This is a genomic window from Symplocastrum torsivum, assembly GCF_059505465.1.
Genome location: NZ_JCACKQ010000120.1, coordinates 1 through 115,343 on the forward strand (window position 1 = coordinate 1; position 115,343 = coordinate 115,343).

Here is a 115,343-nt window from a genome sequence, read left to right on the forward strand (position 1 = left end):
GCTTTTGTTCAGACCCCATAGTACCCCAGCGACGACTTTTGCAAGAGGTCTAATATCGCGATCGCGTTGTCTCTCGTGCTAGTGCGATCGCGCATATTGCCGTAGTTCAAAGGTAGGGTGAGGTTTTCACCTTAAAATGGTAGATAGTTTGAAGATAGGTTTTCCATGAGCATTAGTCTCACACCCGACCAAGAACGCTTTATTCAAACCAAGCTCCAAGCTGGGAAATACCGCTCTGCACAAGAAGTTCTGGAAATCGCCCTGCGGTTGCTTGATGAATACGATCGCGCAGAGGCTGAATGGGTGGAGGATGTGCGAGAAAAAATAGATGCAGCGATTTCAGCTTCAGACCACACACCACCTATTGATGGCGAGACATTCGTCAACCAAATTCTAGAGCGATTCGAGCAAGCGCAACAGACACAAGCATGAGTCGCTACGTCATCAACATTCTCGCGTCGCGAGATCTCACCGAAATTGCTGACTACTTTGCCGAAAATAGCCTTGAAGCAGGAGAGCGGTTTTTTCGTGAATTCAACCGCAAGTGCCAGCAACTCGTTGCCTTCCCAAACAGTGGCCAAAGCTATGCACAAATTCGTCCAGGCTTCCGAGGATTGTCCCTAGACGGCTATATTATTTTCTACAGGGTGTTGGATGATGGTGTTGAGATTTTGCGAGTTATTAGTGGTCGTCGTAATTTTCCGTCTCTTTTTGAGGAACCCAACTAAAACACTTGGAACTTGACAGTACTCTCACTAATCATGAGGCGATCGCAGAGTGAGAAAATTTAATGAGTGAAAGACGTAGGGAAGATTTCAGTAGCTGTCGGTAACTTTCTGAATATGCCTGCAAAACTCTCTGGGCCATACCAACCTTTTCTGCTTCGGATTCTGCATGGCTTTACTGGTCTTTTCGTCATTGCCGCGATTTTGACCGCATTCTGGACATACGATGTCTACGACGGACGATGGGGAAGAATTCCCTTGCCTGAGTTAAAGGAAATAGAAGGAATTCATGGCACGTTTGGGCTATATGCCTTACTTGTATTCCCTCTATTTGCTTTATACGCTTTCCATCGTGGACATAAAAGACTTATCCAGCAGGATTTTGTGGCAAAGCTTGGACAGTTGGGTAAACCCGTATGGTGGTACACGCTGCATCGAGTCATTAACACACTTGCTATCTTGGCACTGACTTTTGCCGTTTTCTCCGGCAAGATGATGGATGAAAATTGGTTACCTAGGGGAGAGCTTAATCATGGTTGGTATTATGCTCACCTCATTTCCTGGGTGGTGATGGTTGTCTGCATTGCCTTGCATCTGTTAATGAGTGCCAAGGTGGGAGGAGTTCCTCTTCTCTTGTCAATCTTAAGTTACCAGTTCCGCCCTAAAGATAGTCCCGCTTTGTGGCGCGAAAATATTGTTCACTGGTGGTATGGTTTGCGACCGACTTTGGCTAAAGAGTGGCGAAAACTGTCTTTTCCCATCAAAGTTTTAGAGATTATCGTGTTGATGAGCCTAACTGCTGCTTGGATTGTTCCACTCTTTAAGTAGTCTGGTTAGCCTACTGAATCCAGCCGTTGACAATAACTTGGTGGAGTGCCTGGTAACGAGTGCGCGCCTTAAGTTTAGAGAGGATGTTGTTGACGTGAAATTTGACCGTACTCTCGCTGATAATGAGATGGTTAGCAATATCGCGATCGCGTAATCCCTGTGCTAGTAGAGACATAATTTCCTGTTCTCGCTCTGAGAGAAGTGGCTGACTTTCCGTATCTGAATCAATACCCCAAGTTTTGTCACGTAAGACTGCCTCTACTGCCTCCCGTAGCTGCACTGCACTAATTGCCAGGTCAACTTTAGCGCTAACCCCTTTAGGCAAAGCCCAAACACCCTGTTTGAGCCACAAAACTCGTTTAGCCGTCTGAATCTGGGCAAGTTCGTCGGTAAGTAGTGGAATCTCCTGATCAGTGGTATCGCAAACTGTTAAGTCTGCCAAATAAGCCAGATGAGTGAATGCCATCTGCAACACGGGTAGACGGCAGTGAATTCGCAAACGCGCTCCTAGAGTAGAGCTAGGGTAGGGAAGTTTGAGTAAAAACTGAATGACTTTTTGATTAGCTCCTGTCTGGGTTTGAAGCACTCCGCCCAGGCAAGAAACTGTAAACAAGAAAGGTTCAAAGGCAGAGCGAACCCAGTCGCTTTGCTCCTGAAATCCCAGATCAGGAGCAGTAATAATCGCTTCCAGCCCAACGAATTGGGCACTGTAGATGAGCCGACAGTAGGTACACCCCATTGTGTGCAGCACTTCTGCCGCCTGTAGAAATAGATAATTTAGGGGTAGTGTGAGGGGCTGCTCTGTTCCAATTAACGTTAACCGAACAGAACTCAGAATACTCGCTAACTGATCGGACAGGGAAAGATTGCTCCAAGATAGCTTATGGATTGAAGGCTGCCAGGATTGCTTTTCCTGCTGATGTTGAACGGCATTTTCCAGGGCAACAGTTACAGTTGTACACAATATCTGTAAGAATTCCAGAAATTCCGGTGCCATCACCTGATGACTAAAGGTTGCAAGAACTCCGATAACTCTGTCTCCGACAGTGAGGGGATAGCCTGCGAAACCGCGAATCTTGTGGCTAAGTGCCCAGTCTCGGTCTTTCACCCAAGACTCATTTGCCAAATTATTGCTCAGAAACGAAACGCGGTTCTGAGCAATTTTACCGACCTTGAAGGCTCCCATTGGCACCCTAGCAAAAGCACCGTTTGTATGGGTGTACATTCCAGAGGAAGCTACTAATCGGAGGGCAGTTTTATCCGGTTCTACCAGCCAGATACGAGCAAAGGCACAGTCAAATTTTTCGACCAAACCATCAGTCACGCGACGAGCAATTTCCTCTGGATCGAGACAGCCAGAGAAGCTCTGAGCGATTTCATTACCTTGCTGTAAGTCGAACAGGAGTCGCGCTGCGTCTAGTAATCCAGGAATAGGTTCAGTCAATCTGCGTTCTTCCAGGGATATTACTTTTTATTAAGACGCACCTTTGGAGGCAAACTCTGTATTTTTGACTACAAAGAAAGGCAATCACTTACTGCTTCAGGGAAACGAAAGCCTGATTTGTGCGAACTTTCTTGATACAGGATACGTTTTAGTCGCTAACCTAAATCCTCTAGAGTAGCGACATTCTTACACAAAAGCGATCGCCCTTAGCCTTAGTCCTATTCAACTCTGGACTCATGACTAAGAGCGACCAATCTAAAAACTCGCTGTTATCTTTGGTACGACCTCTACGCTATAAAGCGCCACCAAGAGAAACGAACGGTAAAGCCGACGAGTACCACACCGAAGAAGCCCATAATGGCGTATCCCCAACGAGGATAACGGGAAAGCAACAATCCGAATGCTAACGATGCTGGCGCAATCCCGTAAACATAGCGGTTGACGGACATAATGGCTCCGGAGTTGATGATAATTGCTAGTGAACAAAAACCGTAGATGACAGCAACACGGCTAAGCTGACTGCGTAGGTGCCAAAACAGATATACGCCACCAAAGACCATGACCACTTTCGTCATTTCTTTGATTGCACCAAACCGCAACTGGAACATATTCAAGAAGGTATCTAACCAACCCTTCCAGTTGACACCAGAAGCCGTACCCCATGCCTTCTGTACATGAACAAATGCTAAGGGATCACCGACATGAATTGCACAATAAACCATGTAGGCAAGTAGTCCTAAACCGACTGCCAAACCAGCAACGTAGGCTGTAACAGGTCGGCGTTCTCTCCAAGCCACAAGAAAAAAAGTCGGTATAAGCGCCACACCTGTCACGCGAGTCGCCGTAGTCAATGCCCCCCAAAGTCCTGCCCTGACATATTGCTGCTTCTCGAAAGCCCGTAAAGCGGCTGTGCTGAGCAACAAAAACAGACCTTCAGTGTAGACGACTGTTCCAAATAAGGAAAAAGGACACCAAGCCATAACCGCCGTTGCCCACCTAGCCGCATTGACTCCATGACGCTCATCTGCCCAGCGATACAGAAGAATCATTGCCCCAAGCAGTGCCAAGTTATTTACCAAGAATCCAGCGATGACAAAGGGGATACCAAGAGCCATCACGCTACGAACGAGTATTGGAAAAAGAGGAAAAAATGCAATGTTATGCATTTCTCCATCATCGGCATAGTCATAGCCTTGAGTAACGATTTGCTCGTACCAAGCAGCATCCCAATGAGTGAAGAGATCCCAACTCGGTTTAGGTACAAAACCAGGAGTAAAACTCAGTGGCACTGGGAGAGGGTGTTCAGCAGGAATACCCGGATACAGGGGAGCAAGTACCTGCATTGCAATGATGATGACAATCCGGCTGATCAGCCACATTGCAATGACAAAAATTAATCCCTGAGCTGATTGAGATAAAGGCGTTGTTGAGGAACTGGGTGGTTTGATGCTTACTTTTAGGCTTGGAGACACAAGATCACTCCTCTTATCAACGTCATGACCGTAAACCTGATTGTTCTAAATAGCTCAGCCCCAAAAAACGTCAACTGCGATGTTGTTATGGGTAGGAACTGAGTGCAAGAAGGCTCTTATGCAGGAGGCTTTTATGAATATTGCTTGTAAGATAAGCTTTTTAACCTTTTTCAACTGGATAGTTACTTTTGCCACAGTACACTGAGTAGCTGGCGATGAGAAAACATGGTAATTGGTGAATTGGAAGGAGTAGGGAATGAAGTTTGCCAGCTCTGATCGTGTCTAGAGGAAATGAATAATAATTTAAAACCCTACTTAACTAGTTACTATTCCCAGATGTGAGCATTTATTATCAGTTTTTTCCAAAAATATCAGTATGAATAATGTGTTATTACAAAATATTTCAAAAACCATGTAGATCTGTATCTGCCAATAGGCGTGACCTGTTACCTATCTATGGATAGAAGCATCTTGGTAAAACTTTAAAGGCAAAAGGTTAGGACAGATTTAACAGCCGAAACAACCATGTACTAGTAATAAACATAAAAGCTTCTGCCTTCTGCCTTCTGCCTTTGGCTACAACTCATTGATGCGATCGCTCAGCACTCCCTAATCACAACGCACAAACCTGAGAAAAACCGTGATTAAAGTCAGCGATCGCTTAATCTTGCCCCAATCCTCAGTCTTGCTTTACTTCACAGCAACAACGGCACCTGCACTTTCATTCGCAAGATTATCCACGGCACACAGCGCATAGGTTCCCGGTTCTACGGCTATAGAAGTTGTCGTGCCTCCAAGAATTCGTACAAGCTTCCAGGTAGCACCATTTTGCTTATAAAGTGTCCAAGACCGAATCCCAGAAGTTGCGGCTTTCCAGCTAAGCTTGCCGTTTTTTTCCTCTACACCTGTTGGCAATGCTGGTTTTGCATCACCTAGCCATTGCATCGTAGGAGCTAGTGCTGGTTCGGCATAAACCGAGGCTTTCAATGTATCAACAACCCCCAAGCGATTTTCATTGAATACCTTCATGTTGTAGAAGATATTCCCTAAAGATTGTTTTGAGACAAGATTGCGGGTAATCTCAACTTGTTTTTCATACTCAGAAATCGACCAATCTTTGCCATCTAACGCACTCAGCCGATTGCCGGGATAGATGTGGCGGCGCTTGGGATTGTTGTCCGTCCACCATTGCAATAAAACGGGATAACTTTGAGCAGGTGGGTCAATGCGCCAGTAAAGTTGCGGTGCCATATAATCCACCCAACCCTCTTCCAGCCATTTTTTCGGGTCAGCATAAAGCGCCTCGTACTGATCTAAGCCTTTCGCCTGCGGTGGTTGTCCGGGACGATAAATGCCAAAGGGACTAATACCAAACTTGACGTGACGCTTTGTTGCCCGAATCCCTGAGGATAAGCGTTGCACCATTTGATTGACATTGTTCCGTCGCCAGTCAGCCAGAGCAAGTTTACCTCCTGTCGCTTGATAAGCACTGTAGGTTTTGTTGTCGGGAAATGTTTGACCTGAGACTGGATAGGGATAGAAATAATCATCCAGGTGAACGCCATCCACATCGTAACGACGCACCACATCAAGGATGACGTTGTAAGTCCAGTCTTGAATAACTTTGACTCCTGGGTCCATCCACAAATCATTACCGTAGGTGTAGACATAATCAGGATGAGTCAGGGTAATGTGAGGGGGTACTTTAGGAGAATTTTCTGAGGAGGTTCCCGCACGGTAAGGATTGAACCAGGCGTGAAGTTCGATGTTGCGCTGATGGCATTGGGCGATCGCAAACGCTAGTGGGTCATAAAATGGTTCAGGGGCATTGCCTTGCGTTCCCGTTAACCAGCCACTCCAAGGTTCTAATTCAGAGGCATATAAAGCATCTCCTGTCGGTCGTACCTGAAAAACCAAAGCATTCAGGTTTAGCCCTTGCATCCGGTCGAGAATTTGGATCAGTTCGCTTTGTTGTTGTTCGACAGACAATCCCCGTTTGGACGGCCAATCAATGTTCCAGCCCGTTGTCACCCAAACTCCGCGAAATTCTCGTTTATGGCTAACGGCTACGGTTTTTTGACCAGTAACAATGTATTCAGAAGAGACTGTCGGCACCCTGCCTAAATACACCAAAGCTTGGTAAACAAAAGCTGCCACATCCGCACGATTTGCGAATTCAAGCGGTTTGAGAAGTTTCACATTTGGGTAATTGACGACAATTCGGGCATCTGTCGCAGCAGCCAGCTTATCCATTGCATAGACAGGAATTTGAGCCGCATCTTGATAGAATTCTGGGAATGCCGCTTTTGTCTCAGAGGGTGTGTTGGACGTAATTTCTAAGCCAGTAGTTAAGGAAATTAGCACTTCGATTCGAGCAATGCTGGCATCGGGACGGAAGCGATTCCCCGGATAGCCGGATATAAATCCCGCTTCGTAAGCTTTTTGAATCGCGGCGGCTGCCCAATGTTTGGCAGGTACATCGACAAAAGGCACGTAGGAACGTTTTTTCGCTGTGGTAAAGGCTTTTTGTAGTAGGGCAGCAAACTCAGCCCGACTCATTGCTTGATTCGGTCGGAATGTCCCATCCGGAAATCCGCTAATGATGCCTCGACTTGCTAACCCTTCAATGAATAATCGTGCCCAGTGATTTTGAATATCAGAGAAGCGAGAAGGCGAAGCTACCATATTCAACCGAATTTAGATATCTATAGCTGGGTCGATCTTAGCATCGGCAACCGTGGCGATAGGAAATGCAAATCTCTTGTGTCGTTTATTCATGAACAGACTTTGTGCGGCAGAAGAGCTAACGCAGTAGATTGAAGGAAGCAGATCGGAGATTTCTCAGCGACGGGCACAGTATGGAAGACGGCGACAACACAGATTTTTCTTTAGAAGGCGACCAAGGTAACGTTCCTGAGTGGTCGAGTATTCCCCAATCCCCGGCAGGATTTAAATCCGGCTTTATTGGCATCATCGGACGCCCCAATGTTGGCAAATCGACTCTGATGAATGAGTTGGTGGGGCAAAAAATTGCGATCACGTCACCTGTCGCACAGACAACACGCAATCGCTTGCGGGGTATCCTGACAACGCCGGAGGCGCAGCTAATTTTTGTCGATACACCTGGGATTCATAAGCCGCATCACCAACTAGGTAAGGTGTTGGTACAAAATGCCCAGATTGCGATTGAATCGGTGGATGTGGTGTTATTTGTGGTAGATGGTTCCGTAGAGGCAGGAGGAGGCGATCGCTTTATTGTTGACATCCTTTCCCGTACTCAGACACCAATAATTCTAGGTATCAATAAAGTTGACGAGCAACCCCCCAATTACGAGGCAATTGATGCTAGTTACGCACAACTCGCTGCACCGAACAACTGGCAGATAGCAAAATTCTCTGCCCTCACAGGTGATGGACTAGAAGCACTGCAACAACTACTAATCAATCACCTAGAACCAGGGCCATACTACTATCCTCCTGATTTAGTCACTGACCAGCCCGAACGGTTCATCATGGGGGAATTAATTCGGGAGCAAATCTTGCTGCTAACTCGTGAGGAAGTCCCCCACTCAGTAGCGATTACGATTGATGTGGTTGAGGAGGAACCGACAATTACCCGGATTCTTGCCACGATTTACGTTGAGCGCGACTCCCAAAAAGGAATTGTAATTGGCAAAAAGGGCAGTATGCTCAAAAGCATTGGCAGTGCTGCCCGTGAACAAATGCAAAAACTGATTGCGGGTAAGGTTTACCTAGAACTGTATGTGAAAGTACAGCCCAAATGGCGGCAATCTCGCCTCCAGTTAGCAGAGTTGGGTTATCGAGTAGAGGATTGACATCTCAGATGGGTGGTGATGCGGTGGCTGTTGTTGCCGATGCAACCGTATTCGATCAGGTGAATGCCGTTGCCGTCAGAGCGATTCAAGTATTTGGACGGTTGGATACCTGGGTACATGCGGCGGCTGTTAACCTCTATGCCACCTTTGAGCAGATCGCACTAAATAAAAAAGTGAGGGCAAAAGTACTTCAGGTTTTTTTAAGTCGTGGATAAAGGGATTGATATCGCATCCAAGCCTCTTCTAGGGCTGAATCTACGGATTGGGGAGTTGCAGCAAGCGTTGGTGTGGCTGCCAGTTTGAGCGTGTCATTAGCATCTGCGTATACACCAATTCCGATACCCGCCACTAAAGCAGCACCCCGCGCGGAAGCAGCAGAAACGGTAGTTGCATAGAGGGGTATTCTCAATACATCAGTCAGTAATTGTTTCCAAGGCATTTCTGCCGTTCCACCGCCTGCTAAACGCAGTTCTGTCGCTTTAAAACCTGTTGCCTCAAGTGCCTCTAAACCTTGTCGCAAGGCAAAGGCAACTCCCTCTAAAGCCGCCCGCATCAGGTGCGCCTGTGTGTGATGAAGTCCAAGCCCCACCCATGCCCCGCGTACATAAGGGTCAAGGTGTGGAGTTCGCTCACCCGTGAGGTATGGCAAAAATGTCAACCCTTCACATCCTGGGGGAACAAAAAACGCTTGAGTATAGACTTGCTCCCAGCTCAAACCGAGGATACCTCGCACCCACTCAAGCGCTAACCCTGCATTTTGCATGGCTGCAAGGGTGTACCACTGGTTAGGTAAGGCGGTTCGATAGAGATGTGTACGACCCTGAGGATCGATAATGGGTTGGGAGCGAGGTGTAATGATTTGAGCGCCTGTGCCGATGGTTAGTTGAACTAAACCAGGTAGTAGTCCGTTACCAAGTGCCGCCGCTGCCGTATCCGCAGCACCAGCAATAACTCTTAAGCCAACTCTTAAGCCAAGATGCTCTGAAGCATCAGTTGTTAGGTAACCTGCGATCGCACTAGAGGAGATAATTTTTGGTAACCAATCACCACGTAGATTCAGCGCTGAGATTGCATCCCCAGCCCAGTTGTCCGCTACAACATCGTAAAGCAAAGTACCACTAGCATCAGATGGTTCGGTTGCAACTTCTCCAGTCAGCCGTAACCGCAGCCAATCTTTTGGCTGGAGTGCCCAACGCGCTTCGGTGTAGACAGTAGCCTCGTGTTCTCGTAACCACAACAAAGTTGGCCCCGCCATTCCAGCCGTAATCGGGTTGCCCAATCGCTCTAGAATAGCGGCATCGAGCGAATGATAAGCGCTAAGCGTTGCACTAGAGCGAGTATCTGCCCAAAGGATAGCAGGACGCAGGGGCTGACCGGACTCCGACGCTAGGACAACACCATGCATTTGTCCTGAAAGTGCGATCGCCTGTACCTGATCAGTGTGATTTCCCTCTGCCTTCCTAACAGCCTCGCCAACAGCTAACCACCAATCCCCTGGCTCAGACTCAGCCCATCCGGGGTGAGGTGCATGAACAGGATAGGAGCTTGATGCCTCACCTATTGCGGTTCCGTCTGTCGCTAGGAGCAATGCCTTAGCAGAGCCTGTTCCTAAATCTATGCCAAGCAGCATTAGCGTCGTCCTCAAATCATTCAGTATCTCAACAAACGGGCGATCGCTTTTACCAATTCATCAGGTTCGACAGGCTTTGAGATATGCATCCCAAATCCGGCAGCTAAGGCTTGCTGTTGGTTGATTTCTCCAGCATAGGCAGTAAGTGCGATCGCAGGAATCATACCTCCCTGTTCAGGTGACCACTTTCTAATTTGCCGAATCAGGGAATAGCCATCCATCTCTGGCATCCCAATGTCACATAACAGCAAATCGGGGACAGATTGATTCAGGAGAGTCAACGCCTGTGCAGCCGAAGCGGCTGTCGTAACTTGTGCGCCAGATTGCATCAGGGTGAATGCTGCCAACTCCCGCATATCGGCATCGTCGTCCACAACCAAGACATGAATACCTGCTAAGTCTGTCGCACTTTCTGTGTGCCTGTCATCAGAAGAGGGTTCCGACTCAACAATGTTTAACGGGAGTCGGATGGTAAATGTAGCCCCTAAGTTCTGTCCTAAGCTGTCTGCTTCAACGGTTCCTCCATGCAATTCGGTAAAATGCCGGACGATCGCCAGTCCCAATCCCAATCCGCCAAATTGTCGGGTTGTTGTGCCATCTTCTTGACGGAAGTAGTCAAACACATAGGGTAAGAAGTCTGGACTGATGCCTTTTCCCGTATCTTTGACTTGAATCTGAGCATACATACCAACCTGCTCTAGTTGCACCTCGACTCGTCCTCCGGTTGGGGTGAACTTCACAGCATTGGAGAGGAGGTTCCAGACTACTTGTTGGAGGCGATTGGTATCGCCTGAAACCGTTCCTGAAATAGGATTAAATGTGGTCTGGATTTGAATGTGTTTGGCTTCGGCTGCCAGTCGTACCGTTTCCAGGGCGGCTTCTATCATTACTGCTAGATTCACGGGAGCGACGTTTAACGTCATTTTTCCTTGCAGAATGCGCGAGACATCCAACAAGTCCTCAATTAATTGCGCTTGCAGCTTGGCGTTGCGTTCAATCGTTTCCAGGGCTTGCTGCGTTTTTGTGCCATCTAATCGCCCAGTTCGGAGCAATTTTGTCCAACCCAGAATCGGGTTGAGGGGCGATCGCAACTCGTGGGACAACACCGCCAAGAATTCGTCTTTAATTCGGTTAGCGGCTTCTGCTTTTGTGCGATCGCGTTGAGCCACCCGGTACAACTGAGCATTGTCGATCGCCAAGGATGCACGACGAGCCAATTCCTCTGCCAGTTGCAAATCTGCCAAGGTGTACTGTCGTTCAGATTCGGCTGAGACAAAGGAGATGACCCCTAGAATTCGTGCCTGAGTTCGTAGTGGCACCGTCATTACAGATCTAAATCCCACCTGCCGCAGAATCTCTAAATGTTCTGCGTCATGCGCTACCTGTACCAACAACTCATCGGGGATATCCGGCAGCAAGTCAGATTGCCCAGTTCGCAATGTAAATGCACTACCACGAGGGTCATCGGGGTTTAGTGGATACTTGTCTCTAATTTGATGTGCCCATTCCAGTTTCGCAGGGTCGATGTGAGCCACCGCGATCTGCTCGATCGCACCATCCTCTTCTATCATGTGAACCGTACACCAGTCCGCTAATTGGGGCACTGTAAGCTGCGCGACTCGCTCTAGAGTCGTTTGATAATACAGGGAGGATGCAAGGACGGCACTTGCCTCAGACAGAAAGCGTTGGGCAAGCTCTAACCTGACGCGCTCAGTCACATCGACTACATAGACTAGAACCCCTTCTACCTGACCATTTGAGTTAACAGTCGGAAGATAGTAAACGTTGTAGTAACCGGGACGGCGATCGCTACGTCCGGGAACATTCACCGCAAAGTTCGGTGAAATGAAAGGATTCCCTGTGGTGTAGATCTGATGAAAGACTTCAACTAATTGAGGATCGGACTGGCCGAAAAGTTCTGCAATGGATTGTCCTAAGTGTTGTTCGCGAGTTAATCCATTAATTTCTGCTAAGGCTTCGTTGATGGCAATAAATCGCTGCTGGGCATCTAACAGGGCAAGTCCAATCGGGGATGTATTAAAAATAGTTGCCAATTGGTGCTGTGCCGCTTCTGCCTCTGTACGGGCAATGCGTTCGCGCTCTAGTAGTTGTTCTCGTTCCTGTTCCGCTTGCTTGCGTTCTGTGATCTCAATGACGGCTCCGATCGAATGCTTGGGATTTCCCTGACTATCATAAGTAAGCTGACCTCTCGCTTCGACCCAGTGAATGGAGCCATCTGACCAACGCAGGCGATATTCATGGTGATACTCCTTCTTGTCAGCTATGGCTTGCTGAAGTTTTGCCTCAGCTTCTGCTAGGTCATCAGGATGAACCCGACTTGCCCAAACCTTATAGCCCGGTTCGCACTCATTCGGTTTTAGCCCTAGTATCGTGAAGTGACCTTCTGACCAAAGCAAGGCATCGGTCTGCATATCCCAGTCCCACGTTCCCATGCGTCCGACCTTCAGCGCGAGTTGCAGGTGAGCTTCACTTTCGCGCAATTCCTCTTCTGAGCGCGATCGCTCCACGGCTAGCCAGGTTTTTTGAGCAATTCGCTCCATCAGCACCACATCTTCCTCCGTCCAGTGGCGAACAGAGACATGGTGCAGCACAAACACGGCGACAAAACGTCCTGCTTTCACTAACGGGACACACAGAATAGATTTTGTCTGGATTGCATCAAAGCTCGCCGTTTCCACTCCGGTAGTTCGAGGATCGCGCTCGACATCATCAACGATTAAGGTTTTGCCCTGCCTGAGTTCAGCAATAATTTCGGGTCCATAGGAATCCATGTGGTGTTTACCCACCACGCTGATCGCACCATTGCAATAGTCGCGATCAATAATGACATATTCCTGCGTTGGGTCAATTTCACCGTAGCTACAGCGACTGACACCAAAGTGTTGCCCTGTGGCACAAACCACTTTCCACATAATTTCCTTGGGGTCTTGAATGGCACGAATCGCGTCATTCAATTCGATCAGGAATTGCTGCTGTCTCTCCTTGTGCTGAAGTTCTGCCAGTAATTCCTCAATCTGTTGCCTTGCCCGCACCTGGGCTGTCACTTCGATGTTATAAATCAAGACGCCCTGAATGGTTCCCTCAGCATCTTGCCAAGCCGGACAGATGCAGTTGAAAAATCCCTCTTCCAACACACCATCACCGTTCCGATCCCAGTAAGCAGGCGACTCATACCGAATAAATGTTTCTCCCGTTCGATAAACCTGTTCAAGCACGTCAAAGTAAATTTGCCCCTCTATCTCCGGGAAAACATCCCGAATTGATTTGCCGATCATGTCTGGAGTGCGTCCAGTCCCTTGCAGGTAGGTGGGATTGGCAAATTCATACACAAGATCGGCACCTTTAACAATGGCAATCATGGCAGGCAATTGCATCAGGATGTCATGCAACCGCTTGCGTTCGCTTTCTGCTTCGAGTCGGGCAGCTTGTTCTCGTTTTAAAAGGCGATCGCGCTCTGCTTCCATCTGTTTGCGTTCTGTAATATCAACCGAAACGCCAATCATGCGAACTCCCCGTCCGGTTTCATCCAGGTAAACTCGTCCCTGACTGTTGATCCAGCGCACAACGCCGTCTGGACTAATTACCCGATACTCCTGTGCGTAGGACTGTTCTCCAGACATTGCCCGTTGGGCCGCTTGCATCACCTGTTGTCGATCGTCTGGATGAATGAGCGCAAAAAAGTCCTCTCCCGTGCCTTCGTGAAAACCCCAAACGTCTAGAGCATTGGTAGAACACACAACCTGATAAGTCTGCAAATCCATATCCCAGACAACTGTCTGAGCTGCCCTCAGTGCCAATCGCAGGCGTTCTTCGCTCTCTCGTAATGCCTGTTCAACTTGTTTGTAATCGGTCACATCACGAGCAATACTCAGTACCGTTTCCACGGAGCCATCGCTGGCACATTCAGGTACGATACGCGACTGATACCATCGACTACCATAAGAAGTCGGAAATTTAAATTCAATCGTCTTTTCTTGTCCCGTTGCAAAGACTTGCCGTAAACTATCATGCCAAAAACGATAGAGGTCTTCTGGCATTCCTAGCTCAACATTGGTCTTGCCAACAAATTGCTCTGATGGAATACCTGTTGCCAGTTCTACAGAAGGGCTGACATAAAGGTGACGAAATTCTGAATCGATTCGGCTAATAATATCCGGGGCATTTTCAGCCACCATTTTGAACTGTTGCTCTCGCTGCCACAGTTTGCGTTCCAAGCGTTTGCGCTCTGTTAAGTCGATTAAGAAGCCTACACCTAAATTGTTGGGTTCTCCTAAATAGGCAGTCCCAATTAAAACGGGAACTCGGCTACCATCTTTACGAATGTATTCTTTCTCAAACGGCGCATGGCGACCAAGTTGTTTCATCTGTGCCATTGCTTGCTCGTCTAAATGTCGAAACTCCGGTGGAGTAATCTCCAGGAAGTTTACCTCTCCCGATAAAACTTCTTCTCGTGTGTACCCTAAAGTGGCAAGCCAAGCGTCGTTGACTTCCAGAATATTGCCTTGAAAATCGCCAACAATAATGCCAATGAGATTCGCCTCCAATAATCCTCGTAGCCGCGATTCGCTCTTGAGTAAGGCTTGCTCCATCCGTTTGCGTTCCCGTAGCGCAGCTTGCTGTTCGCTCACGTCTTGAAAGATAGCAACCGCTGCAACAATCTGCCCCTGATTATCTAAAATTGGTGCTGAGTTGACGTTAACGAAAATGCAGTTACCATCATCTCGATGAATTGCTATCTCTTCGTTGGTAACGACTTCACCTGTTTTTAGCGATCGCACCAATGGATATTCATGAGGCGAATAGAGTTGACCATCTAAGCGAAAGATTTCACATGGAATAATGGGTGCATAGTCCTCAAGCTCAAGCAACTGTTCGTAGCCATACCCAACAATTTGCTTGGTTTGTTCGTTAGCCAGAACTAATTTACCGGATGCCGCATCGGCAATCATGACTCCAGCAGGCATCTGTCGCAAAACGGCTTCAAATCGGGCGCGTTCAATTTCAAGCTCGTGCAACAACCTTTCTCGTTCTGCCTCTGCTTGCTTGCGATCACTCACATCCCGAAAATAAACGGCTACCCCTGCTGTAGAGGGATAAGCATTCACCTCTAACCAACACTCGACAGGTTCCCCTTCTTCCCAGGAAACAGGAACCTGTTGGGCTACTGCCCGATGGAGTTCCTGATAGGCAATTCCACCAACCAACTCAGGAAAAACCTCATGCCAAACGTGCTTCCCCAGTAACTCTTCTGGCGTTTTGTGCAGGATTTTAGCCGCCGCCCAATTCACGTAGGTGTAGTGCCAGTTGCGATCGAAGGCGACAAACGCATCCGTAATGCTTTCAAGAATCATTGCCACCTTGCGCTCCGTTTCTTGGGCAGCGATCGCATCTGGAGCATTCTCTAATAAGGCTTCTAACTCCTGTTTCTGACGCTGCAAGGTTGCGATCGCTTGCTGCTGTTCAAGAATCTGCTCCTGTAGCGAAATAATTTGAGTATCCGCCCCATTTTTCTCAGAATCAAGAAGCTGTTCGCCTTCAAGAGTGCGGGCAAAGCATTCAATGACTTCAGAGCGAGAATTTCCTCGCCTCTGAGCCTCTTTATCGAGCGATCGCCATGCTGTATTGGTCAGAGATACGCTAACTCGTTGTTTCGTCTCTGAGTGCCAATTGCTAACAAACTTGCCTGTGGCGTCGCGCTTCATGAAGAGCCATCCGTATGCATACACGGTCTTCTCCATTCAAGCTAAGTTACTCCCTGAGGAAAATCCGCCTTAAGATAGATGGTTTGGCTAGAGGGAAGACGGCTTAGGGGGACTTAGACATTTTCTAGCTAGAAGATATTAAGTAATGCCATTACTGTGCCTGCGACAATCGGACGAGCGTTCCTTTAGCACCAAACTCATGCAAACTGCTCAACTTGTCAGCAACAGTCTCGACGAAACGTGGCGACTGTACTAAATCTCCAAAAATCTGGAATCCTCCGAGAAACCCTGCCGTTCTAGCGCAGGGAGGGTGATTGTAGTATTTTGCAATTGATCAATGATGTTCACAGCAGGTAAGCTAATACTCAATTACAAGGGTTAATCACCATGACATTACTTGTAGTCGTTTTAGTTTCTGTTTACCTGCTGTTCGCTTGGTACTTTTTCAAGATCTGGCTAAGGTTTTTCGAGAGAGATACCGAGATGACGCTTGAGGAAAGGCGTTTGTCTTGGGTAGTTTTGTTTATAGGGACGCTTGCCTGGCCGCTTGTGGTTCCTATCTCTTATCTAACGCTTTTAGAAAAAAAACTAAAAAATCAGGAAGCGAGTTCGGGAAGTGACAAAGTAGTGGATATCAGTGATGATTCAGACATGAATGACTCCAAACACTGGACAGTCCATAGTTACAATTAGTGATTCAGAGCAGACAGTAACACTTGTGAAGGTCGCGTGCCTCCACAACTTACGGTCAACGTCACAATTTGAGTCTCTCAGGACTTACGCCAAATCCTCTATCAAACGCTATGTGGGGTAGGGTACGTTAAACAACGCACTCTGCTTTTGGAGTTGGATTGAAGTTGAAAGTGCACAGGGCAAAGGAACAAGCTTTATCATTAAGTTGCCTAAATTTCTCTATTAGTTAGCTGAGTTACTCGTAGGCTTATGTTTAGCAAGAGAACGGGAGATGGTCAAAAAGAAAAAGACTGAGAGAATCTGGATCTACAAACGCACACCTGATGGTTGGGAAGTCTGTCTTGACGGTAAAACTAAAGGCATCGTTGTCAAGGACGGTCCTGCCGAAACTCCTTGGAGATGGAAATCGCAAGGCAAGAGTGAAGGGCTTCACCATACCAGGAATGAGGCAGCAGCAGCACTTTTGCAAGCTTACAAAGAAAGGTAAAAACAAGCCCCTGGACAACGACACCAAGGGCTTTGTGTTTGGGTGGGGTGCAATCTCTAAGTAAACAAAAGTAATAGCTGATCAACAATTAAATAGCCTTAAGGGGGTGTCCAAAAATAACTCCACCATTTCGTGCCGGTAGGAAAGACTTGTGTCTGAGTTTCCAATGTCAGAAATTAAGGGAGCCAACACAGCCTCAATTATGAGAAATCCGAGTTCTGGATCTTTTTTTTCAGGCTAAGTCGCCCAGCTCCAGGCAAACATACCCGTCCCATTCACGCTTGAGGTGAAGGCAATCATCAGGGTGCATCTACCTCTGAACAACGTGCTTGAGTAATTAGGACTTGACAAGGCATTGGGCAAGTCAGAGTTACCTCACTCACATTATTTGGCTGAAATTTCACGTACTACTTTTAGCCGTCCCCGTTTCAAGGCATACAGCAACCTATCAATTGAGGCTCTCTCCTGTTCGGCGAGTTCTTCCTCTAACAAGGCTGCCATTAACCCATATTGGTCGGCTAGTGTGATTCGACCAGAGCTACTAACTTGAGCGAATAAATCAGACATCGCGCCAGGGATAAGGCGAATCTGAGATAGCGTCTTCCAGGAGGAGTTTGACACTTTTGTTTTATAAAGGTTTAGTAAAGTAGGTATTTATACCATAAAGCCTTTACAAAGATTTATGAGAGATATGTATAAAAACTTAATAATTGCTATGTTTACGGTAACAAGTCTTTAGCCAGGTAGTCGCGTTGTGATAGGACTTACGACAGCATTAGCACTTTAGATAGATGAGCGAAATAGCATCAGGCTCTAGTCACTCTGACCTCACAAGCTTCTGCTTCAAACTGGCTTCTCCTAAGTGTTGCCTTTGGGTGACACTCTTTTAAGTAATGTATAAAGCTGATGAGCTTTCACCTCTTACGGAATTACATTTGGTTGTATTAGATGATTCCAGGGTAAATGAACTATGACTTCCACAGATACCCAGATAAAGTTGTCATTGGTAGAGTTTTTAGAACTGCCAGAAACGGAACCTGCTAGTGAATATATCAATGGGAAAGTCTATCACAAGCCAATGCCGAAAGGAAGACACAGTACACTGCAAGTTCGGTTGAGTGCTTCGATTAACCAAGTTTATTTACCGCAGCAAATTGCTCATGCTTTTACTGAATTACGATGTACCTTTGGAGGACGTTCTATTGTTCCAGATATTTCCGTTTTTGAATGGTCGCGACTTCCTTTTAACGATGAGGGAGAGATAGAGGATAGCTTTGAAATCTCCCCTGACTGGGTTATTGAAATTCTCTCACCAGAACAACATGATGCTCGTGTAATAGAGAAAATTATTTTTTGTTTAAATCATGGCACAAAACTAGGTTGGCTAATCGACTCAAAAGCTCGATTAGTGATTATCTTTAAACCCCAGCAGCAACCAGAGGTGAAGCAAGACTCAGATAGTTTACCTATTTTAGATGTCTTAGCTGATTGGCAACTATCGGCGGCTGATTTGTTTGGATGGTTAAATGTTAAGAGACGTTAATGATTAGGGTGCTAAGAAGGACAAGCAGAAACCACAGGTAACAAAACCTGAGATGGTTGATCGCCTCCACAGCTTACGGTTAAAGTCACAATCTGAGCATCCATTAAGCGATCGCTTCCGAGTGGTGAACCTGTACCTGGATTCAAAGGATAGGCAGGAAAACAAGCTGCACTCAAACTAAGACGCAAGGAATTCCCCTTTGCAATGCAAGCACAAGTTGCTTGGAGTGATACTCGTAACGGTGTATTCTGACTCGACTCCACATGAAGATAACCCTGCGTCAGATTGTAAACATTGCCATTCGATCGAACTTCTGAGAGTATGGCGCATAGGTCATGGCTCGGTTGGTCGGCGCTACACCAAACTTCAACGGCAACCTCTCCGGCGAAATGCAAGTCTGCGGTTAAGGGTTCAGTAGTATAGGTCAAGACATCAGAACGACAATCTAAATGCGATCGCTCAAATGAACCAGAAGGTATCGAAGCATGACCCCCCAGTGCTGGAACAGGTCGCCAAGGGTCGTGAACCAAGACATCACTAGGGCAACTGTCTGGGTGAGTAGTTGTAAGGCTGCCTTCGTTCTCCCGGATACAGGCAAGCCCGGTAGTTGACAAAAAATAAGATTTCTGAGTTACATCAGGCCAGTTATCAAAGTTGCGCCAACGGTTACTGCCCATCTCAAAGAGGCGAACGGGTGGTTCCTCCAATAGTCCAGTATCTATACCTTTGAGAAAGTGATCGAACCACCGCACTTGCAACCAATCAACCGGATTAGTTGCCTCTAAACCAAAGTCAACTGCACCAACCTTGCGACACCAAGGCAGGTGTGTCCAAGGACCAATTAATAGTTGTTGGCGATAGGCACTACGGACGGTAATGTCTTTGTACAAATGGATATTGCCGCGCAGGAATGTATCGAACCATCCCCCAATGTGGAACATCGGCAAGTCAACGTCTTGCATGTAGCGCTTTGGAGAGATTCGCTCCCAGTATTCATCAGGTTTTGAATGCTCTATCCACTCGTGATAGAAAGCGTTTGGTGCGAACTTTTTCAAGCATTCTGTCAGGCTGGGAATCGGGTCGTACTGTGGAAAATTGTGGGAAGCTGCGTAGAGGGTGTAATGGGCAGCCGCATCTCCCTTGAGTCGTGCTGATTCTGCGGCAAGTTGAATTGCCCAACCTAGATTACTCTCTAAACAAAAGGCTCCCCCTTCATAAACCCAGTCCGTGTATAAGTCGTAGCCCATCATTGCAGGGCAGATGGTTTTGAGGGCACGAGGTTTAGTAATAGCGGCATAAAGCTGAGTCATTGCCTGGTAGGAAAAGCCATACATTCCCACCTGTCCCGTGCTACCTGGAAGCGCTGCTGCCCAGTTTACTGTGTCCTCACCATCTTCTGTCTCGTTGACAAAAAGCTGAAATTCTCCTTGGGAGGTACCACGTCCTCGCACATCTTGAATAACGACAATATAACCTTGGGCAGCGTACCAAGTCGGATGAGCATACACGACACTAGATGCGATCGCTCTTCCATACGGTTGCCGCATCAGCAGCACTGGGAACTCTCCCTCAACATCGGGACGGTATATATCTGCATCTAGCCGCACGCCATCACGGGTAAGCATTGAAGCAGTTTCTTTCGGTCGAACCTTGAGCATGATGGTGCCTAGATCAACAATGAGCAAGTAGCAGGATTTCAAACGCCTACATAAATCTCGATATTATGGCACTAAGCGGTTATGCAAGGGAGCGATTTAGCCATGTTTGCCCTCGTCTCACCCGAAAGAATCCAACTTCCACCAGGAGCGATTGTGCATTTGCCTGCAACGTGGCAAGATTACCAAGTGTTGTGTCAGCAACGGGGCGATGGCTCCATTCCCCGGATGAAGTATCGAGATGGAGAGGTTTTACTGATGTCTCCTTTGCCCAAACATGGACGAGATGCTAGTCTGATTGCTGACATTATCAAAGTTCTCCTAGATTACACCGGACGGGAATATGACTCTTTTACTCCCGTAACGATGGAACTGCCAGAGGAAAGTGGCATTGAGCCAGACTATTGTTTCTATATCGACAATTGGGAAGCGGTTTCAGGCAAAGAGCGAATTGATTGGAGCAGCGAACCCCCACCAGATTTGATTTTGGAAATCGATGTGACCAGTTATTCCAATATCAATGATTATTTACCTTATCGAGTTCCTGAAGTTTGGCTATTTCGCAAAAAGCAACTATTGATTTACCAGTTGCAAGGGACGGAATATAGTCTTCAGGAAAAAAGCCTCTATTTTCCTAAAATTGAGTTAAAAGAGGTGATTGCTCAATGTCTTCAGATTGCTTATGAACGTAACACTAGTGCTGCAATTCGTAACCTCAAGCAACGATACCATTGACCCTTCTCCCAGATGAGCCGCTTCGTATAGCATTTCCCAAATAAACGGCTCATCGTCCTTCATTAGTGAGAGAATCGAGTAGTCCATTTAGCAGGGAACAAGAGCATCTGAACGTCCTAGAACTCTCAAATCCTCTTCATCCAATTCAACGGGTATGCCACTATGAATCAGTTCAGCGAAATCTTCATTCGGCACCATAATGCATAAGGCATATAAGCGACCAGAACCTGTATTTTTGATTTCATGAATTCCTGTTGGCGGCACTAATAGACTGTCACCAGGACGGATGGATACAGATTTTCCGTCACAGGTAGCGAGTCCTTCTCCTTTGAGGACAAAAAACATTTCGATCGCAAATTGATGACGATTGGGTGGAGTTTTACCTCCCTCATCAAAAATCTCTACACAAAAGGTTAAAGAAGCATGGGCTGTTGCTGGCTCAAAAACAATAGCTAAGCGATTTGTATCATTAGGACTAATACGATACGCTTGATAGTCTCTCGGAGACTGAACGACAGGAATCATGCAATGAGTCATATTCATCTGGCGGTTACTCCTTTATGAATTTTGGATTTTTGCTGTTGAACTACAGAGGTTCTAAGGCTGAATAATCCCTGTTAATTCTCAACTTAGCCTTAAGCTCCTTGTGCCTATTGCTTTGTACTTATAGGATTCAACGGTTACCTTAATTAAGACACTATCTAAGGACGCATCATTAAGATTAACACTCTTATTTCCAGGCAGATTTTTACTCCAACTGTACTTTCCTAAGCTTTAATTCCTGCTAATACAGCTTGTGAATCTGTCACAAACCCAAAACATTGCTTGACGTTATAAAGGGTGGCTTGCCAGCAATAGTCTGGGGATGTTGTTGCGGTACAATCTTTGAGCAAAATGCAATCATAGCCTAAGAAATTTGCATCTTGTAAGGTAGCCATCACGCATTGATCGGCATTCACTCCACCAAAGAATAGGGTTGTTTTGCCTAAGTTTCGCAAAATACTATCTAGGGGAGTATCCCAGAACCCACTCATGCGGTACTTATCCACACAAATATCTTCTGGTGTTTGTTCGAGTTCATCCACTACTGCTGCTGCCCAACTTCCCACTGTGAGGACTGGCGCACCTCGACTGGGCAAAGGATCGCCTAAACCCACACCATCGCCCGTTGGGTTGTAAACGTGTAATGCGGCAGGGCTGATATTGAGTAAGTCGGGACGGTTGCCCCAATTCACCCAGATTACAGGAACACTTGCACGTCGTAGTTCTGGAAGTAACGCTTGCAACGGTTCAATTGGGGTTCTTGCAGGTGTGACATCAACGCCAATATGGGCAAGCCAACCTTCGGGGTGACAGAAGTCATTCTGCATATCAATGACTAGAATTGCGGCTTTTGCCAAATCTAGATGCAGCTTTTTCGTTTCGGTTGGCAGGGTGATGACGTGAGGGGTGATGGCAGGGCGAGTGAGATCAGCAATTTCTGCATCAACTGCCCAAGCATTCGGCGGGACACCTAAGGTACGAAGCGATCGCGTCATTGTTTTAGCAAAGAAATCTCTTCCAATTCCACACCAATTCTGGTGCCACAGCCATCTTATAGCCTAAATCTAAGTGTTATTTAAGTATTAGAAATTACTTAACTTATTTACCGCTCCAATGGATGAAGCGCTTCTCTATCAAAAGAAATAAAACATTCAGGACGTACCCGCTGTTCTACAATAGGAAGTTTAAAGTTTTGTTTTGTATAGTGAAATACAAAAAATATGCTTGATTAACAAGGAGGGGATAAAGTAATAAAATTTATTTAAATTAACAAAGAATTTAGCAAAACTTGATCACAACATTTCATTTAGTAAATGTTGAAGGGATATATTAATAACGGCATTAGGAAGAAGAAAGGGTTAGTCTGTGAGCTTTACAATTCAAAATGTATTGGTTGCGGTGGATCAGGGCTATGCCACTGTTGATGTGCAAATCGTAGACAATCACATCCAGGCTATTGCCCCAAATCTAGATGTTGTGGGAACAGTGATTGATGGACAAAACAAACTCCTCCTCCCTGGTTTCGTCAACGCCCACACGCACTCTTCAGAGATGTGGCAACGAGGTATCATTCCTCCGGTTCCTCTGGAATTGTGGATTGCTGAACTCTACGATTTTGCTCCCTTGGAACCTGATCAGGTTTATCTAAGTGCATTGGGAACAGCAGTAGAGACATTACTATCGGGTGGTACGAGTGTTGTTGATCACCTGGTTTTGATTCCAGGCAAGGAAATTGAAACGATCGCATCTGCTGTCCGTGCCTACCAAGAAATTGGCATCCGGGCGTTTATTGGTCCTTTGATTCAAGATGAATCCCTCACAGCAGGAATCCCTGATGGTGGTGCCCAACGGGAACATAAAACCTACGTTCGCTCAACCGAAGCCACTTTAGCGCTAATGCAAGAAGCGGTAGACAAGTTTCACAACCCTTCTGAAGGTGTGAATATCCTCGTTGCCCCAACTGGGATTCAGTTATGTTCTGATGCGTTGTTTGAAGGATGTCGGGAATTAAGCGATCGCTACAATCTCTGTCGCCATGCCCACTTATTGGAAACCAAGGCACAAGAAAAACTTGCTCAAGAAAAATACGGCTGTAGTGCAGTAGAACACCTAAAGCAGCTTGGTTATTTAAGCGATCGCACGTCTCTCGCGCATTGTGTTTGGTTGAGTGACAACGACATCGCCATCTTGGCAGAAACACGTTCAACCGTAGTCCACAACCCCCTCAGCAATCTGCGTTTGGGCAGTGGTATTGCCCCAATTTTGAAATATCGTCAAGCAGGTGTGAACGTTTCATTTGGTTGTGACGGTGCTGCCAGTAATGACTCCCAAGACTTACTCGAAGCGATCAAAATTGGTTCGATTCTGCACAACATTACCGATATGGACTATCACCACTGGATTACCCCACGCGAATCAGTGGAAATAGCTTCCTTGGGTGGTGCAAAGGGATTGAATGTTGCCGATGAACTCGGTTCGCTGACTGAGGGCAAAAAAGCGGATTTGGTACTGTATGACCTTACTAGTCTCTCACTCTTGCCCCGCACTGACCCGATTGGCTTATTAATTTTAGGACGTCCAACTCAAGCGGTTGATAGTGTTTGGGTGAATGGTAAGCGAGTGGTAGCGGATAGCAAGGTGACAACCATTGATGTCGATGCGTTAAGGAAAAACCTGTTTGAGCGTTCCGAGTGGAGTATCAATCGCCAGTCTGCTACTGTTAGTCAAATTGAAGCTCATTATCGTGGTGTGATGGGGTTGCCAGAGCAATTGAGTAAAAGTTACTCGTAACTGCACAGTTCCTGTGAAACGGGCTTTTCAACCCGTTTTGTAGTCTGGTGGCAGACAAGATGTTTGCCCTATAAGAGAGGGAGTTTGAGATGGAGATTAATATCCCCGAAGTGGTGGCTGAGGTGACAGTCGCCTTTGAACGTTACGAAAAAGCTTTGGTAAGTAATGATGTTGCGGTGCTGGACGAACTATTTTGGAACAGTCCGCACACGTTGCGCTATGGCGTGACAGAAAATCTGTATGGGTACGAGGCGATCGCCAATTTTCGCAAAAATCGCTCACCTGCAAATTTAGAGCGATCGCTAATGAATACAGTGATTACGACTTACGGACGAAAGTTCGCCACAGCCAATATAGAGTTTCAGCGTCAAAGCTCAAATCGTACAGGACGACAAAGCCAAACCTGGATGCGAACAGAGGAAGGGTGGCGCATCGTCAGCGCTCATGTTTCGTTGTTAGCGACACCGGATTGATGAGCAATCTTAGGACTTACGCACTTGAAGCTTGTTGGCGTTTCTCTTGAAGCAATAATCCAGAAGCTGTCGTTTTTGTCAAGCTATACGCGGAGAAATCTGTCGATATCCTACGCCCATTTTCTCTGCTATAAAATCCAAGCCTACCCAAATCCATTGGTAGGCTTGAGGCAACAACTCTTAATTTCGAGTTCTCTTGATGTGATCCATTATTTGCTGCTTTCTAGACTCTGAATTTGTAGAAGACAACTGCTGAGGGAGTTTTACCGTTCTGTTGACGTGATCGAGTATCTGTTTTTTGCGTTCTTCTGAATTAGCCATAGTTAGCAGTCCGAGAGTATAACATTATATTAACTTATATTAAATTGCTGTTACCAGGAAGATCATTCACTGGTCGCACGCCTGCTGTTACTTCATCAGGCTCATCACGACTTAGACTAACACCGAATACTCATCTAAGCCTCTAAGCCACTGTGAAAACGGATTCGATTTTTTATCGCTTATTTCAAGCCTTTCCAGGGACATTTTTTGAACTTATTAATCGTCAGGCTTCTGAAGCTAACGCTTATGAGTTCGCTTCAGTGGAGTTAAAACAAACAGCTTTTCGGATTGACGGCATCTTTCTCCCAGTACCGAATCTACGCGAACGTCCCATTTACTTTTTAGAAGTTCAATTTCAAAAAGACCCAGAATTTTACTCACGTTTCTTTTGCGAAATTTTTCTCTACCTACGCCTGTATGCACCAACCAAGGCTTGGCACGCCGTAGTTGTCTTTCCCCGACGCAGCTTGGAACCAATTGAAATAGAACCATATCGGGTTTTGCTGGAGAGTTCCCAGATTACTCGTTTATACCTGAACGAGTTAGGGAATACGGCTGAACAATCCTTAGGAGTCGGAATGATCAAGTTAGTGGTGGAGACGAAAAAGCGAACTCCTGAGCGAGTTAGACAGTTGGTTGACAAAGCACGTTCAGAACTAGCAGATGAAGCTGTACAGCGGCAGGTGCTAGATTTGATAGAGACGATTGTGTTGTATAAACTGCCCCTCATCAATCGTCAGGAGTTGGCAAGGATGTTTGGACTCAATGAGCTGAGAAAGACAAGGTACTATCAGGAAGTCCGAGAGGAAGTCCGAGAGGAACTTCAACAGGAAGTTCGCCAAGCTGTTCGCCAAGAACTTCAACAGGAAGTCCGGCAGGAAGAGGCTCTAGAGTTAATTAAGCGCTTGCTTCAACGCCGTCTCGGTGCAGTGAATCCTGAGTTGCAGGAGCAGGTTAATCTATTATCTGTTGCTCAATTAGAGAATTTGGCTGAGGCGCTGTTGGATTTCTCAAATGAAGCAGACTTAGTAACTTGGTTGAGCGAAAACTCAAACCAGTTGGATTAAGAATGTAAGTATTAGCGATCGCCAATTCTCTTGAAGTCTCTGATCGCTAGGTTACAATCAGACTTTGCACAGGTCAACCTCTCCTCTTTTGTTACCAACTTTCTCAGGCGAAGTATTAGTATTGTAGGATTTCAGCGCCTAGTTATTCGACGAATGACAAAGATGATGAGAATTCTAGTCGCTAGCCACTCCTATATTGTTGACCTCAACTGCGAGAAACTACGAGCATTGGCTCGATTGGAACCTGAAATAGAAGTAACTGTAGTCGTACCCCGCCGTTGGCGTCCCGGTGGTGTTCAGAACAAGATAATCGAAACCCAGCCGCGTCAGGAAGGCTCGTTTCGGGTAGTGCCAGTTTCCAACTTTAGTGAAAATAACCAAGGATTGCTAACCTTTGGGGCTGACATCATTTCCCTCTTGCGTCAGTTTCGACCACAGATTATTCAAGTGGAACAAGGTGCTAAGGCATTAGGCTACGCGCAGCTAATTACGCTGAACAAGCTGATGCGGCTGAAGGCAAAAAATCTGTTTTTTACCTGGTGGAACTTACCCTACGACTTGAAATTCCCGGTGTCTGTCCTTGAAGCTTATAACCTACGCAACACTGACGGGGTTATTGCTGGTAATCAGGATGGGGCAGAGGTGTTGCGGCAGCACGGCTACCGTGGACTTGTTAAAGTTATGCCTCAGTTGGGTGTGGATGAAAATCGGTTTTGCCCTCAACCACAGCCAGAACTGAAAAGCCAGTTAGGAATTCAACCTGATGACTTTGTTGTGGGATTTGTGGGACGGTTTGTTGAAGAAAAAGGGCTGTTAACTCTGGGATTAGCGCTTGCTGGATTAAGAGAGCGTCCCTGGAAGTGGCTACTACTGGGACGCGGACCCTTGCAGACAGTATTAATGGAAAAAGCCGTTGAGTGGGGTATCAAAGAGCGGCTGATTTGGGTTGAGAGTGTTGCCCATGATGAGGTACCCCGTTACATCAATTTAATGAGTACTTTAGTACTGCCTTCAGAAACAAATACTCAATTTAAAACCCTAACTGCTGCAGGCTGGAAGGAACAGTTCGGTCATGTGTTGATTGAAGCAATGGCATCTAAGGTACCAGTGATTGGTTCTGATTCTGGGGAAATTCCTTATGTGATTGCAGAGGCAGGATTAATATTTCCGGAGAGGGATGTAGCTGCTTTACAAAAGTGCATACTGTCCTTGATGGAGCAGCCTGAGTTAGCCCAAAAGTTGGTTCGGCTGGGTTATGAACGGGTGATGAGTCACTATACAAATCAGGCACTAGCAAGGCAAATATTGGGGTTTTATAAGCAATTGCTTGCTTGACATTCTTGCCATCAATAGTATTTAAATAATTCCTTGGAGAAAGCTTATTAAGCGTAGCGGAATCTTCAAGCTAAACTAGTGCTTGACTGAGTTATTTTAATCTGAAACTATGGAAACTCTTGCTTATTTACATCTTGCTTTAGCTGACGAAGCTCCACTAGGCACTAATGAACTAGCGATCGCAACACTCTGGAAATCCCCAAAACTATTGGCAAAGTTTATTGCCTTCACTGTTGTCCTGAGTGTTGTGGGGATGGCGAGTCAGGCTTCGGCAGCGCTGCGGCAAGGCAACTACAATCCGGAAGTTACGACTCTCCAAGAGCGTTTACAGAAGTTGGGCTATCTTAAAGCCAATGCTACTGGTTATTTTGGTTCACTCACCAAAAGGGCAGTGATAGAATTCCAGGAAGCAGAAGGACTGACAGCGGATGGCGTTGTTGGTGCAAACACTCAAGCGGCATTAGATGAGCAAGTGGTGAGTAATGCTTCTGATGGTCTATTGAGAGTTGGCGATCGCGGTGAAAAAGTCAGCGATATCCAAAGACGGCTGGAAGTCGCAGGATATCCTGTGGGTGACATCGGCACGTTTGATGAGGTAACTCTAGAGGCGGTTCAGAAATTCCAGCAAGAGAAAGGACTCAAGGTAGATGGAATTGTTGGACGACAAACTCTCGCTGCTTTGCCAGAAATCACGCCAAAACTCAAAGAAGAGAAAACGTCTGAACCAGAATCGTCTACCAGTTGGTACGAGAGCGAATCTGCGCCTTTAGACCCCTTTATTCAGACGCAACCTGATGAGGTAGGAGAGGCAACTCCGTCTCCTTAAGGACGTGAAGCGATCGCAAGATTCTCCTGGTGAAAACGAGATAAGTAGAACCGCAGATAAAAATAGATAAAGGGAGGTGGAGATATTAAGGTTTCCATAACAGTTTGCGGTAACTTTATCACGGTTTCCTGGAGAGATGAGGTACAGCGGGAGGTGTGTGAAAAAAGAGAGCAAGGAAAACAAAAAAGCTGATAGCTGATAGCTGACAGCTTTATCGCTGAATTGGCTATGAATTTGTGAGCGAACCTCTGAGAATCCTGCAAATTGTCCCTTCAATATCTCTGATTTATGGTGGCCCCAGCCAGATGGTGATGGGGCTATCCTCTGCGCTTGCTACTCAAGGCGTAGAGGTTACGGTGCTGACAACTGACTCGAATGGAGATGCAGGTCAGCCGCCACTGGATGTTCCTCTGGATAAACCAGTTGAGCAGGATGGTTATCAAGTGCGATACTTCCGTTGCTCTCCCTTCCGCCGCTACAAGTTCTCTCTCGACCTATTGCGCTGGTTATCGCAGCACGCTACGGAATTTGATCTTGCCCATATCCATGCGCTGTTTTCACCAGTGAGTACAGCGGCGGCAATGGTTGCCCGACGCAAGAAGCTGCCGTATATCCTACGCCCTTTGGGTACACTTGACCCGGCTGATTTACAAAAAAAGCGGCGTTTGAAGCAAGTTTATGCGTCCTTGCTAGAGCGACCTAATTTGGCGGGTGCTGCTGGCATTCACTTCACAAGCGCTCAAGAGGCAAAGATTTCAGAACGCTTTGGGACGCATACACCAGATTTGGTAATTCCGTTGGGTGTGAAGCCGTTAGTGGGGCAACCCAAAGGTCAAGCGCGGACTGAGTTAAATATTCCAGACGACCAGCCTTTGATGCTGTTTATGTCTCGCATCGAGCCAAAGAAGGGGTTGAATCTGCTTATCCCAGCGCTGGAAAGATTGTTAGCAGGGGCGCACGACTGTGTGCGCTCACCAAATTTCCACTTTGTTCTGGCAGGGACAAATCCTCAAGACCCAAATTATGAAAACCAGATTCGGGAACAGATAAAGGCTTCACCCCTCTCGTCATCCACTACAATTACAGGTTTTGTTACGGGTGAATTGAAGACGACTTTATTACAAGATGCTGATTTGTTTGTCCTGCCGTCTTACTACGAAAACTTCGGCATTGCAGTGGCGGAAGCAATGGTTGCCGGAACGCCTGTGGTGATTTCTGACCAAGTACATATTTGGCAGGAAGTCAAGGGTGCTGAAGCGGGGTGGGTTTGCCCTTGTGAGGTGGATGCTTTGACTGAGGTTTTACGAGAGGCGCTTCAGGATGTTGGTGAGCAGAAGCGGCGGGGGGAAAATGCTCAGGAGTATGCTTTGAAAAACTATAGTTGGGATGCGATCGCTCTGGCAATGATTCAGGCGTACCAAAGAATTGTCAGCCTTCAAAACTAGCGAATACAGGCTTTATGGTCAATTGGCTAAATAGACGCGAAAGTCAGCTTATCTGCTGGGTAATATAGCAGTCACCAGGGTGACTCTTGACACTCGCTCTCATACTGAAACCTTAACCATCAATCTTTTCCCTTCTGGCTTTTGCCCACTGCTCTCTGCCTTTTGCTATATCAACTGTCAACATAGATAGGTCTAAAGTAGTACCTCTTGTACCTGACAAACCTTAAGATATCCTTAAGCATTTGTACTCATCTATCTTCAGAAAGAGGTTGAAGTGCTTGATGCTCATGAATAGTTGTAAAACAACACTTTTTATTGCACTGTAAAAAGCTTTATTATGACAATCACCTTGATGCCCTATTCGTTAGGTTTACCTCTGCCGAGTAGCAGGGCTAAACCTGTTGTCATGGATATAGATGGTTTACTTAAGGATTTGAGTATACTCCTTGTAGAGGATGACCCAGATTCAGCAGAGTTATTTAATTTCATATTTGAAATAGCTGAAGCACAGGTGGTAAATGTGTCTTCAGCGGGTGAAGCTTTGGTAAGACTGGAAACCTATAAACCAGATATCCTAGTCAGCAACATTGCCTTACCAGATATAGATGGCTACTCGCTTTTGGAGTTCGTTTATGCTTACGAGACAGCACGGCGAAGGGAAATTATCGCTGTGGCTGTGACAGCGTCTGCTAGAGATGTCGATCGTGCTAGGGCAATGGCAGTAGGATTCCATGCACATATACCGAAGCCAATTGAGCCAGTAACGTTAGTTGTCGAGCTTGCCAAACTTAGCGGACGCCTTACTAACCCTGAGGCTTAACTCATCCCCCGTAAGTAAGGGTGTGGAATTTCGGGTTGTTTGTTGTTTGTTATTAGCGGTACTTAAACGAAGTCGAGGATTTACCCTAATCATTGATGATTCAGGACATAGGTAGCATCGGCTTAGCCTTCATCACAACCTCCTTTCAACACTTAGCATTCGCCGATAAGAAAGCCATCCCGCTGCTACCATCAAAACAGCAAACACACATAGAAACGAGAAATGTGTTGAAATTTCTGCCAAATCCTTACCTCCGCCCCAAACCCCTAGTAGTGCTTCATTCATGTGATAAATCGGATTAAATTTTGCAATTTTCAGCAACTTATCCGGAAACAAGGATGAGGGAAGAAAAGCTCCACCCAAAATCAAAAGCGGTACACCGAAAGCCGCGACTAAAGCATTGACATCCTCTGTGCGTCGCGCAAACTGTGTACCGAGAACAAATCCTACACCCACATAAGAAATAATGCTGAGTAGGATAATCACTACTCCCAGTGGCACAGAACCCTGAAACTTAGCTCCAAAAAAGGCTGAGATAGTGTAAACCAGAAGTGCTTGACCAATACCAATGCAGCTATGAGCAAAAAAGATACCAAGAAAATAGGAGGTTCCACTGAGAGGGGAGATAAATAAGCGCTTGAGAGTTTGCTGCTCTCGTTCTGCAACTACCGTTGCGACACTACCGCCTAAGCAACTAAAAAACAAGGCGGCACCTACTAAAGTTGAAGGAGCAGCACTTTCAAATGCAACTTCTGTTGAGAGCTTCGCCCGTTCTGCCAAAATAAATCCGTTGAGTAAGAGGACAGAAATCGGGAAAATACTCCAAAAAACCAGGCTGCGGCGTCGTCGCCACAATTCAATCAAAATTCGCTGTGCTACAGCCAAGGTTTCGCGCCAATATTTCATCGTGAGAGGTTGCTGACTAACCTATAAGGACTTACCCCTGTGTCTTGGTGACAGGTTTTAGGTTTTAGGTAGTAGGGTGAAAGGCGAGTCTTGGAGTTAGAATTTCCCAAAGTCCTAATATGACCAAGTTTTGAGCTAGATTTTCCCCTAAAACCTACCACCTACGCGCCTTAACCTTGATAGAGGTAAGTATAAGTACTCAAGAGTGGATAGTTTAAAAGTTTCTAAAGTCTCGCTAAACTGCTTGACAAAGTTAAGAAAATTTTCAAAACTACTGACTAGTAGGTAGTCTACCAATTAATTAGGTAAGCAGCCAATCTCCCAACTGACTTGAAGTGCTTGATCAAGTTCCATTAGATCCACGCGAACGTATCTTGGCTGCGGCTGAAACTCTTTTCCGTCAAGGGGGTTACAGCAACGTTACGATGCGAGATATCGCTGAGGAAGTGGGAATTCGTCAGGCATCGCTGTACTATCACTTTCCCAGTAAGGAGCAGTTGTTCATCACCGTGACCGAACAAGTTTTTGCACGGCACCGGAATGGTTTACAGCAGGCAATTCATGAGGCTGGGTCAGATCTAAGAGGACAGTTGCACGCGGTTTCCCGTTGGTTCATCTCGCAACCACCTCTCAATTTTCTGAGTTTAATGCATACTGATGTACCAACTTTGAGCGAGGAACACATTCAGCGATTGTCGTTAATTGCTCAAGAGTCTGTCTTTGATCCACTTAGGCTAGCCTTCATCGCCGCACAAGAACAAGGTCAGATTAGAGAGGTGAAGCCTACTATCCTCGCTGGTCTTTTTCTGTCGGCGATGGACGGGATGAACTTTGCTAGTACGTTACCGGGAACCTCACCGAAAGACGTTATTGCATCTGAAGTAATTTCAGTTCTGTTAGACGGATTGCAGCCCCAATAATTTTTTTCGCAATTTAACCTACCAATTAATAGGTAGCTCAAGCTCGTTGTCTGAGGATTTAGCTTTAGTTTCATGAAGAATCAATTCTCCAATTCTCCTGTAGTCCCAGCCTCCACCCCTATCCAAAAGAACGATGAAAGCGCACAGAACTTCCCTGGAATCTCTCGACGGACGGCGCTGAAGCTATTGGGTGTAGGTGCTGTTGGTGGGATGCTGGGGTACTCCCGCTTCTCAAAGCCTCAACCAACGATTTTTCAGCAAGATAGCTTGGATTTACCACGGTATCTGAATCAAGACAGAAGTGTTGTTGTGGTTGGGGCGGGACTTGCTGGATTAGCCTGTGCGTATGAACTCAGCCAACGTGGGTTTAAAGTAACACTTTTAGAGCGATCGCCTCAGCTAGGAGGGAAAGTTGCGAGTTGGCAGATCCAAGTGGGGAATGAAACCTTCATGATGGAACATGGCTTCCACGGCTTTTTTCCCCAGTATTACAACCTCAACAGCTTAGTTGAAGAACTAGAAATTAAAGACAATTTTCTCTCATTAGAGTCCTACTCCGTTGTTTTCCGAGACGGTAAGTATAACCCAGAAGTATTTCGACCCAACCACTCTGCATTTCCTTGGAATATTGTAGATTTGGCGATCGCTAGTCCCAATTGTCTCAACTGGGGGATAAATCTGATAAAACCGAAACACTGGCAAGTCTTCCAGGCAATTGGTGGATTCCAGATACCAAGAAGTTTCGATCGTCTCGATCATCTGTCAGTTGCCGAATGGGTAGAGCAAGATTTCCCCCAAGGGCTTTATGACTTGTATTTTTTACCCTTTGCCAAATCTAGTCTGAACGCGCCAGATGAGCTAAGTGTGGGAGAACTAATGCAGTTCTTCCATTTCTACTTTTTTGGTAACCCGGAGGGACTGGCGTTTAATGGTACACGTCAGGACATGGGGACAAGTTTAGTGCAGCCAATTGCCAGGGCGATTCAGCGCAATGGCGGCAAGATTGTGACAGAAGCAACAGTAAGCCGCTTTAACTGGCAGCAAGAACAGATTGATTCCCTCAGCTACCAGCAAGGAAGTATCCAGAGTAATGTTCCCTTTTGGGTGAAGCGCAACACGATTATGGGAACTAGAGAAGGGGGACAAGGGGGCAACTTTACGGAAATTTCTGAACAAACCGCTTCCTTATCTTCCCAATCCCCTACCGATGCACAATCACCAAGCCTGGAATATTACGGTGCTGGGGATGCGGTTTTTGCTGTTGCACCAGGAGACACGAAAGCTGTATCTCTTACTTGCACTCATCAGGGTTGTACGGTGCAGCACCAAGCTGATGGAAAGTTTCTCTGTCCTTGCCATGGCGCACTCTATGATGCTGAAGGGCGAGTCATTGCAGGGCCAGCTAAACGGGATTTACCCCACTTTGAAATTGCTCAACGTGCTGAAGACCAGATACAACTGGTAGGGGTGCAAAGTGTTACCCCTCTAGAGACGGCTGAAGCCACGATTAAGGCAGATTATTACGTCTTTGCAACAGATGTACCGGGAGTTCAACAGCTATTTAAGCTATGTGAGGGTGAGGTGAATACTCAGGTACACACTCAGGTGGAGAAATTGAGCATCGCTGACCCCTTTGCTGTTGCCCGATTCTGGTTTGACCGAGATTTTGATTGGGAACACAGCAACTTCTCCTCTTTGTCTGGTTATCAACTGACTGACAGCATCACCCTTTACCACCGAATTCAAGATCAATTCATTGATTGGAATCAAAAAACGGGTGGTAGTGTCGTGGAGTTACACGCTTACTGCTACAAAGAGAAAGAATTTCCCACTCAGCAAGCACTACTAACAACCTTTGAGCAGGAACTTTATGAGATTGTGCCATCTCTTGCACAGGCGAAGATGCTACATAGGGAACTGGTAAATCAGAAGAACTTTTCTGGTTATCCACCTGGTAGCTATGCTGAACGACCAGAAACTGACACAGGTGTCCCGAATCTTATATTTGCTGGGGATTGGGTGAAGATGCCCTTTCCTTGTGGTTTGATGGAACGGGCAATTAGTAGTGGGTTACTGGCAGCGAATGAGATTCTGCATCGGGAAGGGTTGCAAAGGCGATCGCTTTTTTCGGTGAATCCAGAAGGTATCTTGAAAATCTAGCTTCTACGAGAAAGCCTGAAATTCTAGGGATAAGGGTTTCCTTTTCTTTTTGAGGCTAGATTTTCTAAGTTTGAACGCAAGTGACTTGACCTATAAGCTGTTTGGTTTGATTGAAAAGATGAAAGATTTGATACATCATGAACACTTTTGAAAGCGACAATATAGACCTAACTTCGTCTGCAAGCTAACACGATGCAATCCTCCTCTCTCACCACCCAGCACCTTGATATCCGTCAGTTGGGAATCAACCCCAATCATTGGTATGTTGTTGCTCGCAGCACAGAGGTTCAAACCCAGCCTCTAGGAGTGACTCTTTGGAATCACCCGATTGTGCTTTATCGAGATGATGAGGGGGCAGTCCATGCCTTAGAAGATCGTTGCCCCCACCGACAAGTTAAACTCAGTCATGGTCGCGTCACTGGCGAACTACTGGAATGTGCCTATCATGGATGGCGATTTAAGTCCAGTGGTGAGTGTGCAGATGTCCCTTACCTGGCTGATAACCAGAAACTACCCAACTGCAAGATTCGTAAGTATCCGGTACAGGAACAGGATGGGTTTATTTGGCTATTTCCTGGAGATATCAACGCTATAGAAGGGAAGCATTGTGTACCCCTACAACCGATGGGTGTCCCAGAATGGGAACATCTCAACTACATCGCCACTGTCTCAGTCATTGAATGCAACGCCCACTATTCTTATTTGATAGAAAACCTGATGGATATGTACCACGGGCATTTACATCAGGACTGGCAAGCTTGGACGGATGCTGTCTTAGAGGATATTCAAGAAGAGACTAACCGTGTAGATGCCCACTATCAGGCACAAAGTTATTACAAAATTGATAAAATTTGGTCAATTTCTCAACTATTCTTCCCCGCCTTGCGACGACTGCATCCAGAACCGTTGGATGTCAGCTATGTTTACCCACACTGGGTTTCAACATTAGGGAAGGATTTCAAGATTTACTGTCTACTTTGTCCGGTAAGCGAAACGGCGACTCGTGCTTATCTAATTCATTTCACTTCGCTAAATGCATTTTGGCGCTTGCACAAATTACCCGTGTGGTTTCGTCGATTTGTAAAAGATAGTTTACTGGGTTCAGCACAAAAGTTACTGGATGGATTGGTTCGTCAGGATGTGCAGATGATTGAGGAAGAACAACAAGCGTATCTGACGCATCCAGAACGCCGAAGTTATGAGTTGAATCGAGCTTTGGTCAGTGTACAACGGTTAATTAAGAGTCAGTTACAGCAGAGAGATTGAGTGCGATCGCGCAAAGGACAATTACTACACAAGTGCAATACAATTAAGGGCGCACAGCCGTACGCCCCTACAAGCCATCTGTACTTCATTAGACCTCTTGCAAAAGTCAAATTGACCCCCCTCAATCCCCCCGATGCGGGGGGAAGAAATCTTGCTCCCTCTCAGTTTCGGGGAGGGCTGGGGAGGGGTTTTTCGTATTTATGCAAGAGGTCTATTGACTTGAAAACTGCTGTAAATTGAAATCTCTAAGCCGCTTGGCGAACTTGAGATTCTAGAATCGAGCCATACAGAGGACTACTGTGCATTAGTTCATCATGAGTACCTTGTGCGACTAGTTGCCCTTGATTCATGAGTAAGATGCGATCGGCATTGCGAACTGTACTGATACGCTGGGCAATGACGAAGGCGGTACAAGTATGTAAGCGCATCAACTCATCCAAAGCTTCCTGGATTTGAGCAGCAGTTTTGGCATCAACAGCAGAGGTGCTATCGTCCAGAATCAGGATGCGATAGTCGGTGAGTAAGGTTCGAGCGACCGCAATTCGTTGTTTCTGTCCACCCGACAAACCCACTCCTCGTTCACCGACAAGTGTCTCATAGCCATCTGGCAAGCTGGTAATAAAGTCGTGAATTTGAGCCGTCTTTGCGACTTCAATCACTCGTTCTAAAGGCGCATTGGGTGCTGCATAGGTGAGGTTATCGCGGATTGTGCCAGAGAAAAGCGTTGTTTCTTGGAAGACAATGCCAATATGCGATCGCAAACTTTCTAACGTCAAATCCCGGACATCCCTGCCATCAATCCGAACCGCTCCTTCTGTAACATCATAGAAGCGCGGAATCAGGTTCATAATCGTACTTTTACCAGAGCCAGTTGCCCCTAGAATCGCAATCAATTCTTTTGGTTTGGTTTCAAAAGAAATTCCTTTTAGCGCCTCTGTTGCCGCTCCTGGATAGCGGAAATGGACATTTTCAAAGGTGATTCTGCCACCACATTTCTCAAAGGGTATAGCATTAGGGCGATCGCGAATTTCAATTTCTGCATCTACAACTTCATACACTCGTTCTGCCGAAGCTGCCGCCTGTGCAATTACGGGTGCGGCAAAACCAATCAGCAAAATCGGCTGAAGGATAAACATCAGGTAGGAGTTAAACGCCACCAACTCACCAATCGAGAACCTCTCCCCTATTACCTCAGCCCCGCCATAACCTACCACCGCTAGCGTAATCAGGTTACTCAAGAGAAAAATGACTGGGAAGGTATTGGCAATAGCGCGAATCGTTCGCATATTCACCGCTATCAAGTCATCGTTCAGCTTCGAGTAGCGTCCCATCTCCACTGGCTCACGCACAAAAGCTTTCACCACCCGGATACCGAACAGGTTTTCTTGCAAAACTCCATTGAGATTACCTAATTGTTCTTGTACCCGCTCAAATAGCTTTTGATTTCGGGTGAGAAACTGTGCTAGTAAAAATCCTGCAATCGGTACCATTACCAAAGTAATCAGCGCCAATTGCCAGTCCATCAACAGCAAAATTATCGCAATGCTAACCAGCGTAACGACAGAACCAACAACCTGAATTAGCGTTGTACCAACAAATGTACGAATTTGCTCAATATCACTGGTGATGCGGGTTAATAGTTGTGAGGTTTGCGATTGATCGTGGTAGCTGAAACTAAGGTTTTGAATTTTAGTGAAAATTGTATTACGCAAGTCATAGGCAACACCCTGAGAGGCGGCTTCTGCCCAAAAGCTTTGCCCAAAGTTGAACAAGCCACGCCCAACAGCGACTAAAACCATTAAAGCCGCACTGTAGAGAACAATTTGTAGATTTTTTTGGGCAATACCCTGATCAATGGCCCAACGAAAGAGTTGCGGAGTCACGGCATTAGCTGCCGTCAGCAGCAACAAACTCACAACAGCCCCAATAGCGATGAAGCGGTAAGCATTCAGGCTCCCCAGAACGCGATTGAGAGATTGCATAGGCGAGTCCTGTTCTCTGTAATATTTTGAATTGGATTATTTATTATGTTATGTGCCACGCTCTGGGATTAGTACCCAAGCGCAATCTGGGTACTTAATTAACGTGTGAGTGGATTATGCTGAGAAAAGGCGATCGCAACTCCTACATTTCCAAGCAAGGTAAGGAATTGAGCGCCTAAAGATAATAGAGTGTGCTGCCTACTAAATTAAATTAAACTAGACCAGCTCGTAAAAACTCCTCTCCAGCTTCTCCTGCCATGCTTTTTCAAGCTATTTCTCCCTAAGGGAGGGGCAACTTCTACCATTAAAGACTTATGCTCTGCTTGAAGTCATGATTGTTTCAACCCCTTACTGAAAGAATTTACAAGAGAAATACATGAAAAAGCGACTGCAGAAGCTATCTCTTGTCAGTACTTGCTTAGCAATACTTACTATTACTGCTTGCAACTCCACACCTAAATCTAATACCGCACCTGAGGCTAGTACCAGTTCCCCACCAACAGTCAGTTCACAACCAACAGTCAGTTCCCCACCAACAGTCAGTCCCCCACCAACAGTTAGTTCACAACCAACAGTCAGTTCACAACCAACAGCTAGTTCCCAGAAGACGACTAACGTTTACCCAGAGGTGGCAGTCCAGCGTTTTACGGAAGCTTGTGCGAAAGATCGTGGTGCTAAGGTACAGGCACTTTGTACTTGCGCGATTAAGGAGATTCAGAACAGGTACACCTTTGACGAATTTAGGAAGATTGTCCAAGACGCGAAAACAAGCGGGCAGCCGCCAGGTGAGGTTCGAGAGATTCTTCAGTCATGCCGTAGCAACTCTTAGGTAGAACCCAAAGCCTTAGGGACAACACATAACACTTGGTAAAAGACAATATGCCAATTGAATTTCAATGGATTGCATTCAAATAACTGGAATTAATTGCTACGGCTACATCGGCTACCTCAAAGAGGAGCAAGTGCTGGGACAGTGGTTTGAGGTTGACCTGACGTTATGGATGGATTTAGCACCAGCAGGTCAGAGTGACAATATTACCGATACGCTTGACTACTGTCGTGCGATTGAAACAGTCAAGCAGTTGGTGAAAACCTCTAAAGTTGCGTTACTGGAAAAAGTGGCAAATGCGATCGCGGATGCCATGTTGAAATTCGAGCAGGTGCAGCAAGTGCAAGTTCGGTTTAGCAAACTCGCTGCCCCTATTCCCGACTTTAGCGGCAAAATTACGATTGACATTACGAGAACAAGAGAATAAAAGGAGAGGAACCATCACGCTTTCTTACATTCTGACAATAGGCAGTGTTTACAATTTTATTGTTGTCAGCCCACACAGATTTGGGGGGATAATATCTCCTCCGTTCAGTAAGGAAAAGAGCGATCGCTACTTGACTGCATTTTTGTATGTGTTCACAATGTAATTACGATGGCTTGTAGAGAAACTTAGTTATGGGCACCGCAATTAGAACTCGCATTGTCAAAATTGGCAACTCTCAGGGCATTCGCATTCCTAAACCTCTGTTGGAGGTGAGTGGTATTTGCACAGAAGTTGAAATCGAAGTACAGGATGATTATTTAATAGTCCGTGCAGCGCCAAAATCGCGTGTTGGCTGGGATGAAGCGTTTGCATCAATGGCAGAGCGACACGATGATATCCTGCTTGACGATGTAAACCCTACAGAGTGGGAACACTTTGAGTGGGAATGGTAATTAAGCGTTTTGATGTTTTTCTGGTTAACCTCAATCCGACTGTTGGCAGTGAGATTCAGAAGACAAGACCGTGTGTGGTGATCTCACCAGATGAGATGAACAGACACATTGCCACTGTCATCGTCGCTCCCATGACTACAAAAGGTCAACCCTATCCCACGCGAGTAGCTTGTCAGTTTCAGGGCAAAGATGGGCAGATTGTTCTCGATCAAATTCGGACTGTTGACAAAACTCGATTAGTCAGACGGCTTGGTCAGATTAATACTAGCGAACAAAAAGCCGTTTTAGATACCTTGACTGAACTATTTGCTGAGTAAGCTGCCTCACCTACTTGATCGTGGTTGTCTGCGATTTTAGCGTTATCAGCTTGCACTCTCCTCCCCTCTTGAGCAACGAAAAGAGCGATCGCAAGGGGAGCATGTCAAGGAAAGCAAGTGGAGGAACAGCCCGCACTGCGTACCGCTACGCTAACATCCCCCAATCCCTTCTCCCAATGGGAGAAGGGGAGTAAGATTTCATGCGTCCCTCTCCCCGTGGGAGAGGGATTTAGGGTGAGGGCTTCCCATCGGTGACATGCTCCCCATCGCAAGTTTCATATTGGTTCGGTTGCATTGTCTAACTCTTAATCAATAGAGAAGTTCTTGATAATATTCATCAACTTCATGAGGAAGATAATCTGTAGCCTTGAATGCTTTTTCTTTTAGCTTAAAAGCTTTGGTGATACCAATCCTACTCAAGAAATCCAGATCATGTGATATGACTAAAAGTGCTCCTTGATATAGGTTTAATGCCTCAACAATTTGATTAACTGTTTCTATATCAAGATTGTTTGTTGGTTCATCCAAAATCAGTAAGTCAATTTCAGAGATACTAACAATTGCTAAGGCAAGTCTAGCTAGCTCACCACCACTCAGCACTGATGCACTTTTATGAACCTCATCATTAAGGAAGAGAAAACTCCCCAACTGCTGCCTTAATAATTGATAATTAAGACTTGAATTAGCTTGTTGCATATTTCCCAGGACAGTCTTCTCTCTATTGATTAATTTATAATTTTGATCGAGAGAGACTATTTTTATGTCCTCTGAAACGAGAATTTTGCCAGCCTCAAATGAGGTTATGGAGTTGGCACCGCTAGTGGAACTTAAGATTCCTTGAATCAGGCTTGATTTTCCTGAACCATTAGAGCCGGAAATAGCTATTCTATCTCCATAGGCGATATGAAGATGAATATCATCAATTAAAAACTGGTTTCCTACTTTTAGAGTTGCCCCTTGAATATCAATTAAGTTTTTTCCTCGTTTACTACTTCCTTCGTCTAGATGAATTGCTGTAGCTTTATGTTTTCTTAGCTTTGAGTCTTCAACTTTTTGAACAGCGTTCTTCATAGCTGTATCGTGTTTTTTAGAGGAACTTCCTGCTGAAGCTGAGGCACGGTTAGCAAAAAAGTGTTGCGCGGCCTTCCCCATACTTCCATCAAAAGCTTGGATACGCCCTTCTCGTCTTGAACGCGCTGCCCGTTGTTGCTCTCTTAAGGCACTTTCTCTAGCACGTTTTAGTTCTTTTTTGGCAACCTCTTGGGTTCTGAGTGCAGCTTGTCGTTCTGTCTCTTTTTGGTCTTTATATAAAGAAAAGTTACCTCCATAAACCTTTACTCCCTCAGCCGTTAACTCCCAAGTCGTATTAGCAACTTGGTCGAGAAAGAAGGGTTTGTGAGAGACAATTACAAAAGCTCCAGAAAACTCGCTTAAAAAATGACTGAGATTTTCTAAAGCTAAAAAATCCATATGATTGGTTGGCTCATCTAAGAGTAAAACATTAGGTTCTCTACATAGACCAATAGCCAAAAATAGCTTGGTTATCTCTCCTCCGCTTAAACTACCGATTGGTATAGACAAATCGATCTTTGTATCTAGTCTGGTTTCCAAAACGCTAGTGATTTGCCACCATTCTTCTGACAAAGAGCCGATGAAATCTAGAACTGTTATATCTTTATTTTCTTGACCAATCGTACTGATTTGGGGCAAATAATAGATGCAGCTATTAGTAACCATCGAACCAGAACTCGGCTGGATTTGACCCGCCAGTATTTTTAATAAGGTTGATTTACCTATTCCGTTAGCACCAATCAGAGCAATTTTATCTCCCTGATTAATGCCAGCATTGATACCACTAAAGAGCGTCTTACCTACAGCAAATTCGTAGGTTACGTCATAGGCTGATAGTAATGATTGTCTTTCCATACGGTAAGCTTTGAGTAGTTAACTGGATAGGGGAGAATCCCTGTTCTGACGGAGAATCGATGAGTTTGATTGGTCAATGTAATTTTCATGTCTGGTAGTGGGCGATCGCCCATGACGACTTCTGACTCAATTGTACTACATTGGTGTTATTTAGTGCTACATAATTGAATCAGCGAGTGAGGTTAAATTTTATGATCGTGGGCAAAGGGCGAAGGCATTTCCTCTGCCTTCTGCCTCTTTTGGGGACGATACGAAGGGACAATAAGCTCTTACCACTGCCATACAATTGGCATTAGCTCTAACACTGTCTCGCTATCATGGGTTAGTGGCGGACGGAGGAAAAGGTTAGGGGCGATCGCATGAGTGTTGAACAAGCGAGTTGGCTGAGAGTAGTTTTACGGTGGCGAGGTTCAGTCGCCCCCAAAGTGCTTCCTGGTGTCCTCTTATGTGGAGGATTAGGAATTTTTGTCTCGCTACTCGATCATTTAGGATTTCCTGTTTCCTGGCAGGGATTCGATATTGTTGTTACTAACGTTTCCTACAATTTGGTCTTAGGTTTATTGTTGGTTTTTCGCACGAATACCGCCTACGAGCGCTTTTGGGAAGGACGCAAAGCCTGGGCAAGTTTAACAGCAAATATTCGTAGTTTAGGGTACTTGATTTTGGTATCAATTGTTGAAACTGAGCCGACAGATCGAGAGAATAAAGTATCAAATCTTCGCTTGCTCACTGCCTTTGCTGTTGCTACCAAACTGCAATTACGATATCAGCCAGTCAATAGTGAATTAGAAGCTTTAATGAACCCAGAGCAGTTTCAACTACTCAAAACGGTTAAATCTACATACCTACAATTAATAGTTTGGGTTGGACATTACATACAGCAGCAATACAAACGAAATTTAATCTCTGCTAATCAACAAGCAACAATGAATGCTTTAAGCAACAATTTATTGGAGGCTATTACTACCTGCGAACGTATTGCATCAACACCAATTCCCTTAGCTTACGCAATATATCTCAAACGCTTGTTGCTAATCTATTGCATCTCGTTACCCTTTCAAGTCGTTGATCACTTACATTGGTGGACTAGCCCCATTTCTGCTATCCTAAGTTTCGTCTTACTGGGAATTGAAGAAATTGGCACAGAAATTGAAAATCCTTTCGGAGAGGATGCCAATGACTTACCTCTAGAAGAGTTTTGCGGGACGATATCGAAGAATATTGAGGATTTAATCGCAGCCAACAGTCAAAAAAACCAGGAAATGAGAGAGCCAAATCTAGAATTAGATTCTCAGCTCTCATCACTCAGATAGAAAGCTAATAGGCAATCCTAAATGAGCTGTGAAATACCTCCCCCTTGTCTCCCTTGCCCTCTTGCACGAATCAAATAGGCTTGCTATATGTCCCCTCAACCGCGTAAACAATTTGCTCAACATTGGCTGCGTAGCGAAAAGGCACTGAATAAAATTGTTGCAGCGGCTCAGTTGCAAAAGAGCGATCGCATTCTCGAAATTGGCCCCGGTACAGGCATTCTCACCCGTCAGTTATTACCTCAAGTTCAGTCTGTTGTTGCCGTTGAGATTGACCGCGACTTGTGTGAACTCTTAGTAAAAAAGCTCGGTTCCATTGATAACTTCTTACTGTTACAAGGCGACTTCCTCTCCCTTGACTTAAATACTCAACTTGCCTCCTTCCCGGCATTCCAGAAACCGAATAAAGTTGTTGCCAATATCCCTTACAACATCACCGGCCCCATCCTAGAGAAGCTGCTAGGTACGATTGCTCAACCAGCTACTGAACCATTCGAGACAATCGTACTCCTTATGCAAAAAGAAGTCGCACAGCGTTTATATGCTAAACCGGGTTCTAGAATGTTTGGTGCTTTATCCGTCCGGGTACAGTATTTAGCAGAGTGTGAATTTATCTGTGACGTACCTGCTAAAGCCTTTGTCCCCCCGCCTAAAGTCGATTCAGCTGTCGTGAGGCTGCATCCGCGAGTGGTAGAACCACCTGTCAATGAACCCAAGCACCTGGAGATGTTAGTGAAACTCGGATTTTCCAGCAAGCGGAAAATGTTGAGAAATAATTTGCAATCAGTCGTGGAACGCGATCGCCTCAACCACTTGCTGGAACAATTAGAAGTGAACTCTCAAGTCCGCGCAGAAGACCTGAGCGTGCAACAATGGGTAACTTTGAGTAACACCCTAACTTCCAATCCCCAGTCCCCCATCCCCAATCCCTAGCAATGCGTTCCTACTCCCTAATTGCCCCAGCCAAAATCAATCTGTATCTGGAAATTTTAGGCGATCGCCCTGATGGATATCACGAGCTAGCGATGATTCTCCAAAGCATAGAACTCGCTGACCACATCAATCTGCGGTCAATTAGCACAGATACAATCCGCATTCAATGCGACCATCCCCAAGTTCCTAACGACGAAAGCAACCTTGCCTACAAAGCCGTAAAATTGATGGCCGAGGAATTCCCCAATGTTTTTGCGCGGTTTGGCGGTGTTGAAATCGCTATCAAAAAGCAGATTCCTGTCGCCGCAGGATTAGCTGGTGGATCAACGGATGCCGCTGCTGTTTTGATGGGAATGGATTTGATGTGGCAACTAGGGCTAACCCAGCCGGAACTACAAGAACTAGCCGCAAAACTTGGTTCAGACGTACCCTTCTGTCTAGCAGGTGGCACAGCATTGGCGACAGGTCGAGGGGAAGCACTATCTCCCTTACCGGATTTAGAAAATCTCTATGTGGTGTTAGCAAAACACCGCAATCTGATGGTTTCAACAGTTTGGGCTTATCAGACTTATCGTTCTGAGTTTGGTCATACCTATATTCGCGATCGCGTTAGCTTAGTAACTCCGGAGGAGCTAGGATTACCGACATTAGGAGCGTCTGCCGAAAGCTTGGAATCTCGTGCAGCAAGGGTGCATTCCGGCCCAATGGTCAACGCAATTTTCAACAAAAATGCCTCGCAGATTGGTCAACTCCTACACAATGATTTAGAGAAAGTCGTCTTACCAGCTAATCCCCAAGTCACGCAGTTACGGGAAGCGTTTGAGAGTAGTGGGCCTTTAGGAATGATGATGTCGGGTTCTGGTCCAACTGTCTTTGCACTTTGTGAATCAGAAGTTCACGCGCAGGAAATCCAGCAGAACGTAAGAGCAAGGATTGCCGATCCAGATCTAGATTTTTGGGTGACGAAGTTCTCAAATCACGGTGTTCAGGTTGTCTCAACTGTCAATTAAGAACTAAAGTAATTAACTGTCCCGAATCCTTTATTAACATCCAATATGAACACTGTTGATGACAAAACCATTGTCAAAGACTATTTCAATGCCACAGGGTTTGACCGTTGGCAGCGGATTTACGGCGATGGTGAGGTGAACAAAGTTCAGCTAGATATCCGCACTGGTCATCAGCAGACAGTCGATACAGTCCTTAGCTGGCTCAATGCTGACGGGAATTTAGCTGATTTATCAATTTGCGACGCAGGTTGTGGTGTTGGCAGCCTCAGCATTCCTCTTGCACAAGCAGGGGCAAAAGTCAATGCTTCTGACATCTCCGAAAAAATGGTCAGCGAAGCTCAGGCAAGAGCGAAAGATAGCTTGGGACAGGCTGCTAATCCCACGTTTACAGTGCAGGATTTAGAGGCATTGAGTGGCAGCTACCACACCGTCATTTGCCTGGATGTACTCATCCATTATCCCCAAGACAAGGCAGCGCAAATGATTGCTCACCTGGCGTCTTTGGCAGAATCTCGGCTGATTCTGAGCTTTGCACCAAAAACCGTTGCACTCAGTCTGCTCAAAAAAATCGGCAGTTTCTTCCCTGGCCCTAGTAAAGCGACTCGTGCTTATCTCCACCGTGAAGCAGATGTGGTTAAAATTCTGGAAAATAATGGCTTTTGTGTACAGCGCAGTGCAATGACTCGTACTCGTTTCTACTTCTCACGGATTTTGGAAGCCACTCGTAGATAGCGTTAAAATCGGGGCAATATATAGCGGTTAGCCGTCAGCTATCAGCTATCAGCTATCAGCTTTTTTTCCTTGCTCTGTTTAAGTTTCACACACCTGCCGCTGTAGCTCATCCAACTAAAAACCGCTATGGACGACGTTAAGGTACCTCCACCATGAAACTACTTCAGAAGGTAATCGCGGGTTTCCTACTCGTGTTTGGCGTTCCTCTTTCGCTCGTTGCTGTCACAGAAATTACGAATCCTCAAACCTCGCCGCAGGATAGAGAGGACGCTTTAGCGGCGCTACTCATCCTTACTCTACCTGCGGCTAGTGTGGGAGGATGGGTAGCATGGAGATTGTATAAAGCGGGTGATAAAGAAACACGCGATCGCCTTCGATCTACGTTTTATCGGTTAGTCAAAGAAAACAATGGGCAGCTAAGCGTCCTATATTTTGCGATGGAAGCACAGCTATCCGGAGAGCAAGCTAGAGACTATCTGGATGAACGAGCAAAAGAGTTCAATGCAACATTTGAACCCCTTGATGATGGTGGCATTGTCTACCAATTCCATCTCTAGCTTTTGAAGTTCGAGAAATCTTTATTAGTTAGTTAAAAGCGCGATTAATGACTCGATTATTTTTGAGCGTAGCATCAATCTTGGCAGGTCTATCCGTTGCCGGGGGTGCCTTTGCCGCTCATGCCTTGAAAGAAAAGCTGAGTGAACGGGCAATAGAAATTTTTGAAACGGGTGCCCGTTATCAGATGTATCATTCTCTTGCCCTGTTGGTAGTGGCGTTGCTCTTAAGCCGTGCTGAAGCCTCACAAAGTTTATTGATAGCGGCGGGTTCTGCCTTTATCATCGGCGTTGCCATCTTTTCCGGCAGCTTGTATGCCTTGAGTTTCAGCGGCATCAAATGGTTAGGAGCGATCACTCCCTTAGGAGGAGTCGCTTTTATTATCGGTTGGGGCTGTCTTGCGATCGCAGCTTGGGGCTATAAGTAACCATTATTGACTCTCGATTTTCGTTATAGTAATCAGCAGTCAGCTTTGGGTCAAATCGGCTCTAGCTGGGGAACGCTCTTCTCCTGTTAATGTCCTAACATTTGTGGCGACTGCTATCTTCCAGAGTTTGAGTGCGCCAGTTGAGAAAGGTTAAAAAGCTTACTGTAGCTAGAGTGAGTGTCTGGTTACTAAAGGGAAAAGTGCGGATGGTGGCTATGCTGTAGCGGCTAAGTCGATGAAGCAACGCATCAACAGCAAGCGATGGTCTACAGAAGCTTATCAGTGCCATTCAAGTTAAGCTTCTTCTGCGCCGTCTAGCATGATTTGGGCGATCGCATCAAAGGTATTTGTCCAGGCTTGCTTGACTTCTTTCGTCCAACCTTCTTTAAGATACTGCTCAAAGGTTTGCAGCAAGGCAGCGCCAACTGCCGGATAATGTTTTTCGATTACCCCATAGCCTTTATGTTTGGCTCCTAAATCTTGCAGGATGGGAACTAAGCGATCGGGATTGCGGACATTTTCAACTAGAAGAACCAGCGCACTGAGCAGTTTTTGCTGCTGTTTTTCCATGTCGGTGTTGCTAAACATCGAGCGCAGTTCTGGGCTGTTTCTAAACAGATTGCGATAAAAACTTACTGAGAATTCAGTTGCATGAGGCTTAATTTTTTCAAAACTACTCTCAACTAACTCAACCTGAGTAGGGGCTTTTGGTTGTACGGGAGCAGTTTGTTGTAAAGCGATTTCTGGCTGTAACGGACTTGAGCGGGTTGGATGGCGAATCTGATCTTCAGGGGGTTCGACTGGCGCCCAGTCTTTTGAGGTTAGAGTCTTGGGGGAATGAATGGTAATATTCGTTGGGGTTTCCAGCTTAATGCCCTCTTCTTCAAAAGCTTTCCAGAGGTGGCGATGAATCTTGTCTCGAAGGCTGTTAATTGCCAGAGGGTCATCTGTCCAGAACTTGAGCTTGTAGAGAACTCCCTCCTGACCGAAATTGACGATTTCAACTTTTGCCGTCAAACTAGTGGCGATTTTGGAATTTTCGCGAGCAGCATTCACCAAAATGGCGGTTACGGTGTCAGGCGAGTAGTCATAGTCGAGCAGCACCTCGATCTTAAATCGAGCCATGCGGCTTCTGCGCGTATAAGAGGTGAGAGCTGCATTCCAAAACAGTTGATTGGGAATCACTAACTCTACGTGATCTCTGGTCTTGATCGTCGTGGCACGCAGGTTAATTTCTTCAACTCGTCCCATCTTGTTGTTGAATTCAATAATATCCCCTGGACGTAGGCTGCGCTCAAACAGCAGTATGATGCCGCTTAGGAAGTTGATCACAATATCCTTAAGACCAAAGCCGATGCCCACCGCTAACCCACCAGAGATGGCAGCGATCGCAGTTGAATCGAGTTTCAATTCACTAAACGCCACAAACAGCCCTAAGCCAATCAAAAAGTAACGCAGCAGGATTAGCAAAGCATCCAGCGTTGCTTCGTCTACGTGCAGGCGATTGAGCAGCAATTTACGTAAGAATTGCGCCAAACTGCTCACTCCGGCGAACCAGAGATATAGCCCAATCGATGCCGCAAATAAACCGCGCAGGGTGATGGTGGTTTTAGCAACTGTGAAGAGTTGGGTATCTCCCAACAGTGAAATGTCGCTAAACAACCCTATGAACTGAATCACGGCGTAAGTGATAAAGAGCGGCAGCAAAAAACCTACCACCAGCGATGCATGAACCTCTTTCCCACCCATCAATAGGACAATCGCCGCGATCGCCCGATAAACGACAAACAGAGAGACCAACGGTAAAAAGAATGTCGCGATTAAATTCAGGTTCCAATGCCCTGAACTGGGAAAAACTTGCACCAGTAGCCAGAGCGTTCCCCACAGCAGCAACGGAAACAAAAGCGCACGAGACAACTCAGTGCCAATTCTGACCCACTGGTAGGAGTGGAGTTGCAAAAAGGTTGTCACTCGGTGAAGCGCTGGCTGAAATTGCTGATGAAGCGATTTAAGCCGCGAGCGATCAACCATACTAATAACACCACAACAGTAAAGAGAACCATTTGTAACCAAATAAAAGGACGGCGCAGAATTTGCCATTGAATCCGAAATAGCTGAAGCAAGTAATCAGCTTTTGGTGTGATGTCAGTTTGTACATTGTTGCTACCTACTGCATTGGTTATTGAGGCAGACCCATTAATGACTTTACCCTCCGCAGATTGGTTAATCTGATTAATAAACTGACGTGCTCCCTCAATGGGAGAAATATCTCCCTGCATTACCTGGGTGTAAATCGCATTCCCATAATAAACTAGGCGATTGGTTTGATAGCGGAACTGAGCGATCGGAATTGGAAAACTGTTTTGGACTTGCTCGATCAAGCTCCGTCGAATCGGCAGGAGCCTTCGATCAACCAATACTTTGGGATTGATTGGGATAATGATCGCGTCTTGAGCCGATTGGAATGCCAACTGTTGTTCTCGACGGGTTACGAACTCCGCAAAGTCGAGTGCCAACTTTTTTTGGGCAGCCGATGCATGAACATTCAGCACCAGGGAATCCGTTACCAAGGCTGGAGAGGCACTATTTAAGTTGCCAGGTAATACGGCAACGCCCAATTGATTGCCCAGTTTTTTCTGGAACGCTGATAGCTCAAAAGTCCAGCAAGGAAAATACGCAACCTTACCTGTTGCAAACAAGTCAAATAAAACGTCGCGACGGTTATCTATATAAATATTTGGAGCTTGCTGAGCATTCTTGAGCCAAGAAAGCCAACGGCTCAACGAATCTTCCTCAAGCGTAAATTGGTCAATAGAATTAAAGAATGTACCGCCCATTGCACCAACTCCCCAAACACTATTCAAAAAGCTAGGGTCAATGGCAATCCCCTTACCCTGATTGGCTTGATCTAACACCGCTTCTAACGTTGTTGGTGGGTCACTCGTCTGGTCGCGGTTATAGCAAAGTGCTATGGTTTGAAAGCCAAATGGCACACCATATAAGTGTTTATTTTCTGTTCGCAACGATACCAGGGCTTTGGAATAAAAGTTGGACGTATCCAGGCTATATTTTTCTAAATCTTCAATAATTCCTGCTTCAATCAGGGAGGGCAGCACCTGATCGGGTACGATCGCTAGATCAGGTCCTAGCCCTTGACTCATTCGCTCTTTTAAAAAGGAGAAGTAATTGAGCAGCCCTTCGCTGGTATGAATCACTTCCACATTCGGGCGAACAGTCTGATAGTTCTTAATCAGAATTTCTATGTCTTGATTGGCGTAGGACGACCAGACTGTGAGCATTTGATGCTCAGAACTTACCGAGACTCCACTACAAGCAGACAGCAACACAGTTACAGCAACAAGCAGAAGGATGAAGATTCTCGCCGTAGAGAAACCAAAATTCTTCATGCTCTATATGTAGTTGCTGTCGCGATCGCAAGCTGAACTAAAGAGTGGTCTTCTTCACAGGCGTAATCGGTAAAAAACACTAAAATTCCAATGATCGCTTGCTCGTAAACAACTGGAAATCCAAATCCAGCTTTGACGTTGAATGCTTTCGCAATTTGGTTGCGAAGAAAGTAGTTCTCTGGCTGCGTAGAAACATCGTTAACCCACTCAGGCTGACGCGAGCGCCAAATTCTTCCCGGCAATCCTTGATCGATTGATAAAACGAACTGTTCACTACAGGCTCTAAATTTTTCAAGGGCATCCAGGCGATCGCTACTTCGGTTGGGATGGCAATACCAAAATGGACTGAGTTCGAGCAGTGTTGTTTCTGGATTTGGTATCCAAACTTCGCCATAGTCCCAATTAATCGCTTGGCAAACACAACTGAGAGCGGCAGCGAAATCAGGATGAGGCATTGAGATATCTGTAGAAACAGAATTAACCATAAACTCCAGGTATTGATCAAGAGTTCCAATTCACTGTGTAGAAGAGCAGAAAAACAGCACTCATGCAAGCAACATATAAAAGAGGATAAATCGTTCGGAAGTTTGCATTAAGTCTTTTGGATAGAACGTCTTTTTGTACATGCTCTTTCAAGTAGATGATTGTACAAGACATGATTAAACTCAGGATTAGGATGAGAACAGTCACACCGAAAACTGCATCGGTCAAAGTAATGTAATTTACAGCAGGAATTTCTCTGGCTAGAGCGAACTTGAGAGTAATTGTCGTCAGAATTAATATTATTGTCCCAAGGACTCGCGGAGCAGTATGAGGAGCCGTTTTAGTCGGGTCAATCCAGGTTACAGCAGCCGCAGCAACAAAAATGACAAATAGTGGGATAAAAAAGTTGAAAATGACGTATTGCGGTTTATGCTGAATGTGCATGAATATAAGAATTTGTGGAAAACTGACTTTGGAATCGAGACGGCTAAAGCTTCTCGTATTAGCATTCAGCTTTTTCAGCGACCAGCGTCCAATAATTTGCTGTGATGGGTCTGGGGAATTAAACTTAAACTCCCGAAGACTGAAGGCAACGGCACTGAGGTCGTCTAGGGCAGAATTAATAGCTAGAGTGAGTGTCTGGTTACTAAAGGGAAAAGTGTGGACATCTGCATCAAATTTCACCACATCATTAAACTGTTCGTAGACTCTTACCCAACCGTTAGAAGCAACCTGAACCGAACGATTTTGTGTTTCTCGCGGCTGAATTTCATTACCAATTGTAAAACTTGGTGACCAGATTTTTCCTAGTATCAAATCGACATCATTACCATTAAATTTTAATAGCGTATTTGTCTCTTTATTATTAGGTGTGAAAGCCAATCGACCGTCTTGCCACTCTAAAACAACTTCTGCTGATATGTTGTAGGTTTTCTCTGGTAGGTTAATCTGAGAAACGGTGTTTAATCTCACATCAACAAAAACAATGGTCGGCTTATAAGGACTGGGCTGACGCACCGAGTTTGATACTTCAGTTTGCCAGGAGGAGTTATTTACTGATTCTGTTTGAGCAAATTGTTCAGTGACTTGACTGACAAGCTTGAATTCCGGCTCTGATTTTGATGTAACAGTTCGATTCTGCCCTTCTATATTTGATGCATAAACCTGGTGGGCATGAGCGATGATACACCATACTATTGTCAGAACACAGACTAATATAAATTGGCAAAACCCAAGTCTTTTCATTCCTAATAGCAGTTTTTTCCCTGATGTGTTAGACAAAGATTAGTAGTGACGGATTAAAGAAAAAATTAGGCGAGTGGCGAATCTGCAAGGACATAATCTATCAAAAGATGTACAAGTTCAAAGTCAGACTCACCCTCGCCTAAATAGGCTTGCCCAGATTAGACTAAAACAGTCTGGTTTGGATCGGCAGATAATTGCTCTCTGGGCTGCTTCACCCGTTCCAGCCACTTTTCGGCTTTGGAGTAGTTATCTTTTTGCAACTGTTGGATGGCTTGTTTGAAGTTGAGTTGCACACCCCATACATCGGTATGGAAGCGTTTTTCTTGCTTCATTTTGTCGAAAAATTCAACGGCTTCAATGTGAGAAAGTTTGCCTTCATTTTTGGCGATCGCCAAAAACACCTCGAACACATCATCCGCCATCTTCGCGTCGCCACAAACGTAGTAATGACACTGAGGATGGCTGAGTGACTGCCACAAGGCTTGTGCGTTCTCTTGCATTAAGCCTTGCACGTAAACTTTCTTGTCGGTGAGACGGGAGAAAGCTACTTGCAAATCTGTCAACACGCCCTGATTTTGCCAGGTTATTAGTTGTTCGCCATACAGAAAATCACTGTGATTGCGACAGCCAAAGTAGAGGCAAGCTTCGCCCAAGGTCGTTCCCTGCTTCTGTAGAGCTTCCCGGTATTGCAGGAAGGCAATGAGTGGCGATACGCCTGTACCAGGACCAACCATCAACATCGGTGCTTGCGGATTAGCAGGGGGACGGAAGCCAGAGGTGCGAACCCCAATGCGAACTTTTGAGCCAGGTTGCAGTCCAGCTAGATAGTTGGAACACAACCCCTGACGAACTTTGCCAGCATCGGTAGTAATTTGCAGCACACCGATCGTCACTTGAATTTTGTCAGGATGCAACAACGGACAGGACGAGATAGAATAGAGGCGTGGCTTTTGCTTGGGCAGCACTTCCAACAGCGCTTCCAGCGTAATCGTTGCCGAAGGAAATTCATCAAACAAATCGGCAACACTCATGAAATTATCAGAGATAGTTTTCTTGAGCGTCACAGCATCGGGATTGTCCTCACCTTGCCGCAAAATCTCTAGCCAGACTTCTAGGCGTTGTTTATCTTGGGGATTCTGGGCAGATGAATACAGGTAAGTCAGCAGATCGTTGAAGGGTTCCCGTAATGATAGATCCAGTTCTTCAGAGAGCAGTTGACCCACGGTAGTCGGAACTGCGACAGGGGGCTGATCGTCGGTAGTTGTGCCGTCTGGATTGACGTAAGAAGCCGTGAAGTAGGTATTTGCTGTCACACCGATGCGATCGCACAATCGGTTCACCAGTTCGGGTGGATTGCAGGGATGAACCGCTACATGATCCCCTGTTTCATACTGCAAATCGGTTCCTGCAATATCAAAGACAATATAGCGAGTGGAACGGCTGCCGGGGATGACTTCTTGCAGCAGTTCATCGTTGGCAAGGATGGGAACTTCAACGCCGCGATCACCACTGACTTGCACAGGTGCAATAGTTGCCGCTTCTGCTTCGTTTAGGAAGGTAACGGTAAGTTTAGGAGCAGCAGAATTGGTCGCGTTACCTGTTGTTTCGTCTGCACCCAGCACACGGGAAATTAAGCCTAACCACTGCTTAAAGGTATCCGCCTGACCTTTAATTTCATCGCCTTTATGCATGGGGACAGCACAGTTCGCCCCGGCTCTCGTCAGGGCTTTATCAACCGCGATGCCAGCCGCGCAGAATTTTTCATACACCGTGCTGCCAATGCCCAACACGGAATAGTTCAAGCCGTCGAGCGCTCCCGCAGGCTGTTGTTTCACCCATTGCAAGAATCGCTTGCCGTTACTTGGCATTTCACCATTGCCGAAGGTGGAGGTGATAATCAGCAGCAACTTCTCAGAGGCAAGCGTATCAACAGGATATTCATCAAGTGCCATCACTTTAGGACGGAATTGCTGCAACTGACGAGCGGCTTTGCGGGCAAACCCCTCTGCGGTTCCCGTTTCAGAGGCATAGAGAATCAGAATGCGATCGCGCTTATCGCCGTCTTCATTCGCAACAGCCGTGAGCTTCTCTAGATCAATGCCATCTTCCACGTCCCAGCGATCAGCGGAATGGTGATAGGCAGGTTCCAAATAAAAATCGCGCATCTGGTGATGCCACACCGGACAAGCACTGCCACCTGTAGCAGGAACAACCCAGCCCCAATCGCCAGGACATTCACGTCCCGCTTTCTTTTCGCGTAAATCATGGGTTAAGAACTGGCGAGACGCGGTTTGGTGATCGACCATCGTCACCTTGGCTTTCTGGAAGGAGTGCAGGATAGCAATGTTGAGTTCTAAGGCAACGCGATCGCGCCACAGGGTTTGCTCCGAGCTAGTGTCCAGTTTCAGAACTTTGGCAATCTCCTCCATCTTGTTGTAGCGGTACTCATCCAGGAAATCGCGCATGATTTCGGTATCCATATACCAGCCATTGAACGGCATACAGCCATATTGGATACCGCCAATGTGAACGGAGAAGTTGCTGATAGCAGGAATGGCATACCAACGCATTCCGATGTCTTTGAACTCTGGAACAGTGGGATGCTCAATATGCACTTCCAGCACTTCTTCGCGCTGCCAGTGGTACATCTTCGGCTCCTGACCAGGAACCTCAATCACCAGTGGCAAAATGTCGTAGGCGCTGCGCGGTTCGGGGGGTTGCCAGCCAAATTTGATGATGGCGTTGGTCAATGCCAGGTTGGCTGGATCGCCCATTACACTACCATCGGGTTGCTCGTATGCTGCATAACGATACAGTTGCGAGTTCCAGAAGCGCGGGCCCCAGCGTTCTTTGGGTAGCTTGGGACGAAAGACGCTCATCGTAATCTGCAAATTCCCACCATTCGTCGCAAATTTGACGTGTTCGTGACATTCGCGGAACATTTCATCTGGATCAGTGACATGGCGGCAATCGCGTATCACCATATTGTTCCAGGCAATACGCCCGACACACTTAGAGGCATTACGCCATGCTACCTGCGCTCCATATGCTAGTTCTTCATAGGTGTGGGTATAAGTGCCAGTCGCTTTCACTTCCTCACGAATTTCTTTCCAGCGTCGCTCTTTGTCCTCCGGTTCCCAGGCTTGTTCTGATGAAATTAGATCGAGGAACTGCTTGGCTTTCTTGAGCAATCGCTCCTGGTTGAGCATGGGCAGCTTAACAACATTGATCACCCGATCAAGCAACGTTTGCCATCCTTGCCGTAGTTCAGGGGTAAAGTCGGGGAGATACCGTTCAAACAGAGCAAACATGGTTTCGCCAATGGCAGGATAGGCACAGGTTGGCACATCAGCGAAGCTATGAACCTGTCCCAAAAACCGCAGTTCTCGTAAGATTTCATCACTGCTGCCACTTTGCAGACAACGCACCAAAAACTCCAATGCCTGAAACAGGTGCAGTGAGAGATAATCCATGTCTGCCCGTCCAAAAATCGGCAGAACAAACGGATATTTCTCAAACAGAATTTGGTAAAACTCCATGCCCATCTGCTGCTTGTTCTGGCTAAACACAGACCAGGACTCTGCCATTTTTTGCAGCATTTCAGGAGGCAAAGCTTCGTCGTAGCGCCGGACTGCCTTTGCCATCGGCAGAATGATGTAGGTATTGAAGAACTTGTAGAGAGCCGAGTTTGCGCCTTTTTGCAAATCCTCGCGATCGTAGTCTTCCAAATAGGGGATAGACGGCAGCATCCACATCCACACTTGTCGCGCCTTCACCCAATGCTCAGGACGCATCCCTACATCGGCAAATAACCTGCCATAGTCTTCAATGGTGTCCAATCCATCCCCTTTTTCGGGTGGCACGCCCATCAGAGGTTCGCCCACTACTACTTGCGTGTCCGGTTGTAGTTGGTGGATGGCACAGTCAAACAACTCATAGAAAAAGTCGCTCATACTGTCGAGCGCTTCCCCAAACAGATACTCAAGCTCTGGCTCTTCCAAGAGCATCCGCTTCAGGAATTTCTCCATCTGCAATTCTTTCCACGCCCGCAGCTTGTTCCAGACATCCTTAACGATCACTTCGTCTTGCGGGGTGAGTGGTGTGGGCTGAGGCAGCTCAATCTCTACTGGTTCTGCTGTACCTTGAGTCCGACGACGAAAGCCATTTTGCCTGCCGAATACCATCACCGTGCTGCTACTACCTTCACTGGTACTTTCAGTCAGGCGGACTTTCAGCTTGAGTTGCGGGGCTTGTTCCCAGGTTGTAATTGGAAGCTCTAGATCGGCATTGCGATCATCGTTCAGGTATTCGTGGGTGGCAAAGGTCACGGTTCCAACATCCTGCCAGGGATGCGTAATATCTCCCTCTCGACAGCAAAACGTGATTGCGATCGTGCAATCCCCCTTGTTTTTCAGCTCCAGTAACCAAGTTGGCTGCATCCGAGCAAACAAATCTCGTTCCAACAAGGTTTCACCTTCATGAGAAGCAATTTGTACTCGGCACTTATACTTATATTGACTAGAAACAGGAAAATCAGTGGCTGACACTTCGGTCAGATGTATAATCCGCTTATTATTGAAGGTTTGAAGGTCAAGCATTTTATCGGTCGTAAAGAAGCAGAAGGATACGTAGAGTTGTGAACTAGGCACAAGGTTCACTGACGTACATCTTAAGAGGGATGACAGTCTTCAGTCTCAGCCATTTAGCGTAATTGTCTTGAGTAGAATTACTGAGACTCAAGAGTTTGGTCTAGATCAACAATTGTGCTGAACTAAATGGCATTCCTTGTCCAACAACACTATCCACGACCAACTCATAAACGACACGATGCTGTGTTGAGGTAGTCGAGCTTGATGAAAAAGGCAAGGGAAAGGTGGTGCGTACCTTCTATGCTTGAGGAACACCAACTTAAGCGGTGCAAACTTGAGGAACACCAACTTAAGCCATGCAAACTTGAGGAATACCAACTTAAGCGGCGCAAACTTGAGGAACACCAACTTAAGCGGCGCAAACTTGAGGAACACCAACTTAAGCAGTGTAAATTTGGCACAAGTCTATCTAACTGGTGTTGTACTGCTTCTTAGACAAGAAGCACAGACTCGCTTGAAGTCAGGAGGGGTTCATGGCATTCTAACTAGGCTTTATCTTCTTCATCTTTATCTACACCTCGATTAGCGCAGCAAAAGGTAATCGCTGATTAGAATTTAGTGCAACGGGGCTACGCCCTGGATGGAACGTTTTTAACTACTGTGCAACGTTTTGAGTTTTGACTCCATCACACAGATGTCTGTCCTCTTCCTTCAATTCGGCATTTGTTCGCAGATAATCCTGCACCCAATTGCATCCATACTGGAGGAAATCGAGCTGGAAAATTCGCTCTAAATTCCACAAAATTGCGGTTCTATCCTGACTTGCTGAGGCGATTAACTTCCCATCAGGACTAAAAGTAACTCCGAACACCCCATCGCTATGCCCCTTTAAGGTTTCAAGCGCTTTACCGTCGTATCTCCAAAGTTTGACTGTGCCGTCGAAACTTGCTGAGGCGATGATCTTGCCATCAGGACTAAATGCCACTCCGAATACCCCATTTTTGTGTCCCTTAAAGGCTCTGATTTCTGTCCCGTCGCGCTGCCAAAGTCTCACCAGGCTATCCATACCGGCTGAAGCGAGGGTCTTGCCATCAGGGCTAAATGCCACTCCAGCCACCTGACGGCGATGGCTTTTTAACGTGGAAAGAAGCCTGTAGCTGGGCTTTCCAGATGCGATTGCATTATCCCACTGCCAAAGTTTGACTGTGCCGTCCACGCTAGCTGAGGCAATGAGCTGTCCGTCAGGGCTAAATGCTACTCCGTTAACGTGATCGGTATGCCCTTTCAGAGTTGCCAATTGGGTGCCGTCAATCTTCCAGACTTTGACAGTTCTGTCCTCACCCGCAGAGACGAGTGACTGTCCATCTGGATGGAAATCAACGGCGAAGACTCTGCCTTGATGTCCAGTAAACGTGTGGAGTAAGGTTCCATCCAGTCGCCACAACCGGACAGTGCTGTCATAACCCCCAGTAGCAATGATGTCTCCCTTTGGGCTGAAATCTACTCCGAAAACTTTATCGGCTTGTTTGGGAAACGTGCGAATTAAGCTACCATCAAGCCGCCAAAGTTTAATAGTCTGATCGCGACTGGCGGTGGCAATTGTCTTACCATCAGGACTAAATTTTATGGTGTAAATCGAGGCTTGATGTCCGTTGAGAGGCTGGAGCAAACTGTCATCAAGCTTCCAGATTGCAATCGGACCATCCCAACTGGATGAGACAAGGATTTGTCCGTCAGGACTCCAAGCCACTCCAGAAACGGTATCCTTAGCGGCTGGCAGGGTTTTTACGAGAGTCCCGTCAAGCTTCCAAAGTTTGACTGTTCGATCAAGACTTGCCGAGGCGATTAAACGACCTTGAGGGTTAAAAGCGATTTTGCCTACTGCATCGCTGTGTTCAGTTAGAGTTTGGACTAACGTACCGTCAAGGTGCCAAAGTTTGACGGTTTTATCCCAACTCGCCGAGGCAATCAGATTTCCTTGAGGGCTAAAGGCAACGTCTCTAACTCTATCCGTATGTCCGGTGAAGGTGAAGAGCAGTTTACCGTCTGCACTCCAGAGTTTGATGGTTTTATCGTGAGAAGCAGATGCAATGGTTTGACTATCAGGGCTAAAGGCAACGCTGGCAACTTCATCCGTATGTCCGGTGAGAGTCAAGAGCAGTTTGCCGTCTGTACTCCAGAGTTTAATTGTTTTATCTTTAGAAGCGGAAGCAATGGTCTGATTGTTAGGGGCGATCGCTACCTCTGCAACGTCTTTGGTATGTCCTTTTAAGGTATGCCACAAGGTATAGAGCGGCTTTCCGTTTGGTGTACTCGTTTTGCGCCAAAGTTTAACGGTGTTATCTCCAGAACCCGAAGCAATTAGATCCCCTCTGGGGCTAAATGCGACTCCCCAAACGGTCTTGTTGTGCCCTTGAAGCGTTCCCACCTTTGTACCGTCTTTTTTCCAAAGATCGATAGTTTTGTCGGCAGAAGCTGAAGCAATGAGTTTGCCATCAGGGCTGAAAGTTACATCATTAACTACATTGTCATGCCCGGATAAGTGGTTATACTCAACTGCTCCATAAACAGCCTGATGGAGAGCCTGTTTAACTGAGTCCTCGATATCTGCGCCTGCAACACCCAACTTCTGCAATCGTCGCTGTGCTGTGATGGCTTGTACTAGTGCATCTAACTTTTGATTTGAGGCGAAAAGCGCTTCGGAAGATTTTGCGATCGCCTTTATCTCGCTTACAGAAGTTTGCCGATACTGAACATAAACCTGTACCCCCAATGCACAGGCTAGAATTAACGTCATACTTTCTACAAAAAGCAAGAACCGTTGCCGCCTGGAACTTTTTTTTTCTAGTGCTAATCTTTTTTGTTCCTCTGTTAATCTGGCTTCAACTTCTTTAGCCCGTTCTGCTTCCAATGCTAGCTGCACTTCTGTCCTGTCTAATTCTTCAGAAGCCGCTAAAAACTGATAATCCGAATTGCTCAAACTTTTTCCCTGCGCCCAGAGTTGGGCATCTTTGAGAGCTTGTCCCCTCAGAAGACGCGAAGCATCCTGCCGTTTTGAAGCTATCCAAGCATCGAAGGCTTGAGAGTAGGGGCGCACAGAAGCTAATTGTTCTTCTACCCATGAACAATCGAATACCTTCTGATAGATGGGGTTTTTCACCTTGAGAAAACCCTGCTGTCTCTCCACCAAACCCGACAGCAGAAGTTCCATTTGCTCTGGCGAGTCATCGGTTGGCACCCCGCCTTGGTAAGGGGGGGACAAGGGGGATTGCAATATTTGTTGATAGATGCCGAGTAATCTAGCAGCACGTTGGGAATTTCTCAAAATGCGATTGCCCGAAGGGCCCCGGCAAAGCCGATCACGTATTGTCCTCAAATGCTCCGGTTCATCCCTGACTTCCCAGTTGTCGATAATGCGCTCTTGCACCAACTGTTCCATCCAATGCGCCTCCTCTTCAGAAGGAATTACCCCCACGCGATTGGTTCCCATCAGGGCAAGCTGGCACAACTTTTGAGTTAAAAACGGCTGTCCCCCTGTCCAGTGCAAAATCTCAGCTAACAAGGCTTCCGGTTGACTAGCAATTTCCTGTAATCCTAGTATCAGAGGGATGGCTTCGTGTAACTGAAATCCCTTGAGTTCAATGGCTCGTCCGATGTTAAATGGCGTGCAATTTTTGTCAGCAATTAAATCTGTCGGTGTTGCTACCCCCAACAGGGCAAATGTTAGTCGTTTATAGGTTGATTTTTGGGCACGTTTGTTGTAAAAAGCTCTGATCAGAGCAAAAAAATCGTCAATTGGGAAACCTAAGCTAATTAAACTGTCAATTTCATCAATAAAAATTACGACATTTTGCTGAATTTCCTCTAGCAAAATGGTTTCGATAAACTCACCCAGGCGGCTGACTAGGGATAGATGATTGCGATCGCGCCACCAAGCTCGTATATTCAATTCAATCTGGAAACTTTTGGCTAGAGAAGCCACAACTGAGGCATACCACTGTTCTGGCGTCACTTCTTGAGTGCCAATGGCTGTTAGATCGATAACTCCGCAGCAAATGCCCACAGCTTGCAAGCGGTGCATCGTCTGCACCCAAAGCGAGGATTTGCCCATCTGCCGGGAGTTGAGGACGTAGCAAAACTCACTCCCAAGTAGTGCCTCGTACAGTTCATCATCAGCTTGACGCCTGACATAGCTAGGGGCATTTAGGGGTAGACTCCCACCAACTTGATACTCATAAGATGGACTTTGTGCTGTCAGCATGATGGAAGCCGTAGCTGAAGGATTGAAGATTGGCTAATTACCTTTTTAACATTAACAATTAGCCATCCTTCACCTGCGTTTGACATCACAGACCAACCAACAACTATAAAAAAATTGGCACTTATAATCCCCTCAAAGAGTAAGTTGGTACAGCGATATCGGTTCTTCAATCCCCTCGAATTGCCGTTGCCCTATTTCGATGGGTTGTAGGGGAAGATAACTTCTGACCGCTTCATACACTGTCTGGGAAATACCAACGCAACCGGGCGAAGTTTCAGCTTGTACGCGAGTGGCAATGTTAACCCCAGTTCCAGTGACATCAGCGTAATTGAAAATAACATCTCCAAAATGGATGCCAATTCGATAAGTTAGCCTCGGCTGAGACGTGGGTGGAGTTATCTGTATGAATGTCAGTTGAATCTCTTGAGCGCAATTGACAGCATTGATGGTACTAGGAAAGTAAAATAACAACCCATCGCCAAAAGATTTGAGAATCTGACCTTCATATTGCTGAGCTAATTGGGAGATGACCTGAAAGTCTCGATCAAGTAGATTCTGCGTCTGTTCAGAGTCAGCTTCCATCTTCGCTGCTAAGTCAACCGCATTTATAGAAACAATCGTACCGAGGCGGTGTTCTTGGATTAAATTCAACCGTAATTGACCCAGCTGATCGCTAAAATACTGACGATACAACTGACAACTGGGCACAACCTGGCTATCGAGGAAGCGCACGACACCCATACTTTGCAATTTAAAGGTTTGGATTGGATCTAATTTCACGGGGGTTGGTGACATCACAACCCGCGCCAATCCTGTCACCAAATCGGGATATTGTTGGAGATTCCACAATTGGCGTCGCAGATAATCGTTGTAAATACCGTCTTCATCCGTCGCAGTTTCTAATAGCTGCTCAAGCGTGATGTCTTGGCAACTAATGTGATGCAGCGCCTCCTGCACTAGATAAGGGTTCCCACCAATCAATCCCATCAGGCGTTCTACCTTCTGGGTTCCCCAATCCAGTTGATACCGAGTCGCTAAATCTTGTACCTGAAGCGGGGTAAACTCTGGCAATTCAATTGATAATCCAACATTAAAGGGAGATTGATTGATGTTGAGCGGGATATAAACTTCCGTAGAATGAACCACCACTAACCGCAGTTTTTGCCAAACCTCGCTACTCTTGTCGGCATACTTGGCTTTCTGATACCAAGTTCGGAGCAATCCAAAAAAGTCCGTGGCAATTTTGGGGTAATTGAACACCACGTCCACGTCATCTAATGTCAAGACGAGCGGAGTGTCAATTTCTGCTAACAGATAACTCTCGAAGTAATCGGTGCAGTTGTAATTGCTGCCAAAAACGTCATCCCAATACTCGCTCAACCGATTCGGTAGTCCCAAACTCCGAGAGACAACTGCACAGAACCACCGCAGAAATTGATTTAGAGTCGCGAACACATCGGCATCAGCCAGTTGCAAGCTCAACGTAACCGTCTTAAAATTGTGCGATCGCGCAGAGTCGAGAATCCTGATCATCAAAGAGGTTTTGCCCATAAGCTTGGGAGCTTTGATCCGAATCAAAGCCCCAGGCTGCAAAATGGTTTCATCGCAAAGCCGCTCAATAGGGAGACGCTCTACATAAAAGGGGGAATCTAGAGGAACTTGACCTTTGAGCATGACTCTAGAGCCACTCTCTAGATTGTCAGAGTCGGGATTGGTATAGTCATCAAGGGACAGAGTAAGATTAAATGCCCTGAAGTAAGACTCCAAAGTCTGCCGATCTACAGCAACTTGGCGATGTTGTACCTTGGCGATGGTATTGGGACTCAAGCCGCTCAGTTCACTTAATTCTTCCAAGGTGTAGGAATTGCCAGTATTTTCTTGAATTTCCCACTGGCGCTGTGCCCTTTGCAAGCGTTGCCAACCTTGAAGCGTGAGAACGACACCCCGCTTCCGCCGTGATGGTTGACTTCTCATTAATATTCGCTCAATCTCCTTGAGATCCAACAGGATTTAGCTGATTTTTTTTATTTTGGCAGCTTTCTACTCATAGTATTTGTCTTATTGAGCGATATGGATGTTAATTCGCTTATCTTGTGTGCTTATCTTGCAATCTTTACTTGAAAACATCTGACTACGGATGCAATCTAGTAGTAGTTCCTTTCAAGATTTGCATCTATCTTTAGAGGGTCTGCAAACATCTCGCTACAGATGCAATCTAATAGTAGTTTCTTTTAGGGTTTGCATCTATCTTCAGAGGGTCTGAAAACATCTCGCTACTAAAGCAATCTAGTTGGAGTTAATTTCAGAGTTTAGCATCTACCTTTAGATAGAGTTTTAGGTTTTTAAGATAATCAACATGATAATAGCGGAATTTTTTATTCCTCACGGACACTGCTATCTCTGGAAGCCTGAGTTAGTAGGGTTACATATTGTCTCAGATGCTTTGACAGCAGTAGCGTATTATTCAATTCCGCTAATGCTTACTTATTTCGTTGCCAAGCGGCGAGATGTACCTTTCAACTGGATTTTCCTGCTGTTTGGTGCTTTCATCGTTTCCTGTGGCACAACCCACATTATAGAAATCTGGACACTGTGGCATCCTGACTATTGGTTATCGGGTTTGGTCAAAGCCTTTACTGCCGTCATCTCTCTCTATACGGCATCAGAACTCGTTTCGTTACTCCCCAAAGCCTTGGCAATGCCTAGTGCGGCTCAATTTGAAGCCGTGAAAAACGAAATTCAAGAGCGCCTGCGAACAGAAGCTGAACTCCAGCAGGCGATCGCGCAACTCAAGCAGGAAATGGCTGAGCGTCAGCAGGCAGAGGCGGCGCTGCGAGAGAGCGAAGAACGTTTGCAGCTAGCGTTAGAAGGTAGTGCTTTGGGGTGGTGGGATTGGAACATTACCACAGGGCAAACCTATTTCGACTCCTATTGGAAGAGAATGCTGGGGTACGAGGTAGAGGAGATTGAGAATAATTACCAATCCTGGGAGCGGCTGATGCATCCACAGGATAAGCCCAGGGTAATGGAAGTGTTGAACGCCTATCTTCGAGATACGCTTCCCCTTTACGAAGTGGAATTTCGGATGCGCTCAAAGTCTGGGCAGTGGAAGTGGATTCTGAGTCACGGTAAGGTTTGCGATCGCGATGAATCGGGTGCGCCTATGCGAATGCTCGGTACACAAAAAGATATTAGCGATCGCAAACTTGCAGAGGAACGACTCAAACATAGTGAAGCTAACCTGGCAACAGCCCAAAAAATTTCCCATATCGGCAACTGGGAATTTGATGTACTCACTGGGGAAATCACCTGGTCAGCAGAAAAATTCCACATTCTCGGTCTTGACCCGACCCAACCCGAACCGAACTATACCGAACTGATCGAGAAGATTCACCCCGATGACCGAGAACCATTTCAACAAGCTACCTCACAAGCGCTGGCATTAGGGACATGCTACGAACTGGACTATCGAATTGTGCGCCCTGATGGTCAAGTCCGGTACATCCAGGGAAGAGGAGAGGCTGGTGTTAATGAGCAAGGGCAAGTGATTCGACTGTTTGGAACAGCATTGGATATCACTGAGCGCAAACGGGTAGAAGAAGCCTTGCAGGAGAGCGTACAACGAGAACGAGCGATTGCCAGAGCGATTCAAAGAATGCGCCAAACTTTGGATATTGAAACGATTTTCAGTGCAACAACAGAGGAATTGCGGCAGTTGATTAACTGCGATCGCGTCTTGATCTATCGTTTCAATCCCGACTGGAGTGGAGAGATTGTTTCCGAGTCTGTAGGGACTGGGTGGATTTCGCTATTGCAGGAACAAGCCCATAACCCGAATTTGGCACATACTAGTCTAGAAGATAATCGCTGCGCTGTGAAAAAATTCGATAGTGCCGCAGGATGCGATAGCGTTCTTAGTACTTCTTTCCCAGTGCAGGATACTCATCTGCAAGAAACCCAAGGCGGTGCGTACAGTCGAGGAACAAGTTATGCAGTAGTCCAGGACATTTACAAAGCCGGGTTCAACTCTTGTTACCTCAACCTCTTACAGCAATTTCAAGCCAGAGCCTACATCATTGTCCCCATTTTCTGTGGCTCTAAACTGTGGGGGTTGCTCGCGACTTATCAAAATTCTAGCTCCCGCCAATGGAAAACAGCAGAAATCAATGTGGTGAGTCAGATTGGCAATCAGTTGGGAGTCGCTTTGCAGCAAGCTGAATTATTAACGCAGGTTCAAAAGCAGTCAGAAGCACTGCGACAATCGGAAGCACGAGAACGAGAAAAAGCACAAGAGCTAGAGCTGACTTTGGGCGAATTGAGACACACCCAAGCTCAATTGATTCAAAATGAAAAGATGTCCAGTTTGGGGCAAATGGTGGCGGGAGTTGCCCACGAAATTAACAATCCCGTTAGCTTTATTAAAGGCAATCTTACTCCTGCCAGAGAATACTTCCAAGACCTGCTAAGACTGCTTGAACTCTATCAGCAAACCTACCCGAATTCCACACCAGACATTCAGCAGTTAGCGTATGAGATCGACTTAGATTTTTTAGTGGAAGATTGGTCAAAGCTGATGGACTCAATGCAGGTGGGAGCTGAACGCATTAAAGAGATTGTGCGATCGCTCAAAAGCTTCTCTAGATTGGATGAATCGGAGCAAAAACTGGTAGATATCCACGAAGGCATTGATAACACCTTACTAATTTTGCAGCACCGACTTAGGGCAGTAGGTGGGTGTCTTGAAATTGAAGTGATTAAAAACTACGGTCAACTGCCCCAGGTGACCTGTTACGCCAGTCAATTAAATCAGGTATTTCTAAATCTATTGAATAATGCGATTGATGCTCTGGAAAATCAATCGTCCCCACGAGTGATTACCATCAGCACATCAGTATCGGGCTATCAACAGTCAGTTCCCAACAACAAACAACAAATAACAAACTACGTTATCATTCGTATTGCAGACAATGGTTCTGGCATGAGTGAAAAAGTGCGCCAGCAAATATTTGACCCGTTTTTTACGACAAAACCTGTAGGAAGGGGCACCGGATTGGGATTGTCCATTAGCCATCAGATTGTAGTAGAAAAACACAAGGGTCGAATCAGTTGTATTTCTGCCCCAGAGAAAGGAACAGAGTTCATTGTGGAAATTCCAGTAACCTGTAATAGGTATGTGACCCACAACAGAGCAGAAGCTTCACTGCTTAAGCAGCTAATTACCACCTAACAAATCTTACATCCCCGTATGGTCATCAACACCATACATAGTTTATGCCTTAATCGTTGTTCCCTGCTCCTGTTCTTGCAGTTTTGGGGTTTTCCTTCTCTTTTGGGCGAGGAGCAATTAATCATACAGGCTGAGCGGCACGAACACTAACACCCAGCCCATGTCCCGTCACGCTAGCCCAACCAACTTGGCGCTTAGCTCCCACATGCGATCTCCTTTTTCATCATCACGGGCTTGGGGAGAGACTCTTTGAACAAACGACTTGCCATCTTTCTTCTGTCGATTTCCCCAACTCCAATAGGCACCCGATTGATTGTACTCAGGATCAGCAACCACCACCGCGACTCGCTCACCCGCTAACTCCTGAGACACGTATCCCCCCGTGATATTTTTCTGGAACCAGGGGAAGAGTTTCTGAAACAGGGGATAGTGGTTTCTAAATAGCGGCGTGTCAGCAACACATCCTGGGTAGAGAGAACTGAAGACGATGCCTGTTGACTCGTGATAGCGTCGATGCAGTTCCCGCATAGTCAGCACATTACAGACTTTGCTGTCCTTGTAAGCTTTGACGGGTTCAAAGTTCTTGCCATCAATCATCGAGATTGGCTCTTTAAATCCTTCTGTAAAACCCTTGAAATCGCCCAAGTCTGGACGTGGCGGAATCTTCCCGCCCAACTCGTCCGGATTATGCGTTACGGTTCCTAAAATGACGAGCCTCGGCTCCGTAGCTCCTGAATTCTTCAAATCCTCAAGCATGAGGTTACATAAGAGGAAATGACCTAGGTGATTTGTGGCAACGCTTAACTCAAATCCTTCTGGGGAGCGTAACGGCTCCTTTAATAAAGGCATATAGATTGCAGCGTTGCACACCAAAGCGTCTAGAGACTTGCCACTTGCCCTGAACTTATTGACAAACTGCCGAACGCTCTCCAAAGAGGCAACGTCGATATGCATGATGGTGTAGCTGTCTTGCGGCATTTCCACCATTTGGGCAACGTTTTGTGCCTTCTCTAAATCTCGACAGGCCATCACCACATGCCATCCTCTTTTAGCAAGGGCTTTCGCGGCGTACAAACCCACTCCCGAAGAGGCACCCGTGATTACGACCGTTGACTTCTGATCTTGTGCCATTCTGTTCAGACTTCATTGACCGTTGTTGACTGTCTCTATGATCTCACACGGCTGTAGCCATCAGATCTTTAATTTACTGATTCGCCATAGAGCCAATCCGCAAACGCACGAGCAAGTCGTTTAGAGCTTCGTTTGCGGAAGGACTTTCGGGGAGGTGGCTAGCCTGATGAGCGGCTTCTAATTCACCTAACAGTCGCAGATATTCCTGCTGATGGAATTCTAGAGCGGCATCTTCCAAAACGGATTTTTCTGCTCCTGCCAGCTTTAGAGCAATCAAGTCAGAAATGTAGGGAAGTTGGAACGCTTGATTCAGTTGTACCAAATTTGCTTCTACCGTTCCGGTTTGCATCAAGTTGATCCCGGTTAACAAGACTCGGTAGACATAGAGTAGAGGTTTAACGCGATGTGGCTGTTCTTTTTCAAACAGTCGCCACTGTGTCTGAGCAAAGCCGATGTAGTGGTGAGCGTGGTGGCGTGTGATGCAGCCAATTGCGATCGCTTTTAGTTCCTCATGTTCTGGTGTCGTGTGAACAATCAGCGGCGAATATAACTGCTCTAAAACATAGCCGTTCTTTTTCAGGAGCAACGAAAAGAACTTTTTGATATCGTGAGTCACCAAGTCAATTTCCAGCCCCTCACGGACTTCTGTGACTTCAATCGTTTCCTGTTGCCGATTGAGTCCTACCACCTCTGGCACTGGCAGAATATGACTTCCTCTCAAGTCATAGTCCGAGTCAGGGGAAGGAAAGCCGTAGAGATGCGCCCCACTAACTGTACTAAATAACAGCAGGTAAGGCTGACGATGAATTGCTGTGAGCAGGCGTTGGTCAATAACCACTAGATTGATCCGCTTGTTACTTCAGCCACCTGAATATGAATCCTTGAATTGCTTAAATTATCCTTTAATTTGCGATCCCCATAGGGAGGATAATTGGGCAATCAAGAGGCAGAATTAAGCGGTAACCGCTGCCCGTTCAAGTGACTGAATATTAGGGATTTCAAATCGAATTGGGTTAGCTGCCCAGCTCCTAAAATCAGGTGCAAGTCGAATCAGCTTTTGCAGAATCTCATCATTAACACACAACACTAACGGGAAAGGAAACTGTTTGCGAAACTCATCCCGCACAAGGTTAGTCGCAATTAAAACTTGATCAATTGCAACAACTGATTCTAGCCCGAAAACCATCAACGCTGGAGGCGGCGGTTCCTCCATCGCGGTCAGAATCGTTGTAAATAGAGTGTTAACCGATGGGTGTAGCGTGAGTTCTTGGATTTGGACAGAAGAGAATTCTGGCAGCCGATTCACCACTCGCAGCCGCAACGAGGGACAGTTGCAGCATACCAAAATCAGTGAAAATTGGCCTTGGGATAGAGTAATCGCCCGTTCCAGTTTTCGGAGCGATCGCTTGTTACTGATAGCCGAATCTTCCAAATCAAACTGGTGAGTCATATGAAAATACCAGGTGGCTTTCTAAACTACTTTTTAAAGGAAAAAAAAAGTTATGTCTTCGTAAGAATGGGTGATTTTTTAATTGCAGTATTACATCTAATTGCAGTACTACGGTTGTATGACGCGATTGCATTTGTGTATGACAATGATCTGCTTACGTATGACAACACGGCGGTTATTTCAAAATCCGGATAGATGTAACAAAGCTTAATGACATTGAATAGTAATTATCAGATTGGAAAATCTTCTGTCCAACATGAACCTTGCACAGTCGCTAACCCTCTGCGGTTCAACACCATTCACCAGCCGTGTCTGGACTGACTTTTATTACGTCAAATCCCACCCAAATCTGCGATGCTATACTTCTTGCCCTGCAACCTTTGCCCAGTTTTACCAGTCATTCCTGATTAGTGCAAGGCGCTTGTGTCAATTGTTTAGTGTCTATCTCGCCATCTATGAAACGATTTCTCCAAAACTCTTTTACAGCCTGTGCAGATGGGCTGGTTTGGTTTAGCCGCGCTTTTGGGCGTAAGGCTTGGATTATTTTCCTGTTTATCTTAGGCATTACAGTTGCAGTACTCAAGCCAACCATTGCTCAGGCTCAGACGAGGTTTAATGATATCCAGGGGACGTGGGCACAGCCTTGTATTGAACAACTAACCCAACGGCAAATCCTTAGTGGTTATCCCGATGGCAGCTTTAAGCCGAATGCACCTGTGACGAGAGCAGAGTTTGCCGCCATGCTGGGAAAAGCCTTCCCCGATACTCCAGCCATACGAACCGGAGGCAAATTTGCAGATGTCTCGACTAACTACTGGGCGAGTACTGCGATTCAAAAGGCTTATCAAACCGGATTTCTGGCTGGCTATCCGGGAGGAGTTTTCAATCCAACTCAAAATATCCCTCGTGTGCAAGCGTTAGTGTCATTAGCAAGTGGGTTAAAGTATGTACCCGTCAATCCCACTGTAGACACATTAAATGGAGCATTTAGTGATGTCGCTGGGATTCCGGAGTATTCTCGAAGTGCGATCGCCGCCGCAACAGAAAAAGGGCTAGTTGTTAATTATCCTGAGGTTCGGAAACTTAACTCCAATCAGTTGGCAAGTCGAGCCGATGTTGCAGCGTTTTTGTGCCAAGCAACAGGCACGGTGGGATCGATCCCCGCCCAGTACATTGCGAAAGTAGGAACACAGCCATCTGATACGGCAAAAGCAGAGTTACGCGGTGTATGGCTTACAAATATTGACAGTAACGTATTATTTTCCAGCCAGAATGTAACCAACGCTATCCAACGGCTCAAAGAGCTAAACTTCAACACCGTTTACCCTACTGTCTGGAACTGGGGTTATACCCTCTACCCTAGCCAAGTAGCAGAACGAGTTACCGGACGGGCAGTGAGATTAGTAACGCCCTTAGACGCATCCCTTAACCCGGATTTAGGGGTACAAGGGCGAGATATGCTCAAGGAAATGGTGGAGCAGGGACATCAAAACGGGATTCGGGTCATTCCCTGGTTTGAATTTGGCTTCATGGCACCCGCCGATTCTGAATTAGCCAAGCGTCACCCAGATTGGCTCACCCAAAATAGCAAAGGTGTAAAGACGAAAAAAGAAGGGACTCACGATCGCGTCTGGCTCAACCCCTTCAAGCCAGAGGTGCAGCAGTTCATCCAGGATTTAGTAGTTGAGATTGTCAACAACTACGATATTGATGGCATCCAATTTGATGACCACTTTGGCTTGCCCTCTGATTTAGGTTACGATCCCTTCACCATTGAGTTGTATAAAAAAGAACATCAAGGCAAATCCCCCTCGACAAACCCTCAAGATGCTGAATGGGTACGCTGGCGGGCTAACAAAATTACCGATTACTTAACCAAGGTATTCCGGGCGGTAAAAGACCGTAAGCCAAACGTCATCCTCTCCGTCTCTCCCAACCCGCAGAAAGACTCCTACCAATTCTTTTTGGCAGATTGGGCAAATTGGGAACGGCGTGGCTTGGTGGAGGAACTGATTGTGCAGATTTATCGAGACAGCTTCAACACCTTTATCTCAGAGTTGGAACAACCTGAACTTAAAGCCGCCCGCAGTCATATCCCTGTGGGGATCGGTATTCTTACTGGACTTAAAAGCAAACCTATTTCCCTGTCACAAATTCAAAAGCAAGTAGATGCTGTCCGACAGCGGGGATTTGCTGGGGTATCGTTCTTTTTCTATGAAACCTTGTGGAACAATGCCTCAGAACCATTAGACCAGCGTCAGGCTGCCTTTCGCTTACTTTTTCCGATGCCAGCCGAACCTCCTGATCTTTTAGAAGCGTTGAAGTCCTCTAAGGAGGATTAGTTGTTGGTTGTTGGTTGTTGGTTGTTGGTTGTTAGAAATATCCCCTTCTGCCTTCTGCCTTAACACTAATTAACCGACTGTTGGTAAAGCCTCTTTATGCTTTTGGTTGGGTAAAGAGGTGCCGCGCTCTAGTTTGATAACCGAGCCAGAAGCGTCAGTACGATAAATCCACTGTTGTTTGTGTTTACCACTCGCAACAGCGACTTGCCAACCGGATACGGGTACTTGGGTACAGGGCGTTCCCAACTCACGCAACCCTAAGCAGTTATCTGACCAAGTTTGGGGTTGAGCTTGGACAATGCGTAGCTCAGAGGTTGGTAATCCTGACTGTTGGGAAGCATGTTGCAAGACGGTGTTACCAACAGATGTGGATAAGGGAGTGCTAGACCGAATTAGCTGTGACGTTACCCCAGTAGGAGGCGTTGGCGGTGTCTGACCAACGCTAAAGTACAAAATACCTGTAAACGCTAGGGATTGGATAATGAGACGGGGCTGAAAAAATTTTGTCTCAATCGTTTTTGTGGCAGAGCCTCTAGTATTAATATCTTCCATCGCAAGCCTCGCAAGTGAGTGCTCTTCTCTAAGATCTGAGAGCATACTAATTGATAGATAGCCACACCCCAATGCTAAGTTGCTCCAAAAAACCTAAAACTTTTTACTCTAGAGCAGCTTGATTGATCCAAAATATCAGGAGACGCTAGCTTTCAGCTATAGGATTCTCTGGAGGAACAAACCTAAGGCTTTTCCACCAGAATCCGCCTCTGAATCACAGACACATCTCCACTGCTGCACTCGAATGAGTCCGTACTGCAAACGTATAATTTTTTACAGAAGCAGCAACACTGTCACCTTGGCAGTGGATTCTGGAAGCAAGATTGATTTTCGAGAACCTGTGTCAAGGCTTCTCTACAAATTTTTTGTTCTTCGTAGCCGATATCTTAACTAAGAAAATACCGAAGTACATTAAGCACTGATAAAGTTTAGATTACGATTATTTAACGGCTTGCGATCGCACAGTGCTGCCACCAAGGCGGATAACATCTCTATTGGCGCTTTAGTTCATCGAGTGTGCCGCTGTAACTTGCTCAAGATAACCCAAAAGCGCCTCGCGAATTGGCAACAGGTTTTTGTAAATCTGCATCCCTAAGGGGATTTGTTTAACGGCTTCTGCTAGATTATGAGCGATCGCAGAATTCTCCTCAAGCATCTGTAGAGGATGCACATAGGTACGGATGGTAAAGAGGATGTCGCCACTAACTTCAAGCCGCCGTAGAGTTTGACGCTCCACTCGAATCCAGAGTTTTTCCCCCGCATTTTCGGCATTTATCGTCGTATCCAAGTCTCCCTTTTCTTGGGCTAAGAAAAGTTCTGGCGAATCCACAATACTCCAATTCAAGCGCCACGCCGGATGATTGACTTTCAGGCGGTCAAAGAAACTATCTACAGGACGCTCTAGTTTGTCATGATATCCAGGAACTGAAGCGTGGATTTGAGCAAGTGGATGCCCAAGCTTTTCCCGCAGTCGCCAGCGAGAAGGAAAACAGAGGGATGCCGCTGTCAAGATATAGCCTTCAGGACTTGGCTGCATCAGCAACAAATCTTCTTGCACCAAACGTCCCGCTAAATCAAGCGGTACTGCCTCAAAGTGAGTGATATCCCAAACTTGTCCAGTGCAGATATTTTCAATGGTTGTACCCTGCTGTCGGTAGTGTTGGGGAAAGTGTTCCACCAGGTGATTGAGGAGTAAGTCTAGTACTTCTTTCTGGCTCAATCGGCTTTCTGGAAGGCAAGCAAAAACATCCGAATATTGGTTCTTCAGCAGCTTGTCTTTGAGGGCGAGTTCTTTAGCGAGGTGTTCATCGATTTCAATCCACTCTTGAAGATTGAGCGATTTTAGCCCCATACTCAGGCGCCACTGTCCATCAGCAAAGGGAAGATAACTAGGTAGGCTCATCTATTCCTACTAATAACCAACAACTAAGAACTAACCTCCAATTCCAAACCGAATCGCGACAGCAGGTGTTAAGGGAATCAAGGTTACCACCATTAAAAACAGTGCGAGTAAACCCAACAAGGCTCTAGTATCATCAGGTTCTGTAATTTCATTGAGGCTGGGGCGCTCCAAACTACGCTGTAGGAATAGAATGACGATCGCCCAATACAAAATGAGTGGATTGGCTGGATTTGCCAGAGCGACAACTCCCAAAACAATCAACGTTGCCACTGTTGCGCGTCGAGCAGTTTTGCGTCCGTAGATTGCCTGGACAACTCGCCCTCCATCCAGTTGTCCTGCTGGCATCAAGTTTAATGCCGTTACCACTAAACCCAACCAACCAACAATGGTTAGGGGGTGAACATCAACTAGAGGTGCTTGTAGGGACGCACCTAGAAAAAGTCGCGCAATGATTCCTACCAATACTGACCCTTGGAAAAACTGAACAGGCACTTGAAAGGCACTACCATCATGAGACAGGATTAATCCACTAGTCAGTAGCAATAGCGAAACAATCCCACCCGCCGCAGGGCCAGCAATAGAAATATCAAACAAGGCTTTCCGGTTTGGCATCAAGGATGCAAAGCGAGTAATGGAACCAAACGAGCCGATTTGCCAACTAGGAATGAAGAACGGTAGACTGAGCCGCACGTCGTGCTGCTGTGCCTGCCACCAGTGTCCCAGTTCGTGAGCGGCGAGAACTGTCCAGATTCCGGCACTGATTGGCAAGGCTTCCACAAACCGCTCTGGATTACTGAAGAAGTCAAAGTGAAGTAGTAGTCCAGCAGCTTCCAAACTGGTAGCTATTGTCGCGATGAGCAAGCTCACAGCAAGAATTTTCTGGGGGGTTGTTAGAGGTTGTGGGTCGTTGCTGCTGGGGAGGACAATAACAACGGGTCTTCCTTCAGGGCTTTCCACTAAAAATAGTCGGTAGCGATCAGCTAATCGTTCCTCTAAGCTTTTTGATAAACGGGAAAATACGGCTTCTGGCTCACCTCCCCGCATATTGCCCTTGAAAATGACCCCTTCCTGATAAGGAATTGTTTCAGTCGCAAAGAAGCTATCAATGCCAAAGATTCCCTGGATGCTTTTGAGGTCTTCTTCAGGAATCGGAACAACCTCAGTGATGGCAGGATTTGTGCCATTAGAGGAGCGTGAAACATTTGCGGCTGTGGCGGCAGTTTGGTCTTGTAGGGGTTGTCCCTCGCGTGCCTCTTGTTTTTCACTCAATAGCTTTGCTGCACGTTCTCGGAGAACGGCATCCTGACCCGCATCACGCAACTGCTTGCCCAAGATGATATACAGTCCGGCTGAAGCGACTAATAAAAACAGAATGCCAACGATATTGAGGTAAATTCCAGCGGAAAATAAGCCAAAAAACAACAGCCAAGGAACTGTCAAGACGACCGACTGCAACCAGGCTAAAATCCCTAGTTTTCCGTAAGACCTTGCTCGGTTGAAGCCCCAACCCAGAACACCGAGTGCTACCAGGATGATTAAAAGAGTTGCAGTAGTCTCTGATCCATTAAACATTTTTAGCTTTTTGTCGTTAGTTATCTGTTATCGAAAAAGGAGTGGAAGAGGTGAAAGATTTGACGAGCGATTCTAATCCTTTATTTTTAATTTAAAACTTTAGACGGATGAGTGTTTAACTCGTTTTACAGCTTTGGACAGCAGCTCTGAGATTGCCTTGATGTTCGGCAAGAAGGCGATCGCTTTCTTTTGCGTCGAGTCCTGTCCAATGCATCAGTAGGGCGAGTTTCACCCGACGTCCACTGCTTTCTAATAAGTAACCTGCCTCTTCCCGGCTCAGGTTAGTGAGGTCTTGCAGGATTCGCAAGGCTCGGTCGTGCAGTTTTTTGTTTGTAACGGCAACATCGACCATGCGATTGCCGTAGACCTTGCCGACGCGCACCATAACCCCTGTAGAGAGGATATTTAATGCCATCTTGGTTACTGTACCCGCTTTCAAGCGTGTAGAGCCAGCTAGCACTTCCGGTCCGACTAGTAGCCGAATATCCAAATCGGCTTCAATACTGACTTGATCGGTAGGAACACACGCGATCAAAATCGTTTTGGCTCCCCGTTGCCGTGCCGATTGAATTGCACCGTGGACAAAGGGGGTAGTACCTCCAGCCGTGATGCCGACAACAACATCAAGTTCTGTAATCTGGCGATGGGCGATCGCTTCGGCTCCATCTTCGGCTCGGTCTTCCAAATCCTCGGAACTACGCACTAAAGCTCCAGCACCGCCAGCAATAATGCCCTGTACCAATTCGGGTGGTGAACAAAAGGTGGGAGGACACTCAGCCGCATCCAGTACCCCTAATCGTCCACTCGTCCCTGCACCAACATAGAAGAGGTGTCCCCCCCGACCAAAAGCTTCAGCCGTGAGGTCAATCGCTTCGGCTAGCTGGAGTTTTGCCTGGGCGATCGCACTGAGGGTTTTAGCATCCTCGCGATTAAACAGCTCCACCAACTCCAGCGATGTTAACTGGTCTAGGTTCTGACTGTTGGGGTTAATCTGTTCCGTTAACAGATGACCCCGCTCTTCCAAATTCTTCATAGCTGCCCTTTTTTGAATTCTCGATTTTGGGACGCAAGGGTTAGAGGGTTCCTCCGACCTTCAGTAGTACCCAATAGGATTGTTACTTATAGCAATTGTCTCAACTACTAAGGCAGTGTGACGGAAATAACTATCCAGTTGAAAAAGGTTAAAAAGCTTACCTTACAAGCAATATTCATAAAAGCCTTCTTGCACTAGCTACAGCGATTGGAGAGCTATCCAAAATCGACATTCTCAAATCCTTGCATTGGCTTAAGAGCGGACGTTTACAACAATCCCTCCAACTGACGGCGAATTCGGTCTAAATCAGACAGTTCTGGTTCCTGGGTTTCATCAGTTTCATCAGCATCAGCTTGCCAATCCAATTTTTCGACATTAGTCTCTGGCGGCATTGCCAGCATTCCTTCTTCAATCAGTTCTGCGTCATAATCCGCACCGAGGCAAAACTCCTCAATTTCCGCAGCCTCCATTTCTTCCACCGTCGGTTCAGGGAAATCCTGCGCTTCCAGCATCACCCCAAAGCGGGTGGCATCGTCTTGGGACTCGAACATTAGCACCGTGTTGCGATCGCCAATCCGAATCGTGTGAATGCCCTCGTTTTCTGTCCCGGCATTGAATAAGAGAACAAATACTCGTTTTGGTGCAACCATAAACTGTTATTACTTTCTGTAGTGTCCGCTTGAAGAAGCCATCTTTTCCTAGAATATCTGACCACAGCCCGTGTGCATGGGTGAAGTCTGGGTTAATCCGCTCAAACTAGCCAACACGCTGCCTCGAAAAGCAAATCTAAAGTAAACTTGCCGAATCTGCATCTAGAAATAAGGTTGCCTGAGCTTGTGTGCGGAGTACGGAAGCCGGACAATCCGTAGAAAGTGCCCCCAATAACATCGTTTTTACCGCTAAGGCTTTGTGTCTTGCAGGTGCGAGGCAGAGGATTTTTTTCGCGGCACAAATCATCGGGATAGTCAGCGTGAAGGCATATTGTGGCACGGCTTCAAGGCTTGGGAAGTGACCTCCATCCACCTGTGCAAGCCGCGTTCCCTTGTCTAATTTCACGAGTTTCACACGCTCTGGGTCATTGAAATCAGCAACAGATGGCTCATTAAACGCTAAATGTCCATTTTTTCCTAAACCGAGACAACAAAGGTCAATCGGTTGAGCCAGGAGAAGCTGGGTATAGCGATCGCATTCTGCCAACGGTTCTAAGGTGTCGCCTTCAAGGTAGTGGAACTTGTCGGGCTTAACTCGATATTCCACTCGCTCACGCAGATAGCGGCGAAAACTAGCCGGATGGTCGGCATCAATTCCCAGATATTCGTCAAGATGGAACAGAGTAATTCGTGACCAATCTACACCCCCTAGAGCAATTAGAGCATCAAGAAACTGAATTTGTGAGTTACCAGTTGCCAAGACGACAGAAGCAGTTTGTTGCTCACTTAGGATGTCCTGCAAATACTTTCGTACAAAAAGTGCTGCATCTTGTGCCAACTCGCTAGAGGAGTGACATAGGCGTACCGATAGGACATCAGCCTGAAAGGTTTCTTTTGCTGCACCAGGTTGAATCGTGTTCGCTTTCAAAGACATAAAGAAGTTGGGACTTTTTCCCAAAAAATTGTCATGGGCGCAAACCCACGACCACCAATGTAAATAACATTTACAACTTTAAGTATGGGGCAACCAATTCCCAATTCCCAATTCCCAATTCCCAATTCCCAATTCCCAATTCCCAACCAATCCCTAATCCCATACCCCAAAAACAACACGACCATAACGGGCTGTAAAGGTGCTATTTGCCTGTTCTTGATTACATAGCCATGCCCACATCTGGTCACCCAGACAGAAATGCCACCATTCGCCAGGATGACGTTGAAATCCAGCCGAATACATTACATCCCGTAGTAGCTGACGGTGTTTATGATACGGCTGTTCTGGCTGATTGACGTAGTAATCAGGATGAGAGCGAGGGGAGAGTTCATCAATCGCTGAACCCATGTCGATTAGCTTACCCGTGGCATCTACCAGAGTAATATCTACAGCCGCACCCGTACTGTGAGGTGGTGGAGTCATCGGGTTAGGACTCGGTACTGCCCAAATTTGATAAACCTCCTGCCAAATTGCCTCGCATTGCGCCTCAGATAGCGTCGCTGGGTTTAATTTCTGTGCCTGAACAACCTCACTGAAGGTATGGTCTACCATAAATTGTTGAACGGCTACAGGTCGATAGGCATCAAAAATCTGGATACGCCAACCTCGATACTGCTGTTGGAGTTGGGATTGAGCGGTAATTAAGGCACTAAGGACGCTTTGGCGAAGGTAGTAGGGCGAAGCCTCTGCATAAGGTGCGCCTAATTTTTCATAGGGGTGAGGTAACTCTACCGCAAATTGTTCGAGAGGAATGGGTACAAGCGGTTCTCCACACTCCAGGATAGGAATCGTCTGGTAGGGTTTCATCGATTCGTCTTTCCGCTTTGTTTTCTTGGGTAATTGTCTTTTGAACACTCCAGCAACAGACCTCTTGCCAGTAAGCTGATAAGTGTGTGCTAGCTAGACTTACAGGTTGAGTGTGCTAATGCTTGTGCCAGAAGGAGAGTACCCAATCGTTTTTTGAGACTTTCAGTTACTCTAACTGTGTTAAGTATTCCTGCATACGTCGCCGTAGTCTGAATTCCTTTACGAGTCGCTGAGGCAAACTACTGGAAATTGCCTAAAAGTTGAAATCTCTCGCTGAGACTTTGATGAGGTTGCATGAATTTATAGGTAATATTACATACATTCTCAACCTGAAGTTAGATTATACAGAACATACCTGGCTAGTTACGGCAGTGAGCGAACCAGCACAATACAAAAAATTCTTCTGCAAGTCTGTTGAAGCTGCCAACAATGGAAGTAATAATAAATGGTTTACCACAGGGGACATCATGAGGGAGCATCCGCCAAGCGCAACCGACCCACACGCTTTAGAAAACAGGATTAAGAGATTCAAGGAACCTTGGTACTTCGGGGTCTACCGACCTACACAAGCTAGACTCCCGTGTATACAGGGCACAACGAATCTGATGAAAGTTTCTATCCTCTCACCTCCACCTCTTGCCTCTCTGCCTTTTTGCAGACTAGGCATCATGAGCGAGTACTCGCAAGGAAGGAATGAAAGTTTGCCTCCCTTGTATCTCCTGCTTCCCCTGCTATTTTCAGAGGAGAGGAATTAAGAAATTCTATCTTTTACCATTGGAAGTTTGAGAGGTTGGTGGGGTATGCTTATTTCTTCATCTCAAGGTGAGAATTGAAGGTCGGTTTTAAAGTCTGAGCTTTAAGGGACGGATTTTTCAATCGCTTTAGTCAACCTTCCTGTATCGGACATAGGTATATATGTAAACGGAGAGTGATTGTGTCTTAAGCTTCCAGTAACTCAAACACGCTCTAAGATGATGTATTGTTTTATTTTGCATTCTACGTGACTATCCCCAGTAACGAGATTTTGGCAAAATTGTCTAAAGTCCTTGCATACAATAGCGTTTCATAAACCGTTAAATTTATGGCAAAGATTAATCAACCTTTGCGCTTGCGAATTAATCAATCTCGTTCCTATATTGCTATTTCTGATGAGGAAATGGAGGTTGGGTTTTGCACACCAGAATTTGCTGCCAGAATCATTGAAATTTTTAATGACTACGAAAAACTTAACGAAGAGAATGAGACCCTAACTAAAGCCTTTCAAATGGCTTGCTTGGACTTAATCAAACAGTCGGGCGGCAATATTAATCAGTTAAACCGACGGATGAACAAATATCTGGAAAAAGCGAAGCGTCCTGAACACGGAACGAGGGCGATCGCTTATTTACTTCGTGAGAGACAACGCGCACTCAACATTAGTAACCGGGACTTTGTTCGCTTCTGCTATTCCTATAAATTGTCTCCTAAAGAACTGGAAAATATCTTTAAGGGCAAAGACATCAGTGATAATCAGATCAAGGTCTTATCACGGATTCTAGGAAAATCAGTTGAAGAATTAACTGAGGTAAGAGATGGCTTCACAAACAGTGAGATGAATATGCTCGCCCGAATCCTTGGTACATCAAATGAGGAGTTAGCTAACCTGTTTAAATGAGTAAGCAGCTCCTAAAAGAAGCTTAAACGTTCATCTCTTTACAAGCTTAGGAAGTCCTCCCAACCTAGGAGGCATTTCTATTCAGTTACACCCAAATAAGGTTGCTTTTTTAACTATTATTTGAGTTCATCAAAATAATCCTGGAATTATAACGCCCACTTGATTGTTAAATATCTCCATGTCCCTTTGATCTTTTTCCTCAAAACTCGTCTTGAAGTAGTCAGGAACGTTGGGCCAATCAGCCGAATCATATTCGCCGAAGTCACCCTGTTTGCGTTTATTGACGAGTTGAGTCACAGCCAGTAATTCACCATCGGAACCCAAAACTGGCATACACAATAAGCTACAAGTACGATAATGGGTCTTCTCGTCCGTTTTTCGAGCGACCTCAGAGTCGGGATGATTATAGAGGTCAAAGGGAATATTCACGGGGTGACCTGTTTGAGCGACCATGCCAACAAAGCCTTCTCCCATTGGCACTCGTGTTTCTATCCAGGAACCATCGGCTTGGAGAATGGTTGTCCACAATTCATTACTTTGATAATCTACAAGCCAAAGCGTGCTACGGTCAGCATTGGTAAGTTTTTTCGCTGCCTGCATCACTTTTTGGATTAATTCTTCTGGATTGCCGCTACTTTGGCTAACAAAGCTGATCGCTTGATAAAGCGGATCGATCGCTTTACGTTGCTCTTGAATGGTGAGAATTTGCCGATGGAACGATTGGAAGGCTTGCAGAATTGGCAGAATTGATTCAGTCCGTTGCCTCAACTTATCAGCATCTGCTGGAGTAAAGCCTTTTGAGTCAATTCGTTCCGTTGGCACTGCCTCAGGTTCGCTAGAAGAATTTAATTTGTTGAATGTCCGGATAATGCCGATTAGGTTTCCTCGTTGATTGACAACAGGAAATAATAAGACGTTATGAAGGCTGTGTAGGTTGGCTGGGTTGAGGCCGATGTGGATTAAGACATCGTTAAACTTGTTCGGTTGACTGCTAGCTTTGATGGATTTAGAGGCAACAATTTTACTGGCTATGCCTTGACTCGCTGAAATCCGAATTTCTGTTGCGCTACTTCCTTCTTCTTCAGTAACCAATGACCAAAAACCAGTTTCATCGGCATCTAGCAAGAAAGTCGTGGCGTGTTCTGCTTCCAGTAATTTACTGATGGATAGATTAATGAAGCTCAACAGATAGTAAAGCGCATTATAGAGAGCTTCATCACTCTGGTTAGCGACAGAATTACTGAGTACAGCCAGAGCGTTATAAATCGCTTCTTTTGGTTCAATTTGCGCTAGCTGCTTTAAGGTTTCATGCGTTTTAACGAACTGAAGGACGACTCCAACTCGCTCGTTAAAGACCTGCATAGACTGCCGATCATTTTTGTCGAAGCTAGCCTTGAAATAATCAGGTACATTCGGCCACTCATCTTTGTTGTACTCGGGGTGATCGCCAGGTTTTCGTTTGTTAACAAGTTGGGTGACACCGAGCAATTCACCATCAGGACTCACAACTGGCATACATAGGAGGCTACAAGTGCGATACCGTGTTTGTTCATCAATTTTTTTAGCGTTACCAGCATTAGGGTTTTCATATAAGTCAAATGGGATAATCATCGGTTCACAGCTTTGAGCGACTTGACCGACAAAACCAACCCCTAATGCACATCGGAGTTCTCCTTTCCCAGGAAGTTCTGTCCACAAGTCACCTTGGTCATGATCAACTAACCACAACGTGCTACGGTCGGCGTTCATCAACTTCTTGGCGGTATTCATCACCCGCTGAAGGATGGCTTTGGTATCCAAATTAATTTGGTCAAGCGATCGCGTTGCTTCGGCAAGTGCCGCTGCCGCTCGAAGTTTTTTGGTTGCTTTATAACAGGACTGACAGCTTTCTAAAATTCGTCGAATTGGAATAACACATTTCGCCAGTCGCTCCAAGTCTAATTTTGTAAAGCCTTGTTGCGTAACTGTAGGATGATTGTCATCCTGTGAATCTCTTGAGGGCTGCAACTTGTTTAGTAACTGGACAACGGCAACTACTTCTCTGTTTTCATCTAGAATCGGCAATGCCAAAATATTTTCGGTACGGTAGTTGTATTTCTTGTCATACTCTTGGACTAAGGCAGATCGGGGGTCTTGATAGACCTGGTTAGGAATATGAATAACTTTCTTTGTCCGGGCAACCTGACCTGCAATTCCTTCGCCGACTCGCACCTGAATATCTAAGAATTCACCCTCTTCATTTTCAGCAACGAGTGACCAAAGATCTGTCTTTTCGTCGTTGAGTAAAAAGATTGTTGCCCGGTCTGCACCGAGCAATTTACCAACTTTTGCGGTAACATCCCGCAATACCTCATAAAGAGCCTGCGCTGAGCCTTGTTCCTCAGATTCGTTGTCAGCTTTGGATAAAATCTCGACTTGAGAGACTAAAAGCTTTCTTTCTAACTCAGCAAGTGCTTTGAGAAATTCAGACTCCGTGGGTTCAAGCTCAGATTGTAGACCCTTTAAAGCGTTCTCAACCCACGTTTCATTAAATACACATTCATAAATCCGATTATGAACTCTTAAGATACCAGCCCGCTTCACAACTAAACCCGACAGCATCAGTTCTTTTTGTTCTGAACTGTCATTAGTGGGTAGGCTCTCGTTTCGTAAGATTTGCTTGTATAGCTGCAATAGTTTAGCACTACGTGGCTTGCGCCTGAGGATGCGATCGCGCAGCGTCCGCAAATGCTCTGCCTCCGGAAGCGTCTCCCAGTTTTCAATGAAATGCGATCGCACTAAGTTTTCGACCCACTCCGCTTCCTCACCAACAGGAGGTAACTCTTCTGACTCGACAAGTAGTTTACACAGTTGCTGGGTAAGGAAGGGTTGTCCTCCCGTCCACTGCAACACCACTGTTAATAATCTTTTGTAATTTTGAGATTTAGCTTTCAATCCCTGAGCGATTAGGATACCGCTGTTGAGATTTTCGCGATGCTGTGAGTGTTCAGTTAGATTGGAGATCATAGTGCAACCTGGGATAAAAGCACTGGAGTTTAATTTAGCAGTTGTATTTGCCAAGCTCAGATCGTAAACATCAAGTTAGCATCTCCTGCCTGTTGTGAGAGCAAAAGACTTTCTAAATGGCGTTGCTAAATTACAGATTGAAGGGAACTATAGCTCCTTGATTAATTAATCTTAACTATCAGTAGGTGAATAAGGGGGAAAGGCACATCGCAGAAAGAATCCCCAATTCCCAATTCCCAATTCCCAATCTTAGTTAACTGCCCACGGATCGCTAATTGTAGAAAGCTGGGCAGCTATACGCCGTCCTTCTTGCTGTTGTTGAATTCGCTCTAAGCTACCCGTCGGAATTGAGGCAATCAACTGGCGAGTGTAATCCTTTTCTGGCTTACGGTAGATGCTTTCTGGCGAACCAATTTCTTCAATTTTGCCCTGGTTCATCACCATGATGCGATCGCTCATGAATTTCACCACGCTCAAGTCATGGGAAATGAAAATGTAGGTTAGACCAAACTCACCTTGCAACTCTTTGAGGAGATTCAAAACCTGTGCCTGTACAGAGACATCAAGGGCAGAAACCGATTCATCACAGATAATAAACTTAGGATTGAGAGCCAATGCACGCGCAATCGCCACCCGTTGGCGTTGACCACCAGAGAACTCGTGAGGATAACGATTCATCCAGTCGGGATTTAAGCCAACACGTTCTAGAAGATAAGCCGTGCGATCGCGTCGTCCTTTACTATTACCCCCACTATCATGAATTAAGAGTGGTTCCATCACCGCTTCCCCAATCTTCAAGCGTGGGTCAAGCGAACTAAAGGGATTCTGGAAAATAATTTGCATCTCCCGTCGCAAGTGCCGCAGATGCTTCCCGCTAATCTTGGTGATATTTTGCCCTTCAAAAAGCATCTCACCATTCATTGGCTCAATTAATCTCAGCAAAGTCCGGGCAAGGGTCGATTTGCCACAACCAGATTCCCCAACTAACCCCAAAGTTTCCCCTGGATAGACCTCAAACGACACATTATTCACCGCCATAATGTAGCGTTTCGCTCTACCAAAAACTCCCCGCACCGGAAAGCCAACCTGAAGGTTACGAACCTCGACAAGAGGAGATTTTGATTGCACTTCGACGGCACGTTGCGGTTGAGCCTCATTACTAGAGCCATTGTTGTCTAAGACATTAGATATCGCCACTTTAAAATCAGTAGCTTTCTCCCGAATCTGGAGATCACCCGTTGGGGTTCTCACAACCTCCATAAAGTCGGAGACAGTGGGTAAATACTTCCGATCCCCCTCCAACTGAGGACGACAAGCTAATAAACCCTTGGTATAAGGATGCTGCGGATTAGAAAAAATTTGCCAGACATCACCACTCTCAACAATTTTTCCCTGATACATCACCGCTACACTGTCGGCAATTTCTGCAATTACACCCAAATCATGGGTGATAAAAATTATCGACATTCCACGTTTGTCTCGCAATTCCCGCAGTAAATCAAGAATTGTTGCCTGTACCGTGACATCAAGCGCTGTAGTCGGTTCATCAGCAATCAACACCTCCGGGTTACACGAGATTGCCATCGCAATCATCATCCGCTGGAGTTGACCACCAGAAAGCTCATGAGGGTAGCGGTCTAACATTGCCAGCTTTTGCTGATTAATCTGATGGTTAATTTCCTTTTCCCCTGGCAACGGTTTACCAGGATTTTCCCGGCGGAACTCTTCCACATACTGTTCCCTCAATTGCCCATCGCTAGGCAGAAGCCTAACCTCTTGAAGACCAGCCGTTGCTTGACGTCGCGCTTCTGCGGGGGAAACATTCTGGTGCTGGAGGATGGCTTCGGTTAGCTGAAATCCACAGGTGTAAACCGGGTTGAGGGAACTCATTGGTTCCTGAAAAATCATCGATATTTGCCCGCCCCGGTACAACCGCTTTTGCTCAGCAGAAAGCCGCACCAGATTCACAGGTTCTGCGCCATCTGCCGAAGGACGGAAGTAAATCTCTCCTTTGGAAATTCTGCCTGGAGTTGGCACTAAACCCATCACAGCTAGTGAGGTAACTGATTTCCCAGACCCAGATTCACCCACAATCCCTAGGGTTTGCCCACGATTTAGCGTGAAGTCAATGCCATCAACAGCGATGACCCGCCTTTCATCCGTCGGGAATTCCACTTGCAGATTGCGAACGTCAAGAACGGTGTCGGTCATGGCTCTCAAGAACTGAAGATAACTGAGATTGTAACAACCTGTTCCCTTTTAAGGAGGTCAATCTGGACATTTTTTTATGTGGCTGGGGATTGGGGGTCGGGGATTGGTGACTGGGGGCTGGGGTAGGCTTGAAATTGGTTGAATGGTTAGATCTAGCTTGTAGTATTATTGTAGTATAATTAGTGTGGTTAGACCGCCTCTCATTGCGATTGTCTATGATTCGACCGACCCTACCTGAAGACACGACGGCTCTGATTGCCCTAGCGGATGCCACCGGACTTTTCCCACCGAGCGCACTAGAGTTGTTGCGCCAGATGTTGACTGATGCTTTGGGAGAAAACAGCGACGCAGAACACTTCTGGATTACTGACGATGACAATGGACCAGTAGGCGTTGCTTACTGCGAACCGGAGCGGATGACAGACAGAACTTGGAATCTGCAATTGATTGCGATCCACCCCGTTCATCAAGGGCAAGGACGTGGTACGAAACTGCTAAACTACGTCGAGCAGGCGTTGACAGTGCGTGGTGGGCGAATGCTGCTAGTAGAAACGTCTGGGTTACCGGACTTTGAGCGCACGCGGACATTTTATGCAAAGTGCGGCTATGAGGAGGAGGCTTGCATTCGCGACTTCTACGCAGTGAATGATGATAAGGTCGTGTTCCGCAAAGTGTTGAACGCAGATTAGCGCTCTTGTGTCACTCCAGGAAAATCAACCTAGCAGTCAACGGATAAAATCCCTATCCAATGGACAATCTAGCGATCGCTTTCCTGTTAGAACCAAGAAGAAGTCGTCGGTATCGTCGTGCTTGTGCCCTCAAATTTAGTGGTTAGTTTACTCCTTTCGGAGCCAGAAGATTACCCATTCTCCTCTCCCTCTGCCTCCCCTGCCATCTCAACATAGGTATTCTTACGAGCGGGAAGAGAGTAATTGCAGGGAACGAGAACCTGCGGGACATTGGATTTCCGATGAACCTGCTATAGGCGCAGTTGGCATTGCTGGGGGGGAAGTTGAAGGTTGAGCGGTTTCACAAATCTGAGCAACTGTGGTTACTTTCCCATTGACTTGAGTGACAAATACAGCGCTTGTGTAGCTAGGAAGCTGAGCCTCCTTGGCAACGGCTGTGATCATCACATTTTGCGTATTATCTCCCTGAGGTACAATTTGGTAGCGATAAGACTCAGTTTCTGTTCTGAGTCCAATGCTGACTTCTTCTATTTCTCTAGCAAATTTCCCTTGCTCCAAATAATGTGCCTGTTGCACTTGGGTTAGAGCATACATATAGTTTTTTGCTTCATCTTCTGGTTTTTGGGCACCCTGATTGATCAAATTCTCGAAAGCTTCTAGCTCAATGACCTGAATATTCTCAGGCACGGTTGTTGCTTCAGATGCTTTGTTAAATAGTGGTGTATTGGGTTGAAATGTAGTTGGTCTGGGTTTTCCCGGCGTAAGTCCATCTAAATCTAAGCGCAACTTCCCATCAGCCGTAAATTCAAAAATCGTTAAAGCAGTTTGCTCAGGACTTAGTTGGATATCAAGCTGCATCGGCTGAGTCGCGGGATTAACCAGGTAAGCTACTTTGAGGGCAATAGAAGACCCATCAGGTGCTGGCAGCACAAAAAATAAATTGTTGTCCGGCGCAAAAATAAATGTGAATAGCTTATCTGATGTCGGGTCTTTGGCTTGCCACTGCCCTAATAATTGTTTTGGAACGGTGTCGGCTTCCGACGTGTCTTGAGTCTGAGCGAGTGGGGTTGATGAGGGCACTTGAGCATTTACTGATGTTCCTAGTACACCTAGTAGTGCTACAAGTAATCCTGAAGTGATTAACTGGCGAGAAATCCCAAATCGCCGTGAGGGGCTAGGGAGTAGCGCCACTATGCTAAATTTCGCTTGGCTATTGCTATCATGCGCTACCTGTACCCAGTGTGAACGTGTAGGAAGTTTAAAAGTAGTACGACTCATGAAACTACAGTCTAGGAACTCACTGGATTTTAACAGCCAATGCTGTTAGTCTGCTTCACGAGTTATATCCGCTTATGCCTAATAAGACTTATGACAGAGGGATGAATCCGCCATAAGCCCTAAGTCTTATCAGGTGCATCGGATGTTTAGGAGAGTACAAGGGATAGTACAAGCAATCAGACCCAATATCAATTGCCTACATTCGCATCAATTAGGATTGATAGAGCTGTCTGAGCAAAGGTTGCACCCTCTGGTGACTGTTCAATAGTTGCCATTAAGCTTGCGCCGCCGATAAGCAGCAAATACTGCCGCGAAAAAAAGTCTGGGTTTTTGATGCCTGCCTCGGCTGCTAATTGCATAATGATTTGGCGAATTGACTCCCGTAAATCGATTGAAACCTGATGTGCTTTGTGTGAAGCATCGGCAATTTCCAGAACGGCATTGATGAACGGACAGCCCCGAAAGTTGGGACTAGCGTACCATTCTCGCAGCACGTCAAAGGTAGACAATAAACGTTCTTTAGGTGTATTGCCACGCTCGGATACGGCTGTCTCAAACCAGCGTATCCACTGAGCGGCACGATAGTTCATGACTTCTTCGATTAACAAGTCTTTCGAGGGAAACCATCGATATAGCGTCCGCTTAGCAACTCCAGACTCTGCAATCACTTCGTTAATGCCCACATGCTGAATACCCTTTTGGTAGAAGAGTTCAGACGCTGTTTCGAGAATTTGCTGTCGAGCGTGACTGGATTCAGTACTCATAGAAAGTAGACAAGTTTGTCTCCTTTTCCCTACAATAGCATTTTGATGAGGTAGACAATTCTGTCTACTCTGTACCTTTGGAGGCAACTGCCAATGGACTTCCCCATTTACACGACCGACACCGCTCCTGAAGAGTCCAAAGTCGCGTTAGCTCATGCGAAAGAAACATTTGGATTTATTCCGAATCTTGAAGGGATTTTTGCCCAAGCTCCATCACTACTAAAAGGCTCGATGGCACTGTGGGACTTATTTGAAGCCACCAGTTTCAGCCCCGTCGAGCAGCAAGTGATCTACCTGACAGCAAATTATGAACACGAATGTCATTACTGCATGGCAGCCCATTCTGGCTTAGCGAGGATGATCGGTATGTCGGCTGACGATATTCAGGCGCTCCGTGACGGAACACTTCTGAGCGACCCAAAATTACAAGCCTTGCGGCAGTTCACCCAACGCCTGATTCAAGCGCGGGGTTGGTTAGATGATCTTGAGATTGAAGCATTTTTAGCAGCAGGTTATACCCAACAGCAAGTGCTGGAAGTCATTCTTGGAATTGCGATTAAGATCCTGCACAATTACACGAATCACATCGCCAAAACGCCGCTCGACAAACCTTTTCAACCTTATGTTTGGTCAAAGCCTGCACTCACTGCCTAAATCGCATTCAAGCTAGCTAGAGAGGCAATTGCGTTCTGGTTGTCGTGTGCAATTGCCTTTAGTTCTTTTTATAGCCATCAGCAGTCAGCTTTCAGCGGTCAGCTTTGGGTCAAATCGGCTCTAGTTAACGGGACTTGGCTCCCCTTAATGTCCTAACATTCGTGGCTACTGCTATACCGACGGAAAAGTAGTCACTTACTGGTTCAAGCGATCGCGTCTTCAAAAGCCTGTTTCACTAAGCGTTCAGCTTTAAAACAAAAGGTTTTTCGCTAATCGCTAAATCCAAAAGTTCTAGGAAACTCGACCATTGATGTAGTAATCTCTTGTCCCTTTAGCATTCAGTGCTTCTCCAAGCCGATTCAACGCATGAACATAAGCGGCTGTTCGCATTGATACTGCTAATTCTTGCGAAATTGACCAAATACGGTTAGTTTCCTCGACAATCTTTTGCTTTAACCGTTGATTGACTTCTTCAAGTGTCCAATAAAGTCCACTGCGGTTTTGCACCCATTCAAAATAGCTAACGGTAACTCCCCCTGCATTCACCAAAATATCAGGAAAAACGTAAATTCCTTTGGCTTCTAAGATTCTGTCAGCCGCAGATGTTACAGGGCCATTCGCCGCTTCAAAGATGTACTTGGCATTAATCGTATTGGCATTTTCCTCGGTAATTTGATTTTCCAAAGCAGCGGGAATCAAGATATCAACATCTAAGGCTAAAAGTTCCTGATTGGTGATGACTTCATGTTCAACAATGTTGCAAACGCTGTTCCTACAGTAAACAGCTTTGACACCATTACCTGCTGCTTTATAGTGTCGAATGCTAGGAATATCTAACCCGCTTTTAGCATAAATTCCCCCTTGGGAATCACTAATGGCAACAACTTTATAACCCGCTTTGGCAAGGAGTTCTGCCAGCACAGCACCTGCATTACCAAAGCCTTGAATGGCGACAGTTGTCTCTTGGGGTACCTGCTCAAATTTGGGCATGATCGATTCAATTACAAAAAAAGCACCAGTAGCGGTAGCACCGTCACGCCCAAGGCTACCTCCCATTGTGATCGGTTTACCTGTAACAACCGCTGGACTAATTTGACGGCGAATGATGCTGTATTGATCCATCATCCAGCCCATGATCATCGCATTGGTGTAAACGTCAGGTGCGAGAATATCAACATCAGGGCCAATGAAATCTGCGATCGCATCTATATAACCCCGACTCAGACGTTCTAATTCCAGCTTTGATAAGGCTTTCGGATCAACGGTGATTCCGCCTTTTCCTCCTCCAAATGGAAGGTTCAAAGCAGCACATTTAAACGTCATCCAAAACGCTAATGATTGCACTTCATCCAAGGAAACATTGGGATGGTAGCGTACACCACCTTTTGCCGGGCCTCTTGTATCGTCATAGCGAACCCGATAACCTTGAAAAACCTTTAAAGAGCCATCATCCATCCGAACTGGAATCGAGACACTCAAGCTCGATTTAGGATACTTGAGGTGTTCAATGGCATCATCAGAAATCGAAACATATTTCAGAGCGGCTTGCAATCGTTTACTGGCATCAGAAAATAATGAATCAGACATCCTGCTGTTTCTCCTGTTACATAACTGGGCTAGGAGAGAAGGGTGCATTTACAGGAAAGTATTGGCGCAAGCTTACTCTTGCTTTCGCTAGAGTGTTCCATAGCAAGCGTTTGCTTGCGCCTATTCCCACTCTCCTGAAAATGGAAAAGTTTAATTACCAGAACCTAGCACTAGTTAAGTGTGTTTAGTTTTTTGTGGTACGCGAAGCTTGTTTCAGACGCTATTAATTGACTCGAATTTGAGCCAACTAACCGTCTGTTTCCCCTTCTCTATAAGGAGAAGTAACTGTTAGGCAAGACCAGTGCTTGCTAAGTGTTTCCCTATAAATTCATTAAATCACAAAATCTGTATATTTAGCTACATTTTGCAAAGAAAATCCTGGGAACTTAGACTGCCACTGGGATTGCGGGTTATTTGGCTAAATTTTTTTGCTGAATTCTGACGAGCTAGGGGAGATTAACTCCGCTTGATTACTCATTATTAAAATTCATCAAGAGTGGTCATTTTGCGAGGAAAAGGAGTTTATGATGGTAGGTGATTAAACGGATTTGGTAGGGTGAGCCGTTTAATGAGTGATAATGCGATCGCCTGAGTAGTCTAGATAAGTTCAGTGCTGTCAAGCGATTTAAACAGAGCCGTTACTGAATTGCTATCAACAAGACACACGATTGCTTCACTAACTACTACACTAAGAAAGCATACTTAGAACTCTTAACTCGGTTGCTTTCCAACCGGATTGAGAGTATGTTTTCGCGTAAGCCATAACTCAAATGTGGGATTAACTAACTCAATAGGTCGCAGCCACTAGGCAACCATGATTGAACTCTTAGCCGCCCTCTCTGCATCGTCAGCGGCAGGAATGAGAATAGCCCTGCCTCTTCTCGTCATTGGCTTGTTACGAAGTAATAGTCTTTGGGCTAGCGTACCGCTCCTGTCTCAGATTAATCCCTCAGTTTTACTCGGTATCCTCACCACTTGGTCAGTATTTGAGCTATTTGCATCTAAGCGGCTTTTGGGGCAGCGCGTGTTGCAAGTCATCCAGCTATTGTTAAGCCCAGTGGTAGGAGCCATTATGGGCATTGCCGTGGCTCGATTTGCGGATACTCCAACAGCACTAATCTGGATAGTTGGTATCATCGGCGGTTTACTCGCGCTTGTACTCCAACTCGTTCAAGTCGGTTGGTTCTTTCGCTTGCGAGGCTTGCCGCTATGGGTTGTCTTTGTTCAGGATGTTTTGTGTGTTGCGTTGGTTATCCTAGCTTTTGATGCACCTCAACAAGGAGGAATCATTGCTTTACTGCTACTATGGCTTGCGATTCGTAGCTCTAAGCAGTGGCATGACTGGTATAGGGAAAAGAATCGCACTAAAAAGCGCCGCTTCCGTAGCCATATCCCAGATGAGTGAACAAAGTGATTAACCAACCTTGAGATGACTTGCATAAATTTCCAAAATCAAGCCTATCGAGTAGCGAAGCACTACTGGCACGGAACCCATCGAACCGCTTCTCCTGAAGAAACCTTAGAACGAGTTCGACCCTACTTTAAATCTATTGGGCTAACTCGTATTGCTAATGTTACAGGCTTAGATAGAATTGGCATTCCAGTTACGATGTCCTATCGCCCCAATAGCTACAGTGTTGCCACTTCCTCCGGCAAAGGAACCACTCTTGAGGAAGCGATGGTTTCAGCAGCTATGGAGTCGATTGAACTTTACTGTGCTGAAACGATTGACTTACCGGAAATTATCCTTCCCTATGCTCAACTAGCAAAGCATTATCCAGTCATTGCCTTAGAACATTTACCGCTACGCGAGAATTCACTCTTTAGTGTCAAGCGACCAGAACAGTGGTGCTTGGGTTGGGATATTTTTAATCAAAATGAGGTGGCTGTTCCCATTCAGTCCGTTTCGATGAACTACCACAGGTATTGGTACAACGATTTTTCCAGCCTAGGTTCATTTGATATGGGTTCCAATGGTTTAGCGTCTGGCAATCATTTTTTGGAAGCCGTCAGTTCAGCCTTGTATGAAGTGATTGAGCGAGATGCTGTCTCTTGTCACCTAGAAGCTTTATTAAAAGGGTATGGAATACCAAGAGTGCCTGTAGAAACAATTGAATATCCTCTGGTTTTGGAGTTGTTAGCCCAATTTGAGTCAGCACAGCTAGTTCCGACTCTGTTTGATTGCTCGGTTGATACGGAAGTGCCTGTGTATCGAGCTTATGTTTATGATCCAAGTGGCTATGCACCTAGTAGTCATGGTTATGGTGCTCATCTAGATCCGGAAGTCGCTATGGTGCGAGCTTTGATCGAGGCAGCTCAAATCCGTGCCATCCTAATTTCAGGAGCAAGAGATGACATTTTTCATCAATACTACACAATGCTGAGAGGGCAAGCCAATCGAGGCTATCAAACCAATCATCTTGAATCCCATTCACCAACCGTAGAGGCAACGCAGACATCACAAGCTACTCCTACATTTGAGGAAGATATCGAAATTCTCTTGAAAAAGCTGAAGCGGGTAGGTTTAGATCAGGTGATTGTGTTTGATTTAAGTCCGCGAGATTGGGATATTTCTGTGGTTCGAGTGATTGTGCCAGGATTAGAAGCCTCCTTTCACAGAAAGTACAATCCAAAACAGCGTGCGATCGCTTTTGCCGAACGTCAGTATGCAGCGAGTGTGGAATCAAAAGCTGGGCGTACTCGTGAAGCCGATACTCATCTACCAGCGGGTGGAACCCCTTAATCGTAGCCACAAAAAAATCGTTATATTTTTAAGGACATCTCTGGCTAAATCATCCCCCTCCTGACAGATCTACCAGGATTACTCAGCCTGATTAAAGGAATTCAGCGAAATAGCGTAGAGAATTTGAGACATATTACTGAGGTAAAAGCTTCTAGTGGAAGGAGAAAATTTTAGGTGGTAAACAGGTCAGAAGTATAACTAAGCTTCTGCTCATGTGTAATCAACAACTAATCAGGGCTGAATTTACAAGTTACTACTTGCAATTATGAACTGTGTAGATTTAGAGATCATTCCGAACGCTGAAGGCTTAGCAATCCCAGGGCTCACTTACATTCCTGACTACGTTAATGATGATGAACACAATCAACTGTTGGACATTGTAGACCAACAACCATGGTCAATTGACTCTATAGAAAAGACAAGAAAAATTCAACAACACGGGTATCGGTTAGATTATCACAAAGACTTCCTTGTTGCCTCTAGCTACTTGGGCGATTTGCCAGATTGGGCAGACAAACTTGCTACTAGATTCTTCAAGGAGGGCTTAACCTCAACGGCTCTCGATCAAGTCACTGTTAATGAATATCAACCTGGACAAGGTGTAAGAAGCCATATTGACTGCGTAACCTGCTTTGGCAAAACAATTTTTGCGCTAAGCTTGGGAGGGTCGTGTGTGATGGATTTTACTGATTCTGTAACCAAAAGCAAAGCTTCAATTTTGTTATCTCCAGGAAGCTTACTGGTATTAAAAGCAGCAAGCCGATATGTTTGGCAGCATAGCATTGCTCCTCGTCATAAAGATAATTATAAGGGTAGAGAAATTATTAGAACGAGGAGAATATCTCTCACATTCAGAGAAATATTATTTCCTCATAAGTAACTCTCTATTCAAGAAAGCGATCGCAACTGAGTAAGGAACTTAAAGCAAATTCATTGAGCTAAATTTAACTAGCATACGACCAAGCTATTGATAACCCATAACAAGCTTTGAGGAAACAGCAAAGTGCTGGATAGCCAATCCTGTTAATATTAACAGTATGAAAAAAATTGTCATATTTTTAGGACCATCTCTTCCTTTAGCCGAAGCAAAGGAAATTCTGGATGCTATTTATCTTCCTCCAGCAAAGCAATCAGATTTAATAAGTGCTGTCACTACTTATAAGCCAGATATTATTGGTTTGATTGATGGACTCTTTATGACTTACCCCTCAGTATGGCATAAGGAGATTTTGTATGCTCTTGAACAGGGAGTGGCAGTTTATGGAGCCAGCAGTATGGGCGCGTTACGAGCCGCTGAAACTGAGGCTTTTGGGATGGTTGGAGTTGGTGAAATTTACCAATTGTATGCTAGTGGAGAACTAATTGATGATGATGAAGTGGCATTGGTTCATGGGCTAGAAGACACAGGGTATCGTCCTCTATCAGAACCTATGGTGAACGTTCGAGCAACGTTTCGCCGTGCTAAAGACGAGGGAGTTATTAGTAAAAAGCTATTTGAACAACTGACAGCGATCGCTAAATCTATATATTTTCCTAAACGAAGATTTCCTGCCATCTTTTCTAAAGCGGCTACAGTTGGCATATCACAAAAAGAACTAGAGGGAATAGCCAATTTTGTCAAGGAAAAGTATGTAGATATTAAGCGTCAAGATGCAGTTTTGCTTCTTAAAACCCTTCGAGATTTACGTGAATCTCTACCTCAGGCAAGTTCAAAATTTGACCTTGTTAAGAATCAATTTTTTTCAAGCCTTTATTATCGAGATCGGACAATAAAACGGAATGATACGGCTGTTCCTCTAGGAGATATTGCTGGGTATGCCGCATTACATCTACCTGACTTTAATGATATCAATCTACAAGCTTCCAATCGAGCTTTAGTACAGATTTTAGCTGGGATTTTAGATATTAAAGTGTCTCAGGTAGAGATGGATAAGGAGAGTCGGCGCTTTCGTTCCCGTTATACTCTCCGTGAGGAAAGTGCCTTCCTAGAGTGGCTAGAGCAAAATGATCTCACTCTAGAGGAATTTAATCAGCTAATGTCTGAGATGGCGTGTTGTCGTCGCTTACAGAATTGGTTATTCACGAGAAAAGCCAATGAGACAAATACAAAGATTGTATTAGATGAATTGCGATTGCAGAATCGTTATCAAGAGTGTGCTGAGGCTGCTGCCAAAAAAGAACAACTGGTTGAAAAATATTATCCTGACTTTAGTGAAGAAAAGTATGATGATCTAACGATGGCGCGGCTAGCGATTGAGCATGAACGTTCTACTGGTTGCTCAATCAGTTTCCGTGAGGATTCGGTGAATGAGGCAGGTTTTCTGTCTGGTGACTTGCTGAAACTAGAACTAATGCGATCGCATCTTGCCAGGAAAGCTTTGCAAAATCGTCAAAAGCTTGAGCGTTCAACAGAGCAAAGCCCATAATCATCTTTAGATGAACAACGCGCTACGACAACAACTATGCCAAGAAGAGGGCAGAAATCCTCAACCCCGTTTGCCTCAACTGGCACAATCGGTTTAAGGGGAATTGGGAATTAATGATATAGCAATCAGCAGTCAGCTTTGGGCGGTCAGCTTCCAGTCCAATAGGCTCCGCTTAAGGAACTCGGCTTCCGATGATGTCCTAACCTCAGTGGCTACTGCTATACATAGACCACGTAGAATATTCTTCCCATTCCTTCGCAACAAGTCGTGTGACACTTCAGGGTGCGGAATGAAGGTTTTGAGTTGAGATCAAACTCAGGAGTGATAGAGGCTACTCTGCGGTTTGGTAGGATAACCAAAATACGATATGGAGTTTATCAAGTTATGTATTTATTAATGGATGTAGGAGTCGAGGCAGCACCTCATTTTCCAATCTCTGCTACTCTTGTGTATGTTGTGGGCTTTATCGCCGCTGTCACAATTGGTTCAATTGCTTGGTATAATTCCAAGCGTCCTGTAGGCTGGGAAAACAAGGAACGTCCTGATATTGTGCCGAAGGTAGACAAAGAAGAGACTCCTGGTCTCTAAAGAATCTAAAGAAAAAATAAATTTAACTACCTCTAACTGCCTCAATTTCTTCCTGCCTCTTGTAGTGATTTAGAGGCAGTTAATTTATTTTGCAAAAATAGATACTGATGGTCAGTTGTGGCTGAAAGCCGATTCAAAATGTTTTTTGAGTAACCTATCAAAGCGACATGGCTCATTGGCTGCCACGTAGCGGTTTTGGCAGCTTGATAAAGGGCATTAATTAAAAATTAAAACTCCCTTAATGTTGAATCTCGGCTTGATTACTCAGGTAGTGCCGCGTAATCACTACTTCTCAGGCGTCTGAGTAACCAGTCAAATCTGGCTTTTGCCAAGGGCACGTTATCGATCATTTCAGGCGATAAATCTTCTACATTGTTATCTTCATTCACTAGTTGATCTTTGGCATAACCGAGATATCTAACCGTACCCCGTAGCCGGGTGGATAGAAAAATTGCGATCGCACGATAGAAGCGCGAGGCAAATCCCTGATCTTCTTGCAGTTTCTCAATCAATAGCTGTCGAGGAATGGATAACACGAGCGAGGTTTCCACCGCTTGAACCGTTGCAGAGGGAGGACGAGCATCAGCAAAGGACATTTCCCCAACTACTGCGCCACTCGTTAAACGAGCAATGGTTTTACCTTCCAAAGCAGAGACAGATACCGATAAGGTTCCCTCTAAGAGAATGTGTAGCGTATCAATCGCTTGACCTTCCTGAATCAGGACAGTACCAGCCTCAACCTCCTCTCGACGACCGCTAGAGACCATCCAATCAATGTCATCATCGTCCAGTTCACCCAGTAAAAAGAATACTTTTTTCATGACTGACTTCTTTCTCACTCATCGTGGTTGCAGGAGACCGCTTGTAACTTCCTGAGATGCCCTGATTCCAATGTTTTCTTATCTTAGATTTGAAGTCGCTGATTAACCACATCGTTCACTACCAGTTTAGGGTCGTCAGGAACCAAACTTACTTTTTTAATTTTTAGTAGCACCTACATTCTAGTGTTTGCCTAACTGAGGAAGATCCAGGAGTACCGACTCCAGACCCAATAAACAAGTCTGAGGCAACGTGCCCTCTCCCAATTCCTCCATTCGTATGACCTTATCCTGACTCGTCACACACTTCAATCTCTGCCACGGGCAAACATGGTCTTTCCAATGTAGGTAAAGCTGTAGTATTGATGTAGCCTGTAGGCGATCGCAATAGAGTGTCTCCTTTCAAGAGCAAGAGAGCTTCCCCATGCAGGCGAACCTTAGAGGGATTATGCTAAAGCGAGTCAAGACTCAAGTTCCGACACTACTACTCTCAAGGTCGCTACGATGAAGTTACACCTACTTGTCTTGAGACGGTTCACCAGGAAATTGCTGGGTCAGAATGGGTGCTTTTTGATCAGACTTCTTATATGCCCCATCTGGAAGAAGCCGAACGATTTATGCAGGTGTTGAATGAGTTCTTGAGCCGAATTAAAGTATCGGCTGGATCATGAAACAATCGACTAAGCCTTTAGATAGAGATATTATCAGGCAAGCTCTCAACCTGATTGCCATTCTTGCCGCCTTTGGCGTGAATGTTCTGGCGAATGTCGCCCCGTTTAATGGACTGACAATTGGAGAAATCTCTAACACATTCTTCAGAGATGTTCTAATTACGCCAGCAAATTATGCTTTTGCAATCTGGGGACTGATTTATTTAGGGCTAATTAGCTTTGGAGTCTATCAAATACTCCCTGCACAGCGACAAAATCCCCATCTGCATCGGATGGGATATCTGTTGGTGGTAGCTTGCCTTGCTCAGATAGCCTGGGTGTTTTTCTTCCAGTATCGACAGTTCACACTCTCGTTGGTGGCAATGCTGGCGATTTTGCTGCCTTTGATTGGAGTTTATCTGCGTGTCGGGATTGGACATACACGAGTCTCCCGGAACGAGAAGTGGTTTGTTCACATTCCCTTGAGTATCTATCTTGCCTGGATTAGTGTGGCGACGATTGTGAACGTAGCGACAACACTGTACAACTTAGGCTGGAGTGGTTGGGGTATCAGTGCCGAAGTGTGGACAGCGATCGCATTAATTGCAGGTGCTGCGATCGCGTCTGTCGTGAGTATCCAACGGGCTGATATTGCCTTTGTCCTAGTTATTGTTTGGGCATTTATCGCTATTGCGGTGCGTCAGGCGAACATACCCGTAATTGCGATAACAGCAGGAGGGTTAGCCGTTGCGCTTGTCCTATTACTCCTATTTAGTGTGCTACGCCGCCAAAAGCCGAGCCTAAATTCCAATGAGTAGGGACATTTTCAGCAACAAAGAAAAGTTCTTTGATTTGTGGGCACCGAACTATGATTTCTTGTTCACTACGGTGTTCTACCAAGCTGTTCACAAACGGCTATTAGAGTATCTTGAACTGCCTGAGCAACCAAATGTGCTTGATGTTGGTTGTGGTACTGGTCGTCTCTTAAATCGTCTTGCAACAAAGTTTCCCACACTCCGAGGAACTGGACTAGATTTATCGGCAAAAATGCTTCATCAAGCCCAGCAAGGCAATCGACACGGAGAACGTTTAGTTTACAAGCAGGGAAATGCAGAGTCTCTCCCATTTCTGGAAAGTCAATTTGATGCTGTTTTTAATACGTTGAGTTTTCTGCATTATCCAAACCCCCAACAGGTTTTTCAAGAGGTTAATCGAGTACTTTATCCAAGCGGGAAGTTTTATTTAGTAGATTTTACAGTTAGAGAGTGGAAAGGTGCTAATTCTCTCTCACTTTCTCCTGGTGGCATTCAATTTTATAGCACTCAGCAGCGAGAACAATTTGGTTTAGTCGCACATCTTAAATGCTTGGGTCATTATTATCTTTTGGGTTCTGTAGTACTGAGTATTTTTAGGAAGTAGTTTATAGCCGTTTTCAGTTGGATGAAGTGTAGCTCAAGTGTGTGAAACAAGAGAGAGCAAGGAAAACAAAAAAGCTGATAGCTGATAGCTGACGGCTTTCTGCTATAAGCGCGATCGCCTTTTGCAAATTCCTCTTCCTGAAAATAAGCAATCGCGTTTTGAGTTTGAAAAGATGCTCAAAACGGATTGCACGATAAGCCACTGTCAAACGGCTAAAAAGCTATAACTGCCTACAGCGTTAGTGATTGTGGATCGGTTTCAATCAACTTCGCCAAGTCTTGTAGGAACGCGGCTGCATCAGCACCATAGATGATGCGATGGTCACAGGTAATATTTACCTGCATCTGACGCCGCACTCCCATCATGCCCTCTGCGGTTGCCACAACTTGTGGACGTGATGCCCCGATCGCTAAAATTGAACCCTGTCCTGGTGGCAAGATCGCATCAAAGCGGTCAACACCAAACATCCCTAGATTGGAAAGGGTGAAGGTGCCTGAGCTATATTCTGCTGGTTGCAACTGCTTGAGCCTGGAGCGTTCTACCAAGTCTTTCCAGTTACGAGACAGGGAATAAATATCTACCTGATCAGCATTTTGCAATACAGGTGTAATCAATCCACCGTCTGCCATTGCCACTGCTACAGCAATGTTGATTGAACTGTGATACTGAATGCCCTGATCTGTATAACTGGCATTCACTAAGGGATGTTTCTGCAACGCCACTGCCACTGCCTTGGCAAGCAGTGCTGTCATCGTCACACCTTTGGATTTGATTTTTTTGTATAGACTATCCAGTGCATCGGTGGTGATGGTGTAACCTACGCGGTATGTAGGTACTGGGATGCTAGCAACCATATTCCGTACCACTGCATTTTGCAGAGTATTTAGCGGTACGACTTCACCGAGAGGCGCAGTCGTGGAAGCGGCTGGCGCAGGCGCGGCGGCGGGTTGGGGTGCGGGGGTAGCTGGGGTAGGAGCGGTTGGTGTCTTGGCGGGGGCTGTTGTCGCGGTAGCTGGGGCAGGTGTCGGCGCACTACTTTTGCCAGCAACGGCTTCCACATCTTCAGCAACAATCCGTCCGTGGGGGCCACTACCTTGTAAGCCGCTTAGATCGACCTTTAATTCCTTGGCTAACTTCCGCGCACGGGGCGAGACAATAATTCGACCATTACGACCGCTAGGAGTATCTTGAGCGGCTGGCGCAGCGGCTACAGGTTCTGGTGCAGGTGTTGTTTCCTTGGGTGCTGGGGTAGCAGCAGGGGCTGAGCTGTTGGCTTGTTGTTTGGCTGTCTCAATTTCTGCTTCTGTTTCTGCCACAAGTGCGATCGCAGCACCGACAGGAGCAGCTTCACCCGCTGGTACCGTGATTACTGCCAAATAGCCTTCATAAAAGGACTCTACGTCCATATCCGCCTTATCCGACTCAACCACTACCACGGTTTCGCCTTTTTCTACGCGATCGCCTGGGGATTTAACCCAAGAGACTATTTTGCCTTCGGTCATCGTGGAACTGAGGGCGGGCATGAAGACTTCGTGGATCATGGGGGGTATTCCGAATCAAGTTGGCGTGGGCTAGCAAGAACGTTTGCCAGCTTGCATTGTAGCTTGAGGAATGCCTTAGGGACGAGGGAATTGGTGAACGCTATAACTGTTTACTCTGAACAATCCCCCTAGAGGCGTCTTCCTCCTCTTTGACACGCCGATAACACTCGCAGCTAACTGCTTCCAAACCTTGGTGATCGAGGATAGTCATCTGACCGCGACTGTAGCGAATCAGCCCTGCCTTTTGAAGCCCACCCGCTACTACCGTAACGCCAGCGCGGCGTACTCCCAGCATTTTTGCGAGAAAATCATGGGTAATCGGAAATTTGTCTGAGTGTACGCGATCGCACGTCATCAGTAGCCAACGGCAGCAGCGCTCTTTTACTGAGTGGTGGGAAATGCAGGCAGTCGATTGCGAAAGCTGGAGCATCAATGTGTTCGTGTAGCGCAGTAGCAGAGCGTGAAGCGGGCTGTCGGGCTTGACCGAATTTTTGAAGACATCTGTCTTCATCCTCATTGCTTCGCCTGGAACCTGCACAATTGCCTCGTGGAGGCTTGTCTCGACTCCTAGGAAAATGGAGAGACCAACCATCCCTTCATTGCCCACCAGAGCTACTTCAACTGCCGTACTATCTTCCAGAATCGTGACTAGAGAAACTACGCCATGATTGGGGAAATAGACGTACTCGATGGGGTTTGTAGGTTGGTAGAGAACTTCCTTATAAGACAGTTCAACCAGCTCCAAGTTGGGCAGAAGACGTGCTTTGAACTCACTGGGTAGAGCGCTCAGAAGGCGGTTTTCAACAGGTGAGCGAGGTGGGTAGACAAGAGACATCAAGACACTCCTTGAGCCAGTTGTATTAAAAAAAACAACTTACGGCACAAGGGGCGGTTTTAAGATTCCGTTTCCGATGTCAAAAGGTGAATATTCTAAAGAACAAGCTCTACGGCTAGTTGCTTACATGGTCATCTTAACAAACTTAGGTTGTACATTGGCGTACATTAGCGCTATGATTAAATGTGAGTACCATAACGTACTTAAACATTGCAGTTGCTACCGCTTTTGAGGATGAATTGGTAAAGGTTCTTCAAGAGAGGCTTGAACCCGTCACCTCCAGCTTTACTGAAGCTTGGGTCGGCTAAGCTGTCACACATTTAAATTGCTTGTTGAGACTTTCGGGTAGATGGGATGATCGTTGGTTGCCTCATCTTAAAGTTATGCAATTTAGATGCACATCAGCTTAAGGTTTTAGAACACTTAATATAACAGAAAAACAAGCAATGAATACGAATTTAAATAAACAATAGAATCAGCTCCTTGTTGAGACATTCTTTAGCACAACTAGTAATAATTCAAGCACTTTTAATTAATTTTAATAACAATTACTAGGCTTAAGGATGAGTGTTCAAGAGTTGGATTCACTCAATCAATCAGATGAACCCGCAAGAGAATGGGCTACTAAACTTCAAACGGCTCATAACTGGGCAGAAGTCTTGATGCAACTGAGCCAACTCAAAGCAGATTTTAGAGATCAGGTTTGGAAGTTTTGGCAACTGGATATATTTGAGGAATCTGATTTTCCATCTAAGGTAAAGGCAGAAGAGAGCCAGGAGTTACACCGCTAGATCTCTTTCAGAAGACAGCAGGATAGGTGGTAGGGATTTTCATCGCAGTGAGTGAGCGCAGCGCACAGGCGACTAGCTTGAAAGTCGGGATAATGCGGGGGGTGGAGGAAGCTGAATTTGATGGGGAAGGCAAGAAAACCCGCTCAGTCCCAATTTTCTAGAGAGATTTCAGTAACAATAAGCTCTAGAAGCTCTGCTTGGGAAAGCTTGTTTGCTCAGTCAATTCCTTACGACCAAGCCTCATGCTGAAGTTATACCGCCGCTTGTTGAGTAAGATTAATCCACATCGTAGTCTCAAAGCCCGTTTGGGACTAGCAACTGGTGGTATTGTCTTGTTGCTCTCCACCGTACTGAGTCTGTTAGTTGGGTACACAACAAGCACTCAGATAGAAACTACGATTGGACAACATGCAGGCGAAATCGCTTACCAGATGGCGGATAAGCTTGACCGGGGAATGTTTGAGCGCTACCGCGATATTCAGATTCTTGCCAGCCTCGACCTCATACGCCAGTCAAATTACCCTGTAGCCGCGAAGCGATCGCTACTAGAAAAGCTACAAAGTACTTATCCAGACTATGCCTGGATGGGGTTGACAAATCAGCAGGGTGTGGTTCTAGCGAGTACAGGGAAAGTTTTAGAAGGTGTAGATGCGTCCAAACGTCCAATCTTTCAAGGGGGACGGGTAGAACCTTACGTTGGTGATGTCCATGATGCTCTACTGTTAGCGAAGCTCTTGCCTAATCCAACTGGAGAACCCTTACGATTTGTTGATTTAGCTGCGCCTGTAAAAGATACTCAAGGCAAGTTTCAGGGTGTCATTGCCGCACACTTGAGCTGGACATGGGCAACTGAAATTGAAAAATCGCTACTCGAACGGCTTGGGGAACACCATCAAGTTGAAATCTTCATTCTCAGTCAAGATGGCACAGTTTTGTTGGGACCAAAAACCTTTCAGGGGCAGAAATTGACCCTGGCAAGTGTGCAAGCCGCTCGTGCCAATCAAAACAGTTATTTGATTGAACCTTGGTTACAAGAAGGAAACTATGTAACAGGATTTGCAAAAACTCAAGGTTATCGCGACTATCCGGGTTTAGGATGGTTGGTGCTCGTGAGACAGAAAGCAGCCGTTGCCCTAGCACCAGCGCGATCGCTTCAATCTCAAGTCTTTGCTTGGGGAATTGCTTTAGGCACACTCTTTGCAATCTTAAGCTGGTTGAGTGCCAACCAAATTGTCCGCCCAATGCTCAAGATTGCCGCCGCCGCGAACCGCATTCGCCAAGGAGATACGCTTGCCAAAATTCCGCTCGTGCGTGGACAGGATGAACTGGCTACGTTAGCTGAATCACTGAGACACCTAGTCTCTACCTTAGATGAACAACAACAAGAGCTAATTTCACTCAACGAGCAGTTACGGCTGGATATCACACAGCGACAACAGACAGAAGAGGACTTACGAGAAGTCACTAATGCTCTAGAAAATGCGATAGATGCAATCTCTCGGCTAGATGCTTCTGGGCACTATATCAACGTCAATCAAGCCTATGCCAATCTACTAGGCTATGCGTCAGAAGAAATGCTTGGGATGACTTGGCAGTCAACCATACACCCAGAGGATTTGAATATTGCGATCGCGGCTTACCAACAGATGCTAGCTCTCGGTAAGGCAGAAGTCGAAGTCAAGGGCTTGCGTAAGGATAACTTAGCGTTTTACCAACAAGTAGCGCTCGTTAAAGTTGAGGACAAAGAGCAGCAATTTAATGGGTATTACTGCTTTGTGAAGGATATCACCGAGCGCAAACAGGCAGCCGTTGCCCTGCGACAAACGAATGAGCGCTTGCAAAGGTTATTTGATTCCAACCTGATTGGTGTTGCCTTCTGGAATATTGACGGCTTTATTGTGGATGCAAATGATGCTTTCCTGCGTTTTTCTGGCTACACTCGCAAAGAGTTCACTTCGTTAGGAAGAATTAATTGGAGAGAGCTGACTCCTCCAAAGTACAGGCACCTAGATGAGCGAGCGATCGCAGAAACTCTCTCGACTGGAGTTTCCAATATTTACGAGAAGGAATATATTCACCGGGACGGTAAGCGAGTACCAATTGTTCTAGGGATAGCACTACTGAACGATTCTCAGCGCGAGGGAATTGCCTTCGTGTTGGACATCACCGAGCAAAAACGAGCGGAACAAGAGCGCGAACAACTCCTGAGTCGTGAGCGACAGTATGCCAAGCAACTGCATGGGTTAACCGAAGCGGCGCTAGTAATGAACTCAGCGCTGTCTATTGAAGACGTATTGCGAGTGATTACCGAGCAAGCACGGGCAATCATTGGCGCACACCAGTCGGTAACAAGTATGACTATCGATCAAAACTGGGCGCAGGCAATCAATAGTGTTTCACTTTCAGACAAATATGCAGCCTGGCGAGACTATGATGCAAAGACCGATGGTTCGGGGATTTATGCCTGTGTCTGCCATCTGAATCGTTCGATGCGGTTGACTCAAGCAGAACTAGAAGCTCATCCAAAATGGCGAGGATTTGGGAAGGAAGCTGGAAATCATCCACCAATGCGCGGCTGGCTAGCTGCACCCCTTAGAGGGCGAGATGGTCAAAATATTGGTCTGATTCAGTTATCTGATAAATACGAGGGCGAATTTACCGAAGAAGACGAAGCGATTATTGTCCAGTTGGCGCAGATGGCATCGATTGCGATCGAGAATACTCGGTTGTACAACGCAGAACAGAGTGCGCGTACTCAAGCAGAGACAGCCAATCGCCTCAAGGACGAGTTTCTTGCGGTTCTCTCCCATGAATTGAGGACTCCGCTTAATCCAATCTTGGGTTGGTCAAAGCTCCTCCGAACGCGCAAATGTGATGAAGCAACGACGGTGAAGGCTTTAGAAACGATTGAGCGCAATGCCAAGTTACAAACTCAACTGATTGAGGACTTGCTGGATGTCTCTCGAATTCTGCGAGGTAAGCTGACGCTGAATGTTGATTCCGTTGACCTAGTACCCACGATTGAATCCGCTATTGAGACAGTACGCTTGGCAGCGCAAGCCAAGGCGATTCAAATTCAAACAGTGTTTGATCGTCAGGCAGGGCAAGTTGCAGGGGATGCCAACCGCTTACAGCAAGTCTTTTGGAATTTGCTCTCGAATGCCGTTAAGTTCACCCCCCAAGGGGGACAGGTGGAAATCCGGCTAGAGAGGGTTGGGACGGAAGCCCAAATCCAAGTGAGTGATACAGGCAAAGGTATCAGTCCTGAGTTTTTACCCTATGTCTTTGATTACTTCCGTCAAGCTGATAGTACAACGACAAGAGTCTTCGGTGGGCTGGGTCTTGGTCTAGCGATTGTTCGCCAGTTGGTAGAACTGCACGGTGGAACTGTCTGGGCAGAAAGTCCTGGTGTTGGGTGTGGCGCGACGTTTACGGTGAGGTTACCCCTGATGGCTGTTGAGTCAGAGGGTACTCAGGAGAATGAGTTAATTAGCAGTTCTCCCAATCTTGAAGGGGTACGGGTTCTCGTTGTGGATGATGAGGTAGACACCCTTGAGTTGCTGGTCTTTATGCTGAAAGAGTATGGGGCACAAGTGCGTGGTGTTACGGAAGCTAGTGAGGCACTGTTGTTGATTTCAGAGTGGCAGCCAGATTTATTGTTGAGTGATATTGGGATGCCAAATGTCGATGGCTATATGCTGATTCGCCAAATCAGAGAATTGGAGTCAAAGCTGGGAAGATACATTCCTGCGATCGCACTTACCGCTTACGCTGGAGAGACTGACCATCAACAGATACTCGCTTCTGGGTTCCAGAAACACGTTACGAAGCCAGTAGAGCCAGCTAAGTTGGTAAATGCGATCGCTAGCTTAGTTGAACACCAGCAGGGTGAAAAGCAATTCTATTCACCCTAGAACTTATCACCTACCCCATTGAAAGATAGTAGCGCCCCACGTTAACCCCGCACCGAAGCCAGAAGCCGCAATAACATCACCCGATTGAATCTTACCCGCCCGCACCGCTTCATCCAATGCCAGGGGGATAGAAGCCGCCGAGGTATTGCCGTAGTGGGCAAGATTACTCAGAACTTTCTCAGCCGGAATGTTCAGACGTTGGGCAACAGCATCGAGAATCCGCTGATTCGCTTGATGCAAGAGCAGCCAGTCTACTTCGTCGGTGCTAAGGTTTGCCCGGAACAGCGCTTTCTCTATCACTTCCGGCACCTTTTGCACGGCAAAACGATAAATTTCCTTGCCGTTCATGCTAATGGGCTGATAATTGCCTTGGCTAACTGTAACGCCCTCGACAAGTTCTCTTGTTTGTGCTTTGAAGGCTAGCTGGAGAGATTTATTTAGGGTGCCATCGCTGCGGAGTTCAAACCCCAAGAAGCGATCGCTTTCATTCGCCTGCATTACTATCGCCCCAGCACCATCACCAAATAATATACAGGTGCCTCTGTCTGTCCAATCGACCCAGCGCGAGAGAATATCCGCCCCAATCAACAAGACGTTTCGGTAAGCCCCCGTGCGAATAAACTGAGCGGCTGTCACCATCCCAAAAACAAACCCAGAGCAAGCGGCTGTCATATCAAACGCAACCGCTTGAGGTGCCCCTAGAAGGTGCTGAATTTGGGTTGCTGTACCAAATAAATCATCCGGCGTTGAAGTTGCCAGGATAATCAAATCCAAGTCGGTTGGCGCAATCCCTGCCATGGCGATCGCCTTTTGAGCGGCTGTAGATGCGATCGCACTGAGACATCCTTGAGCATCAACCAAATGCCGTTCCCGAATTCCCGTCCGAGCCGTAATCCACTCATCAGACGTCTCAACCATTCGCTCAAGTTGATGATTATCGAGAGCAACTTCTGGTGTCGCCGAACCGCTCCCTGTAATGGCAATACCTAGCCCTAATTGATTCAACACTGCTCTCCATTAGTTGCTGAACGATGCACACACTCAAGGTTGAGTCGGTAAACAGCAAGGATTAATAAACCAGCCGCGAGTAATCCTGCTACCAAAAAGCGACTACCCAAGCGGCATTCTAGCTGCTTACTCCTCACTTCCCTGAGCCTTAGCTGCTGGTTGCTCTTCACTCTTGAAATCTTTAGACTGAATTCGCTCCAGTACCTGATTATCAATCGCTTCTTTCGCCAAGCGAATCGAATTAAAAATCGCTGGCGCTTGGGAGCTACCGTGACTAATAATACAAATTCCTGCAACCCCTAGGAGTAATCCTCCCCCATGTTCCGCATGATCGATGCGCTGCTTAATCCGCTTGAGGTTAGGTTTTAGAAGCGCTGTACCCAATTGACCTGATAATCCTTGGGGCAGTTCCTCTCGGAGGATTTGCAGCACTATCTCACCTACCGCTTCGGCAAACTTGAGCAAGACATTGCCGACAAAGCCATCGCAGACAATCACATCAAAATTTCCGGAGAGAACATCTCTACCCTCAGCATTGCCAATAAAGGCTACTCTTGGATTCTCTTGCAACAGTTGATGTGTGCGAATCGCTAAATCATTCCCCTTACAGCTTTCCTCACCAATATTCAGCAGCCCGACCTTGGGTTCATTAATCCCCAGCACATACTGGCTGTATATCGAACCCATTACCGCAAACTGCTCTAGATACTTAGGACGACAATCGACATTCGCCCCCACATCCAGGACAATCACGGGTTTACCCGCCACCATTGTTGGAAATACTGCCCCAATTGCCGGACGGTCAATTCCTTTTAAGCGCCCGATGCGTAGTAATGCCGCCGCCATTGCTGCCCCAGAGTGCCCAGCAGAAACCACAGCATCAGCTCGTTTCTGCTTAACCAAATCCATTGCCACATTAATCGAAGCCTTGGGCTTGCGCTTCAAGCTCACCAATGGCTCCTCATTCATCTCAACGACTCCCTCAGCCGGAACAATTTCCAGCTTGTACGAATCAGTGTGTTGCTTGAGGGAGGATTCAATGGCTTGAGGATCGCCCACTAACAAAACCTCTACGCCTAACTCCTCCTGTGCCCTAATAGCGCCAGCAACGATTTCGGCGGGGGCATGATCCCCTCCCATAGCGTCAATTGCGATCCGTGCGCGAGTCGATGCCATTACTCAAAATGATAGAAACCTTCACGCATTCTACCAGAAGCCCTCCACGCAACATTAAACCTGATGTGATCTGCCTGACATTGAATAAAACTCAGTAAAGAAAACTTTTCAGGATTGCCATCGACTCTTTAAAATAAAGCACCGGGGAGGAAGGATAGTGATGTTACAACGATTTGGCTCTGGATTACTTGCATCAGGATTTGTGGCTCTACTGCTCAAGGTCGTGGGAATGTCACCTGCGGCGCTCAAGCCCGTCCAACTGCTGGAGTGGCAAAATCTACCTGTGTTTGCCTTACCAAGTGAGCCAGACCCAGTTGCTGAGGTAGCGATGCGCCAATCGCTTAAAGATTGGAGTACTAAAGGCCCAACCGCTAGCCAAGGGGTGTGGATGCAGTCAGGGATGACAAGATTGGCAAATCATCAAGGGACTGTTGCTCTTCCTGCCGCTTCGCTAACCAAAATTGCCACAACCTTGGCAGCCTTGGATAAGTGGGGGCCGGCTCATCAGTTTGAGACTGTCGTTAGTACAACGGGAGTGGTGAAGGACGGGGTAGTTCAAGGAGATTTGGTGATTACGGGCAGTGGCGACCCCTTCTTTGTTTGGGAAGAAGCGATCGCCTTGGGAAATAGTCTCAATCAGCTCGGTATCCGCCGTGTCACAGGCAACCTAGTGGTTACTGGTGAGTTTTATATGAACTACCGCGAGGAGCCACTAATATCGGGTCAGATGCTCCAGCAAGCCCTCAACTTCAGCAGTTGGTCACCTGCAATTGCCACGCAGCACGCGGCGATGCCAAAAGGGACAGCAAAACCTCAAGTAGCGATCGCAGGTACTGTGAAAGTCGCAACTATTCCTCTGCCGAAAAAATTCCTAATCTTGCGTCACCGTTCGGTGTCTCTGACTCAAATCCTCAAGGAAATGAACATCTACAGCAACAACGCAATGGCTGAGATGTTGGCAAAATCTGTCGGTGGAGCGAAAATAACTGCTCAACTAGCCGCAAACTCTGCTGGTGTCCCCCTTGAGGAGATTCAATTGGTTAATGGTTCTGGGTTGGGTGTTGATAATCGAATTTCGCCTCGTGCAACCTCTGCCATGCTGATGGCAGTTCAACGCTTTTTGCAACCTCACCAACTTGATATTGCTGATATTTTCCCGGTTGCGGGACGCGATAAGCGGGGAACTATGCAAGCGCGAAACATTCCCTTTGGTAGTGCCATCAAAACCGGAACTCTGCGAGATGTAAGTGCCCTAGCAGGTGTCATGCCAACACGCGATCGCGGTGAGGTTTGGTTTGCGATCATTAATCGAGGTGGTGATGTCGATGGCTTTCGGAGGCAGCAGGACGAACTGCTAGGACGCCTGTCAAAGCAATGGGGTACCTCACCCACCGTTAACGCCAGTACAACTCAAGCCCCTGCGCTTTTGGGCGATCCCAAGCGTAATGAAAAGATTTCTGGATTCCAAACCCAGCTTTAGACCAGAAACTTTAATCCGGAATTGCCTATCGTCCAGTCCCTAACACTGCCAGTTAAGGGATGATCTCCGTCACCACTCTATTGCCAGTCGCACCAGTAACAACAACGCTTTGATCTTGAAGTTTCCCCACTGCCACAGGCCCCGACGTATTAAAGGGCGGGTTAACTTGTTCGTAAATCACATTACCCGTCGCCTGAACGTTCTGAGTTGGGATATCCCACCGTAATTGATTGGCGTAGAGTTTAGCTTGATTCCGGCTACCGACACCTTGGACTCCACCTGTCAAATTTGCCACTTTTCGCGCTAAATCTATCTGACCTTGATTAGCGGTGAGAATGACATTTTCTTTCTGGTGGACAATCCTAATTGGCTGATCGGAGAGTACCGTTTCAGTTTTTAAGTTCCAGATCGCTGAATTGCTGGACATCAAAAGTGGCGGGTCTATTGATGTCAGTTGGATATTCTGCTTGAGTATTGCTACCTTGGTTTTCAGGTTAACCTCAGACTTGTCCGCCTCCACTCGGTCAGTGACAATTTTGGCTTTGTACCGTTCCATCTGGGTGCGCTTATCGCTAATTACCTTCTGTGCTTGGATTTGCCAGAGCAATTGCTCTGTTTTCATTTGCAAGTCGGGGTCTTTTGCGATCGCAGCAACTTGACCCAGTAATTCCACCTGCTGCTTTCGAGTGAAGTATCGCCCTACTTTTGCTGTTGCCTGTAGTTGGGGATGGATACCCTTCAAGTTGTTGCGGACAACTAGCAAATCTTCCTTTGGACGCCACTCCAATTCATCACCTTTGAACACTGCGCCATTGCGGGTATCGGTAGCTGTAATCTGTCCTTTGAGAAAGACTAGCTGACCATCCTCTCGGATTTCCCCGGTATCGGCTGACACCTGCAAGACAACTTTTCCATCCTGGTACAAATCGCCACTAGGATTATCGATCCGACCCAGTTTTTTATCTTTAGTGTAGGTAGCTTGCTTTGCCTTAACTTTCCAGAGAGGACGCCCTTTTTCATCCGCCTGATCTAGCGTGACATTTTTAAAGACAAGGCTTCCTTCGATTTCTGTTGCAGCGGTATCCTGCTTAATTTTCTGTTCTGTGCGGCTCTTCCCCTCACAAGCAGACAAGGAAGCACACGTTACAAGGCAAAAGGTAAAAGCAAGAAATCGCTTTGATCTGAAAAACATTCGTCAGTTGCTAATGGCTAATAGCTAATAGTTAATGACTAACAGTTAATGGTCAATTAGCGACTAGCAATTAGCAATGACTAATGACCATTTTGTTATTCTTCCTGCTCGTCCATCAGTCCAATGCCGGACAATGGACGGTAGGTATAGTTTTGTCGTGGTGTTTTTTGGATAGTTTCTTTAATGTGGTCTAGGTCAATATAGCGATCAGCAACATTGATGAGACTATCACTCGTCATCGATCGCAAGCTTACCACCTCAACCCTCACGCCTCGATAGCTGACAGCATCCACCGCATAGGCGAGATCACCATCACCACTAACAAGAACCGCTGTATCGTAGGAACCAACCAGCGCCATCATGTCTACGGCAATCTCGACATCGAGATTTGCTTTTTTCGAGCCATCTGGCAGTTGCACTAAATCTTTGGCAATCACTCGATAGCCATTACGGCGCATCCACAATAAAAATCCCTGCTGCTTTTCGTTAGTGCGGTCAACACCTGTATAAAAAAAGGAGCGTAGTAGTCTGGAACCTGCTGTCAAACGAACGAGTAGCTTAGTGTAGTCGATTTCAATTCCTAATTGCAGGGCTGCATAAAACAAATTTGAACCGTCAATAAAAATGGCGACTCGACCACGATTTTCTAAAACTTGTTCAGGTGTAAAAACAGGATCGGTACTAAAGTTATTCAACATGTTATTAAACCTCGGTTTTGTATGTAATAAAAAAGCTGATGCCTCCTTCCCTATAATCTGTATTTTGGTCAGCCGCCGATCAACCTGATGGTCAAGACGACGGAACAAAATCACGCTTGTTCCAGTCGTACAAAAACTGGTCTAGGCTCCCCCAATTGCTGGTGAGCGGGTAAGGTTCCCCAGGCGGCGTGAGTATCATAGGTTACAGAATCATTAATGAGGGTTTTTTCGTTAAAGTCGAGAGAAAAGCCTAGTTGCTGATAAATATCGGTACTGATGCTCGGAATAATCGGTGATAACAGATAGGCTGAGAGCCTAACTGATTCCAACACGGCGTACAATACTTGTTCAACCGCTGCTGAATTTCCTTGCTTGTACAAGCTCCAGGGAGCTTGCTCATCAATGAATTTGTTACAGGCTCGAACTAAAGTAAAGATTTCCCGGCAGGCTTCACTAAACGCTAGAGCTTCATAAGCTACGCTTGTGCGATCGCTTAATCCCAAACCGATTGCCTTTAGAGGGTGATCTGTAGGAATATCTTCACCGTTAACATCAGGCACAAGAGCATTGCAATACTTCTGCACCATTTTTAATGTCCGGTTGAGCAAATTGCCTAAGTCATTTGCCAAGTCAGCGTTGACAATATCGACAAAACGGGTTTCACTAAAATCCCCATCCTTCCCAAATTCTATTTCTTTGAGAAAGTAATAGCGAATCGCATCAGCACCATAGCGATTGACTAACTCAACTGGATCTAGGGTATTGCCAAGGCTTTTCCCCATCTTTTGACCATCCTTGGTAAGAAAGCCATGCCCAAACACATGACCTGAGACTGGTAGCCCTGCTGACATTAGCATGGCAGGCCAGTAAACGGCATGAAAGCGCAGAATGTCTTTACCAATCAGATGTAAATTGATCGGCCACCACTTCTCTAATGCCTTCTCCAGTGATGGTTCACTATCCGGAGAGAGTAGGGCAGTAACATAACCAAGGAGAGCATCGAACCAAACATAAATAGTGTGGTTCGGGTCAACTGGCACCGGGAACCCCCAATCCAGATTAACTCGCGAAATGGAGAAATCCTGAAGTCCTTGAGCAACAAAGCTTAAAACTTCATTACGGCGGCTTTCGGGTTGGATAAAATCAGGACGCTCCTGGTAAAGCGCTTCTAACTGGCTTTGATACTTAGACAAAGCAAAAAAATAGTTTTGCTCATCTCGCCACTCCGCTTCTTTATTCGGATGAATTGAACAGCGGTGCCCTTCTAGGAGTTCGCGTTCTTCTTTGAATTCCTCGCAGGAGACGCAGTACCAACCTTTTTGTTGACCGAGGTAGATGTCACCCTTGTCCCAAACACGCCCAAAAAACTCCTTGACAATCGCTTCGTGGCGAGGGGATGTTGTCCGGCTGAAGCGATCATACTGAATGTTTAGCTTTTGCCAAAGGGCATCGAACCCCGCCGCGATTTTGTCACAGTGTTCTTGAGGCTGTAGCCCATTACTTTCAGCGGTGCGCTGAATTTTCTGTCCATGTTCATCTGTGCCAGTAATCATCAGCACAGCTTTTCCCCGTAGCCGTTCAAACCGAGCGACTGCATCAGCCGCCATTGTTGTGTAAGCACTACCGATGTGGGGTAAGTCGTTTACATAGTAAAGCGGTGTTGTTATCGCAAAGGTCTTTCTAACGGTATCGGTATAGGTCATGTAAGTGTAAAAAACGCCCTAACATAAATTACTTTGAATTTCTAGCGTATGGCTACTGAGTATTTATTTTAGTTGTTACTTTATCTAGTCAGCATCTAGTCAGCTTCACGGAGGGCTTTTATTGTAAAAAGTATCTCCTGTTACCATCGATTAATCAATATTGCTTAAGTTATTGAGCATTTTATAAAGCAAAACGCAAGGAAAAATTTATTGTTCAGTACGCGATCGCTTATTGTGATCTAGTTGACAAATCGTATCCTTTGCTCAGTTGTTGTAAAAATCCGCAAAAGAAGTACTAGTGGAAACAGACAACCCTTCGTTTTGTCTGCTATGGGGTTTTCTGCCCTAAGGCGTTTGTCAAAAAGCAACCTTAATGAGTATTGTTAAGAAAGATTAAAAAATGGTGATGGTGATGGCTTTAATCCATGTTTTTCAATAGTCCGCTACAAAATTCTCGTTCACTGCTGGCAGCAATGGGAACGCAGATGTTTATCTATCATGAGGATCGCATCCCCACTGATTCCGCCGTTGTGGTAGTGAGCAACCATCGCAGCTTTATGGATGCACCCCTGCTGATGGCAGGACTAGGGCATTCTATCCGTATTGCTTGTCATCATTACATGGGGCAAGTCCCAGTGATGCAGGAAATTATCAAGCAATTGGGTTGTTTTCCTTTAGAAGAACCAGAATACAGGCAGCAGGCTTTCTTACAACAAGCAACTAGGTTACTTACAACCCATCAATGGGTTGGAGTATTTCCAGAAGGTGCCCAACCGATGGTGCAGTTGACGAAGCCTCATGAAGTGGGTAGGTTTCAGCGGGGCTTTGCTCACCTCGCTTTGCGGGCACCAGTAAAAGATTTAGCAATCTTACCCGTGGCGATCGCATCCCTTGAAGAAACCGTAAACTCTGCTGTCCCCTTGAGACTTCTGCGTCTGTTTGACCCATCAGAACCCCTATTTGAGCAGCCGGGTTGGCATCCAATGGTTCTCCATCACCGTGTCTCGGTATTAGTGGGGCATCCCTATTGGATTACGCCAAAGCATCGAGAACAATACCAGGGGAAACAGGCAAAAAAGGTTGTCGCGCATGTTGCTGATACCTGTCGTGACGAAATTGCCAAATTACTGCATCAGAGTTTTAGTTGTTAGAAGAATCAAGTTCCTTAACTGCTGACTGACTTCAGAAGACAATGAAGGATTCGCAAACAGACGTATAACAACCAACAACTAATCACTAAAGACTATTTTAAAACTGAGTTGGAATCCTCGTGAGGGAATGGAATTGAGCAATGCCAGACGTTAAGAGTCGTCCTTGTTTTTTAACGCCAGTACGTATTAATCGCGATTATCCACTGTTTGTGTTTTTGCCAGGAATGGATGGAACAGGTCATCTTCTGCGATCGCAAACCCAAGGTTTAGAAAAAGCGTTTGATGTCCGCTGTTTCGCCATTCCTCCGAATGACTCAACGAATTGGGAAGACCTGGCAGAAGCTGTCATTCACTTAATCGAAGCAGAACTAGTCAATACACCCTCTCGTGCTATTTATCTGTGTGGTGAGTCGTTCGGAGGCTGTCTGGCAGTCAAGGTGGCGCTGCGATCGCCTGAGCTTTTTGACCGGATTATTCTGATTAACCCAGCGACTTCCTTCAATCAACGACCTTTACTGCGTTGGGGATCGCAATTGGGTCGTTGGGTACCAGACTATTTTTACGAAATCTCTGCCTTTGCTCTTTTACCCTTCTTATCCGCTTTATCAAGAACATCCCCTAATGATCGCCGTGCCCTTTTGGAGGCGATGCACTCTGTTCCTCCAAAAACGGTTAACTGGCGATTAGAAATGGTGACTGAGTTTGAACTTGATGAAACCCAACTCCGGCAGCTTACCCAACCTGTCCTAGTCATTGCTGGTGCTGCTGACCGATTGCTGCCCTCCGTTCTTGAAGCTGAACGTTTGGCTAGCCTGCTGCCAAATGCCAAGAAGGTCGTGCTACCAGAGTCGGGTCACACCTGTCTGTTGGAAATAAACGTTAACCTTTTTGAGATTTTGAAAAGCCAAAACTTCCTAGACGACTCGGTTCCCAACACAGACGTTGACTCGGCTTTGATGCCGATGGTTGAGTAGTTAGTTGTTGGTTATTGGTTATTGGTTGTTGGTTGTTAGGCATCTGGATCGCTTATTGCTAAAGCTTTTGTCGTTGGTATTAGTAATGACTAAAAGCTTAGTTAACGAAACCTGTTTGGATTTAAGCGTGGGTTTGAGCGCATTGGGATGCCGCCTTGTAGCTGGGTGCCAGTACCACCGTCAGTTCGGTCTAAGAACGGTCGCAGGTTGATGTTTCTGGAACTAGAACGTCTTGTCGGCTTATTATCAATGCCTAATACAGACAATCCTTGGTTGATTACCTGATTGAGCAATTGGGAGTCCCTATCTCCATCAACAAAAGTATTGACAGCATCGGTTGTCTGACCACTGTCAGCAACGGTTATGTTTTCAAATACGCGATCGCGTGTTAACTGCGCGTCTTGACCCGGAGGCACTGTTAGCACAATGCGACAGGCTGGGTCTTGTTGAGTTGTAACGCAAACGATATCCAGATTATTTTCTACAGACGTTTGCATCTCTAGTAAGCCGTCAGGTCGGTAAAGTTCTAAGCGTCGGCTAATTTCATCACAACGTCGCTCAGAAGTCCAGCCGCCACCTAAAGCAGTAGGAGTAGCCCAAGCGTAGGCTTGACTCGGTTGACTTTCTGGGTGATACATTACCGTGTACTCACCATCCACTAACTCACAGCTAAACCGAGGTTCTTCTGACGCATCAACGTCACCT

93 protein-coding genes (1 of these 93 running past the window's edge) are annotated in these 115,343 nt (G+C 46.1%); 48 read left to right on the forward strand and 45 right to left on the reverse strand.

Annotated elements, in window-relative coordinates:
- Positions 1–165 precede the first annotated feature (165 nt).
- The 3 genes from AC5JL3_RS28705 (at position 166) to AC5JL3_RS28715 (ending at position 1,553) form a co-directional block, all read left to right on the forward strand.
- Positions 166–432 carry a ribbon-helix-helix domain-containing protein gene (locus AC5JL3_RS28705; protein WP_496077696.1) on the forward strand — a complete coding sequence of 89 codons (267 nt, stop codon included), beginning with the start codon at positions 166–168 and terminating at the stop codon, positions 430–432.
- A complete protein-coding gene (locus tag AC5JL3_RS28710; RefSeq protein WP_496077697.1) occupies positions 429–728 on the forward strand; it encodes a type II toxin-antitoxin system RelE/ParE family toxin in 300 nt (99 codons plus the stop codon). Before AC5JL3_RS28705 ends, AC5JL3_RS28710 begins: the two co-directional genes overlap by 4 nt.
- A 66-nt stretch (positions 729–794) precedes the next feature.
- Positions 795–1,553: a cytochrome b/b6 domain-containing protein gene (locus AC5JL3_RS28715; RefSeq protein WP_496077698.1), complete on the forward strand. Its 759-nt coding sequence runs from the start codon at positions 795–797 to the stop codon at positions 1,551–1,553.
- Between the two features lie 10 nt (positions 1,554–1,563).
- On the opposite strand, the gene AC5JL3_RS28720 is transcribed toward AC5JL3_RS28715, so the two are convergent.
- From AC5JL3_RS28720 to AC5JL3_RS28730, 3 genes are all read right to left on the reverse strand, one after another.
- The gene (locus AC5JL3_RS28720; RefSeq protein WP_496077699.1) at positions 1,564–2,997 is read right to left on the reverse strand and encodes a GAF domain-containing protein; all 1,434 of its coding nucleotides are present in this window, start codon (positions 2,995–2,997) and stop codon (positions 1,564–1,566) included.
- A gap of 287 nt (positions 2,998–3,284) precedes the next feature.
- Positions 3,285–4,469, reverse strand: a complete 1,185-nt coding sequence (locus AC5JL3_RS28725; protein ID WP_496077700.1) for a mannosyltransferase family protein — start codon at positions 4,467–4,469, stop codon at positions 3,285–3,287.
- A gap of 690 nt (positions 4,470–5,159) precedes the next feature.
- Positions 5,160–7,154: a glycoside hydrolase family 10-like protein gene (locus AC5JL3_RS28730; RefSeq protein ID WP_496077701.1), complete on the reverse strand. Its 1,995-nt coding sequence runs from the start codon at positions 7,152–7,154 to the stop codon at positions 5,160–5,162.
- Between the two features lie 173 nt (positions 7,155–7,327).
- On the opposite strand from AC5JL3_RS28730, the gene era reads away from it, so the two are divergent.
- Positions 7,328–8,305 carry a GTPase Era gene (gene era / locus AC5JL3_RS28735; protein WP_496077702.1) on the forward strand — a complete coding sequence of 326 codons (978 nt, stop codon included), beginning with the start codon at positions 7,328–7,330 and terminating at the stop codon, positions 8,303–8,305.
- A complete protein-coding gene (locus tag AC5JL3_RS28740) occupies positions 8,302–8,520 on the forward strand; it encodes a hypothetical protein (RefSeq protein WP_496077703.1) in 219 nt (72 codons plus the stop codon). Before era ends, AC5JL3_RS28740 begins: the two co-directional genes overlap by 4 nt.
- On the opposite strand, the gene xylB is transcribed toward AC5JL3_RS28740, so the two are convergent.
- Complete coding sequence (gene xylB, locus AC5JL3_RS28745) at positions 8,496–9,935, reverse strand: xylulokinase (RefSeq protein ID WP_496077704.1); 1,440 nt, start codon at positions 9,933–9,935, stop codon at positions 8,496–8,498. The two genes, AC5JL3_RS28740 and xylB, sit on opposite strands and share 25 nt — an antisense overlap.
- A gap of 20 nt (positions 9,936–9,955) precedes the next feature.
- Positions 9,956–15,658 carry a PAS domain S-box protein gene (locus AC5JL3_RS28750; RefSeq protein WP_496077705.1) on the reverse strand — a complete coding sequence of 1,901 codons (5,703 nt, stop codon included), beginning with the start codon at positions 15,656–15,658 and terminating at the stop codon, positions 9,956–9,958.
- A 387-nt stretch (positions 15,659–16,045) separates the two neighbouring features.
- Here AC5JL3_RS28750 and AC5JL3_RS28755 point away from each other — a divergent pair, with 387 nt between their 5' ends.
- Positions 16,046–16,351, forward strand: a complete 306-nt coding sequence (locus AC5JL3_RS28755) for a hypothetical protein (RefSeq protein WP_496077706.1) — start codon at positions 16,046–16,048, stop codon at positions 16,349–16,351.
- A gap of 271 nt (positions 16,352–16,622) precedes the next feature.
- The gene (locus AC5JL3_RS28760; protein ID WP_192217544.1) at positions 16,623–16,838 is read left to right on the forward strand and encodes a hypothetical protein; all 216 of its coding nucleotides are present in this window, start codon (positions 16,623–16,625) and stop codon (positions 16,836–16,838) included.
- A 384-nt stretch (positions 16,839–17,222) separates the two neighbouring features.
- Here the strand turns inward: AC5JL3_RS28760 and AC5JL3_RS28765 are convergent, their stop codons facing one another.
- A complete protein-coding gene (locus AC5JL3_RS28765; protein ID WP_496077707.1) occupies positions 17,223–17,459 on the reverse strand; it encodes a hypothetical protein in 237 nt (78 codons plus the stop codon).
- Positions 17,460–17,808: 349 nt separating this feature from the next.
- Here AC5JL3_RS28765 and AC5JL3_RS28770 point away from each other — a divergent pair, with 349 nt between their 5' ends.
- Positions 17,809–18,381 carry a Uma2 family endonuclease gene (locus AC5JL3_RS28770; protein WP_496077708.1) on the forward strand — a complete coding sequence of 191 codons (573 nt, stop codon included), beginning with the start codon at positions 17,809–17,811 and terminating at the stop codon, positions 18,379–18,381.
- Positions 18,382–18,392: 11 nt separating this feature from the next.
- Here AC5JL3_RS28770 and AC5JL3_RS28775 read toward each other — a convergent pair whose 3' ends face one another.
- Positions 18,393–20,039, reverse strand: a complete 1,647-nt coding sequence (locus AC5JL3_RS28775) for a CocE/NonD family hydrolase (protein ID WP_496077709.1) — start codon at positions 20,037–20,039, stop codon at positions 18,393–18,395.
- Between the two features lie 102 nt (positions 20,040–20,141).
- Between AC5JL3_RS28775 and AC5JL3_RS28780 the strand changes: the two genes are divergently transcribed.
- The gene (locus tag AC5JL3_RS28780; RefSeq protein WP_496077710.1) at positions 20,142–20,771 is read left to right on the forward strand and encodes a Uma2 family endonuclease; all 630 of its coding nucleotides are present in this window, start codon (positions 20,142–20,144) and stop codon (positions 20,769–20,771) included.
- Between the two features lie 87 nt (positions 20,772–20,858).
- On the opposite strand, the gene AC5JL3_RS28785 is transcribed toward AC5JL3_RS28780, so the two are convergent.
- Both AC5JL3_RS28785 and AC5JL3_RS28790 read right to left on the reverse strand, forming a co-directional pair.
- Positions 20,859–21,296, reverse strand: a complete 438-nt coding sequence (locus tag AC5JL3_RS28785) for a cupin domain-containing protein (RefSeq protein WP_496077838.1) — start codon at positions 21,294–21,296, stop codon at positions 20,859–20,861.
- Positions 21,297–21,538: 242 nt separating this feature from the next.
- Entirely contained in the window at positions 21,539–22,309 is a 771-nt protein-coding gene (locus tag AC5JL3_RS28790) for a cysteine hydrolase family protein (RefSeq protein WP_496077711.1), read from the reverse strand.
- A 370-nt stretch (positions 22,310–22,679) separates the two neighbouring features.
- Between AC5JL3_RS28790 and AC5JL3_RS28795 the strand changes: the two genes are divergently transcribed.
- The 7 genes from AC5JL3_RS28795 to AC5JL3_RS28825 all read left to right on the forward strand — a co-directional run bounded on the left by AC5JL3_RS28795 (position 22,680) and on the right by AC5JL3_RS28825 (position 30,391).
- Entirely contained in the window at positions 22,680–24,104 is a 1,425-nt protein-coding gene (locus AC5JL3_RS28795) for an amidohydrolase (protein WP_496077712.1), read from the forward strand.
- Between the two features lie 89 nt (positions 24,105–24,193).
- A complete protein-coding gene (hpxZ, locus tag AC5JL3_RS28800; protein WP_496077713.1) occupies positions 24,194–24,577 on the forward strand; it encodes an oxalurate catabolism protein HpxZ in 384 nt (127 codons plus the stop codon).
- A gap of 473 nt (positions 24,578–25,050) precedes the next feature.
- Positions 25,051–25,965, forward strand: a complete 915-nt coding sequence (locus AC5JL3_RS28805) for an Rpn family recombination-promoting nuclease/putative transposase (protein WP_496077714.1) — start codon at positions 25,051–25,053, stop codon at positions 25,963–25,965.
- Between the two features lie 165 nt (positions 25,966–26,130).
- Positions 26,131–27,300 carry a hormogonium polysaccharide biosynthesis glycosyltransferase HpsO gene (gene hpsO, locus AC5JL3_RS28810; RefSeq protein WP_496077839.1) on the forward strand — a complete coding sequence of 390 codons (1,170 nt, stop codon included), beginning with the start codon at positions 26,131–26,133 and terminating at the stop codon, positions 27,298–27,300.
- Between the two features lie 109 nt (positions 27,301–27,409).
- Positions 27,410–28,126: a peptidoglycan-binding domain-containing protein gene (locus AC5JL3_RS28815; protein ID WP_496077715.1), complete on the forward strand. Its 717-nt coding sequence runs from the start codon at positions 27,410–27,412 to the stop codon at positions 28,124–28,126.
- A 248-nt stretch (positions 28,127–28,374) separates the two neighbouring features.
- Complete coding sequence (hpsP, locus tag AC5JL3_RS28820) at positions 28,375–29,571, forward strand: hormogonium polysaccharide biosynthesis glycosyltransferase HpsP (protein WP_496077840.1); 1,197 nt, start codon at positions 28,375–28,377, stop codon at positions 29,569–29,571.
- Between the two features lie 337 nt (positions 29,572–29,908).
- Positions 29,909–30,391 (forward strand): response regulator, encoded by a 483-nt coding sequence (locus tag AC5JL3_RS28825; protein ID WP_496077716.1) that lies wholly within the window; start codon positions 29,909–29,911, stop codon positions 30,389–30,391.
- A gap of 132 nt (positions 30,392–30,523) precedes the next feature.
- Here AC5JL3_RS28825 and AC5JL3_RS28830 read toward each other — a convergent pair whose 3' ends face one another.
- Positions 30,524–31,297, reverse strand: a complete 774-nt coding sequence (locus tag AC5JL3_RS28830; protein ID WP_192217531.1) for an ABC transporter permease — start codon at positions 31,295–31,297, stop codon at positions 30,524–30,526.
- A 335-nt stretch (positions 31,298–31,632) separates the two neighbouring features.
- Between AC5JL3_RS28830 and AC5JL3_RS28835 the strand changes: the two genes are divergently transcribed.
- From AC5JL3_RS28835 to AC5JL3_RS28845, 3 genes are all read left to right on the forward strand, one after another.
- Entirely contained in the window at positions 31,633–32,217 is a 585-nt protein-coding gene (locus AC5JL3_RS28835; RefSeq protein WP_496077717.1) for a TetR/AcrR family transcriptional regulator, read from the forward strand.
- A 210-nt stretch (positions 32,218–32,427) separates the two neighbouring features.
- Positions 32,428–34,377, forward strand: a complete 1,950-nt coding sequence (locus AC5JL3_RS28840; RefSeq protein ID WP_496077841.1) for an FAD-dependent oxidoreductase — start codon at positions 32,428–32,430, stop codon at positions 34,375–34,377.
- A 192-nt stretch (positions 34,378–34,569) separates the two neighbouring features.
- Entirely contained in the window at positions 34,570–35,643 is a 1,074-nt protein-coding gene (locus AC5JL3_RS28845) for an aromatic ring-hydroxylating dioxygenase subunit alpha (RefSeq protein WP_496077718.1), read from the forward strand.
- Positions 35,644–35,888: 245 nt separating this feature from the next.
- Here the strand turns inward: AC5JL3_RS28845 and AC5JL3_RS28850 are convergent, their stop codons facing one another.
- Positions 35,889–37,625 (reverse strand): ABC transporter ATP-binding protein, encoded by a 1,737-nt coding sequence (locus tag AC5JL3_RS28850; protein ID WP_496077719.1) that lies wholly within the window; start codon positions 37,623–37,625, stop codon positions 35,889–35,891.
- A 376-nt stretch (positions 37,626–38,001) separates the two neighbouring features.
- Here AC5JL3_RS28850 and AC5JL3_RS28855 point away from each other — a divergent pair, with 376 nt between their 5' ends.
- The 4 genes from AC5JL3_RS28855 to AC5JL3_RS28870 all read left to right on the forward strand — a co-directional run bounded on the left by AC5JL3_RS28855 (position 38,002) and on the right by AC5JL3_RS28870 (position 39,650).
- The gene (locus AC5JL3_RS28855) at positions 38,002–38,454 is read left to right on the forward strand and encodes a hypothetical protein (protein WP_496077720.1); all 453 of its coding nucleotides are present in this window, start codon (positions 38,002–38,004) and stop codon (positions 38,452–38,454) included.
- Positions 38,455–38,521: 67 nt separating this feature from the next.
- The gene (gene folB, locus AC5JL3_RS28860; protein WP_496077721.1) at positions 38,522–38,881 is read left to right on the forward strand and encodes a dihydroneopterin aldolase; all 360 of its coding nucleotides are present in this window, start codon (positions 38,522–38,524) and stop codon (positions 38,879–38,881) included.
- A 191-nt stretch (positions 38,882–39,072) separates the two neighbouring features.
- Complete coding sequence (locus AC5JL3_RS28865) at positions 39,073–39,333, forward strand: AbrB/MazE/SpoVT family DNA-binding domain-containing protein (RefSeq protein WP_496077722.1); 261 nt, start codon at positions 39,073–39,075, stop codon at positions 39,331–39,333.
- Positions 39,327–39,650 (forward strand): type II toxin-antitoxin system PemK/MazF family toxin, encoded by a 324-nt coding sequence (locus AC5JL3_RS28870; RefSeq protein WP_496077723.1) that lies wholly within the window; start codon positions 39,327–39,329, stop codon positions 39,648–39,650. The genes AC5JL3_RS28865 and AC5JL3_RS28870 overlap by 7 nt, the downstream gene beginning before the upstream one ends.
- A gap of 309 nt (positions 39,651–39,959) precedes the next feature.
- On the opposite strand, the gene abc-f is transcribed toward AC5JL3_RS28870, so the two are convergent.
- Positions 39,960–41,576 (reverse strand): ribosomal protection-like ABC-F family protein, encoded by a 1,617-nt coding sequence (abc-f, locus tag AC5JL3_RS28875; protein WP_496077724.1) that lies wholly within the window; start codon positions 41,574–41,576, stop codon positions 39,960–39,962.
- A gap of 359 nt (positions 41,577–41,935) precedes the next feature.
- Here abc-f and AC5JL3_RS28880 point away from each other — a divergent pair, with 359 nt between their 5' ends.
- The 6 genes from AC5JL3_RS28880 to AC5JL3_RS28905 all read left to right on the forward strand — a co-directional run bounded on the left by AC5JL3_RS28880 (position 41,936) and on the right by AC5JL3_RS28905 (position 46,543).
- Positions 41,936–42,889, forward strand: a complete 954-nt coding sequence (locus tag AC5JL3_RS28880; RefSeq protein WP_496077725.1) for a bestrophin family protein — start codon at positions 41,936–41,938, stop codon at positions 42,887–42,889.
- 87 nt (positions 42,890–42,976) lie between these two features.
- The gene (gene rsmA / locus AC5JL3_RS28885) at positions 42,977–43,819 is read left to right on the forward strand and encodes a 16S rRNA (adenine(1518)-N(6)/adenine(1519)-N(6))-dimethyltransferase RsmA (RefSeq protein ID WP_496077726.1); all 843 of its coding nucleotides are present in this window, start codon (positions 42,977–42,979) and stop codon (positions 43,817–43,819) included.
- Between the two features lie 2 nt (positions 43,820–43,821).
- Positions 43,822–44,829 (forward strand): 4-(cytidine 5'-diphospho)-2-C-methyl-D-erythritol kinase, encoded by a 1,008-nt coding sequence (gene ispE / locus AC5JL3_RS28890; protein WP_496077727.1) that lies wholly within the window; start codon positions 43,822–43,824, stop codon positions 44,827–44,829.
- Between the two features lie 45 nt (positions 44,830–44,874).
- Positions 44,875–45,561 (forward strand): magnesium protoporphyrin IX methyltransferase, encoded by a 687-nt coding sequence (gene bchM / locus AC5JL3_RS28895; RefSeq protein ID WP_496077728.1) that lies wholly within the window; start codon positions 44,875–44,877, stop codon positions 45,559–45,561.
- A gap of 152 nt (positions 45,562–45,713) precedes the next feature.
- Positions 45,714–46,118 carry a hypothetical protein gene (locus tag AC5JL3_RS28900; RefSeq protein ID WP_496077729.1) on the forward strand — a complete coding sequence of 135 codons (405 nt, stop codon included), beginning with the start codon at positions 45,714–45,716 and terminating at the stop codon, positions 46,116–46,118.
- A gap of 47 nt (positions 46,119–46,165) precedes the next feature.
- Entirely contained in the window at positions 46,166–46,543 is a 378-nt protein-coding gene (locus AC5JL3_RS28905; RefSeq protein ID WP_496077730.1) for a DUF423 domain-containing protein, read from the forward strand.
- A 94-nt stretch (positions 46,544–46,637) separates the two neighbouring features.
- On the opposite strand, the gene AC5JL3_RS28910 is transcribed toward AC5JL3_RS28905, so the two are convergent.
- The 6 genes from AC5JL3_RS28910 to AC5JL3_RS28935 all read right to left on the reverse strand — a co-directional run bounded on the left by AC5JL3_RS28910 (position 46,638) and on the right by AC5JL3_RS28935 (position 56,276).
- On the reverse strand, positions 46,638–46,832 hold the full coding sequence (locus tag AC5JL3_RS28910; protein WP_496077731.1) for a hypothetical protein: 195 nt from the start codon (positions 46,830–46,832) through the stop codon (positions 46,638–46,640).
- 5 nt (positions 46,833–46,837) lie between these two features.
- Entirely contained in the window at positions 46,838–48,574 is a 1,737-nt protein-coding gene (locus AC5JL3_RS28915; RefSeq protein ID WP_496077732.1) for a mechanosensitive ion channel domain-containing protein, read from the reverse strand.
- On the reverse strand, positions 48,511–49,950 hold the full coding sequence (locus AC5JL3_RS28920; RefSeq protein WP_496077733.1) for a sugar ABC transporter substrate-binding protein: 1,440 nt from the start codon (positions 49,948–49,950) through the stop codon (positions 48,511–48,513). Before AC5JL3_RS28920 ends, AC5JL3_RS28915 begins: the two co-directional genes overlap by 64 nt.
- Positions 49,947–50,435: a GAF domain-containing protein gene (locus AC5JL3_RS28925; RefSeq protein WP_496077734.1), complete on the reverse strand. Its 489-nt coding sequence runs from the start codon at positions 50,433–50,435 to the stop codon at positions 49,947–49,949. The genes AC5JL3_RS28920 and AC5JL3_RS28925 overlap by 4 nt, the downstream gene beginning before the upstream one ends.
- A 16-nt stretch (positions 50,436–50,451) precedes the next feature.
- Positions 50,452–51,678 carry a ligand-gated ion channel gene (locus tag AC5JL3_RS28930; protein WP_496077735.1) on the reverse strand — a complete coding sequence of 409 codons (1,227 nt, stop codon included), beginning with the start codon at positions 51,676–51,678 and terminating at the stop codon, positions 50,452–50,454.
- 158 nt (positions 51,679–51,836) lie between these two features.
- A complete protein-coding gene (locus AC5JL3_RS28935; RefSeq protein WP_496077736.1) occupies positions 51,837–56,276 on the reverse strand; it encodes a nitric oxide synthase oxygenase in 4,440 nt (1,479 codons plus the stop codon).
- Positions 56,277–56,571: 295 nt separating this feature from the next.
- On the opposite strand from AC5JL3_RS28935, the gene AC5JL3_RS28940 reads away from it, so the two are divergent.
- Positions 56,572–56,853, forward strand: coding sequence for a pentapeptide repeat-containing protein (locus AC5JL3_RS28940; RefSeq protein ID WP_496077737.1), 282 nt, complete (start codon positions 56,572–56,574; stop codon positions 56,851–56,853).
- 69 nt (positions 56,854–56,922) lie between these two features.
- On the opposite strand, the gene AC5JL3_RS28945 is transcribed toward AC5JL3_RS28940, so the two are convergent.
- Together AC5JL3_RS28945 and AC5JL3_RS28950 are read right to left on the reverse strand one after the other, a co-directional pair.
- Positions 56,923–60,528: a WD40 domain-containing protein gene (locus AC5JL3_RS28945; RefSeq protein ID WP_496077738.1), complete on the reverse strand. Its 3,606-nt coding sequence runs from the start codon at positions 60,526–60,528 to the stop codon at positions 56,923–56,925.
- A 132-nt stretch (positions 60,529–60,660) separates the two neighbouring features.
- Positions 60,661–62,502: an AAA-like domain-containing protein gene (locus AC5JL3_RS28950; protein WP_496077739.1), complete on the reverse strand. Its 1,842-nt coding sequence runs from the start codon at positions 62,500–62,502 to the stop codon at positions 60,661–60,663.
- 382 nt (positions 62,503–62,884) lie between these two features.
- Here AC5JL3_RS28950 and AC5JL3_RS28955 point away from each other — a divergent pair, with 382 nt between their 5' ends.
- Positions 62,885–65,755 (forward strand): GAF domain-containing sensor histidine kinase, encoded by a 2,871-nt coding sequence (locus AC5JL3_RS28955; RefSeq protein WP_496077740.1) that lies wholly within the window; start codon positions 62,885–62,887, stop codon positions 65,753–65,755.
- Positions 65,756–65,923: 168 nt separating this feature from the next.
- Here the strand turns inward: AC5JL3_RS28955 and AC5JL3_RS28960 are convergent, their stop codons facing one another.
- The 3 genes from AC5JL3_RS28960 to AC5JL3_RS28970 all read right to left on the reverse strand — a co-directional run bounded on the left by AC5JL3_RS28960 (position 65,924) and on the right by AC5JL3_RS28970 (position 68,336).
- Positions 65,924–66,886: a protochlorophyllide reductase gene (locus tag AC5JL3_RS28960; RefSeq protein WP_496077741.1), complete on the reverse strand. Its 963-nt coding sequence runs from the start codon at positions 66,884–66,886 to the stop codon at positions 65,924–65,926.
- A gap of 73 nt (positions 66,887–66,959) precedes the next feature.
- Positions 66,960–67,724 carry a nucleotidyltransferase domain-containing protein gene (locus AC5JL3_RS28965; protein ID WP_496077742.1) on the reverse strand — a complete coding sequence of 255 codons (765 nt, stop codon included), beginning with the start codon at positions 67,722–67,724 and terminating at the stop codon, positions 66,960–66,962.
- 114 nt (positions 67,725–67,838) lie between these two features.
- Positions 67,839–68,336, reverse strand: coding sequence for a hypothetical protein (locus AC5JL3_RS28970; protein WP_192217506.1), 498 nt, complete (start codon positions 68,334–68,336; stop codon positions 67,839–67,841).
- Positions 68,337–68,791: 455 nt separating this feature from the next.
- Between AC5JL3_RS28970 and AC5JL3_RS28975 the strand changes: the two genes are divergently transcribed.
- Complete coding sequence (locus tag AC5JL3_RS28975) at positions 68,792–70,678, forward strand: glycoside hydrolase family 10-like protein (protein WP_496077743.1); 1,887 nt, start codon at positions 68,792–68,794, stop codon at positions 70,676–70,678.
- Positions 70,679–70,747: 69 nt separating this feature from the next.
- Here the strand turns inward: AC5JL3_RS28975 and AC5JL3_RS28980 are convergent, their stop codons facing one another.
- The 7 genes from AC5JL3_RS28980 to AC5JL3_RS29010 all read right to left on the reverse strand — a co-directional run bounded on the left by AC5JL3_RS28980 (position 70,748) and on the right by AC5JL3_RS29010 (position 77,688).
- Positions 70,748–71,230 carry a DUF8738 domain-containing protein gene (locus tag AC5JL3_RS28980; protein ID WP_496077744.1) on the reverse strand — a complete coding sequence of 161 codons (483 nt, stop codon included), beginning with the start codon at positions 71,228–71,230 and terminating at the stop codon, positions 70,748–70,750.
- 502 nt (positions 71,231–71,732) lie between these two features.
- A complete protein-coding gene (locus AC5JL3_RS28985) occupies positions 71,733–72,632 on the reverse strand; it encodes a heme-dependent oxidative N-demethylase family protein (protein ID WP_496077745.1) in 900 nt (299 codons plus the stop codon).
- 30 nt (positions 72,633–72,662) lie between these two features.
- Positions 72,663–74,204 carry a site-2 protease family protein gene (locus AC5JL3_RS28990; protein ID WP_496077746.1) on the reverse strand — a complete coding sequence of 514 codons (1,542 nt, stop codon included), beginning with the start codon at positions 74,202–74,204 and terminating at the stop codon, positions 72,663–72,665.
- A gap of 115 nt (positions 74,205–74,319) precedes the next feature.
- Positions 74,320–75,237: an N-acetylmuramic acid 6-phosphate etherase gene (gene murQ / locus AC5JL3_RS28995; RefSeq protein ID WP_496077747.1), complete on the reverse strand. Its 918-nt coding sequence runs from the start codon at positions 75,235–75,237 to the stop codon at positions 74,320–74,322.
- A gap of 266 nt (positions 75,238–75,503) precedes the next feature.
- Positions 75,504–75,887 (reverse strand): DUF3110 domain-containing protein, encoded by a 384-nt coding sequence (locus tag AC5JL3_RS29000; RefSeq protein ID WP_192218785.1) that lies wholly within the window; start codon positions 75,885–75,887, stop codon positions 75,504–75,506.
- A gap of 136 nt (positions 75,888–76,023) precedes the next feature.
- Positions 76,024–76,821, reverse strand: coding sequence for a glucosamine-6-phosphate deaminase (locus AC5JL3_RS29005; protein ID WP_496077748.1), 798 nt, complete (start codon positions 76,819–76,821; stop codon positions 76,024–76,026).
- Positions 76,822–76,974: 153 nt separating this feature from the next.
- Positions 76,975–77,688 (reverse strand): M15 family metallopeptidase, encoded by a 714-nt coding sequence (locus AC5JL3_RS29010; protein ID WP_496077749.1) that lies wholly within the window; start codon positions 77,686–77,688, stop codon positions 76,975–76,977.
- A 1,081-nt stretch (positions 77,689–78,769) separates the two neighbouring features.
- Here AC5JL3_RS29010 and AC5JL3_RS29015 point away from each other — a divergent pair.
- Positions 78,770–79,342, forward strand: a complete 573-nt coding sequence (locus tag AC5JL3_RS29015; RefSeq protein WP_192218782.1) for a hypothetical protein — start codon at positions 78,770–78,772, stop codon at positions 79,340–79,342.
- Between the two features lie 129 nt (positions 79,343–79,471).
- Here AC5JL3_RS29015 and AC5JL3_RS29020 read toward each other — a convergent pair whose 3' ends face one another.
- Together AC5JL3_RS29020 and AC5JL3_RS29025 are read right to left on the reverse strand one after the other, a co-directional pair.
- Positions 79,472–82,348 (reverse strand): GAF domain-containing protein, encoded by a 2,877-nt coding sequence (locus AC5JL3_RS29020; RefSeq protein WP_496077750.1) that lies wholly within the window; start codon positions 82,346–82,348, stop codon positions 79,472–79,474.
- Between the two features lie 249 nt (positions 82,349–82,597).
- Positions 82,598–84,559: an ABC transporter ATP-binding protein gene (locus AC5JL3_RS29025; protein ID WP_496077751.1), complete on the reverse strand. Its 1,962-nt coding sequence runs from the start codon at positions 84,557–84,559 to the stop codon at positions 82,598–82,600.
- A gap of 215 nt (positions 84,560–84,774) precedes the next feature.
- Here AC5JL3_RS29025 and AC5JL3_RS29030 point away from each other — a divergent pair, with 215 nt between their 5' ends.
- On the forward strand, positions 84,775–85,248 hold the full coding sequence (locus AC5JL3_RS29030; protein ID WP_496077752.1) for a GNAT family N-acetyltransferase: 474 nt from the start codon (positions 84,775–84,777) through the stop codon (positions 85,246–85,248).
- A gap of 222 nt (positions 85,249–85,470) precedes the next feature.
- On the opposite strand, the gene AC5JL3_RS29035 is transcribed toward AC5JL3_RS29030, so the two are convergent.
- Both AC5JL3_RS29035 and AC5JL3_RS29040 read right to left on the reverse strand, forming a co-directional pair.
- Positions 85,471–86,526, reverse strand: coding sequence for a type IV pilin-like G/H family protein (locus AC5JL3_RS29035; RefSeq protein WP_496077753.1), 1,056 nt, complete (start codon positions 86,524–86,526; stop codon positions 85,471–85,473).
- Positions 86,527–86,714: 188 nt separating this feature from the next.
- Positions 86,715–87,290 carry a TetR/AcrR family transcriptional regulator gene (locus tag AC5JL3_RS29040; protein WP_496077754.1) on the reverse strand — a complete coding sequence of 192 codons (576 nt, stop codon included), beginning with the start codon at positions 87,288–87,290 and terminating at the stop codon, positions 86,715–86,717.
- A 93-nt stretch (positions 87,291–87,383) separates the two neighbouring features.
- On the opposite strand from AC5JL3_RS29040, the gene AC5JL3_RS29045 reads away from it, so the two are divergent.
- Positions 87,384–87,944 (forward strand): carboxymuconolactone decarboxylase family protein, encoded by a 561-nt coding sequence (locus AC5JL3_RS29045; RefSeq protein ID WP_496077755.1) that lies wholly within the window; start codon positions 87,384–87,386, stop codon positions 87,942–87,944.
- A gap of 291 nt (positions 87,945–88,235) precedes the next feature.
- Here AC5JL3_RS29045 and AC5JL3_RS29050 read toward each other — a convergent pair whose 3' ends face one another.
- The gene (locus AC5JL3_RS29050; RefSeq protein WP_496077756.1) at positions 88,236–89,531 is read right to left on the reverse strand and encodes a Glu/Leu/Phe/Val family dehydrogenase; all 1,296 of its coding nucleotides are present in this window, start codon (positions 89,529–89,531) and stop codon (positions 88,236–88,238) included.
- An 814-nt stretch (positions 89,532–90,345) separates the two neighbouring features.
- Here AC5JL3_RS29050 and AC5JL3_RS29055 point away from each other — a divergent pair.
- The 5 genes from AC5JL3_RS29055 (at position 90,346) to psb35 (ending at position 95,288) form a co-directional block, all read left to right on the forward strand.
- Positions 90,346–90,936 carry a DUF4126 domain-containing protein gene (locus tag AC5JL3_RS29055; protein WP_496077757.1) on the forward strand — a complete coding sequence of 197 codons (591 nt, stop codon included), beginning with the start codon at positions 90,346–90,348 and terminating at the stop codon, positions 90,934–90,936.
- A 24-nt stretch (positions 90,937–90,960) separates the two neighbouring features.
- Positions 90,961–92,274: a YcaO-like family protein gene (locus tag AC5JL3_RS29060; protein ID WP_496077758.1), complete on the forward strand. Its 1,314-nt coding sequence runs from the start codon at positions 90,961–90,963 to the stop codon at positions 92,272–92,274.
- 265 nt (positions 92,275–92,539) lie between these two features.
- The gene (locus tag AC5JL3_RS29065) at positions 92,540–93,154 is read left to right on the forward strand and encodes an alpha-ketoglutarate-dependent dioxygenase AlkB (protein WP_496077759.1); all 615 of its coding nucleotides are present in this window, start codon (positions 92,540–92,542) and stop codon (positions 93,152–93,154) included.
- 157 nt (positions 93,155–93,311) lie between these two features.
- Positions 93,312–94,700 carry a TfuA-related McrA-glycine thioamidation protein gene (locus tag AC5JL3_RS29070; protein WP_496077760.1) on the forward strand — a complete coding sequence of 463 codons (1,389 nt, stop codon included), beginning with the start codon at positions 93,312–93,314 and terminating at the stop codon, positions 94,698–94,700.
- Between the two features lie 396 nt (positions 94,701–95,096).
- The gene (gene psb35 / locus AC5JL3_RS29075; protein ID WP_496077842.1) at positions 95,097–95,288 is read left to right on the forward strand and encodes a photosystem II assembly protein Psb35; all 192 of its coding nucleotides are present in this window, start codon (positions 95,097–95,099) and stop codon (positions 95,286–95,288) included.
- A gap of 260 nt (positions 95,289–95,548) precedes the next feature.
- Here psb35 and AC5JL3_RS29080 read toward each other — a convergent pair whose 3' ends face one another.
- Positions 95,549–96,109 carry a cyclic nucleotide-binding domain-containing protein gene (locus AC5JL3_RS29080; RefSeq protein ID WP_192218768.1) on the reverse strand — a complete coding sequence of 187 codons (561 nt, stop codon included), beginning with the start codon at positions 96,107–96,109 and terminating at the stop codon, positions 95,549–95,551.
- A 664-nt stretch (positions 96,110–96,773) separates the two neighbouring features.
- Here AC5JL3_RS29080 and AC5JL3_RS29085 point away from each other — a divergent pair.
- Entirely contained in the window at positions 96,774–97,574 is an 801-nt protein-coding gene (locus AC5JL3_RS29085) for a TspO-related membrane protein (RefSeq protein WP_496077761.1), read from the forward strand.
- Positions 97,567–98,175 (forward strand): class I SAM-dependent methyltransferase, encoded by a 609-nt coding sequence (locus AC5JL3_RS29090; protein ID WP_496077762.1) that lies wholly within the window; start codon positions 97,567–97,569, stop codon positions 98,173–98,175. Before AC5JL3_RS29085 ends, AC5JL3_RS29090 begins: the two co-directional genes overlap by 8 nt.
- Positions 98,176–98,405: 230 nt before the next feature.
- Here the strand turns inward: AC5JL3_RS29090 and AC5JL3_RS29095 are convergent, their stop codons facing one another.
- Both AC5JL3_RS29095 and AC5JL3_RS29100 read right to left on the reverse strand, forming a co-directional pair.
- The gene (locus tag AC5JL3_RS29095; protein WP_496077763.1) at positions 98,406–99,716 is read right to left on the reverse strand and encodes a dihydrolipoamide acetyltransferase family protein; all 1,311 of its coding nucleotides are present in this window, start codon (positions 99,714–99,716) and stop codon (positions 98,406–98,408) included.
- Positions 99,717–99,816: 100 nt separating this feature from the next.
- Complete coding sequence (locus AC5JL3_RS29100) at positions 99,817–100,551, reverse strand: Crp/Fnr family transcriptional regulator (protein WP_496077764.1); 735 nt, start codon at positions 100,549–100,551, stop codon at positions 99,817–99,819.
- 563 nt (positions 100,552–101,114) lie between these two features.
- On the opposite strand from AC5JL3_RS29100, the gene AC5JL3_RS29105 reads away from it, so the two are divergent.
- The 3 genes from AC5JL3_RS29105 (at position 101,115) to AC5JL3_RS29115 (ending at position 105,256) form a co-directional block, all read left to right on the forward strand.
- Positions 101,115–101,342 (forward strand): hypothetical protein, encoded by a 228-nt coding sequence (locus tag AC5JL3_RS29105; RefSeq protein ID WP_496077765.1) that lies wholly within the window; start codon positions 101,115–101,117, stop codon positions 101,340–101,342.
- 26 nt (positions 101,343–101,368) lie between these two features.
- On the forward strand, positions 101,369–101,503 hold the full coding sequence (locus AC5JL3_RS29110) for a hypothetical protein (protein WP_496077766.1): 135 nt from the start codon (positions 101,369–101,371) through the stop codon (positions 101,501–101,503).
- Between the two features lie 81 nt (positions 101,504–101,584).
- Positions 101,585–105,256 (forward strand): PAS domain S-box protein, encoded by a 3,672-nt coding sequence (locus AC5JL3_RS29115; RefSeq protein WP_496077767.1) that lies wholly within the window; start codon positions 101,585–101,587, stop codon positions 105,254–105,256.
- Between the two features lie 6 nt (positions 105,257–105,262).
- On the opposite strand, the gene AC5JL3_RS29120 is transcribed toward AC5JL3_RS29115, so the two are convergent.
- From AC5JL3_RS29120 to plsX, 3 genes are read right to left on the reverse strand one after another with little or no spacing between them, the layout of a single operon-like run.
- Positions 105,263–106,264 carry a beta-ketoacyl-ACP synthase III gene (locus AC5JL3_RS29120; protein WP_496077768.1) on the reverse strand — a complete coding sequence of 334 codons (1,002 nt, stop codon included), beginning with the start codon at positions 106,262–106,264 and terminating at the stop codon, positions 105,263–105,265.
- Positions 106,258–106,401 (reverse strand): hypothetical protein, encoded by a 144-nt coding sequence (locus AC5JL3_RS29125; protein WP_496077769.1) that lies wholly within the window; start codon positions 106,399–106,401, stop codon positions 106,258–106,260. The genes AC5JL3_RS29120 and AC5JL3_RS29125 overlap by 7 nt, the downstream gene beginning before the upstream one ends.
- Positions 106,391–107,440, reverse strand: a complete 1,050-nt coding sequence (plsX, locus tag AC5JL3_RS29130; RefSeq protein WP_496077770.1) for a phosphate acyltransferase PlsX — start codon at positions 107,438–107,440, stop codon at positions 106,391–106,393. Before plsX ends, AC5JL3_RS29125 begins: the two co-directional genes overlap by 11 nt.
- A gap of 160 nt (positions 107,441–107,600) precedes the next feature.
- Between plsX and AC5JL3_RS29135 the strand changes: the two genes are divergently transcribed.
- A complete protein-coding gene (locus AC5JL3_RS29135; RefSeq protein WP_496077771.1) occupies positions 107,601–108,920 on the forward strand; it encodes a D-alanyl-D-alanine carboxypeptidase in 1,320 nt (439 codons plus the stop codon).
- A gap of 52 nt (positions 108,921–108,972) precedes the next feature.
- Here AC5JL3_RS29135 and lptC read toward each other — a convergent pair whose 3' ends face one another.
- From lptC to metG, 3 genes are all read right to left on the reverse strand, one after another.
- A complete protein-coding gene (lptC, locus tag AC5JL3_RS29140) occupies positions 108,973–110,112 on the reverse strand; it encodes an LPS export ABC transporter periplasmic protein LptC (protein WP_496077772.1) in 1,140 nt (379 codons plus the stop codon).
- Between the two features lie 95 nt (positions 110,113–110,207).
- Positions 110,208–110,810 carry a LabA-like NYN domain-containing protein gene (locus tag AC5JL3_RS29145; RefSeq protein WP_496077773.1) on the reverse strand — a complete coding sequence of 201 codons (603 nt, stop codon included), beginning with the start codon at positions 110,808–110,810 and terminating at the stop codon, positions 110,208–110,210.
- Positions 110,811–110,920: 110 nt separating this feature from the next.
- A complete protein-coding gene (gene metG, locus AC5JL3_RS29150; RefSeq protein WP_496077774.1) occupies positions 110,921–112,513 on the reverse strand; it encodes a methionine--tRNA ligase in 1,593 nt (530 codons plus the stop codon).
- A 425-nt stretch (positions 112,514–112,938) separates the two neighbouring features.
- Between metG and AC5JL3_RS29155 the strand changes: the two genes are divergently transcribed.
- Positions 112,939–113,664, forward strand: a complete 726-nt coding sequence (locus AC5JL3_RS29155; protein ID WP_496077775.1) for a lysophospholipid acyltransferase family protein — start codon at positions 112,939–112,941, stop codon at positions 113,662–113,664.
- A gap of 140 nt (positions 113,665–113,804) precedes the next feature.
- A complete protein-coding gene (locus AC5JL3_RS29160; RefSeq protein WP_496077776.1) occupies positions 113,805–114,638 on the forward strand; it encodes an alpha/beta fold hydrolase in 834 nt (277 codons plus the stop codon).
- A 101-nt stretch (positions 114,639–114,739) separates the two neighbouring features.
- Here AC5JL3_RS29160 and AC5JL3_RS29165 read toward each other — a convergent pair whose 3' ends face one another.
- Positions 114,740–115,343, reverse strand: partial view of a COP23 domain-containing protein gene (locus AC5JL3_RS29165; RefSeq protein WP_496077777.1) — the 3' portion only. The gene runs 299 nt beyond the window's last position; the window shows 604 of its 903 coding nt (coding positions 300–903); its start codon lies off the right edge, out of view; it ends in the stop codon at positions 114,740–114,742.

Excerpts from the sequence above, each read along its gene's own strand:
- AC5JL3_RS28920 (WP_496077733.1), bottom strand. The coding sequence starts at position 49,950 with ATGAAGAATTTTGGTTTCTCTACGGCGAGAATCTTCATCCTTCTGCTT.
- AC5JL3_RS28950 (WP_496077739.1), bottom strand. The coding sequence starts at position 62,502 with ATGAGAAGTCAACCATCACGGCGGAAGCGGGGTGTCGTTCTCACGCTT.
- AC5JL3_RS28855 (WP_496077720.1), top strand. The coding sequence starts at position 38,002 with ATGAAAAAGCGACTGCAGAAGCTATCTCTTGTCAGTACTTGCTTAGCA.
- AC5JL3_RS29155 (WP_496077775.1), top strand. The coding sequence starts at position 112,939 with ATGTTTTTCAATAGTCCGCTACAAAATTCTCGTTCACTGCTGGCAGCA.
- AC5JL3_RS28780 (WP_496077710.1), top strand. The coding sequence starts at position 20,142 with ATGTTTGCCCTCGTCTCACCCGAAAGAATCCAACTTCCACCAGGAGCG.
- AC5JL3_RS28775 (WP_496077709.1), bottom strand. The coding sequence starts at position 20,039 with ATGCTCAAGGTTCGACCGAAAGAAACTGCTTCAATGCTTACCCGTGAT.
- AC5JL3_RS29050 (WP_496077756.1), bottom strand. The coding sequence starts at position 89,531 with ATGTCTGATTCATTATTTTCTGATGCCAGTAAACGATTGCAAGCCGCT.
- AC5JL3_RS28915 (WP_496077732.1), bottom strand. The coding sequence starts at position 48,574 with ATGGTTGATCGCTCGCGGCTTAAATCGCTTCATCAGCAATTTCAGCCA.
- murQ (WP_496077747.1), bottom strand. The coding sequence starts at position 75,237 with ATGAAGAATTTGGAAGAGCGGGGTCATCTGTTAACGGAACAGATTAAC.
- AC5JL3_RS28730 (WP_496077701.1), bottom strand. The coding sequence starts at position 7,154 with ATGGTAGCTTCGCCTTCTCGCTTCTCTGATATTCAAAATCACTGGGCA.
- AC5JL3_RS28850 (WP_496077719.1), bottom strand. The coding sequence starts at position 37,625 with ATGCAATCTCTCAATCGCGTTCTGGGGAGCCTGAATGCTTACCGCTTC.
- AC5JL3_RS28935 (WP_496077736.1), bottom strand. The coding sequence starts at position 56,276 with ATGCTTGACCTTCAAACCTTCAATAATAAGCGGATTATACATCTGACC.
- hpxZ (WP_496077713.1), top strand. The coding sequence starts at position 24,194 with ATGGAGATTAATATCCCCGAAGTGGTGGCTGAGGTGACAGTCGCCTTT.
- AC5JL3_RS28770 (WP_496077708.1), top strand. The coding sequence starts at position 17,809 with ATGACTTCCACAGATACCCAGATAAAGTTGTCATTGGTAGAGTTTTTA.
- AC5JL3_RS28880 (WP_496077725.1), top strand. The coding sequence starts at position 41,936 with ATGAGTGTTGAACAAGCGAGTTGGCTGAGAGTAGTTTTACGGTGGCGA.
- AC5JL3_RS28815 (WP_496077715.1), top strand. The coding sequence starts at position 27,410 with ATGGAAACTCTTGCTTATTTACATCTTGCTTTAGCTGACGAAGCTCCA.
- folB (WP_496077721.1), top strand. The coding sequence starts at position 38,522 with ATGGATTGCATTCAAATAACTGGAATTAATTGCTACGGCTACATCGGC.
- AC5JL3_RS28840 (WP_496077841.1), top strand. The coding sequence starts at position 32,428 with ATGCTGGGGTACTCCCGCTTCTCAAAGCCTCAACCAACGATTTTTCAG.
- ispE (WP_496077727.1), top strand. The coding sequence starts at position 43,822 with ATGCGTTCCTACTCCCTAATTGCCCCAGCCAAAATCAATCTGTATCTG.
- AC5JL3_RS29025 (WP_496077751.1), bottom strand. The coding sequence starts at position 84,559 with ATGACCGACACCGTTCTTGACGTTCGCAATCTGCAAGTGGAATTCCCG.
- AC5JL3_RS28955 (WP_496077740.1), top strand. The coding sequence starts at position 62,885 with ATGATAATAGCGGAATTTTTTATTCCTCACGGACACTGCTATCTCTGG.
- AC5JL3_RS29060 (WP_496077758.1), top strand. The coding sequence starts at position 90,961 with ATGACTTGCATAAATTTCCAAAATCAAGCCTATCGAGTAGCGAAGCAC.
- AC5JL3_RS28900 (WP_496077729.1), top strand. The coding sequence starts at position 45,714 with ATGAAACTACTTCAGAAGGTAATCGCGGGTTTCCTACTCGTGTTTGGC.
- AC5JL3_RS28990 (WP_496077746.1), bottom strand. The coding sequence starts at position 74,204 with ATGTTTAATGGATCAGAGACTACTGCAACTCTTTTAATCATCCTGGTA.
- AC5JL3_RS29030 (WP_496077752.1), top strand. The coding sequence starts at position 84,775 with ATGATTCGACCGACCCTACCTGAAGACACGACGGCTCTGATTGCCCTA.
- AC5JL3_RS28985 (WP_496077745.1), bottom strand. The coding sequence starts at position 72,632 with ATGAGCCTACCTAGTTATCTTCCCTTTGCTGATGGACAGTGGCGCCTG.
- AC5JL3_RS28870 (WP_496077723.1), top strand. The coding sequence starts at position 39,327 with ATGGTAATTAAGCGTTTTGATGTTTTTCTGGTTAACCTCAATCCGACT.
- AC5JL3_RS29045 (WP_496077755.1), top strand. The coding sequence starts at position 87,384 with ATGGACTTCCCCATTTACACGACCGACACCGCTCCTGAAGAGTCCAAA.
- AC5JL3_RS29160 (WP_496077776.1), top strand. The coding sequence starts at position 113,805 with ATGCCAGACGTTAAGAGTCGTCCTTGTTTTTTAACGCCAGTACGTATT.
- AC5JL3_RS28980 (WP_496077744.1), bottom strand. The coding sequence starts at position 71,230 with ATGGAAGATATTAATACTAGAGGCTCTGCCACAAAAACGATTGAGACA.
- AC5JL3_RS29080 (WP_192218768.1), bottom strand. The coding sequence starts at position 96,109 with ATGAAAAAAGTATTCTTTTTACTGGGTGAACTGGACGATGATGACATT.
- AC5JL3_RS28910 (WP_496077731.1), bottom strand. The coding sequence starts at position 46,832 with ATGGCACTGATAAGCTTCTGTAGACCATCGCTTGCTGTTGATGCGTTG.
- metG (WP_496077774.1), bottom strand. The coding sequence starts at position 112,513 with ATGACCTATACCGATACCGTTAGAAAGACCTTTGCGATAACAACACCG.
- AC5JL3_RS29135 (WP_496077771.1), top strand. The coding sequence starts at position 107,601 with ATGTTACAACGATTTGGCTCTGGATTACTTGCATCAGGATTTGTGGCT.
- plsX (WP_496077770.1), bottom strand. The coding sequence starts at position 107,440 with ATGGCATCGACTCGCGCACGGATCGCAATTGACGCTATGGGAGGGGAT.
- AC5JL3_RS28905 (WP_496077730.1), top strand. The coding sequence starts at position 46,166 with ATGACTCGATTATTTTTGAGCGTAGCATCAATCTTGGCAGGTCTATCC.
- AC5JL3_RS29035 (WP_496077753.1), bottom strand. The coding sequence starts at position 86,526 with ATGAGTCGTACTACTTTTAAACTTCCTACACGTTCACACTGGGTACAG.
- AC5JL3_RS28945 (WP_496077738.1), bottom strand. The coding sequence starts at position 60,528 with ATGCTGACAGCACAAAGTCCATCTTATGAGTATCAAGTTGGTGGGAGT.
- AC5JL3_RS29105 (WP_496077765.1), top strand. The coding sequence starts at position 101,115 with ATGAGTGTTCAAGAGTTGGATTCACTCAATCAATCAGATGAACCCGCA.
- AC5JL3_RS29000 (WP_192218785.1), bottom strand. The coding sequence starts at position 75,887 with ATGGTTGCACCAAAACGAGTATTTGTTCTCTTATTCAATGCCGGGACA.
- era (WP_496077702.1), top strand. The coding sequence starts at position 7,328 with ATGGAAGACGGCGACAACACAGATTTTTCTTTAGAAGGCGACCAAGGT.
- AC5JL3_RS29020 (WP_496077750.1), bottom strand. The coding sequence starts at position 82,348 with ATGATCTCCAATCTAACTGAACACTCACAGCATCGCGAAAATCTCAAC.
- AC5JL3_RS28785 (WP_496077838.1), bottom strand. The coding sequence starts at position 21,296 with ATGATTCCTGTCGTTCAGTCTCCGAGAGACTATCAAGCGTATCGTATT.
- AC5JL3_RS29010 (WP_496077749.1), bottom strand. The coding sequence starts at position 77,688 with ATGAAACCCTACCAGACGATTCCTATCCTGGAGTGTGGAGAACCGCTT.
- AC5JL3_RS28705 (WP_496077696.1), top strand. The coding sequence starts at position 166 with ATGAGCATTAGTCTCACACCCGACCAAGAACGCTTTATTCAAACCAAG.
- rsmA (WP_496077726.1), top strand. The coding sequence starts at position 42,977 with ATGTCCCCTCAACCGCGTAAACAATTTGCTCAACATTGGCTGCGTAGC.
- AC5JL3_RS29040 (WP_496077754.1), bottom strand. The coding sequence starts at position 87,290 with ATGAGTACTGAATCCAGTCACGCTCGACAGCAAATTCTCGAAACAGCG.
- AC5JL3_RS28750 (WP_496077705.1), bottom strand. The coding sequence starts at position 15,658 with ATGAAGCGCGACGCCACAGGCAAGTTTGTTAGCAATTGGCACTCAGAG.
- AC5JL3_RS28975 (WP_496077743.1), top strand. The coding sequence starts at position 68,792 with ATGAAACGATTTCTCCAAAACTCTTTTACAGCCTGTGCAGATGGGCTG.
- AC5JL3_RS29065 (WP_496077759.1), top strand. The coding sequence starts at position 92,540 with ATGAACTGTGTAGATTTAGAGATCATTCCGAACGCTGAAGGCTTAGCA.
- AC5JL3_RS29055 (WP_496077757.1), top strand. The coding sequence starts at position 90,346 with ATGATTGAACTCTTAGCCGCCCTCTCTGCATCGTCAGCGGCAGGAATG.
- hpsO (WP_496077839.1), top strand. The coding sequence starts at position 26,131 with ATGAGAATTCTAGTCGCTAGCCACTCCTATATTGTTGACCTCAACTGC.
- psb35 (WP_496077842.1), top strand. The coding sequence starts at position 95,097 with ATGGATGTAGGAGTCGAGGCAGCACCTCATTTTCCAATCTCTGCTACT.
- AC5JL3_RS28755 (WP_496077706.1), top strand. The coding sequence starts at position 16,046 with ATGACATTACTTGTAGTCGTTTTAGTTTCTGTTTACCTGCTGTTCGCT.
- AC5JL3_RS29015 (WP_192218782.1), top strand. The coding sequence starts at position 78,770 with ATGGCAAAGATTAATCAACCTTTGCGCTTGCGAATTAATCAATCTCGT.
- AC5JL3_RS29115 (WP_496077767.1), top strand. The coding sequence starts at position 101,585 with ATGCTGAAGTTATACCGCCGCTTGTTGAGTAAGATTAATCCACATCGT.
- AC5JL3_RS29145 (WP_496077773.1), bottom strand. The coding sequence starts at position 110,810 with ATGTTGAATAACTTTAGTACCGATCCTGTTTTTACACCTGAACAAGTT.
- AC5JL3_RS28970 (WP_192217506.1), bottom strand. The coding sequence starts at position 68,336 with ATGACTCACCAGTTTGATTTGGAAGATTCGGCTATCAGTAACAAGCGA.
- AC5JL3_RS28825 (WP_496077716.1), top strand. The coding sequence starts at position 29,909 with ATGACAATCACCTTGATGCCCTATTCGTTAGGTTTACCTCTGCCGAGT.
- AC5JL3_RS28790 (WP_496077711.1), bottom strand. The coding sequence starts at position 22,309 with ATGACGCGATCGCTTCGTACCTTAGGTGTCCCGCCGAATGCTTGGGCA.
- AC5JL3_RS29005 (WP_496077748.1), bottom strand. The coding sequence starts at position 76,821 with ATGTCTTTGAAAGCGAACACGATTCAACCTGGTGCAGCAAAAGAAACC.
- abc-f (WP_496077724.1), bottom strand. The coding sequence starts at position 41,576 with ATGGAAAGACAATCATTACTATCAGCCTATGACGTAACCTACGAATTT.
- AC5JL3_RS28865 (WP_496077722.1), top strand. The coding sequence starts at position 39,073 with ATGGGCACCGCAATTAGAACTCGCATTGTCAAAATTGGCAACTCTCAG.
- AC5JL3_RS29095 (WP_496077763.1), bottom strand. The coding sequence starts at position 99,716 with ATGATCCACGAAGTCTTCATGCCCGCCCTCAGTTCCACGATGACCGAA.
- AC5JL3_RS28925 (WP_496077734.1), bottom strand. The coding sequence starts at position 50,435 with ATGGTTAATTCTGTTTCTACAGATATCTCAATGCCTCATCCTGATTTC.
- AC5JL3_RS28930 (WP_496077735.1), bottom strand. The coding sequence starts at position 51,678 with ATGAAAAGACTTGGGTTTTGCCAATTTATATTAGTCTGTGTTCTGACA.
- AC5JL3_RS28960 (WP_496077741.1), bottom strand. The coding sequence starts at position 66,886 with ATGGCACAAGATCAGAAGTCAACGGTCGTAATCACGGGTGCCTCTTCG.
- lptC (WP_496077772.1), bottom strand. The coding sequence starts at position 110,112 with ATGTTTTTCAGATCAAAGCGATTTCTTGCTTTTACCTTTTGCCTTGTA.
- AC5JL3_RS28845 (WP_496077718.1), top strand. The coding sequence starts at position 34,570 with ATGCAATCCTCCTCTCTCACCACCCAGCACCTTGATATCCGTCAGTTG.
- AC5JL3_RS29100 (WP_496077764.1), bottom strand. The coding sequence starts at position 100,551 with ATGTCTCTTGTCTACCCACCTCGCTCACCTGTTGAAAACCGCCTTCTG.
- xylB (WP_496077704.1), bottom strand. The coding sequence starts at position 9,935 with ATGCTGCTTGGCATAGATTTAGGAACAGGCTCTGCTAAGGCATTGCTC.
- AC5JL3_RS28830 (WP_192217531.1), bottom strand. The coding sequence starts at position 31,297 with ATGAAATATTGGCGCGAAACCTTGGCTGTAGCACAGCGAATTTTGATT.
- AC5JL3_RS28710 (WP_496077697.1), top strand. The coding sequence starts at position 429 with ATGAGTCGCTACGTCATCAACATTCTCGCGTCGCGAGATCTCACCGAA.
- AC5JL3_RS29085 (WP_496077761.1), top strand. The coding sequence starts at position 96,774 with ATGAAACAATCGACTAAGCCTTTAGATAGAGATATTATCAGGCAAGCT.
- AC5JL3_RS28760 (WP_192217544.1), top strand. The coding sequence starts at position 16,623 with ATGGTCAAAAAGAAAAAGACTGAGAGAATCTGGATCTACAAACGCACA.
- AC5JL3_RS29070 (WP_496077760.1), top strand. The coding sequence starts at position 93,312 with ATGAAAAAAATTGTCATATTTTTAGGACCATCTCTTCCTTTAGCCGAA.
- bchM (WP_496077728.1), top strand. The coding sequence starts at position 44,875 with ATGAACACTGTTGATGACAAAACCATTGTCAAAGACTATTTCAATGCC.
- AC5JL3_RS29090 (WP_496077762.1), top strand. The coding sequence starts at position 97,567 with ATGAGTAGGGACATTTTCAGCAACAAAGAAAAGTTCTTTGATTTGTGG.